Origin of the sequence: Variovorax sp. PBL-E5, assembly GCF_901827185.1 — a bacterium.
In the GTDB taxonomy this organism is placed as follows: Bacteria; Pseudomonadota; Gammaproteobacteria; order Burkholderiales; family Burkholderiaceae_C; genus Variovorax.
Genome location: NZ_LR594671.1, coordinates 1620786 through 1733083, shown reverse-complemented (window position 1 = coordinate 1733083; position 112298 = coordinate 1620786). Strand labels below are relative to the sequence as shown.

Here is a 112298-nt window from a genome sequence, read left to right as displayed (position 1 = left end):
CCCTGGCTGTCGACCTTCGCGCGCTGCGCTTCGATGTCCAGGATGCTGACCGGTTCGACCTCGTAGCGAACGTTGTGCTGCGCCAGATGCTCGACGTAGTTGGAAGCGGCCACGCCGGGAAAGCCGATCAGCCGCCAGCCCACCTTGTCGCGATTGCCGCCGTACATCGGATCGGCGAAGAAGCCTTCCATGGTGTTCCTGAAAAGCAAGGTGAAGAAGAGTCCCGAGGACAAGGACGGGAGCGGCAAGGCATCGCGCTCCATCGCCCGCAGCAACTCGTCCTGCACGGCCACGGGCAGCAGATCGAAGCGCTTGCCGTGCGCCGCGACGCAGTGCTGGTCGATCTCGCGGATGCCGAGCCGGTAGATCTCCTGCGGCACGAGGCGCGACTGGAAGCCCTGCTGCGGCGTGCCCTCGTGCCACGGACCCGTGCGGTATTGCCGGCCGTGCATGCCCCATGGACTCGCGAGCTGCCCATCGATGAAAGAGGCCACGCCCGCATCGCACGCGCCGGGGCCGAGTTCGTCGGCGGGGATCAGCCGTTCCGCCGCGGCCTCGAGAAAACGCACTTCGGGCTGCGTCAGGAACAGGTAGGCGTGAGGGTGCATGGTCGGTCGGGCGCGCGGCGTTCAGGCGTCGGTCGGCACGGGATGCGGCGCGCGCTCGCCGGTGAAATGGGCGCGCAGATTGGCCAGCAGCTTGCGCATGCGCTCGTCGCGGTTCTCGCGCGTCGAGGTGCCGATGTGCGGCGCGAGCAGCACCTGCTCCATCGCGCGCAGCGCGGCGGGCACCTGCGGTTCGTCGGCGAACACGTCCAGCGCCGCGCCGGCGATGCGCCGTTGGGCGAGCGCATCGATCAAGGCCGCCTCATCGACGATGGCACCGCGCGCCACGTTGACCAGGAAGCCGTCCGGCCCCAGCGCATCGAGCACGGCGGCGTTCACCATGCCGCGGGTCTCGGGCGTGAGCGCACAGGCGATCACCAGGCAATCGGACTCGCGCGCCAGCGCCTGCAGATCGTCGACGTAGCGATGCGCCACGCCGGCCTTGGCGCGCGGGCCGTGGTAGCTCACCTGCATGTCGAAGGCCGCGGCGCGGCGCGCCAGTTCCTGGCCGATGCGGCCGAAGCCGACGATGCCGCAGCGCTTGCCGTGGACCTCGCGGCCGGACGCGAAGGCCTGGGTCGGCCATTGCCCGGAACGCACGAAGCGATCGGCCTCGCTGAGCCGGCGCATGATGCCGACGACCATGCCCATCGCGAGATCGGCAACGGACTCGGCGGTCGAGTCGGGCGTGCAGCTCACCGACACGCCGCGCTGGCCGGCGCGCCGCAGATCGAGCAGCGTGACGTAGGGACCGTAGCAGGCCAGCGCTTCGAGCGCGGGAAAGGCATCGAACTCCGGCGCTGCGAAGCCGCGGCTCGTGGTGGTGACGACCGCGCGCACGCGGGCGCCGTGCGCGCGCAGGAAGGCGGCCGGGTCGCGCGCCTCCCAGGGCTTGAGCAGTTCGTAGCTTTCTTCGAGCGCCGCCATGAGCGGCGCGTACAGCGGCAGCATGGCCATCACGGCCGGCCTGGCCTCAGTCGATCTTGATGTGGGAGTCATGCACGACCTTGACCAGATTGACCAGGTTCTCCTTGAAGAAGGTGCCGAGGTCTTCCGAGCTGCCGCCGACCGGCAACTGCCCGCGGTCCTCGAGCATGCGCCGCACCTCGGGCACCTGGAGCGCGCCGGCAAATGCCGATTGCAGTTGATGCACCGCAGCGGCGGGCGTGCCGGCCGGCGCGACGACGGCCGCGAAAGTCTGCACGTTGATCTGCGGATAGCCGAGCTCGGCGAAGGTCGGCACGTCGGGCAGCCCGGCGAGCCGCTTGCTGCCGGTGATCGCGAGGCCGCGCAGCTGTCCGTTCTGCACCATCGGCACCAGCGCGGAGCCCGACATCAAGGCGTTGACCTCGCCCGCCACCACGGCCGTCATCGCGGGGCCGGAGCCCTTGTAAGGGATGTGGGTCATCTTGAGCGAGAAGGCATTGCGGACCTGCTCGATCGCGAGATGACCCGCACTGCCGGCACCCGGCGAGCCGTAGTTCAGCTTGCCGGGATTCTTTTTCGCGTAGTCGAGGAACTCCTTGAAGTTCTTCACCGGGAACGCGCTCGGCACGGCCAGGATCATCGGCGTCACGCTGATCAGGCAGATCGGCACGAAGTCCTTCAGCGGGTCGTAGTGGGCATCGGCGAAGAGCGAGGGCGTGATGAGGAAGGCCGGGTCCATCACGCCCACCGTGTAGCCATCGGGCGGCGCGGATGCCACGATGCGCGTCCCGATCAGCGTGCCGCCGCCGGCGCGGTTGTCGACGACGAGCGATTCCTTCAGCAGCTCGGTCACGCGGTTCTGCACCACCCGCGTGCTGATGTCGCTGCCGCCGCCCGGCGCATACGGCACGATGACGCGGATGGGATGCGACGGGAATTCGTCGGCACGCGCCGGCACCCCTGCCGACAGGGCCGTGAGCGCGAGACCGAGGGCCGCGCTCCACACAATGCGCTTGTTCATGATCGTGTCCTCGTCCCGCGCGCGATGGGCGGGCGTTCCGATGCCATCAGTACGACAGGCCGTGCAGATAGTCCGCGCGCTGGCGCGCGCCCGCCATCAGGAAGCCGATGTCGTTGCCGCTGAGGATGAAGCGCATGCCCAGGCCGATGTATTTCTCGAGCAGCACGTGGTCCACCACCCCGCCCATGCCGGGCGTCTTGCCATGCTTGCGGCAGGCCGCGATGACGCAGGCGTAGGCATCCTCGACCTTCGCATGGCCGTACTGGCCCGGGATGCCGGACTCGGCGCAGAAGTCGTTGGTGCCGATCAGCAGCACGTCGACGCCGGGCACAGCGGCCATCTCGTCGGCCTGCGCGATCGCCTCGGGCGATTCGAGCATGATGACCACCAGGGTCTCGTCGTTCGCCATCTGCATCGCATCGGCGATCGGCACGTTCCTGAAACCGAACTGCGGCTGCTGGCCATACAGCGAGCGATGCCCCAGCGGCGGGTACTTGCAATAGGAGACCACGCGCCGGGCTTCCTCGATCGTGTCGACGTGCGGCACCACCACGCCCTGCGCGCCGCCGTCGAGCATGCGCGAAGCGTGGTGATGCTCCTTGCCCGGCACCCGCACGATGGGTGTGATGGCCACCGGCAGCGCCGCCGAGGCGATCTGCGTGGCGACGCCGAGGTCGAGCCCGCTGTGTTCCATGTCGATGAAGAGCCAGTCGAAGCCGCAGGTCTTGCCGATCGCGGCGATGTCGACCAGCCGCGACTGGTGCAGGCCCATGCCGATCGCGATCTTGCCTTCGGCGAGCTGGCGCTTGGTGTGGTTCGGATAGATGGTCATCGGGTTCCTTGATCCGTCGGGGAGAGCCGCACGGCCTTGCCGTGCCGGCTGGATTCGAGCACCGCATTGGCGATCTTCACCATCTGCAGGCCGTTGCGCCCGGAGAGGGCCGGCTCGCGCTGCTCGCGGATGCAGCGGCCGAAGTCGTCGAGCATCGCGGCAAAGCGCTGGGGCGAGGTGCTGCTGGAGAAGTCCAGGTTCATGCCGGTGCCCTCGCCTTCGATGCTGAGCTTCTGGCGCGCGCCGGCGGCCGGCGTTCCGAGCGTGCTGGTGCAGACGATCCGCGCGCCGCTGCCGTACAGCACGACGTCGTTGGCGGAGCGCGGCACCACGGTGCCCGCGACCACCGTGGCATGGGCGCCGTTGGCGAAGCGCAGCAGCGCGTAGGCCATGTCGTCCACGGGCCGGTCGGGCAGTTGCTGATCGGTCATGGCCTGCACTTCCACCACCTCGCTGTCCATCAGGAAACGCAGGATGTCGATCGGATGCACCGCCTGGCCGACGATGGCGCCCGAACCCGCGACGGAGGGATCGAGCCGCCAGCCCTTCCAGTGGCCGCGCGCGCGCCCGACGCACAGCTGTGCCGAGGCGTACTGGATCTCGCCGAGCACGCCGGCCTCGATCTGACGCCGCGCCTGGATGTGCGCGGGGTGATAGCGGTTCTGGAACACCACGCCGAGCTTCACGCCGTGGCGCTCGCAGGCCTCGATCATGCGTTCGCACTCGGCCTCGGTGAGCGCCATGGGCTTGTCGCACAGCACGTGCTTGCCCGCGCGCGCGGCGGCGATCGTGTGCTCGGCATGCAGGCCGTTGGGCGAGGCGATGTAGACCGCATCGAGTTGCGGATGGGCAAGGAACGCATCCAGCGAATCGTAGGCACCGGCAATCTTGTTGCGCTCCGCGAAGGCCTGCGCGTTGGCCAGGCGCCGGTTCATCACCGCGACGAGTTCAGCGCCTTCGACCTGCGCGAGCGCCGGCACGATGTTGCGCTGCGCGATGTCGCCGGCGCCGAGGATTCCCCATTTCTGACTCATGAATCAATCCGCTTGCACATGGGCCGTCTTCGCCACCTGGCCCCAGTGTGCGGTGTCCTCCTTGATCTGCTGCGCGAACTGCGCCGGTGTGTTGCCGACGACCTCGATGCCGAGGCCCGCATAGAGCTTGCGCAGCTGCGGATCGGCCAGCGCCTTGACCGCCTCGGCATTGAGTTTGGCGATGATCTCGGGCGGCGTTCCGGCCGGCGCCATGATGCCGTACCAGGAGCTGAGCTCGAACGGCGGACCGCCCTCCTCGGCCAGCGTCGGGATCTCCGGCGCGACCGGCGAGCGCTTCGCCGAGGCGATGCCGAGCGCGCGCAGCCTGCCGCTGCGAACGAAGGGCACCGTCGCCATCACCGAGTCGAAGGCCATCTTGACCTGACCGCCGACCAGATCGGTCATCAGGGGCTGGCTGCCGCGGTAGGGCACGTGGACCATCTGCGTGCCGGTCAGCTGCAGGAAATACTCCGCGCCCAGGTGGTTGGTGCCGCCGACGCCCGGCGAGCCATAGGGCAGCGTGCCCTTGTCGGCCTTGGCCAGCGCGATGAATTCCTTGACGTTGTGCACCGGCAGCGAGGGATGGATCACCATCACGAACGGCGCACTGCCGACGTTGACCACCGGCACCAGGTCGCGTGCCGTGTCGTAGGACATCTTCTGGTAGACGTTGGGATTGATCGTCACCGCGCCCGAGGTGACGCCGATCAGCGTGTAGCCATCGGCCGGCGAACGCACGCCGGCCTCGATGCCGATCATGCCGTTCGCGCCGGAGCGGTTGTCGAGGAAGAAGCTCTGGCCCATGCTCTCGCCCATCTTCTGGAGCAGGGGCCGCAGCACGACGTCGAGGCCGCCGCCCGGCGCGAAGGGACTGATCACCCGCACCGCGCGCGACGGGTAGGTGTCCGCCCGTGCAGGCAAGGCAGCCATCGTCGCTGCGATGCAGAACGCCGACAGGAGTTGGAACAAGCGCAGAGGCATGGCGGCTCCGTTCACATGTGCATCAGCTGCAGCGCATTGCTGCGCAGGATCATCTCGCGGCTGGCCGCCGGCAGGTCGAGCTGGTCCACCAGGTACATCGGCTCGCGCACGTCCATGGCCGCGAACACGTCAGTGCCGATCACCACACGATCGATGCCGACGGTGTCGATCAGGTAGCGCAACCCCCCCTTCGAATAGGTCAGCGTGTCGTAGTAGAAGCGCCGCACGTACTCCTGGTACGAATGCTGCAGCTTCACGTTCGACGCGCCTTTCTCGACGGCATGGGCCAGCCGCTGGGCAATGAACGGAAACGCGCCGCCTGCATGAGCGAGCAGGATCTGCAGCCTGGGAAAGCGGTCGAGGTACCCGGAGGAGATGAACTTCTCCGCCGTGTTGGCATGCTCGAAGGTGAAGCCCAGCGTGTTGTACAGAAAGCTCGGACCGGCGAGGCGCTGCGGTCCGCCGTAGTAGTTGGGCGGGAAGTCCAGCGGATGGAACAGCAGCGGAAGGTTGAGCTCCTCGCAGCGCGCGAGGAAGGGCAGGTACTCCGGGGTGAACAGGTAGTCCTGCCCGTTCATCGAGTTCGGCAGGCCGACCGCATGCACGCCGGGCTTGCCGGCCATGCGGTTCAGTTCCCTGAGCGCGGCGTCGGGTTGCTTGATCGGCACGGCCAGGCCGATGTAGAAGCGCTCCGGGTACGTCGCATGCGCGGTCAGCGCGGAATCGTTGACGAGCTGCGCGAGCCGCATGGCGTCGGCATCGCTCGCCCACCACCAGGGCATGTTGCCCGACAAGGTCAACACGTGCGTCCGGATGTTGCGCTGGTCCATCCACTCGAGGCGCTTGGGCAGGTCGTACATGAGCGGGTTGAGCGCCGAGCCGTTCGCGAAGGTCGGACGGCCGAGCTCGGCCATGGCCTTGGCGTAGGGCTCCGGTGTCCAGTGCGCGTGCATGTCGATCGCGCCCGTGCGTGCGGCCGGCGCAGCCGATGCGGCCGGCGTGCCGGGCGTGTGCGCACAGGCGGCGAGCTGGGCGATGACCCCGCTGGCCATCAGTGCGCCGCCGGCCCGCAGGAAACGGCGGCGATCGGGAATCGATGTCTCTGCGGAAGCTCTGCGGATGCTGCTGCGCGTCACGGTGTCTCCTGTTCTTATCTGTCGAGGTCCATGGCGGTGCCACGGCTCGGAGATCGAGCTTAGGAAATCGTTACAGCGATGTCTAATGCTGAATTCGGCAGCGGCCATAGCATGTTGATATGCGGCCGCGCCCTGCGCCCATGGCGCCGGCACGGGCCGGGCACGTCGAAGCTAGACCGGGAATTCGAAGCCGCCCTGCGCGCGCAGGGCGTGTGTCTGCGGTCCCGTGATCAGGTCGACGAAGCGCCGTGCGAGTTCGGGCTCGGCAGCCGTCGCGCTCACCGCGGCCGCATAGACCGTCGCGAGTTCGAACGCGGCAGGCAAGGCACCGGCCAGCACGATGCCGGGTGTGTACCTGATCTCGGTGATCTGGGTGCAGCCGATCGCACCTGCCTCGGCGTCGGACGCCAGCGCGCGCATCGCCGTGGCGCCGTTCGGATAGGTGCGCAGCCGCGGCGCCACCGATGCCGCGATGCCGAGCCGCGCCAGCACCGACGCCAGATGAATGCCGGCCGTCGAGCGCTCGGTGTCGGGAAGGTAGATCGCGGATGCTGCGAGCAGGCTCGCCTTCAAGGCTTCGGGCGACCCGATGTCGGGCAGGGGCTCGCCCTCGCGCACCGCGACGCCGGTGCGCACGCGCCCGAGCGCAGCCTCGGTGCCGGCCACCAGGCGGCCCTCGGACTGCAGCGCAGCGATCATGGACGCGGTGACGATCATCACGTCGCAGGGCTCGCCCGCCAGCAGCGCTTCCTTCATGGCACCGACGGCGCCGAAGCACGCGTCGATGCGCCCGCCGGTCGACGCCAGGAAGCCGTCCTGCAAGGCCTTGACCAGGCCCTGCGCGGCGCCGGCACAGAGCAGCTTCATCGGTCGGCCCTGGCGCCGGAGATCTTCACGATGCGCGCCCATTTCGCGATGTCCTCGTTCATGTAGCGCGTGAACGCCGGCACGCTCATCGTCATGGGTGTGGCGCCTTGCGTCTTCCAGGCTTTCGCGGTGTCGGGGTTCGAGACGATCTTCGCCACCTCCGCATTCAGGCGTTCGACGACGGCGGGCGGCGTGCCCTTCGGCGCCATCAGGCCGAGCCAGATCGTCGCCTCGTACTTGGGCACGCCAGCCTCGGCGACGGTGGGCACGTCGGGCATCACGGGCGAGCGAGTCAGGCCGGTGGTGGCCATCGCCTTCACCTTGCCGCCGCGCACGTGTTCCGCCATGGTCGGCACCGCGTCGAACATCATGTCGACCTGGCCGCCGAGCACGTCGGTGCGCGCGCCCGCGCTGCCGCGGTAGGGAATGTGCAGGATCGACACGCCGGCCATCGCCTTGAAGAGCTCGCCGGCCATGTGGTACGGCGTGCCCGGCCCGGAGGATGCGTAGGTCAGCGCGCCGGGCTTCGATTTCGCGAGCGCGATGAGCTGGGCCAGGTTATCGACCGGCAGGTCGCCGCGCGTCACCAGCACCAGGTCGGACTCGTTGATGGGCGCGATGGGCACGAAGTCGCGCATCAGCTGGAAGGGCTTGTTCGGGATCAGCGACTCATTCACCGTGTGCGCGTTCGACATCAGCAGCAGCGTGTAGCCGTCGGGTGCGCTCTTGGCCACCACGTCGGTGCCGATCACCGATCCGGCGCCGGGCCGGTCGTCGACCACGAAGGCCTGGCCCAGGGCTTCGCCCAGCCGGGTCGCGATGAAGCGTGCATAGACATCGGCCGGGCCGCCCGCCGCGAACGGCACCACGATGCGCACGGGATGCGAGGGATAGTCCTGGGCGGCGGCGCCAAGACAGAAGCCGGCGATCAGCACCATCGCGAGCCGCGGCAGTGCGGTCTTGAGGCCGTGGCCTCGGATCCATCGAGCATTCACGGTTCGACTCCAATGCAGAATTGGGCCTTATTGGTCTTACTTGCCATCAGCCACGAACCAATATAGCGATCGCTGCCACGCCGGTCAACGTGAAGCCGGGTTTGCCCTGAGCCGCACGCCACGCCGCTCAATAGCCCAGCATGTTGCGCCGCACGCGCGTCAGGTGATCGATGCAGAGCTGCGTCGCGCGAATGCCGTCGCGGTCCCGCAGCGCGGCGACCAGTTCGCGATGCTCGCGCTGGTAGTCGAGGCGGCGCTCGGGCGTTGCGCTGCGGCGCTTGAGCATGCCCCATTCGCTCTGCGCGCGCACTTCGTTCATGCGCTGGAACACGGCGGCGATGAAGCTGTTGTGCGCCGCAGCGGCAATCGCCTCGTGCAGCCTGCCGTCCCAGACCTCGAAGTCCTCGATGGTCGAGGCCGACTCGCCCTTGTCGCAGCACTCCTCCATGCGGGAGAAATCCGCGGCGGTCGCGTTGCCGATCACCAGCGCGATGATCGCCGGCTCCAGCACCAGGCGCGCGCCCATCAGCTCGGCCGGGCTGGTCGCCATCGGCGCCGCGGCCGCGGCGATCTCGGACAGGGCCCGACCGACCCCGTCGGCGACATAAGTGCCGCTGCCCACCGTCTGGGTGATGAAGCCCTTGTCCTTGAGCTCCGCCAGCACGCGGCGCACCGTCGATCGGCCGAGACCGAATTCGACGCTCAGCTGGCGCTCCGTCGGCAGGCGGTGTCCCGCCCGCCAGGCGCGCGATGTCAGTTTCTCGAGGATGGATTCCCGCAGTGTCAGGGCGTTGTGCACGATCGCGAAGTCCGGATGGTTGGGAGGGTGCACGCCGATCGTATCAACGGCGGCGCGCTGCCTGGCATTGTGCACTTGGTATCGTATTGGTACCATTTGATTCGAACACCATCCGAAGGAATCATTTTGCGAATCGCCACCTGTCAGTACCAAGGCCGACGCCATGTCGGCCTGGTGTCGGAAGACGCGGCCTCGATCGCGCTGCTGCCGCTCGACGAGGCCGAGGCGCGCCGCGGCGCGCTGGCGCTGATCGAACGCCAGGCCAGCGGCACGGAGGCCACGCCGCCAGCGCGCGAGCGGATCGCGCTCGCCGACGTGCGGCTGGAAGCCCCGCTGCCGCTGCCGCGGCGCAACATCTTCTGCGTCGGACGCAACTACCGCGCGCATGCGAAGGAGCTGTCGGCCTCGGTCTTCAAGAACAATGCCGCCGATCCCGAGGGCTGGCCCATCGTCTTCACCAAGCTTCCCGAGTGCGTGGTGGGCCCGCAGGACGAGGTGCGCCTGCCCGGCGAGGTCTCGTCGCAGATCGACTACGAGGCCGAGCTGGCCGTGGTGATCGGCAAGGGCGGGCGCAACATCGCGTGCGCCGACGCGCTCTCGCACGTGTTCGGCTACACCATCGTGAACGATGTCACGGCGCGCGACGTGCAGATGCGCCACCAGCAATGGGATCTCGGCAAGTCCTTCGACACCTTCTGCCCGATGGGCCCGTGGATCGTCACCGCCGATGCGCTCGACGGCGCGCGCACGCGGGTGCGTTGCTGGGTCAACGGCGAGCTGCGCCAGGACGGGCAGACCAGCGATCTCATCTTCGACATCCCGACGCTGATCGAGACTTGCTCGCGCGGCATCACGCTCTACCCTGGCGACGTGATCGCGACCGGCACGCCGGCGGGCGTCGGCATGGGCCTGGTGCCGCCGCAGTACCTGAAGACCGGCGACGTGGTCCGCATCGAGATCGATGGCCTGGGTCAGCTGAGCAACCGCTTCGTCTGAGCGCACGCCGCATCGCGGCATCCAATTTGCTTGTGCGTTCGTACCCGATTCGGGTGCGGGTAACCCGCGATCGGTCAACGCAACCGCGCTCGCGACAGTTGTCGTGAAAGGCATCGGCGACTGGGGCTATTGGGTCGATGCGGATGCGGAGTGTGCGTTTTTGCCGGAATATTCTTTGAAGCGATGTGGATGCGACAAATGGCGAGGATCAATGCGCTGATCGGCAGCACCATCCCGGTGGACGATCCGGCTGGCGAACGCGTAGGACATGATCGGCAAATAGCGCACGGTGCCGCCGGGAAAATCCTGTCGCCGCTTTTGCGAAGTGCTGCCGCTTTTGCGTCGGAACTTTCAACGAAAGTGTGGATTCTGAATTGAAAAGAAATAGGTCGAACGGCGTTCTTTGTTTTATGCTTTGAGCCAGTACCTGCTCAGGAGTTTTCTCCCAACGTGCTCACCACATCACACGGCACCTTTCTGCGAGCGATGCGACGTGGGCAACACGGAAAACTCCGGGTAGCGCCCCGCTGACTCGATGGAGGTGTCTATGGATGTCATCAGCAACTTCGCAGCTCGCTACGAGCGCACGCGCGAGGAGGTCCTGTCGCTGCAGGAGTACCTCGATATCTGCAAGCGTGAGCCCACGGCCTACGCCACGGCCTCCGAGCGCATGCTGCAGGCCATCGGCGAGCCGGAGCTGGTGGACACGCGCAACGACCCGCGCCTGTCGCGCATCTTCGCCAACAAGGTCATCAAGATCTATCCGGCGTTCCGCGAGTTCTACGGCATGGAGGACGCCATCGAACAGGTGGTGTCGTACTTCCGGCATGCCGCGCAGGGGCTGGAGGAGCGCAAGCAGATTCTCTATCTGCTCGGCCCGGTCGGCGGCGGCAAGAGCTCGATCGCCGAGCGGCTGAAGCAGCTCATGGAGCAGGTGCCGTTCTACGCGATCAAGGGTTCGCCGGTGAACGAATCGCCGCTCGGGCTCTTCAACGCCGACGAAGACGGCGAGATCCTCGAGAAGGAATACGGCATCCCGCGCCGCTACCTGCAGCGCATCCTCTCGCCCTGGGCCGTCAAGCGCCTCGAAGAGTATGGCGGCGACATCCGCAAGTTCCAGATCGTCAAGCGCTACCCGTCCGTGCTGCGGCAGATCGCGGTGGCCAAGACCGAGCCCGGCGACGAGAACAACCAGGACATCTCCTCCCTGGTCGGCAAGATCGACATCCGCAAGCTGGAAACTTTCGCGCAGGACGACCCCGATGCCTACGCCTACTCGGGCGGCCTGTGCCTGGCCAACCAGGGCCTGCTCGAATTCGTCGAGATGTTCAAGGCGCCGATCAAGGTGCTGCATCCGCTCCTGACAGCGACGCAGGAGGGCAATTTCAAGGGCACCGAGGGCTTCGGCGCCATCCCATTCGACGGCATCGTGCTCGCGCACAGCAACGAAAGCGAATGGAAGGCCTTCCGCAACAACAAGAACAACGAAGCCTTCCTCGACCGCATCTACATCGTCAAGGTGCCGTACTGCCTGCGGGTGTCCGAAGAGATCAAGATCTACGAGAAGCTGGTGCGCAACTCCTCGCTGTCGGCGGCGCCCTGCTCCCCGGGCACGCTGCGCATGATGGCCCAGTTCTCGGTGCTGACGCGGCTGAAGGAACCCGAGAACTCCAGCGTCTTCAGCAAGATGCAGGTGTACGACGGCGACAACCTCAAGGACACCGACCCCAAGGCCAAGTCGATCCAGGAATACCGCGACTACGCGGGCGTCGACGAAGGCATGAGCGGCGTGTCGACGCGCTTCGCCTTCAAGATCATCTCGAAGGTGTTCAACTTCGACAGCTCGGAGGTTGCGGCCAACCCGGTGCACCTCATGTACGTGCTCGAACAGCAGATCGAGCGCGAGCAGTTCGCGCCGGAGACCGAACAGAAGTACCTGTCCTACATCAAGGAGCTGATGGCGCCGCGCTACGCCGAGTTCATCGGCAAAGAGATCCAGACCGCCTACCTCGAAAGCTACTCCGAATACGGCCAGAACATCTTCGACCGCTACGTCACCTACGCCGACTACTGGATCCAGGACCAGGAGTACCGCGACCAGGACACCGGCGAGGTGTTCGACCGCGGCTCACTGAACGCCGAGCTCGAGAAGATCGAGAAGCCCGCGGGCATCAGCAACCCCAAGGACTTCCGAAACGAGATCGTCAACTTCGTGCTGCGCGCGCGGGCCGGCAATGCCGGCAAGAACCCGCTGTGGACCAGCTACGAGAAGCTGCGCACGGTGATCGAGAAGAAGATGTTCTCCAACACCGAGGAGCTGCTGCCGGTCATCAGCTTCAACGCCAAGAGCAGCGCCGACGAGCTGAAGAAGCACGAAGACTTCGTCAACCGCATGGTGCAGAAGGGCTACACCGCCAAGCAGGTACGCCTGCTGTGCGAGTGGTACCTGCGCGTGCGCAAGAGTTCATGATGGACTGAGGAAAGGAGATCGCCGTGGCGATGCTGCAGCAGATCATCGACCGCCGGTTGTCGGGGAAGAACAAATCCATCGGCAACCGCGAGCGTTTCCTGCGGCGTTATCGCGAGCAGATCGGCGAAGCCGTGCGGCGCGCCGTCAGCGGCCGCAGCATCCGCGACCTCGAGCAGGGCGAGGACATCACCTTGCCCAAGCGCGACGTCTCCGAGCCGGTCTTCGGCCACGGCCAGGGCGGTGATCGCGAATACGTGCATCCCGGCAACCGCGAATACGTCAAGGGCGACCGCATCGAGCGCCCGCAGGGCGGCGGCGGCGGCGCGGGGAGCGGTTCGCAGGCCGGCGACGGCGAAGGCGGCGAGGACGATTTCGTCTTCCGCCTCACCAAGGAAGAGTTCATGCGGGTCTTCTTCGAGGACCTCGCCCTGCCCCACCTGATCCGCACCCAGCTGGCCGAAGTGCCCGAATGGAAGAGCCATCGCGCCGGCTTCACCAGCGACGGCATGCCCACCAACCTGCATGTGGTGCGCTCGATGCGCGGCGCACTGGCGCGTCGCATCGCGCTCGGCGGCGATACGCGGCGCGAACTGCGCGAGCTCGAGGCTCATCTGCTGCACCTCCAGCGCAGCCCGCGCCTGGCCGACGCGCTGGTCCAGCGCGAGATCCGCGACACCGAAGCCAGGATCGAGGAGCTTCGCGCCAAGGCCAAGCACATCCCCTACCTCGACCCGATCGACCTGCGCTACCGCAACCGGGTCAAGGTGCCTGTGCCGTCGGCCAAGGCGGTGATGTTCTGCCTGATGGACGTGTCGGGCTCGATGGACGAGGCACGCAAGGACATGTCCAAGCGCTTCTTCATGCTGCTCTACATGTTCCTCACGCGGCACTACGAGAAGATCGAGCTGGTCTTCATCCGTCACCATACGCAGGCCTCCGAGGTGACCGAAGAAGAGTTCTTCCACGCCACCGAAACCGGCGGCACCGTGGTCTCCAGCGCGCTCACGCTGATGAACGACATCATCCGCGCGCGCTTCCCGAGCGGCGAGTGGAACATCTACGGCGCGCAGGCCAGCGACGGCGACAACTGGCACCAGGACAGCGGCCGCTGCCGCGAGCTCCTGCGCGACCAGCTGCTGCCGCTGGTGCGCTACTACGCCTACGTGCAGGTCGCCGAGGCCGAGCAGAACATGTGGGAGGAATACAGCCAGCTGGTCGAATCCCACAAGAACTTCGCCATGCGCAAGGTCGCCGATGCACAGGACATCTACCCGGTTTTTCGCGACCTGTTCAAGAAAGAGAGGTCATCGGCATGAACGAGAAAGCGAGGGAGCCGCTGCCCAGCCCCTCGGACTGGACATTCGACCTGATCGAGCGCTACCACACCGAGATCGCCCGCGTGGCCAAGGGCTACGGGCTGGACACCTACGCCAACCAGCTCGAGATCATCACCTCCGAGCAGATGATGGATGCCTATGCCTCCGTCGGCATGCCGGTGATCTACCGCCACTGGTCTTACGGCAAGCAGTTCATCGCCACCGAGAAGAACTACCGCCGTGGCCACATGGGCCTGGCCTACGAGATCGTGATCAATTCCGATCCGTGCATCGCCTACCTCATGGAAGAGAACACCATGGCGATGCAGGCCCTGGTGATCGCCCATGCGGCCTACGGTCACAACAGCTTCTTCAAGGGCAACTACCTGTTCAAGATGTGGACGGATGCCTCGTCCATCATCGATTACCTCGTCTATGCGCGCACCTACATCGCGGAATGCGAGGAGCGTCATGGCGTGTCGGCGGTCGAAGACCTGCTCGACTCCTGCCACGCGCTGATGAACCACGGCGTCGACCGCTACCGCCGTCCGCAGAAGCTCTCGCTCGGCCAGGAGCAGGTGCGCCGCGAGGAGCGCGAGCACCACCTCCAGCAGCAGGTCAACGACCTGTGGCGCACGCTGCCGCGCCGCGCCGGCCGCACGACCGACGAAGAGGCCGCCGCCAAGCGCTTTCCGACCGAGCCGCAGGAAAACCTGCTCTACTTCATCGAGAAAAACGCACCCTTGCTGGAACCCTGGCAACGCGAAGTGGTGCGCATCGTGCGCAAGGTGGCGCAGTATTTCTATCCGCAGCGCCAGACGCAGGTGATGAACGAGGGCTGGGCCACCTTCTGGCACTACACGCTGCTCAACACCCTCTATGACGAAGGCCTGCTGGCCGATGGCTTCATGATGGAGTGGCTGCAGTCGCATACCAACGTCGTCTTCCAGCCGCCGATCGGCCACCGCGCTTACAGCGGCATCAACCCGTATGCGCTGGGCTTCGCGATGTACAGCGATTTGCGGCGCATCTGCGAGAAGCCGACCGAGGAAGACCGGCGCTGGTTCCCTGAACTGGCGGACACCAACTGGGTCGACTCGCTGCACAACGCCATGCGCAATTTCAAGGACGAGAGCTTCATCGGCCAGTTCCTCTCGCCGAAGCTGATGCGCGACTTCCGCTTCTTCGCCATCCGCGACCAGGAGAGCGAATCGGAACTCGAAGTGGCCGCGATCCATGACGACAGCGGCTACCGCGAGTTGCGCGAATCGCTGTCACGCCAGTACGACCTCAACCACCGCGAGCCCAACATCCAGGTCTGGAGCGTCAACGTGCGCGGCGACCGCTCGCTCACGCTGCGCCACACCCAGCACAACAACCGCCCGCTACACGACGACGCGCAAGAAGTGTTGAAGCATGTCGCGCGGCTGTGGGGCTTCGAGGTGCACCTCGAAAGCGTCGACACCCAGGGCCGAGTGAGCCAGCGCAAGTCGGCGCGGCCTCAGATCACTTAACAGCAGCGGGCCGGCGCGGCGGCTTGAGTTTGGCGCGGGCTTCCAGCGCCAGCTCGCGCGCATGGCAGCCTTCGACGTGGTCATTGACCAGGCCCATGGCCTGCATGAAGGCGTAGACCGTCGTCGGGCCGACGAAGCTCCAGCCGCGTTTCTTCAGATCCTTGGACATGGCGATCGACTCGGGCGAAGTGACCATGGTCTGCAGCGCCGCATGCGTGACCCGCTGGGGACGCGAAGCCGGATGCGGCTCGAAGCCCCAGGCGTAGGCCGCCAGCGAACCGAACTCCGCCCGCAGTTCGAGCACGCGTTGCGCGTTGTTGATCGTCGACTCGATCTTGCCGCGATGCCGCACGATGCCCGCATCGCCGAGCAGCCGTTCCACCTCCTTCGGGCCGAAGCGCGCCACCTGCTCGGCATCGAACTGCGCAAAGCCGTTGCGGAAGGCCTCGCGCTTGTTGAGGATGGTGAGCCAGCTCAAGCCAGCCTGAAAGCCTTCGAGGCACAGCTTCTCGAACAGGCGCCGATCGTCCGCGACCGGAAAGCCCCACTCGTGGTCGTGGTAGCGCTGGTAGGCCGAGGTGGATTCGCACCAGCGGCAGCGCAGCGTGCCGTCTTCGGCGGCGAACAGGCCGGGCCGCTCTTTCGGGGGGCGCGGCGCGGTGCTCAAGCCGCCTCGCTCACGCGCACCAGCGCCTCGATGGCGAGCGCATAACCCTTGACGCCGAAGCCGACGATGATGCCGCGCGCCGCCGGCGAGATGAAGGAGTGATGGCGAAACTCCTCGCGTGCATGCACGTTGGAGATGTGCAACTCGACCAGCGGCACGCTGGCGCCCTTGATCGCGTCGTGCAGCGCGATGGAGGTGTGCGTGTAGGCGCCGGGATTCATCACCACGCCGAACATCCGGCCGGCGGCGACCTCGCGGCCGGCTTCATGGATCCAGTCGATCAGCTGGCCCTCGTGGTTGGACTGCCGGCACTCGATCTCGACGCCGAGCTTCGCGCCCGCCTCCTGACACATGCGCTCGACGTCGGCCAGCGTTTCGTGGCCGTACTGCGCGGGCTCGCGCGTGCCGAGCAGATTGAGGTTGGGGCCGTTGAGGACAAAGATTTTCTTCATGACGTGACGCTCCAGTGCCGGGCATCTTATAGTGCCCGCTCCTCGAATCGAAGCTGAAGACCCATGAAAACCAAAGCCGCCATCGCCTGGCAAACCGGCCAGCCCCTGAGCATCGAAACCGTCGACCTCGCCGGCCCCAGGTTCGGCGAAGTGCTCGTCGAGATCAAGGCCACCGGCATCTGTCACACCGACTACTACACCCTCTCCGGCGCCGACCCCGAAGGCATCTTCCCCGCCATCCTCGGCCACGAGGGCGCGGGCATCGTCGTCGACGTCGGCCCCGGCGTCACCACCCTGAAGAAGGGCGACCACGTCATCCCCCTGTACACGCCCGAATGCCGCCAGTGCAAGTTCTGCCTCTCGCGCAAGACCAACCTGTGCCAGTCCATCCGCAGCACCCAGGGCAAGGGCCTGATGCCCGACGGCACCAGCCGCTTCAGCCTGGACGGCAAGCCGCTCTTTCACTACATGGGCACTTCCACCTTCAGCAACTACACGGTGGCCCCGGAAATCTCGCTGGCCAAGATCCGCGAGGACGCGCCCTTCGACAAGGTCTGCTACATCGGCTGCGGCGTGACCACCGGCATCGGCGCGGTGATCTTCACGGCCAAGGTGGAGGCCGGCGCCAACGTGGTCGTCTTCGGCCTGGGCGGGATCGGCCTGAACGTGATCCAGGGCGCAAAGATGGTGGGCGCGGACAAGGTCATCGGCGTGGACCTGAACCCCGAACGCGAGGCGATGGCGCGCAAGTTCGGCATGACGCACTTCATCAACCCGAAGGACACGGAGAACGTGGTGGACGCGATCGTGCAACTGACCGATGGCGGCGCCGACTACAGCTTCGAGTGCATCGGCAACACGAAGGTGATGCGCCAGGCGCTGGAGTGCACGCACAAGGGCTGGGGGCGCAGCATCATCATCGGGGTGGCGGAGGCGGGCGCGGAGATCAGCACGCGGCCGTTCCAGCTGGTGACGGGGCGCAAGTGGGAAGGCTCGGCCTTCGGCGGGGCGCGCGGGCGCACGGATGTGCCCAGGATCGTGGACTGGTACATGGAGGGCAAGATCAACATCGACGACCTGATCACGCACACCATGCCGCTGGAAGACATCAACAAAGGCTTCGACCTGATGAAGCGGGGTGAGTCCATTCGCGGCGTGGTTCTGTACTGATCCCGGGCCGGCCCGAAGGCGTCTCGATGAAGACCATGCAAGCGTTGCGCACGATCAAGGCCGGCGTGCTTGAGATCGCCTATGCCGAAGAGGGCCCGGCGAACGGCCCGCCCGTGCTGCTGATGCACGGCTTTCCCTACGACATCCATGCCTACGCCGAGGTCGCGCCCTTGCTGGCCGCGGCGGGATGCCGCGTGATCGTGCCGTACCTGCGCGGCTACGGCGCGACCCGCTTCCTCGATGCGGCGACGCCGCGTTCGGGCGAGCAGGCCGCGCTGGGCGCAGACCTGCTCGCGCTGCTGGATGCGCTCGCCATCCCGCGCGCGGTGCTGGCCGGCTACGACTGGGGCGGCCGGGCCGCCTGCGTGGTCGCGGCGCTCTGGCCCGAGCGCTGCGCGGGGCTGGTCTCGTACAACAGCTACAACATCCAGGACATCGCGCGGGCCATGACGCCCGAGTCGGCGGACAAGGAATACCGGCTCTGGTACCAGTACTACTTCCATGGCGAGCGCGGGCGCGCCGGGCTCGAAGCCGATCGGCGCGGCATCGCGCGGCTGCTGTGGAAACTCTGGTCGCCGACCTGGCACTTCGACGATGCGAGCTTCGAACGCAGCGCCGCAGCCTTCGACCACCCGGACTTCGTCGAGGTGGTGATCCACTCGTACCGCCACCGCTTCGGCCTGGTGCCGGGCGATCCCGCCTATGCCGGCATCGAGGCCAGGCTGGCATCGCAACCCGCGATCGCCGTGCCGACCATCACCTTCGACGGCGCCGACGACGGCGTGCGCCCGCCCGCCGACGCATCGGCCCAGGCGCACCGCTTCAGCGGCCCGCGCTCGCACCGCATCGTGCCCGGCGTCGGCCACAACATGCCGCAGGAAGCGCCGCGCGTCTTCGCCGATGCGGTGCTCGAACTCATTCCACGTCCATGACCGACAACACCCTGAAGACGACGTCCGAACACCGCTGCTTCGGCGGCGTGCAGAGCTTCCATGAACATGCCTCGCGCGAGATCGGTCTGCCGATGCGCTTCTCGGTGTTCCTGCCGCCGCAAGCGCAAGTGGGCCCGGTGCCCGCGCTGATGTACCTCGCGGGCCTGACCTGCAACGAGGAAACCTTCATGGTCAAGGCCGGCGCCCAGCGCCTGGCCGCCGAACTCGGCCTGGCGCTCGTCGCGCCCGACACCAGTCCGCGCGGCGCGCAGGCCGAAGGCATCGAGGGCGCGACGGCGAGCTGGGACTTCGGCATCGGCGCCGGCTTCTACCTGGACGCGACCGAGGCGCCGTGGCGCAGCCACTGGCGCATGGAAAGCTGGCTCATGCATGAGCTGCTGCCGCTCGTCGCGCAGGCCTTTGCCATCGATGCCGGGCGCATCGGTCTCTTCGGCCATTCGATGGGCGGCCACGGCGCGCTCACGCTGGCGCTGCGGCATCCGGGGCGCTTCCAATCGCTCTCGGCGCTGGCGCCGATCTGCGCGCCAACGCAATGCCCGTGGGGCGAGAAGGCCTTCGGCGGCTACCTCGGCACCGACCGCGGCGCCTGGCTCGCGCACGATGCCAGCGCGCTGATGCAATCGCAGACCGCCGCGCCCTACCCGGCCGGCATCCTGATCGACCAGGGCCTGGCCGACAAATTCCTCGCCGAGCAATTGCATCCGCAGCGCTTCGAGGCCGCCTGCCGCGCGGCCGGCCAGCCGCTCACGCTGCGCCGGCACGAAGGCTACGACCACGGCTACTACTTCATCCAGAGCTTCATCGCCGATCACCTGTCGCACCACGGCAGGCTGCTGCGGAGCTGAGCGCGCCATGCCTGCCAACCGCGCGCCCGCCCCCGTCTTTCGCCGGCTGTTGAGCTACGAGGTCAACAGCACCTCGGACGCACTGCGCCGCAGTGCCGCGCTGCGCTTTCGGCGCGAGCACGACACCAGCCTGATGGAATGGCGCACGCTGGCGCTGATCGACTACCTGCAGCCGGTGACGCTGCGCGTGCTCACCGACTACTCGAGCACCGACAAGGCGCAGATCAGCCGCATCGTGAGCGCGCTGGTCGAGCGCCGCATGGTGGCGCGCAACGCGCACAGCACCGATGCGCGCTCGGCGCAGCTCGAACTCACGGCCCTCGGCAGCACGACCCTCAAGGGCCTGTCGCGCAGCGCGCAGGCACGCGACCGGGCCTTTCGCAGCGTGCTGAGCGAGGACGAGGCGGCGCAGTTGGTCACGATCCTCGCCAAGCTCAAGATCAAGGCACTGGCGATGGTCGCCGAAGAGGAAAAGAAGCAGCCCTGACAGCGGTCGCTCAGGCGCCGGCCTGCGCAGGCTTCGGATCGTGGAAGTTGCCGGCCTCGAAGCGCACCAGCTCGTCCTTCGCATCGAAACGCACGCCGGCCGGGTCGCCGCCCTCGGCCACCGTCTTGACCTGCTGCTGCACCAGCCGGCGCAGCAGCGCGATGCCGCGGTCGCTGGTCGCGAGGTTCTCGTGCGAATGCCAGGTGATCTCGCCCTGGCTGGTCTGCGCCTCGTAGTCGCCGGGGAAGCGGCGATGCTCCTCGGGCGTGAGCTCGCGCCAGAGCTTGCCGCCCTGGCGCGAACGAAAGCCCGTGAGCTCGCCCGCCGTGCGCACGCGCGCCACGGTGTAGATGCGAAAGTGCGTGTCGTCGATCGGCAGGATGAAGCCGATCGACTCGACCCGCGCGTACTGCCCGACACGCGGATTCGGCACCACGCGCCAGGTCGGCACGCAGGCCTCGGTCACGCGGCGGAAGAGGGAGCCGTCGTCCAGCGTGCGCAGCGAAGTCACCTTCACGCCGATCGGCGTGGTGTCGAAGCGGATCGTCGGTGCGCGCAGCATCGCATCGGTGAACTGGGTGCCCGAGAAGCTGCCGTGCAACACCATCACGTGCCACGGGTCGACCACATTCTCGTAATGCTGGAACCAGTTGCAGTCGACGATCACCGGACCGCCGCCGCCGATGCTCTGGTCGTCGGCCTCGATGAACTCGCCCTCCTCGAGCTGCTCGAAAGGCTCGAAGCGCGGCAGCACCGGCTGCTTCGCGGGCGGACCCATGTAGGCCCAGACCATGCCATAGCGTTCCGCCACGGGATAGCCGGGTTGCAGCATGCGGCCGACGCGGCTGCCGCCACCGGGCTCGCAGGGCTGCTCCAGGCACTGGCCGCGCGGGTCGAACTTCCAGCCGTGGTAGCAGCAGCGGATGCCGTCCTCCTCGACCTTGCCGTAGAGCAGCGAGGCGCCGCGGTGCGCGCAGCGCGGATGCAGCAGGCCGGGCTCGCCGTTGCCGGCGCGAAACAGGATCAGGTCCTCGCCGAGCACGCGAATCTGGCGCGGCGTGTCGCCGGCGTCGCTCGACAGGCCGACCGGATGCCAGTAGCGGCGCAGCAGCTCGCCCATCGCGGTGCCGCGGCCGGTGCGCACGAGTTCATCGCGCACGATCGGTTCGGGCAGCTCGTAGGCGCTGCGGATCGGGATGATGTGGCGGTGGTCTTGCGGTGCGTTCATGGAATGCGTCCTGTGCGGGTGTCTATTCCGGCTCGACGCCGGCGGCCTTCATCAGCGCCAGCCATTGCGGCGCGTCGCGCTTGTAGACCTCGGCCAGTTCCTCGGGCGTGCTGGCGATCGGGTCCTGCCCCTGGTCGATCAGCCGCTGCGACACCTCCGGCATGCGGATCGCGGCGACGAAGGCCTTGTTGAGGCGCTCGATCACGGGCTTGGGAGTTCCGGCCGGCACATAGACGGCGACATAGCCCGCGAGCTCGAAGCCGGCGAAGCCCTGTTCGCCGAAGGTCTGCAACTCGGGCATGCCGCCGGAGCGCCGCGGCCCGGTCATGCCCAGGCCCTTGATGTAGTTGGCGCGCACCAGCGGGCGCGCGCTGACCGGGCTCGAGAAGGTGGTGTCGAGCACGCCGCCGCGCACGTCGGTGAGCGCCTGCACGTCGCCCTTGTAGGGCACGTGCTGCATGTTCAGGCCGTAGCGCGTGCGCAGCAGCTCGCCGAACAGATGACCCGACGAGCCCTTGCCCCAGCTGCCGAAAGTGATCGGGCGGTTCTGCGCCTTGGCCCACGCTGCGAACTCCTTGAGGTTGCCGTAGGGCGCTGTCGCGGGCCCGGCAAACATCACGCTGCCGAGCGACACCATCGTGACCGGCGCGAAACTCGCGGCCGGGTCGTAGGGCAGCTTCTTGTAGGCGCCGGCATTGTTGATGGTGGTGCTGCTGGTCGTCACGAGCACGGTGTAGCCGTCGGGCGCCGCCTTGGCCGCGGCATCGGCGCCGACGATGGTGCCCGCGCCGGGCTTGGCATCCACCACCACGGGCTGGCCGATCTCGAGGGACACCTTCTCGGTCATCGCGCGCACGGCCACGTCGATCGCGCCGCCGGGTGCAAAGGGCACGATCACGCGGATCGGCTTGGCCGGGAAGGTCTCCTGGCCCCACGCGGCGGGCCAGGCGCCGGCGGCGGCCGCCGCCGAAAGAAAGCGCAGCGCATCCCTGCGGCCGCCCGAGAACATCGATTGCTTCACATCCGTCTCCGTGGGTTTATATTGTTGATACTATCAACCATATCCGCGAGCGTCAACGAGCGACAATCGGCTTCGACCATGACTCCCGCCGCCCCTCCCCCACTGCCCGAACGCGAGCAGATCGCCCTGCTCGAACCCTTCGAGGGCCTCGGGCTGCGGGACATCCGCGTCGTCGCCACGCTGCAGCAGGCGCAGGCCGCCGCCACGGCGCTGCTGGCCGCGGGCGTGGCCGGCTTCGACACCGAGTCGAAGCCGACCTTCGCGAAGAACGAGGTGTCCGGCGGTCCGCACGTGGTGCAATTCGCGACGCTGCGCGAAGCCTGGATCTTCCAGCTGCACCACACCGAGTGCCGCGAGACGCTGGCCGCGCTGCTGGCCTCCACCGCGCTGGCCAAGGTCGGCTTCGGCCTGTCGACCGACCTGAGCCTGATCCGCCAGCGCTTGGGCGTCGACCCGCGCGCCGTGTTCGACATCGACACCGAGTTCCGCCGCCGCGGCTACCGCAAGTCGGTCGGCGTGAAGACGGCGGTGGCGCTGGTGTTCAACCGCCGTTTCGTCAAGTCGCGCAAGGCGACCACCTCGAACTGGGCCAACCGGCAACTGACGGATGCGCAGATCCGCTATGCCGCCAACGACGCCTACGCCGCGATGCGCGTCTTCGATGCGCTGGAATTGACGGTTCCGAACGCCTTTTGAGGGCTTCCTGCGCCACGGCGCGGGATGTAATTCCATTTCCTTATGATGCGGTTCCTCCGCATCGCCGATACCCCCAGCAGCAGCGTCCATGGTCCAGCTTGCACTGCGTCGTCCGTACACCTTCATCGTGATGGCGATGCTGATCGTGCTGGCGACACCGCTCGTCCTGCTGCGCATGGCGACGGACATCTTCCCGGAAATCAACATTCCGGTGGTCAGCGTGATCTGGAACTACAACGGCTTGCCGGCGCTGGAGATGGGCCAGCGCATCACCGGCCAGACCGAGCGCAGCCTGACCACGACCGTCAGCGACATCGAGCACATCGAGTCGCAGTCGCTCTCGGGCGTGGCCGTGATCAAGATCTTCTTCCAGCCGACCGCGAACATCGAGACCGCCATCGCCCAGGTGGTGGCGTCGATGCAGACGCAGGTGCGCCAGCTGCCGCCGGGCATCACGCCGCCGCTGGTGATCAAGTATTCGGCCTCCAGCATCCCGGTCATCCAGTTGGCGCTGTCGAGCAACGCGCGGCCGGAGAACTCGCTGTTCGATGCCGCCATCAACCAGCTGCGCCCGCAGCTCATCACGGTGCCGGGGGTGGCGATTCCCTTTCCCTACGGCGGCAAGAACCGGCTGATCTCGGTCGACCTCGACACCCGGGCGATGCAGGCGCGCGGACTGTCGCCGGCGGACGTGGTCAATGCCGTCAACGCGCAGAACCTGATCCTGCCCTCCGGCACGGCCAAGTTCGGCGCCACCGAGTACACGGTGCGCATGAACGGCTCGCCCGACGAGATCGCCGGGCTCAACGACCTGCCGGTGCGCACCGTCGACGGCGCGACCACCTACCTGCGCGACGTCGCCTACGTGCGCGACGGCTTCTCGCCACAGACCAACGTGGTGCGCCAGGACGGCGTGCGCGGCGTGCTGCTGTCGGTGCTGAAGAACGGCGGCGCCTCGACGCTGGACATCGTCTCCAACCTGCGGGCGCTGCTGCCGGTGGCCGCGCAGGGCATGCCGGCCGACATCAAGGTCACGCCGCTGTTCGACCAGTCGCTGTTCGTGAAGGCGGCCGTCAAGGGCGTGGTGGCCGAAGCCGTCATCGCGGCCGCGCTGACCGCCGCCATGGTGCTGCTCTTCCTCGGCAACTGGCGCAGCACGCTGATCATCGGGCTGACCATCCCGCTGTCGATCCTGGCCTCCATCCTGGTCCTGTTCGCGCTCGGGCAGACGCTCAACCTCATGACGCTGGGCGGGCTCGCGCTCTCGGTCGGCATCCTGGTGGACCAGGCGATCGTGACGATCGAGAACATCGAGCGCCACCTGCACATGAGCACCGCGCTGAACGAGGCCATCGAGGTCGGCGCCGGCGAGATCGGCGCCGCGGCCTTCGTCTCGACGCTGTGCATCTGCATCGTGTTCGTGCCGATGTTCTTTCTTTCGGGCGTGGCGCGCTTCCTGTTCGTGCCGCTGGCCGAGGCGGTCGTGTTTGCCATGATCGCGTCCTACCTGCTGTCGCGCACGCTGGTGCCGACGCTGGTGATGCTCCTGATGGGCGGCGTGCATGCCAATGCGGCAAAGGGCAAGCCGAGCCTGCTGCAGCGGCTCTACCGCAACTTCGACCGCCAGTTCGAGCGCGTGCGCCGAGCCTACACGCTGGTGCTGTCGACACTGCTGTCCAGACGCGGGCGCTTCATCGCGGTGTTCCTCGGCTTCTGCCTCTTGTCCTGCCTCTTGTACCCGGTGCTGGGGCGCGACTTCTTCCCGAGCGTGGATGCGGGTCAGATCCGGCTGCACATGCGCGCGCCCACCGGCACGCGCATCGAGGAGACGGCGCGGCTGACCGACCAGGTGGAAGTGGCGATCCGCGAGCTGGTGCCCAAGGACCAGCTCGAGACCATCCTGGACAACCTCGGCGTGCCCAACAGCGGCATCAACCTCTCGTACAGCAACGCCGGCACGATCAGCACGCTGGACGGCGAGATCCTGATGTCGCTGCGCGAGGGGCACCGCCCGACGGACGAATTCGTCAGCCTGCTGCGGGCCGAGCTGCCCAAGCGCTTTCCGGGCATCGAGTTCTTCTTCCAGCCGGCGGACATCGTCACGCAGATCCTGAACTTCGGCCTGCCGGCGGCGATCGACGTGCAGTTCAGCGGCAACGACATGGCCGGCAATGCCGCCCATGCGGCCGAGCTGGTCAAGGCCATCCGCAAGATCCCGGGCGCGGTCGACGCCCACATCCATCAGCGGCTCGACGGCCCGGCGCAGAACCTGCAGATGGACAGGACGCGCCTGCAGCAGTACGGGCTGACGGCGGCCAACGTCGGGCAGAACGTGCTGATCGCGCTGTCGGGCAGCTCGCAGACGGCGCCGGCTTTCTGGCTCAACCCGCAGAACGGCGTGGTCTACAGCATCGCGGTGCAGTCGCCGCAGTACACGGTGGATTCGCTCGACTCGCTGCTCAACATTCCCGTCGGCGCCTCGGGCTCGGCGGCGGCGGCCGCGGCCGGCTCGCCGCAGCAACTGCTGGGCAACCTGGTGGAAGCGCAGCCCAGCCGCCAGCCGCAGGTGGTCTCGCACTACAACATCATCCCGGTGGTCGACGTCTACGTGAGCGTGCAGGGCACCGACCTGGCCAGCGTGGCCGCCAAGGTCGGCGCGCTGGTCGACGAGGTGCGGCCCAAGCTCGCGCGCGGCAGCCAGGTGACGCTGCGCGGGCAGGTGCAGACGATGCAGTCGTCCTTCATCGGCCTGGGCGTCGGGCTGGCGATGGCGATCGTGCTGGTGTACCTGCTGATCGTCGTCACCTTCCAGTCGTGGATCGATGCCGCCATCATCATCACCGCATTGCCGGCGGCGCTGGCCGGCATCGCATGGATGCTGTTCATCACCGGCACGACGCTGAGCGTGCCGGCACTCACGGGCGCCATCATGACGATGGGCGTGGCAACGGCCAACAGCATCCTGCTGGTGTCCTTCGCGCGCGAGCGCCTGGCGGCCGGCGTGCCGCCGCTGTCGGCCGCGCTCGAGGCCGGCGCCACGCGCATCCGGCCGGTGCTGATGACGGCGCTGGCGATGATCATCGGCATGATCCCGATGGCGCTCGGCCTCGGCGAAGGCGCCGAGCAGAACGCGCCGCTCGGGCGCGCGGTCATCGGCGGCCTGATCTTCGCCACCGTATCGACGCTGTTCTTCGTGCCGGCCGTCTATGCCGGCATCCACAACCGCCGCGCCCACCGCAAGGCAGCACGCGAAGCCGAAGGCGCCGCTCCCCCCACGCCACCTTCGCTCGGGGCCACGCCCCAGGAGACCTGACACCATGTCCGAGCAACGCCACGCGGGCCTGGCCATCCACCCCATCGAGCTCGACGAGGATGGCGAGCACCACGCGCTGCTGAAGCGCCGGCAGATCGTGCGCCGCACGCGCATCGCGGTGCTGATCGTGGTCGTGCTGCTGGCCATCGGCGCCGCGCGCACGATCTTCGTGCGGATCGCCAACGCGCGCGCACTCGAGGCCGGCACCACCGAGCGCGCCGCGCAGTACGTCAAGACCGCCCGGCCGCAGACCGCGGGCGAGGGCCAGACACTGGCCTTGCCGGGCACACTGCAGGGCTTCGTGCAATCGCCGATCTCGGCGCGCGCGAGCGGCTACCTCAAGCGCTGGACCAAGGACATCGGCAGCCGCGTGCAGAAGGGCGAACTGCTGGCCGAGATCGAGACGCCCGAGATCGACCAGCAGCTCTCGCAGGCCATCGCCGCGCGGCAGCAGGCGGCGTCCAGCCTGGAGCTGGCCAGGAGCACGGTCGCGCGCTGGGAGGCCCTGCGCAAGAAGGACGTGGTTTCGCAGCAGGACCTCGACGAGCGGCGCAGCGCGGTGGCGCAGACCACGGCCAACGTCGCCGCCGCCGATGCGAACGTGCAGCGGCTGCAGCAGACCGAGGGCTTCAAGCGCGTGCTGGCGCCGTTCGCGGGCGTGATCACCCGACGCAACGTCGATGTCGGCGACCTGATCGATGGCGGCGGCGGTGGCGGCGGCCGTGCGCTGTTCCTGCTCGCACAGACCGATCCGCTGCGCGTGTACGTCAACGTGCCGCAGGCCTATGCGCAACTCGTCAAGGCCGGCCAGCCGGTGGTGGTGACGCAGGCCGAGCTGCGCGGCCAGAGCTTCCGCGGCGAGGTGGCGCGCACCTCCGGTGCCATCGACGCGAGCACGCGCATGATGCAGGTCGAGGTCTCGCTGCCGAACCGCGACGGCACGCTGCTGCCTGGCGCCTACGTCCAGGTGTCGCTGCCGCTGGCGGCCAGCCGCACGCTCACCATTCCGGCCAACGCGCTGCTGTTCCGGGCCGAAGGCACGCGCGTCGCGGTGGTGGACGCGGCGGGCCACGTCCATCTGCGCGCGATCAGCCTCGGGCGCAACTACGGCGAGACCGTGGAGGTGCTCGACGGCCTCGACGCCAAGGACCGGATGGTGCTGAACCCCTCCGACTCGCTGGCCGAGGGCGACGTGGTCACGATCGCCAAGGAGCCCGCGTGAGCGCTGCGCCGGACCGCTCCAGGCAAGCTCGCTCCCGCTTGGCCGGAAGGCGCGAAGCGCCAAGGGTGCACACCATGAGCCTGCGGCGCGCATCGACGGCCGTGGGGCTCGCGGCGCTGCTCGCCGGCTGCGCCGTCGGGCCGGACTACAAGGCGCCGGCGGTCGACATTCCCGTCAGCTGGAAGCTTGAAGCGCCGTGGCAGCAGGGCGTGCCCAGCGACATGGCCGACAAGGGTCCGTGGTGGCAGCGCTTCGGCGACGCGGCGCTCGACACGCTGGAACGGCAGGCGCAGGCCAACAGCCCCACGCTGGACCTGGCCGGCGCACGCCTCGCGCAGGCGCGCGCCACGCTGTCCGGCAGCCAGGCCGCACGCTATCCGCAACTCGGCATCGGCACGCGGGCGCAGCGGCTGAGGATCTCGGCGAACCGGCCACTCACCAACTATTCGTCGCCCAACGCCGAGACCGTGCAGAACGACTTCGCCTTGTCGCTCACGGCCGGCTACGAGCTCGATCTCGCGGGCCGGGTGCAGCGTTCGGCCGAAGGCGCGACGGCCTCCGTCGCGCAGTCCGCAGCGGATCTCGAGAACACGCGGCTCTTGCTGACCACCGATCTGGCCTCGGCCTATTTCAACCTGCGTTCGACCGACATCGAGCTCGATGTGGTCACGCGCTCGATCGCGCTGCAGCGCCATGCGCTCGACCTCGTCGATTCGCGGCACGAACTCGGCGCGGTGTCGGGCCTCGACGTGGCGCAGCAGCAGGCATTGCTCGACGCCACGCTGACACAGGTCGACGTGTTGAACAAGCAGCGCTCGCAGTACGAACACGCGATCGCGACGCTGATCGGCACGCCGGCGCCTTCGTTCACGCTGGCGCCCGACCTGCGGCCCATCACGCCGCCGCCCATTCCCCTCGGCGTGCCCTCCGAAGCACTGGAGCGACGGCCCGATGTCGCCTCGGCGGAGCGCGCGATGGCCGCCGCCAACGCGCAGATCGGCGTCGCCACCGCGGCCTTCTATCCCAGCGTCATGCTGGCGCCGGTGGCGGGCGTGGACAGCAACAAGCTGTCGGCGCTGTTCAACGCGCCCAGTCTGCTGTGGTCGCTCGGCATCTCGGCCACGGCGCCCTTGTTCGACGGCGGCCGGATCCGCTCCAACGTCGACTTCGCGCGTGCCGGCTACGACGCCAGCGTGGCCAGCTACCGTCGCGTCGTGCTGAACGCGATGCAGGAGGCCGAGGACGGCATCACCGGCCTCGCCGCGCTCGACCGTGCATCGTCGCAGGCCTTGACGGCCGTGGGCGCCGCGCGCCGCGTGCTCGACATGGCGACCAGCCGCTACGAAGGCGGTGCATCGACCTACCTCGACGTGATCGCCGCCCAGCAATCCCTGCTGACCGCGGAGCGCCAGGCCGCGCAGCTGCTCGGCCAGCGCATGCTGACCGCGGTATTCCTGGTGAAGGCGCTCGGCGGCGACTGGTGCGGCACCGGTGCCGTGGCCGATCCTAGAACAGGCTGCCCTGCCCCGCTGCGCCAGGTGGCCGGAACGCGCTGAGGTCGAGCGCGATGCGCTCGCGATTGAAGCCGATGCGCTGCGTCGCCTTCTCGAAGCGCTGGCGGATCAGCTCGGCCCACAGGCCGCTGCCCTTCATGCGCGTCGCGAAGTCGGCGTCGTAGTCCTTGCCGCCGCGCATCTCGCGGATGCGCGCCATGATCCGGCCCGCGCGCTGCGGGTAGTGCAGCTCGAGCCATTGCCGGAACAGCGGCGCGACTTCCCAGGGCAGGCGGATCACCGTGTAGAACGCGCAGCGGGCGCCGGCCTGCCATGCGGCTTCGAGCACCTGTTCCATGTCCTCGGTGACGAAGGGAATCTGCGGGCCGACGCTGACGCCGACAGGCACGCCAGCCTCGGCCAGCGTGCGCACCGTGCGCAGCCGGCGATGCGGCGCGGCGGCACGCGGCTCCAGCTTGCGCGCAAGCTCGCCGTCGAGCGTGGTGATGGTGACGTAGACCGCGGCGAGATGATCGGCCGCCATCGGCGCGATCAGATCGAGGTCGTGCTCGACCGCGCTCGACTTGGTGACGAGGCCGAAGGGATGGCGCGTTTCCTTCAGCACTTCGATCACCGAGCGCGTGAGGCGCAGCTCGCGCTCGATCGGCTGGTAGCAATCGGTCGCGGTGCCGACCGCGAGATGGCTCGGCCGGTAATTGCGCCGGCCGAGTTCGGCGCGCAGCACTTCGGCGATGTTGCGCTTGGCGATCAGCTTGGTCTCGAAGTCGAGCCCCGGCGACAGGTTGAGGTAGCTGTGCGTCGGCCGCGCGAAGCAGTAGATGCAGCCGTGCTCGCAGCCGCGGTAGGGATTGAGCGAGCGGTCGAAGGGGACGTCGGGCGAGTCGTTCTCGCTCAGCACCGACTTCACGTCCTCGAAGCGCACCTCGGTCGCGAGCGGCGGCAGCGGATCGGCGGCGCCCTCCTCGAGCGTGCCCCAGCCGTCGTCGAAGGCGTCGCGCGCGTCGCGCTCGAAACGGTGAGGGATGCGGGTGGCTGCGCCGCGGCCCTTGAGCGCGGTCACCGGGATGAAAGCGTCGGCCATGAGGCGTCCTTCAATACTGGATAAACATCCAGTATTCCATCATTTCGCCGCGCGTGCACATCGCGTTAGAGTCGGCCCCATCCTCCAGCGAGATCGCCATGCCACGCCGTCCCGAAAACCTCTATCCGCAATACCACGCGCACCTCTACTTCGGCCCCGACACCATGGCCCAGGCGCGCGCGATGGCCGAGGAAGCCGGACGCAGCCTGCTGGTCGTGGTTGGCCGCGTGCATGAGCGGCTCGTGGGGCCGCATCCGCACTGGAGCTGCCAGATCGCCTTCGACGCCGCCGAGTTCGATGAAGTCATTGCCTGGCTCGACGCCCACCGCAACGGCCTCGACGTGTTCGTGCACGGCGTGACCGGCGACGACTACGCCGACCACACCGCCCACGCCATGTGGCTGGGCAACGAATCGACGCTGGATCTGCGGATGTTCCGGCCGCGGACCTGAGGCCGGCGGCTCAGAACTCGGCGTCGAGCTCGTCGATCTCCTCGGGTTCCTGCTTCGCGGCGTGGATCCATTCCTGCATGGCGGGCAGGGCCATGACGTGCTTGCAGTAGGCGGCGCAGGCGCCATCGAGAGCAACGTCGTATGTCATGAAGCGCGTGACCACGGGCGCATACATCGCATCCGCCATGCACGGCTGCTTGCCGAAGAGAAAGGGGCCGCCGTAGTCCTTCAGGCACTCCCGCCAGATAGCGAGCACGCGGTCGATGTCGGTCTGCGCACGCGACCAGATCTTGAAGCTCGGAAACTTCGCCCTGACGTTCATCGGCAGCGAACCGCGCATTGCGCTGAAGCCCGAATGCATCTCGCCGCAGATGGCGCGGCAGTGGGCGCGGGCCTTGGCATCGGCCGGCAGCAGTCCCGCCTTGGGCTTGATCTCGTTCAGGTATTCGCCGATGGCCAGGGTGTCCCACACCTTGATGCCGCCGTGCAGCAGCGACGGCACCAGCATCGAGGCCGAAAGCAGCAGCATCTCGGCCTTCATCGCGGGGTCGTCGGGGGGAATCACCTTCTCACTGAAGTCCAGGCCTGCCAGGCGACACATCAGCCAGCCGCGCAGCGACCACGCACCGTAGTTCTTGCTGCTGATGGTGAGAACAGGTTTGGCCATGCTGGTGCTCCTCGGCTGCCGGATCGGCATCGGCAACCGTGCAAGGCCTGTGCCAGAACAGTGCGCCTGCGCGGCGACTCGGGCGTCCTTGGCCCATAACTTGCCTGCGGCAGACGCATGCTGTACCGGGCCTACCAAAACAACGCCGACCTGCTCTCGCCGTCGCGCCTCGCAGCCCAGCATCTCGGCAACGTGGCCAACGCGCTCTGGCCGGCGAGCACCGAACGCAGCATCGCCCGAAGTTTCGCGGCGGCGATGGAGGTGTACTCCCGCATGCGTCTCACGCACAGCCGCCCCGCCTACGGCATCGAGCGCGTGGAGGTCGACGGCGAAGCGGTTGCGGTGACAGAAGAAGCCGCGCTGGTCTCGCCCTTCGGCACCTTGCTGCACTTTCGCAAGGACACCAGGGCGGTGCAGCCGCCGGTGCTGCTGGCCGCACCACTGTCGGGCCATTTCGCGACCCTGCTGCGCGAGACCGTGCGCACCTTGCTGCACCACCATGACGTGTACGTGACCGACTGGCACAACGCGCGCGACGTGCCGCTGTGGCATGGCGGCTTCGGGCTCGACGACTACACGCGGCAACTCATCCGGTTCCTCGAGACCATCGGGCCGGGCGCCCACATGGTCGCGGTCTGCCAGCCGTGCGTGGCCGCGCTGGCGGCGACCGCGCTGATGGCCGAGGACGACAATCCGGCTGCACCGAGCAGCCTCACGCTGATGGCCGGGCCGGTCGACTGCCGCGTCAACCCGACCCTGGTCAACAAGCTCGCGAACGAGCGTCCCATCGACTGGTTCGAACGCAACCTGATCAGCCGCGTGCCATGGCCGCATGCCGGCGTGATGCGGCGCGTGTACCCGGGCTTCCTGCAGCTCGCGGCCTTCATGAGCATGAATCCGGAGCGCCACAAGCAGCAGTTCATCAAGCTCTACGAACACCTGGTCGACGGCGAGACCGACCAGGCCGACACCATCCGCCATTTCTACGACGAGTACCTCGCCGTCAACGACCTGCCGGCAGAGTTCTATCTGCAGACGGTGGAGCGTGTGTTCCAGACCTACGACCTGCCGCGCGGCGCGCTCACGGTCGGCGACCGCAAGGTCGATCCTTCATCGATTCGCCGCACCGCGCTGTTGACGGTCGAAGGCGAACGCGACGACATCTGTGCCGTGGGCCAGACCGTGGCAGCCCAGGACCTGTGCATGAGCATCCGGCCTTACCTCAAGACGCACCACCTGCAGGCCGGCGTCGGCCACTACGGCGTCTTCAGCGGCAGCAAGTGGAACACACAGATCTACCCGCGCGTGCGCGAAGTCATCCACACCGCCGCCGAGATGCACTGAGAGAGAGCTGCTCCAAGCGCCAGCGACCGTCGAACCCAGAACCCGCGCAGCGAGGGCCGGCGCAGCCACGCCCGTTGGTGAAACACCGCGGATCCGGCTCCGCCGGGCCGCCGGTGTTGCCCCCGGTAGGGGGTAGGCGGCTACACGAAGTGAGCAAGCCCGGGGGCGAGCTATTCCTCCGTCGGCCAGTCCCGAATGTAGGCCTTGAGCATCTTGTTCTCGAAGTTCTGGCTGTCGACCACGGCCTTGGCGACGTCGTAGAAGCTGATCACGCCCATCAGCATGCGCTTGTCCATCACCGGCATGTAGCGCGCATGGCGCTCCAGCATGATGCGGCGGATCTCGTCGAGGTCGGTCTCCAGTGTGCAGGTGACGGGATGGTCGTCCATCGCCTTGCGCACCAGCGTGCCGCCGACCTGGCCGCCGTTGGCGACGATGGCCACGATCACCTCGCGGAAAGTCAGCATGCCGACCAGGTCGCCATGCTCCATGACGACCAGCGAGCCGATGTCCTTGTCGGCCATGGTGGTGACCGCGTCCGCCAGTGGTTCGTCGGGCGCGGTCGTATAAAGCGTGTTGCCCTTGACGCGCAGGATGTCGCTGACTTTCATCGTGGTGCTCCTCACTTGCTGCTTGCTCGGCGGCGTGCCGATTTGAATATAGCCCACAATGGCCGCGCATCCACAGGCCCCCACGCGCGTTGCAGGCATTGCACGCGTAACCGGGCATTGCAAACACCCGACACGAAACCGAAAGACCTCCATGCCCGGCTATTCCGACCCCGGCTTCGACACGCTGGCACTGCATGCCGGCGCCGCGCCCGACCCCGCGACCGGCGCGCGCGCGGTGCCGATCCACCTGAGCACCTCCTTCGTCTTCGAGTCGAGCGACCATGCGGCGGCGCTCTTCAATCTCGAGCGCGCGGGGCATGTGTATTCGCGCCTGAGCAATCCGACCAACGCGGTGCTCGAACAGCGTGTGGCCGCGCTCGAAGGCGGCATCGGCGCCATCACGACCGCGAGCGGCCAGGCCGCGCTGCATCTGTGCATCGCGACCTTGATGAGCGCAGGTTCCCACATCGTCGCCAGCACCGCGCTCTACGGCGGCTCGCAGAACCTGCTGCACTACACGATGCGCCGCTTCGGCATCTCGACCACCTTCGTGAGGCCCGGCGACCTGGATGGCTGGCGCGCGGCGATCCGGCCGGAGACGAAGCTGCTGTTCGGCGAGACCGTGGGCAATCCGGGACTGGACGTGCTCGACATCCCGGCCGTCGCCGACATCGCGCACGCGGCCGGCGTGCCGCTGCTGGTCGACTCCACGCTCACCTCGCCCTATCTGATCAAGCCTTTCGACTGGGGCGCCGACCTGGTCTACCACTCGGCCACCAAGTTCCTGTCGGGCCACGGCACGGTGATTGGCGGCGTGGTGGTCGACAGTGGCAGTTTCGACTGGGAACGCTCGGGCAAATTCGCCGAGCTCACCGAAGCCTACGACGGCTTCCACAACATGGTCTTCAGCCAAGAGAGCACCGTCGGTGCCTTTCTCTTGCGCGCGCGGCGCGAGGGACTGCGCGACTTCGGCGCCTCGATGAGTCCGCACACCGCATGGCTGATCCTGCAGGGCATCGAGACGCTGCCGCTGCGCATGGAGCGCCACATCGACAACACGCAGAAGGTGGTCGAGTTCCTGGCCGCGCATCCCTTCGTCGCGCGCGTCGGGCATCCGCTGCTCGAATCGCATCCGAGCCACGCGCTGGCAGGCAAGCTGCTGCGTCACGGCGCGAAGGGCGCGGGCGCGGTCTTCAGCTTCGACCTCCAGGGCAACCGCGAGCAGGGCAAGAAGTTCATCGACGCGCTCAAGCTCTTCAGCCACCTGGCGAACGTCGGCGATTGCCGCAGCCTGGTGATCCATCCCGCGAGCACGACGCACTTCCGCATGACGGACGAGGCACTGGCCCAGGCCGGCATCTCGCAGGGCACGATCCGGCTGTCGATCGGGCTCGAAGACCCGGCCGACCTGATCGATGACCTGAAGCGCGCGCTCAAGGCGGCGGAAAAGGTGGGTGCGTGATGGAGCTCGTCGTCAACGGCCAGCGCACCTACGCCTACACCGGCGGCAAGCCCTTCGATACCGCGAAGCCGACGGTGGTGTTCATCCACGGCGTGCTCAACGACCACAGCGTGTGGATCCTGCAGAGCCGCTGGTTCGCCAACCACGGCTGGAACGTGCTGGCGATCGACCTGCCGGGCCATTGCCGCAGCGAAGGCCCGCCGCCCGCGCGCGTCGAGGACGCGGCCCGCTTCGTCGTCGCGCTGCTCGACGCGGCCGGCGCGCCGAAGGCGGCGCTGATCGGCCACAGCTTCGGCTCGCTGATCGCGCTCGAGGCCGCGGCGCAGGCGCCGCAGCGCGTCACGCACCTGGCGATGGTCGGCACGGCCTATCCGATGACGGTGTCGCCCGCGCTGCTGGAAGGCGCGTTGAACGACCCGCAGCGCGCGATCGCGATGGTCAACACCTTTTCGCATTCGATGCTCGCGCCGCCGCCCTCCTCGCTCGGCCCGGGCACCTGGCTGCATGGCAGCTCGCGCGCGCTCATGCGCCGCGTGCTCGCAAGCAACCGCGAAGCCAACGTCTTCCACATCGGCTTCACGGCCTGCAACGACTACGCGAACGGCGAAGAGGCCATGGCCGCGGTGCAATGCCCGACGCTGTTCCTGCTCGGCGCCGCCGACCAGATGACGCCGCCGCGCGCGACCCGCACCCTGGCCGCCAAGGCACGCAATGCCGCAACGGTGACCGTGAACGCAGGCCACGCGCTGATGAGCGAGGCGCCCGATGCGGTGCTGTTCGCGCTCAGGGATTTTCTGGCCGGCTGATGGCCGCCAGCGCGTTGATGTCCGCGACCTCGAGCAGCGGCCTCACGGCGCCGTGCCGGGCGACGGCGACCATTGCCTGGCCCATGCGCTCGCTGGTCGTGATGCGGTCCGGCATCCGCCGGCTCAGCAGGGCGAAGATCGGCGTGGCCAGCACGTAGATCGCCTGGTAGAGCGCCGTCTTGGACCGCACGCGGTGCATCGGCTGGATGAAGCCGGGGCGGAACATGTAGACGGCCTTGAAGGGCAGCCGCATCAGCGCGTTCTCGGTCGCGCCCTTCACGCGCGCCCACATGCGCGGGCCGCGCTCCGTGCTGTCGGTGCCTGCGCCCGACACATAGACGAAGGTCATCTGCGAGTTGAGCCGCACCAGCGCCTGCGCGATCGTCAGCGTGAGATCGTAGGTGATGCGCCGATAGGCCTCTTCCTTCATGCCGACGGAGGAAACGCCGAGGCAGAAGAAGCAGGCGTCGAAGCCCGACAGGTCGGCCTCGACGCTGCTGCAATCACCCAGATCGGCAAGCACCAGGTCACGCAGCTTCGGATGGGTCTGACCGGTCGGGCTGCGCCCGACGGCGAGCACCCGCGTCACGCCGGCGTCGAGCAGACATTCGCGCAGCACGCCCTGCCCGACCATGCCGGTAGCGCCGAAGAGCAGGATGTTCATGGTGGGACCGTGACGGTGACGCGCTAGGCGACCGAGAAGCCCGCGGGCTCGCGCCCGAGCGCGTCGAGCAGTGTCGCCACTTCCGGCGCCGACGGCTGCGCCGGCTGCAGCGCGCCCAACAGGCGCGCCAGCGTTTCGGCGTGCGGCAACAGGGGCCCCAGAAAGCGCGTGCCGTCGGTGCCGGCGATCAACAGCGTCGGAAAGGTCTCGACATCGAATTCGTCCGCCAGCTCGGCATGGTCCTCGATGTCGACCCACGCAAAGCGGAACTGCGCATGCGCGCGCGCCACCTGCTCGAACAGCGGCCGGTATTCGCGGCAGGCGCCACACCATTCGGCGCACAGGCAGACGACCCAGCTGCGGTCGTCGGGCGCGGCGGGATTCGTCTGGGTGGAGAAGTCGGTCAAGGCCAGTCAGTCAGGTGAGTGGATCGGGAGCCCGCGCCATTATCGAATCAAGCCGCTCTGGCTTCAGCGCGAGGGGCATGGAGCACGTCGCCGAGCCGCAGCGTGCGCAACGGGCCCTTGTCCCAGAGGCTGCCGAGCGGCGGCGTCCTCGGCATGAGCAGCTGGACCAGCAGCGGTTCGAGCAGCGTGTCGTCGGGCCGGGCCAGCAGGACGAAGCGCGGATCCTCGTCGTCCGGCTCTTCGGCGATCGGCGCGATCCAGTCGAGCGCGACCAGCGTCTCGAGCACCGGCGCGAGCTGCAGCGCATCGACCCTCATCCGGGCCACCAGCTCGGCCGCGCCGAGCCCGCGCGCGGGCGTGGCACCGGCGCGCGCCAGATGCTGCAGCGCCTCGATGGCCAGCTGCAGCGGCCAGCCGGCCATGCCGCCGGCGCGTTCGACGCCGCTCAGCAGGCTGGGCAGATAGGCCGCGATCACCGCACCCAGCAGCACGATGACCCAGGCGACGTAGATCCATACGAGCAGGATCGGCACCGTCGCGAAGGTGCCGTAGACCATGGAATAGGTCGGCACCAGGCTGAGGTAGTAGGCCAGCCCGCGCTTGGCGATCTCGATCGCGGCGGCGACGAACAGGCCGCCGGCCCATGCATGGGCCCACTTCACGTGCGTGTTGGGCACGTAGTGGTAGAGCGACGCCATGCCGCCCGCGAGCAGGAAGAATTCGAAGGTATCGAACAGCAGCTTCACGATGGCGCCGCCGACCACGTCGCGCGAGACCGAGAACACATAGGCGGTGGTGCTCAGGCTGACCGCCAGCACCAGCGGACCGAGCGTGATCGCGGCCCAGTAGATCAGCACCCGCTGCGCGAAGGGCCGCGGCGTGCGCACGCGCCAGATGTTGTTGAGCGTCTTGTCCATGGTGAGGATCAGCGCGATCGCGGTCACCAGCAGCACCGCGAGGCCGGCCACGCCCAGGCCGCTCGCCTTGCTCGCGAACTGGTTGAGATAGCCGACCACCTGGCGCGCGATGTTGTCCGGGATCAGGCTCTCGATCAGCCAGCGCTGCACCCGGCCCTGCATCTTGGAAAACATCGGGAACACCGTGAACAGCGCCAGCGCCACGGTGAAGAAGGGCACCATCGCGATGGTGGTGGTGAAGGTCAGGCTGCTGGCCGTCAGGCCCAGGCGATCCTCGCGAAAGCGCTCGCCGAGCACCACGGCGGTGTTGCCCCACGGAAAGCGCGAAAGATCCCTCCAGAGTTGCCGGCGATTCATGATCGGTATCATCTCACCCCCAGGCGTCGCGCACTTCGTGTCGCTGCGCCTTCCCCCTGCCGGGGGCGGCACCGGCGGCCCGGCGGAGCCGGTTCCGCGGTACCTCTCGAATGAAAACAACCTTGCCTCGCTCTTCTTCTGTTGCTGCCACGCAGTGGGTGGCCGTGGGCAGCCTGGTCGGGCTGATCGTGCTCGGGCTGGCCTGGGAGATGTGGCTCGCGCCGCTGCGTCCGGGCGGCTCGTGGCTGGCGCTCAAGGTGCTGCCGCTGGTGGTGCCGCTCGCGGGACTGCTCAAGAACCGCATGTACACCTACCGCTGGGTCAGCCTGATGGTCTGGCTCTACTTCATCGAGGGCGTGGTGCGCGCGTGGAGCGATATCAACCGCGTCGGACAGGTGCTCGCGCTGATCGAGGTGGTGCTCTGCCTCGCGCTCTTCACCGCCTGCGCCTGTCATGTGCGGCTTCGCCTGCGCCACGCGGCCGAGGCCCGGAACCTGGAAGGAGTGGCTCCATGAATGCACTGGTCGACCGGCTGCGCGCCATCGTCGGCGTCTCGCACGTGCTGACCGAGGGCGATCTGACCGCCTGGGAGCAAGACTGGCGCAAACGCGCGCGCGGCAAGGCGCTGGCCGTGGTCCGCCCGGCCAGCACGCAGCAGGTGGCCGAGGTGGTCAAGGCCTGCGCGGCCGCCGGCACGGCGATCGTTCCGCAGGGCGGCAACACCGGGCTGTCGGTGGGATCGATCCCGGACGAGAGCGGCACGCAGGTGCTGCTGAGCCTGCAGCGGCTCAACGCGATCCGCGGGATCGATGCCGCGAACCTCACGATGACGGTCGAGGCCGGCTGCGTGCTGCAGTCGCTGCAGGAGGCCGCCGAGAAGGCCGGCTTCCTGTTCCCGCTCAGCCTCGCGGCCGAGGGCAGTTGCACGATCGGCGGCAACCTCGCGACCAACGCCGGCGGCACGCAGGTCGTGCGCTACGGCAACACGCGCGAGCTGTGCCTGGGCCTGGAGGTCGTCACGCCGCACGGCGAGGTGTGGGAAGGCACCAGCGGACTGCGCAAGGACAACACCGGCTACGACCTGCGCGACCTGATGATCGGCAGCGAAGGCACGCTCGGCATCATCACGGCGGCGACGATCAAGCTCTATCCGCTGCCGGCCGCGCAGCTGACCGCGTGGGCCGCGGTGCCCTCGCTCGATCATGCGGTGACATTGCTGGGCCTCGCGCACAAGCACCTGGGCGCGGGGCTCACAGGCTTCGAGGTCATGGGCCGCTTTGCGCTCGGCCTGGTGGCCAAGCACTTTCCCGCGATGCGCGTGCCCTTCATCGACGACGAGGCGACGCCGTACGGCGTGCTGCTCGAGAACTCCGACAGCGAATCCGAGGACCATGCCCGCGCGCGCTTCGAGGCGCTGCTGGAAACCGCGTTCGAAGCCGGCTGCGTGAGCGACGCGGTGGTGGCCGAGAACATCGCGCAGGCGCGTCAGCTCTGGCACATCCGCGAAAGCATTCCGCTGGCGCAGGCCGAGGAAGGCCTCAACATCAAGCACGACATCTCGATCCCGGTGTCGCGCATCCCGGCCTTCGTGGCCGAGACCGATGCATTGCTGGCGCGCGAAATCGCCGGCGTGCGGCTCGTGAACTTCGGCCACCTGGGCGACGGCAACCTGCACTACAACGTGCAGGCGCCCGAGGGTGGCAACATGAAAGCCTTCCTGCGCGACCAGGAAGAGCGCATCAACACCCTGGTCTACGACGCGGTCGCGAAATTCGGCGGCTCCTTCTCGGCCGAGCATGGCGTCGGCTCGCTCAAGGTCGACAAGCTCGAGAAGCACAAGTCGCCGGTGGCGCTGGCGATGATGCGGGCCATCAAGCGCGGGCTGGATCCGCAGAACATTCTGAATCCGGGGCGGGTGATTCGCGTCTGATGGCATGATTTCGTGCGCGTGAAGAATTTGCGCATTCAAGACCGGAGTTTTCTCGTGCCCCGCATCGCCGACGCCCCCAGGAAGGCCACTCATCTGACGCTCAACAGCACGGTGCTGGAAATGGCGCGCGACTGAATCATGACCACCCACCCCACTCGCTCCCAATACGAAGACTTCATGCGCCACGTCGACACTACCGGCGTGCACAAGAGCGACCGCACCGGCACCGGCACCAAGAGCGTGTTCGGCTACCAGATGCGCTTCGACCTCAACGAAGGCTTCCCGCTGGTCACCACCAAGAAGGTGCACCTCAAGTCCATCATCCAGGAACTGCTGTGGTTCCTCACCGGCTCCAGCGACAACAACTGGCTGAAGGAGCGCGGCGTCACCATCTGGGACGAATGGGCGCGCGAGGACGGCGACCTCGGCCCCGTCTATGGCGTGCAGTGGCGCAGCTGGCCGACGCCGGACGGCGGCCACATCGACCAGATCCAGCAGGTGATCGACACGCTCAGGACCAACCCCGACTCGCGCCGCATCATCGTGAGCGCATGGAACGTGGCCGACCTGTCGAAGATGGCACTGATGCCCTGCCATGCCTTCTTCCAGTTCTACGTGGCGCCGCCGCAGGCCGCGGGCGAGCGCGGCCGGCTCAGCTGCCAGCTCTACCAGCGCAGCGCCGACATCTTCCTCGGCGTGCCCTTCAACATCGCGAGCTACGCGCTGCTCACGCACATGGTCGCGCAGCAGTGCGATCTGGACGTCGGCGACTTCGTCTGGGCCGGCGGCGACTGCCACATCTACAGCAACCACGCCGAGCAGGTGGCGCTGCAGTTGAGCCGCACGCCGCGGCCCTATCCGACGCTGGTCATCCGGCGCAAGCCGGCGTCCATCTTCGACTACCAGTACGAGGACTTCGCGTTCGAGGGCTACGACCCCCATCCGGCCATCAAGGCACCGGTGGCCGTGTGAGCACGATGCGCGTCAACCTGATCTTCGCGCGCGCCGCCAACGGCGTGATCGGCCGCGACGGCACCATCCCCTGGCACCTGCCCGAGGACATGGCGCATTTCAAGCGGCAGACCGCGGGCGCACCGGTGATCATGGGCCGCAAGACCTGGGACTCGCTCGCGCCGCGCTTCAGGCCCTTGCCGGGGCGCCGCAACATCGTGGTCACGCGCCAGTCCGATTGGCACGCCGAGGGCGCCGAGCGCGCCGCCAGCCTGCGCGAAGCCTTGTCGCTGTGCGAAGCCGCGCGCGTGCCCGAGGCCTGGGTGATCGGCGGCGCGCAGATCTATGCCGAGGCCGAGCCGCTCGCGCAGCGCGCGCTGGTGACCGAGATCGCGCGCGAGATCGACGGCGACGCTCGCGCACCGCGGCTCGACAGCACCGCATGGCACGAGACCGCGCGCGAGTCGCACGTCTCTTCCAACGGGCTGTCCTTCAGCTTCGTCACGCTCGAACGGCGCTGACCCGTCCTCAGGACGCAAGCTTCAGCGAGATCGATCGGGCGGCGACCGTGACCGCCTCGATGCAGCGCTCGAGCGAGGCGCCACTCATGTGCAGTTCTGGCGCGAAGGTGCACACCGATGCGACCGCGACGCCGTCCGGGCCCAACACCGGCGCTGCGACCGCGACCGTGCCCAGACTGATTTCGCTGTAGGTGACGGAATGCCCGCGGCGCTTGACCTCGAGCAAGCTGCGCGACAGCGATTCGACCTGGTCCGCGCCGGCGATCTCAGCCAGGTTGCGCGGCAGTCCATAGCGCTGCATGAAGGCCAGCAGCGCCTTGCCGCTCGCGCCGCGATGAAGCGGCTCCAGGTAGCCGGTGCCGCGGCTGAACGACAACGCATGCGGACTCTTCAATTCGGCCACGCACATGCGGTGTGTGGCCGAGACCGGAACCATCAACGACACCGTTTCCTGCACGGTCCGCCATAGCTCACCAAGCGCTTCGCGCGAGAGCTCCAGGATGGCCGGGCTGTTCTTCCACGCCTGGGCCAGCAGGCCGACGCGGTGCCCGAGCTGGAAGCGCTTCGGCTCGCCGAACGAATAGATCATGCCCTTGGCCTCGAGGGCATTGAGCAGCCGGTAAAGCGTCGGCCGCGGCAACTGCGTGGCCCGTTGAAGCTCGGGGACATCGAGGCTGCGCCCACCGTCGACACAGGCGAACAGGATGTCGATCGCTCTTTCGACGGAACGCACGGAATCGGAAGGACTGTCCTGCGGGACGGCTTGCGTTCGGCTCATGGCCGCATTGTCGCCGCGACCCGGTTTGCCTTGTCCATTCCACGGACATGATTCGGGTAAATCTGGATGACGCCGCCGGCAGCCTCTCTATTTCATCTTCAGTGCAATGAATAGCATCGAGTCCATCGGATTTCAGGCCACCTTCATTCTCTGTCCGTGCAGCGGACAATTCAAAAGGACATCATGTACCAGCTCGACTACGGCACCCCGACCGACAAATGCGCCTTCACCGTCCGCCTCGGGATCGAGAAGGGCTTCTTCCGCGACGAGGGCATCGACCTGTCGGTCAAGACGGTCTATGGCGGCCCGCCGCTGGCTGCCGCCTACGACTCGGGCGAACTCAAGTTCGGCGAGATCGGCTCGCCGCCGGGCGTGATGTTCATCGACCAGGGCTACGACTTCAAGATCGTCGGCGGTGCGGTTCGACGCCGGGCCAACATGTACCTGTGCGTCGACAAGAAGATCAAGGACTGGGACCAGCTCAAGGGCAAGCGCGTCGGCCTGCTGTCGCGCGGCAGCTGCCCCGAATGGTTCCTGCGCGGCATGCTGGTCGAGCGTGGCCTGGACCCCGACCACCATTTCGAATACGTGGGCCTGCAGGAGGAATACGCCAAGGTGGTCGACGTGTTCCGCAGCGGCCGCATCGATGCCTTCCTGGCGGTCGAGCCGGCGCCCTCGGTGGCCGAAGCTGCCGGACTGGTCGATGTATGGGGCGCGGTCTACGACGAGCCGGCGCTGCCGCAATACCAGTGGATCGTTCACGTCGCGAAGCCGTCGATGATCGAGAAGGAACCGACGCTGATTCAGGCGGCCCTGCGCGCGGCGCGGCGTTCCGCCCACTACGGGGCCGCGCACGTGGACGAATGGGTCGACCTCGCGTCCCATCACTTCAAGATCGAGCCGGACGTGATGCGCCGCGCGGTGGAACGTGAATTGCCGCGCATGCACCTGGACGGCCAGGTCGACATGCAGGGCCTGGACGAGATGATCAAGCTGCAGCGCAGCCTGGGCGCGGTCACGGGCGCCATCACCGCCGAAGGCATCTGCGACCTGCGCTTCGTGCCCGATCCCACCTCCCCGGTGCAATAAGGAGTCGCACCGTGTCGATCATCGTCAGCCTGCGCGAACTCGCGGCCCATGTACGTGATGGCCAAAAGCTCGCCGTGCCGAGCGACTTCAGCGGCTTCTATTCCGGCATCGCGATGGAAGCCACCCGCGAGCTGATCCGCCGGGGCGTACGCGACCTTCACGTGGTCGGCCTGCCGACGACCGGGTTGCAGGCCGACCTGCTGCTCGGTGCGGGCTGCGTGGCGACGCTCGAAGCGAGTTCGGTGTTCATGGGCGAATACGGCGTGCCGCCATGCTTCCAGCGTGCCTTCAAGGCGCAATCGTTTCGCATGATCGAGGCCACCTGCCCGGCGATCCACGCAGCCTTCCAGGCCGGCGAGAAGCGCATTCCCTTCATTCCGCTGCGCGGCATCCTCGGCTCCGACGTGGTCCGACTGCGTACCGACTGGAAGGTCATCGACAACCCCTTCGCCGCCGACGATCCGATCCTGCTGTTGCCGGCGATCAACCCGGACTGGGCGCTGTTCCACGCGCCGATGGCCGACCGGCACGGCAACGTCTACTACGGCCGGCGGCGCGAACTCGCGGTAATGGCCCATGCGTCCACCGGCACGCTCGCCACGGTGGAAAAGCTCTACGACGGCGACCTGATGGAAGACCCCGCGCTGGCCTGCGCGACGCTGCCGAGCCTCTACGTCGATGCCGTGAGCGTCGTGCCCCGCGGCGCGGCGCCCTACGGCTTCGGCGATTTCTACGCCGAGGACGAACAAGCGATGTGGCACTACATGGAAAGCGCGAAGACCGAGGAAGGCCTGCGCGCCTACCTCGACGCGCATGTCTTCAAGACCACGGAGGCGATGTCGTGAACTGCACCCCGCAGGAACTCTACGTCGCCGCGCTGGCACGCGGCCTGGGCGATTCGCGCCACGTCGCCGTCGGTTCGGCGAGTCCCTATCCGGCGGCAGCGGCATGGCTGGCCCATCTGGCCTCGGGCGGCCGCATGCGCGTGTCGATGCTCGGCGGCCGCAGCGTCTTCATCACCGACGGCGGCAAGGAGCTCTTCGACTGCGCGGCGAGCGGACGCATCGATGCCTTCTTTCTGAGCGGCGGGCAGATCGACGGCGAAGCCAACATCAACCTGATGGGCACCGGCGACTATCCGGATCTGAAGGTGCGCTGGGGCGGCACCTACGGCGCGCCCTATCTGTACGCGCTGGCCAAGCGGGTCGTCCTGTTCAGGGACGAGCACACGCCGCGCGTGCTGACGCGCAAGGTAGATTTCGTGACGGCCGCCGGGACGAACGAGGCCAATGTCTATCGGCCCGGTGGCCCCAAGGTGCTGGTCACCAGTCGCTGCGTGTTCGGCTTCGCGCCGGAGCGCAAGCGCTTCACGCTGGAGAGCGTTCATCCGGGCCAGACGGCCGACGACATCCGCCGCGCGACCGGCTTCGACTACGACCTGCCCGCGGGCGAGGTGCCCACCACCGCGGCCCCCAGCGCCGAGATTCTTTTCCTGTTGCGCAACGAGGTCGCGCCCTTGCTGGCGGGCACCTATCCGCAGTTCGCGCGCGAGGTCCTCGGCTGGGATGCGCGCAAGACCGCCGCAGTGGCCTGAGCCATGAACACCGCGACCGATCCCATCGTCTGGCGCGCATCGCCCGAGCGCGCCGCGCGGACCAACATCCGCCGCTTCGCCGAAAGGCTGGAGCATGAAGGGAAGGTCGCCCTCCCCGACTACGCGGCGCTGCATGCCTTTTCCATCGACCACCTCGACGCCTTCTGGCGCTCGCTGTGGCACCATGCGCGCATCCTCGGGGACTGGGATGAGGATCGTGTGCTCGACCGTGCCGAATGCAAGGCCGATGACCGCTGGTTTCCGGGCGCACGCCTCAACTACGCCGAGAACATGCTGTGGCGCCGCGACGATGCCGATGCGCTGGTCTTCTGCGCCGAGGACGGCACCCGGCGCGCGCTGAGCTTTCGCGAACTCGCGGTCCAGGTGGCGCAGGCCCAGGCCGTGTTCCGCGAGCTAGGCCTGACGGCGGGCGACCGCGTCGTGGGCTATCTGCCGAACGTGCCGGAGGCCGTGGTTGCGATGCTCGCGACGACCTCGCTCGGCGCCATCTGGGCCACGGTGTCCGCCGAACTCTCGGCCGATGCCGTGCTCGATCGACTGGGGCAGCTGGAGCCGACGATCTTCGTGACCGCCGATGGCACACGCCACGCAGGCCGCGTGCACGAACTCTCGGCCAAGGCAGCCGAAGTGGCGAGAGCGCTGCCATCGCTGCGCGCTGCTTTCGTCGTCGGCAATCTCTCGGCAACACCGCCGCTGTGGGCCGGCGCCACCGATTGGGCCGCGGCCCTGGCCGCGCGCAGCGAGACGGAGCCGAGCTTCGTGCGCGTGGCCTTCCATGCGCCGGGCTTCATCCTCTTCACCTCCGGCACGACCGGCAAGCCCAAGTGCCTCACGCACGGCGTCGGCGGTCCGCTGATCCAGTTCGCCAAGGAGCTGCGGCTGCACGGCGACCTGCGCGCCGGTGACCGCCTGCTGCGGCTGTCGGCGACCGGCTGGATGATCTGGAACTGGTCGACCGCGGCGCTGGCCATCGGTGCCACCGTGATCCTCTACGAGGGCTCGGCGACCTGGCCCCGCATCGATCGCCTGTTCGATCTGGTCGAGCGCGAACGCGTCACCTTCTTCGGCCCGTCCGCGGCGGTGCTCGACATCTACGCCAAGGCCGGCCTGAGCCCGATGCATACGCATGACCTGAGTTCGCTGCGCACGATGTTCGCGGGAGGCACCCGCGTGTCGGCCGCCAACCACGAGTACGTCTACCGCCACATCAAGTCCGAGCTCTACTTCGCCTCGCCTTCGGGCGGCACCGACCTGCTGGCCTCGTTCGTGAACAACGACCCCGGCGGCGCCGTCGTCGCCGGCGAAGCCACCGTGGCGACGCTGGGCATGGCGGTCGAGGTGCTCGACGACGATGGCCATCCCGTCGCCTGCGGCGCCGGCGAGCTGGCCTGCGCCTCTTCCTTTCCCTCGATGCCGCTCGGCTTCTGGGGCGACGCGGATCGCCAGCGCCTGCTCGATACCTATTTCACGCGCTACCCCGGCAAATGGTTCCACGGCGACTGGGTCGAGCGCACGCCGCGCGGCGGCTACGTCATCCATGGCCGGTCGGACGCCACGCTGAAAGCCCGCGGCATCCGCATCGGAACGGCCGAGATCTACCGGCCGCTCGAAGCCTTGCCCGAGTTGGACGAATGCGCGGCGGTGACGCAGGACTGGAACGGCGATTCCCGCATCGTCCTGTTCGTCAAGCTGCGCGCGGGCAACCGCTACAGCAGCGAGCTGGGCGAGACCATTCGCACGACCCTGCGCGACAAGGCCTCGCCGCACCATCTGCCGGCCCACATCGTTCCCGTTCCGGATCTGCCGAGGAACGGCGTCGGCAAAGTCATGGAGCTGGCGATTCGCGATGCGATCCATGGACGCGTTCCCAGGAACGTGGCCGCGATCGCGAATCCCGAGTCGCTCGCTCATTTCCGCGATCTCCCGGTTCTTTGTGCATAGGGGGCATTCATGCGACGCATCCTGTTGGCCGCTTTCGCCGCGCTCATCGTCTCGCTGCCGGGCTGGGCCGCGGCAGACACCTGGCCCAGCCGGCCTATCACGCTGGTCTATCCGTTCCCGCCGGGCGGCAGCGACGCGGCGGTGCGCGTCTTCGCCGAGCGGCTCGGCGCGGCGCTCGGGCAGCCGGTGGTGGTCGACAACCGCGGCGGGGCCGGCGGCAACATCGGCGCCGAATCGGTCGCGCGCGCGGCTCCCGACGGCTACACCCTGATGATCGGCACCAACGGTGCGCTGGCGATCAACTCGCTGCTCTATCCGAACATGCACTTCGATCCGCTGAAGGATTTCGAGCCGATCTCGGGCTTCGTGACCTCGCCGCAGGTCCTGTTCATCAACTCGACGGTGCCGGCCAAGTCGGTGGCGGAGCTCATCGCACTGGCGAAGGCCGAGCCGGGCAAGCTGACCTTCGCGTCGGTGGGCCAGGGCAGCGCGTCGCAGCTGACGATGGAGATGTTCAAGATGGCGACCGGCACCGACCTGGTCCACGTGCCGTACAAGGGCGCCGGGCCGGCCATGGTCGACGTGATGGCCGGGCGCATCAGCATGATGGCGATCATCGCCAGTTCGATCGTGCCGCACATGGGATCGGACAAGGTGCGCGTGCTCGCGGTCACGGCCGACAAGCGCTTCGAGCTGCTGCCCGAGGTGCCGACCTTGAAGGAGCTCGGCATCGACGGCGTCGAATCATGGTCCTGGCTCGCGATGGTCGCGCCCAAGGGGACGCCCGAGCCCATCGTCCGGCGCATCAACGCGGAGATGAAGAAGATCCTCACGGATCCGGCGGTGAAGAAGAAACTGAATGGCTTCGGCGTGCAGACCAATTATTCCTCGCCCGAGGCCGTCACCGCGGCCATGAAGAACGACCAGAGGATCTGGGGCCGCGTGATCCAGGAAAGCGGGACCAAGATCGAATGAAGGGCGCGCAGGTGCAACAGGATCGACTCACGAAACTCGCCGGCTGCACGGGACGCTCGGTGTGGGACGGCGAGGCGCTGGCCGAGGATGAGCGCTGGGTGTTCTCCCTCTCGCCGGGGGCGGCCAGCGAGCTCGTCGCCATCGGCCGTCGGCTGGTGCGCATGGCGCTTCCGCTGTGTTCGATCGGCAGCGCCGAGGCCGGGCTCGGTGCGCTGGGCGAGGACCTGCGCCAGTTCGCCACGGAGCTGCGCACCGGCCGCGGCGTGGTGCTGGTGCGCAAGGTGCCGGTCGACGTGGAGCGCCCGGTGCTGGATGCGCTCTTCTGGGCGCTGGGCACCTGCTTCGGCGTCGGCGTGTCGCAGAACCGGCGCGGCGACTACCTCGGCGACGTCATCGACCTGTCCGACCAGCAGACGAGCGGTCGTCCGTTCCAGAACGGCGGCGAGCTCATCATGCACCGTGATCCCGTGGACATCGTCGGCCTGCTCTGCATCCGCCATGCGGCGTCGGGCGGCCTGAGCCGGATCGCGAGCGCGCGGCAACTGCACAACATCATCCTGTCGGAACGCCCGGACCTGCTCGAGCGGCTCTACCAGGGCTACGTCTACCATCGACTGGAAGAGGATCGCGGCGACACGCCGGCACTCACCGCGCAGCGCGTTCCGGTGTTCGCGCCAGCGGCCGATGGTTCCGTCGGCTGCTTCTTCATTCCGGGACCGATCCGACGCGGCGCGACACCGCAGGCGCCGATCGACGGCACCGGCATGGAAGCCTTCGAATTCTTCACCGAGGTCAGCAAGCGCCCGGGCGTCTTCAGCGACATGAACCTGCTGCCCGGCGACGCACAGTTCCTCAGTAACCGGACGGTCCTGCACTCGCGCACGGACTACGTCGACTTCCCCGAGATCGAGCGCCGGCGTCACATGCTGCGCCTGTGGCTGATGGCGCCCGATTGGCCGGCGCTGCACCGGGACCAGCGCTTCTTCGACGAGTCGGACCGCTTCGGCGGTGGACTGCCGAAGGCGGCCTGAGAGGCACGGCGCACACGCGGCGCGCTCCGCCTGCGCGCGGGCTCAGCCGGCCGCGGCCGGCTCCGCATAGCCCACGTTGATGATCATCTGCCCCGCATCGGCGCAGACCTCGATGTCGAGCCCCAGGCGTCCCGCGTGTTGGGCTTCGCGCCAGAGCGCCTGCACGGCGCTTTCCAGCAGCGCCATCGGATCGAGTGTCGCCGCCGGCGCGGCGGCGATGGTGCGCAGCCGCCGGAACTTGCGCACCGCACATCGACGCCAGGGCGAGCGAAGTACTGCCGGTGGCAGGCGGCGAACTTGTTCAAGCGCGTGATTCATCATCATGACGAAACTCCCTGGGTGATTGATGTGAACGAATGATCTGCCTCATCACGTCCGCGGCCAATAGAATCCCGTGAATTCACCGGATCACGCGGGTGAATAAAGGGGAGGCCCATGGAGCTTCGAGACATCGATCTCAACTTGTTGCTGGTCTTCGACCGCATGCTGACCGAGAAGCGCGTATCGGCGGTGGCCGAAGGCCTCGGCCTGTCGCAGCCGGCCATCAGCAATGCACTGGCGCGCCTGCGCAAGCTGCTCGGCGACGACCTGTTCCTGCGCACCGCGCACGGCATGGCGCCGACGCCTTTCGCGCTGCAGCTGGCCGAACCGGTGGCGCTCGCGATGGGCACGCTGCACGGCGCGCTGAACCGGCACACGACCTTCGACCCGGCCACCAGCACGCGCAGCTTCACGCTGGCCACGACCGACGTCGGCGAGATCTCCTTCGTCCCGATCCTGATGGAGGCCTTGCTGGAGACGGCGCCGGGCGTGTCGATCAGCACGGTGCGCAACACCACCAACCGGCTGCGCGAGTCGATGGAGGCCGGCGAGGTCGATCTCGCGGTCGGCCTGCTGCCGCAGCTCAAGGCCGGCATCTTCCAGCGCCTGCTGCTCAGGGAGCGCTATGTCTGCGTCTTCAGCGCGAAGCTGCCGGTGGCTGCCAAGTCGACGCTGAGCCTGAGCGACTTCCGCGCCGCGGAGCATCTGCGGGTCCACGCCGCCGGAACCGGCCATGGCCACGTCGACGAGCTGATGGCGGCGCGCGGCATCGCACGGCGCATCCGGCTCACCGTGCCGCACTACACGGCCCTGGGACACATCCTCAGCGCCACGCCGCTGATCGCCACCGTGCCCGAACGCCTCGCCCTTCGCATCGCCGAACCTTTCGATTTGGTCTGGCGGCCGCATCCGGCCGACCTGCCGCAGATCGCCATCAACATGTTCTGGCACACGCGCTACCACCGCGATCCGGGCAACCGGTGGCTGCGGGATCTGCTGTTCGAGCACTTCGCCGATGCCTGACGGGTCCGCGCCTCAGGCGGCGCGCGGCCCTTCTGCCACACGGGCGCTCGCGAGCTGGCGCAGGAACACGCAGGGGTCGCCATCCGGCCCGCAACACACGGCGGAGGCCGGCTTGCGATAACGCCCATGCGGCGCACTCGCGCGCATCGCGGAAACGGGCCTCGGCGCCGCAGCGCCGGCCAGCAGCCTGGCCAGCGGCCGTTCGAGCAGGTGCACGTCGCCTTCGAAGACCGTGCCCGCCACGCGCACGTCCTTCAGGCGTTCGGCGCCGAGCTCGAAAAGGTCGTCCTCGAGCACCGTGAAGTCCGCCTTCTTGCCGGCCACGATGGAGCCGATCTCGTGGTCGAGCCGCAGCGCGAACGCGGCATCGATCGTGATGCCGCGCAAGACCTGCTCGACGCCGAGCATCTCTTCGGGCGAGACACGGCGGCCCGAACGGGTGGTGCGCGTCGCGGCACACCATGCAAGCAGCAGCGGCGCCATCGGCGCCATCATGAAATCGGAATGGAAGGGCACGCGCAGCCCGTGGCGCACCATCGAGCCGGCCCGCACGATCTGCGCCGCGAGCACGGCGTCCATGCCGCCGTCGCCATTCACGTGCACGTGCAACTGGTAGCCTGCATCCCAGAACACGCGCACGCCCTCGGTGAGCACCGCGGGACTCATCAGCCATTCGCCATGGTGGCCGTCGATGCAGCCGGGCGGATTCATCTGCATCAGTTGCGAGAACATCGCGCCGTCGGCGAACAGCTTCACCGCCTTCGAGAAGCACGCGGCGGCTCTCTCAACCCGAAGCTCGACGAGCTGCTCAACGCGGCCGGCGCCAGCCTCGACCCGACGCAGCGCAAGGCCTGCTACGCGGCCTTGCAGAAGATCGTGACCGACGAATTGCCGCTCTACATCATCAACCAGGTGCCCTACTACACGGCGACCGCAAAGAACGTCGGCAACGTGCCCAACTCGATCTGGGGACCGCCGTCGCCGATGGACGAGGTCTACCTCAAGCAGGGCGGCCACGTGCGCGGTCGGAGTGCTAATCTCGGCCGATGAAACCCGATCATGAACGCGCATTGCAGGCGGTGGAAGCCGCGCTGCAGACCGCCGATGCGCCGGCGCAGAAGCTCACGGCTGCCTGCCGGATCCTGCAGCAGCTGCCAGGCTACACCGGTGTCTACCTCTATGCGCTGGAAGAAGACACGCTGGTGCTCAAGGCCTTCCATGGGCGCGTCACGGAACACACCCGCATTCCCTCCGGCAAGGGCATCTGCGGCGCCAGCGTCCAGACCCGGGCGCCGGTCGTCGTGACGGACGTGGGAAGCGATCCGCGCTATCTGGCCTGCAATCTCGAGACGCAGTCCGAGATCGTCTTTCCCATTCTTCGCGGCGACGCCTATCTCGCCCAGATCGACGTCGACTCGGACGACAGGGCCGCGTTCGGCGCCGATGACGAAGCGTTCCTGGCGCGGGTTGCAGAGCGGCTCGCGCCGCTTTTCTAGCGTCTTGAAGCGCCTCGCGTCGTGGTGCCGGATGCGCTCGAAGCCTACGTCCTGCGCCTTTTTTGTTGTTAACCTCCGGGCTCTGCGTGGCGCCGCGGAAGTCGGCTGCGCCGGCGGGATCCATCGAGAGCTTGCAAGACCCATGAAAATCGCCACTTGGAACGTCAACTCCCTCACCGCCCGCCTGCAGCACGTGCTCGACTGGCTGATCGCCAACCCGGTCGATGTCCTGTGCCTGCAGGAACTCAAGATGAGCGACGACAAGTTCCCGCTCGACGTGCTGAAGTCGGCCGGCTACGAGGCCGTCGTGTTCGGTCAGAAAACCTACAACGGCGTCGCGATCCTGAGTCGCACGCCGGTGCGCGACGTGGTGAAGAACATCGGCGGCTTCACCGACGAGCATTCGCGCGTGATCAGCGCGACGCTCGACACGCCCGCGGGCCCGCTGCGTATCGTCAACGGCTACTTCGTCAACGGCCAGGCACCGGGCAGCGACAAGTTCGCCTACAAGATGAACTGGCTGCGTGCGCTGCACGACTGGCTGCACGGTGAACTTGCCGCGCATCCGCAGCTCGTGCTGCTCGGCGACTTCAACATCGCACCCGAGGACCGCGACAGCTTCGACCCCGTGGGCCTGGCGGAAACCATCCACCACACGACCGAGGAGCGCGACCATTTCAAGGGGCTGCTCCAGCTCGGTCTGACCGACGGCTTCCGGCTGTTCGATCAGCCCGAGAAAAGCTACTCGTGGTGGGACTACCGCATGCTGGGCTATCAGAAGAACCGCGGCCTGCGCATCGACCACGTGCTCGTGAGCGCGCCGCTCGTGCCGCGGGTGAAGTCGTGCATGATCGACCGGGTGCCGCGCAAATGGGAAAAGCCGAGCGACCACGCGCCCGTGACCATCGAGATCGACGCATGAAAATCTCTCTCGTCCTGTCGGTGCTGGCCGTCACGCTCGGTCTCTCCGGTTGCGGCCTGTTCAAACAGGGCACGAACGAAGGCGCGCCCGCCGCCACGCCGCAGGCCGGGAACGAAGCCGCAGGGCCCTCGAACGAAGTGCCGACCGTGCGGTTGATCACGGCGCAAACGCCAGCCGTGCGCGCCTATCGGAAGATCGGCGCCAGGCACATCTACAAGACCTATCCGAAGCGCATCTACAAGGGCCGCATCCCGCCGCTGGTCTACGCCGTGGTGGTCACGGAAACCGACATCGACAGCACGGGTCACGTGACCGGCGTGCACTTCAGCCGCACGCCGAGCCATGCGCCGGAGGTGAGCGGAAAGATCGCCGAACTCATTCGCGAGGCCTCACCGCTGCCCAACCCCGGCAAGCTCGGCGCGCACACCTATGTCGATACCTGGTTGTGGGACAAGAGCGGCCAGTTCCAGCTCGACTCGATCACCGAAGGGCAGCGCAGCCGCTGATCGCCGCCGGCGGTGAATCTATTCCAGGCCGAGTTCCTGGATCTTGCGCGTGATGGTGTTGCGGCCGATGCCCAGCCGTTGTGCGGCCTCGATGCGTCGACCTCGGGTGCTGGCCAGTGCCGTGAGGATCAATCGCGACTCGAAGCGCCGCGACAGCGCATCCCACACATCATTGCGACCGGCGGCCAGGAGGGATTGCGCCTCCCGCTCCAGGCCGCTTTCCCATCCGGCGATCTGCGCCGTCTCGGCATGCGCGGCCGGCGTGGCGGATGGAGCGCCAGCGTGCTGCTGCGCAGCGCTCGGCGCCTCGCGCTCGATCGCGGCCGCCGGCACCGCGGCCGCGTCGGCTGCGGGAGCCTCGACGGCCGCCAGCGCCATCACCTCAGGCGGCAGATCCTTCGCCTCGATCAGTTGCGCCGGCGCCATCACGGTCAGCCAGTGGCAGATGTTCTCGAGCTGCCGCACATTGCCGGGAAAACCGAAGGTCGCGAGCTGCACGAGCGCCGCGTCCGAGATGCGCTTGGGTTCCACGCCGAGCTGCTTGGCGCTTTGCTGAAGGAAATGGCGCGTGAGCGCGGGGATGTCCTCGCCGCGCTCGCGCAGCGCCGGCAGCCGCAGCCGGATCACGTTGAGCCGATGGAACAGGTCTTCGCGAAAGCCGCCGAGCTTCACGCGCTGTTCGAGATCCTGGTGCGTGGCGGCGATCACGCGCACGTTGGCCTTGACCGAGTTGTGTCCGCCCACGCGATAGAAATGCCCGTCGCTCAGCACGCGCAGCAGCCGCGTCTGCAGGTCGAAGGGCATGTCGCCGATCTCGTCGAGAAACAGGGTGCCGCCTTCGGCCTGCTCGAAGCGTCCGCGCCGCATCGTCTGCGCGCCGGTGAAGGCGCCGCGCTCGTGGCCGAAGAGCTCGCTTTCGAGCAGGTCCTTGGGAATGGCAGCGGTGTTGATGGCGACGAAAGGGCCGCTGGCGCGCGACGAATGCTTGTGCAGCGCGCGCGCCACCAGTTCCTTGCCGGAGCCCGACTCGCCGGTGATCAGCACCGTGACGTTGCTTTGCGAGAGCCGGCCGATCGCGCGGAACACGTCCTGCATCGCGGGCGCCTGGCCCAGCATCTCGGGCGCTTCGGCCATGCGCTCCTCGGCCACTTCCTCGCGTTGACTCTCGTCGACTGCACGACGGATCAGCTCGACGGCGCGCGGCAGGTCGAAGGGCTTGGGAAGGTATTCGAAGGCACCGCCCTGAAAAGCCGACACGGCGCTGTCGAGGTCGGAGAACGCGGTCATGATGATGACCGGCAGGCCCGGATGCCTGGCCTTGATCTTGTCGAGCAGCTCGAGCCCGGAGCCGCCCGGCATGCGGATGTCGCTCACCAGGACCTGCGGGCCCTGCATCTCGTCATCCGTCGCGGCCTCGAGGGCGGCAAGCACCTCCCGGGTGTTGGTGAAGCTGCGGGTCGGCATGTCTTCGCGCAGCAGCGCCTTTTCCAACACGAAGCGGATCGATTGGTCGTCATCCACTATCCAGATCGGCTTCATGCAGCTCCTTGTTGCCTGGCTGCTAGGGCAGCGGTATCAATATCTTGAAATCGGTTCGTCCCGGGACGCTGTCGCACTCGATCACGCCATGATGCTGCTGCACAAAAGTTTGCGCGAGCGTCAATCCCAGCCCAGTCCCGCCTTCCCTGCCCGAAACGAGTGGATAGAAGATACGGTCCTTGATCGTGTCCGGCACACCCGGTCCATTGTCGATGACATGCAATTCCAGTGCCAGTCGATACCACTGCTTGTTGAAGATCACCTGGCGCGCGATGCGGGTCCTGAAGGTGATCTGCGCATCGCCGGCCGCGCGACGCTCGGCGAGCGCCTGCGCCGCGTTGTGGACGATGTTGAGCGTGGCCTGGATGAGCTGCTCGCGATCGCCGCGAAACTCGGGAATCGACACGTCGAAATCGCGCTCGATGTGCAGGTCGCGCGGAAACTCCGCGAGGATCACGGAACGCACCCGTTCGCACACCTCGTGGATGTTGACGTCACCGACGACATGCGGCCGGCGGTGCGGCGCCAGCAGGCGATCGACCAAAGTCTGCAGCCGATCGGCTTCATGGATGATCACCTGCGTGTATTCGATGAGGTCGCGCGACTCGACTTCCATCTGCAGCAGCTGCGCCGCGCCGCGGATGCCGCCGAGCGGATTCTTGATCTCGTGCGCGAGGTTGCGGATCAGTTCCTTGTTGGCTTGCGCCTGATCGAGCAGCCGCTCCTCGCGGTCCTGCCGCGCCTGCTGCTCGAGCGCCGACATCTCGATGATCAGCTCGCCGGGCCGGTCGCTCTGCGCGAGTGTCACCAGCACCGGCATCAGGTCATGGTTGACGCGGCGCAGCAGCGCTTCGTAGCGCAGCGTCGCGAAGTCGTTGCTGCGCGCACCCTCGATGGCGGTGCGCAGCACGTGCGGCTCGTGGAAGCAGGCGCCGAACTGCGAGCCCTCGAGCGTTCGGCGGGAGGTGCCGAGCGCATCCTCGAGGCCCGAGTTGGCGAACAGCACGGAGCCGTCCATGCGGACCACCGCAATCAGCGTGGACAGCAGATCGAAGGACTGGAAGCGCTTGCCGGCGCCCGCGGGCTTGCCGAAGGCCATGCGCTCAGGCCGCCGTCGGGCGAATGGCCGGCAAGTGCAATGCCGAAGAAGACAGCGCCATTCAGGGACTGGACGGCTGCGGCGGCAGGCGACCGAGCTCGCGGCGGATGCCCGCGATGTCGCTCTCGTTGCGCGCGATCTCGGCCTTCATGTCGGCCACGCGGTCGAGATACTTCTGGTAGTTCTTGCTCTCGCTGCCCTGCTTTTCGGGCTCGCCATTGTTGTAGTCCTTCCGAAGCTGGGCCTGGCGGTCTTCCGCCTTTTTGAGTTCTGACTGCAGCACCGAACGGGCCTCGCCGTCGCGCGCACGCTGGTCGGCGCTGTCGACCCGGGGACTGCCGGCCGGCGCCCGAACCGCACCGCCCCCTGACGCCGCAGCGGCCGCGGGACGGGTGCCCTGCACCACGGTGACGTTGCCGCCTTCCATCACCTTGCAGCCGCGCTGCTGGGCGACGGTCGCGTTGTTGGTGTATTCGTTGCCGCAGCGCCAGACACGCTCCTGTGCCTGGGCCTGAACGTGCACGCCGGCTGCCGCGAAGGCGGCCAGCAGGAAAGCGGGAAGTGTCTTCATGGTCATGGATCTGGGTAGCACGGCAAATCGGCATTCTCGTTGCAATTCGAAGCAGCAAGCACGCCGAGGTTCCCGACCAAAGAAAAAGGACGGCGGTGCCGTCCTTTTTAACGCAATCGTGCGCGAAGCCCCGGGGCGAGCAACATTACAAGGAGTAGTACATGTCGAACTCGACCGGGTGCGTCGCCATCCGGAAGCGGGTGACTTCCTGCATCTTGAGATCGATGTAGGCATCGATGTACGCATCGGTGAACACGCCGCCCTTGGTCAGGAAGGCACGGTCCTTGTCGAGATACTCCAGCGCCTGGTCGAGGCTGTGGCACACGGTCGGGATCAGTGCGTCTTCTTCCGGCGGCAGGTGGTAGAGGTCCTTGCTGGCCGCTTCGCCCGGATGGATCTTGTTCTCGACGCCGTCGAGACCGGCCATCAACAGGGCCGCGAAGCCCAGGTACGGGTTCATCAGCGGATCGGGGAAGCGCGCTTCGACGCGGCGGCCCTTCGGGTTCGCGACGAACGGAATGCGGATCGACGCGGAACGGTTCTTGGCCGAGTAGGCCAGCTTCACCGGCGCCTCGAAGCCGGGCACCAGGCGCTTGTAGCTGTTGGTGCCGGGGTTCGTGATGGCGTTCAGCGCACGGGCATGCTTGATGATGCCGCCGATGTAGTGCAGCGCGAAATCGCTCAGGCCCGCGTAACCGTCGCCGGCGAACAGGTTCTTGCCGTCCTTCCAGACCGACTGGTGCACGTGCATGCCGGAGCCGTTGTCGCCGACGATCGGCTTGGGCATGAAGGTCGCGGTCTTGCCGTAGGCGTGGGCCACGTTGTGGATCACGTACTTCTGCAGCTGGATCCAGTCGGCGCGCTGGATCAGCGTGCTGAACTTGGTGCCGAGCTCCATCTGGCCCGCGTTGGCCACTTCGTGGTGGTGCACTTCGACCGGGATGCCCAGCGATTCGAGCACCAGGCACATCTCGGAGCGCATGTCCTGGAAGCTGTCGACCGGCGGCACCGGGAAGTAGCCGCCCTTGGTGGCGGGACGGTGGCCGGTGTTGCCGTGCTCGAACTCCTTGCCGGTGTTCCACGAGGCTTCCTCGGATTCGATCTTGACGAAGCAGCCGGACATGTCGTTCTGCCAGCGCACGCCGTCGAACACGAAGAATTCGGGCTCCGGACCGAAGAAGGCGGTGTCGCCCAAGCCGGATGCCTTCATGTACGCCTCGGCGCGCTTGGCCAGGGAACGCGGGTCGCGCTCGTAGGGCTTGCCGTCCGACGGATCGACCACGTCGCAGGTCAGGATCAGCGTGGTCTCTTCGAAGAAGGGATCGATGTTGGCCGTGTTGGGGTCGGGCATGAGCTGCATGTCCGAGGCCTCGATGCCCTTCCATCCGGCGATCGAGGAGCCGTCGAAGGCGTGGCCATCGGTGAACTTGCCTTCGTCGAACGCCGAGACCGGCACGGTCACGTGCTGCTCCTTGCCGCGGGTGTCGGTGAATCGGAAGTCGACGAACTTGACCTCGTTTTCCTTCACGAGTTTGAGTACATCGGCGACGGTCTTTGCCATCAGGTTTCTCCTGGTTTGGATAGTGGTTGGAAGTACGGAATCGGGAATGCAGTTTCTATGCCATTGCGGGCGCGCGCGGAACACGCGCTGGGCATCCCCGGGGCGGCCGTCAGTCGGCATTTTGCAGCCAAAATGGTGCGCACCAAGTTAGCGCACCAATTCGGGGCCAAGCTTTGCCTTAAAGCCGTGCAGTCCCTCGATCAGCGCCGCATAGGCGGACTCGATACGATCGGCCGGGCCCTTGACGCCGAGTTCGATGTGACGACCGTGCACGGCATGGTCCACGCTCGGCAGGCTGAACACCTTGATGCCCGGATGCGCGTGCTCGACGGCTTCCATGAGCGGCGTCAGCGCCGCCTCCATGGCACCGTAGACGATCACGGATTTCTCGACCGCGGAGCCGCGGGCGAAAAGCTCGGCGTACTGCGTGTCGAGCACCGATTCGATCATCGGCCAGGCCATGATCGGAAAGCCCGGCACGAAATGCACATGCCCGACGCTGAAGCCCGGAATCTTGTTGTAGGGGTTGCGGATGATTGTCGCACCCTGCGGAAACACGCCCATGTTGAGGCGATGGACGTTGTCCGGGCGGTCCGCCTCGTAGGCGGTGCCTTGCTCGCGTGCCGTGTCCTGCATGCGCTCGCGAATCAGCAGCTCGGCTTCGGGATGCAGGGCCAGCGGAACCCGCAACGCCTTGGCGGCGCACTGGCGGGTGTGATCGTCCGGAGTGGCGCCGATACCACCGGTGGAAAACACGATGTCGCCCGACGCGAAGGCCCGTTCCAGCGCGGCCGTGATGCGTGTGGGCACGTCGCCGACGTATTCGGCCCAGGCCAGCTCGAGGCCGCGCGCGGCGAGCAGTTCGATCACCTTGGGCATGTGCTTGTCGGCACGCTTGCCGGAGAGGATTTCGTCGCCGACGACGATCAGACCGAATGCACGGGTCATGGCGCGCCCCATTGAGTGGCGGTCGCGCGGGCATCCGCCAGCTCGACCGCAGAAGTTGAAACGGCTGCGGCCGCGCGCTGCGCCCGCAGTTGCGCCAGCGCGTCGAGGCAATAGTGCCCGAACCAGAGCGCCGAGAACGCGAACACGAGCGTGTAGATCCAGATCGCGAGCGGCACGAGGACGAAGAAAGCCGCGGCGAACAGCAGCCCCGACGCCCAGACGATGCTGGGTGCCGCGCCCAGGTAGCCGCACAGCACGCCGATGCCCAGCAGCGGCAGCCGATGCACCCGCAGGAGCACGTCGCGCTCCTCCGGGCTCGCGTGGCCGGACAGCGCATCGAAGCTCATCACGCGGTAGGTCAGCCAACCCCAGATCAGCGGTGGAAGGACCAGCACCAGCGGCGGGATGAGCCAGAGCGGCATCGACACGACCAGGGCGAGCAGCGCCAGCACCGTGAGGCCGAGCGATCGGGCGACGCCGCCGATGAAGGACGCGCCCCGCTTCTGTTCCAGGGTCGGGAAACGCCGTTCGGCCACCAGGCGCGTCAAGGCCGGCGCCATGAACCCGGCGACCACCAGCAGTGCCACCACCACCAGCACCGGCGTGGCCGCGACCACTACCACCAATGGGGCGAGTGCGGCCGTCACGTTGCCCGAGAACAGGCGTCCCATCCAGCCCCAGAAGCTCGACAGCAGGGGCCACGCATCCAGCGCGCCGCGCGTCCAGCTCACCGCTGCATCCCAATAGAAATAGCCGAAGATCGCCGTCAGGATCGCCATGATCGCCAGCGGCAGCAGCGAGAGCACGACCACCCGCGGGTGCATGCAGTAGGCCACCGAACGCCAGAAAGAATCGAGGAGGAGACGCATCGACGCCGAGGATAACGCCTGCGTGTGAAGCAAAGTGGCCGGCGTGAAGGCGCCGTTCAGCCCCGATTGACCAGCCGCCGCAGCCCCAGCCACTGCTGCGCCCAGAAGCCGCGCCCGTAGTCGCGCACGCGGCCCTGTGCATCGGGTTCGACCTGGTCGCGAATGCCGGTCGCCTCGTAGCGACCCTCGAAATTCCCGGTGCGAAACAGGATGTCCCACCAGGGCAGCAGCACGCCGAAGTTGTGGCCGCCCAGCGTGCGCGGGCCGTGCGATTCGTGCCCGATCCCGATGCTGTGGTGGAGACGGTGAAAACGCGGACTGACCCAGAGCCTTTCGCCGATGGCGCCGAAGCCCAGGCGCAGGTTGGCATGCTGCAGGCTCTCGCTGAGCTGCATGAAGGCCACGATCGCGATGAACTGCCCCGGTGCGACGCCGATCAGCTGCGCGACGACGACGATGATCGTGTCGTGGATCACGTCGTCGAGCAGGTGGTTGCGGTTGTCGCTCCACATGGTCATCTGGCGCTGCGAGTGATGCAGCGAATGCAGCGCCCACCACCATCGAAAGCCGTGCTGCCCGCGATGGATCAGGTATTCGACCAGGTCGAGGACCACCAGGTAGATCGCGAAGGCGATCCAGGGCACATCGGTGACGCCCGGCCAGAGCTCGTCCAGATGAAGGCTGCCCCAGCCCGCGGTGCGCACGATGCCCAGCAGATGGTCGAACAGCGGCACCAGCGCAAAGAACATCGCCAGGCGGAACAACCCGAGCCGATGGATCAGCGTGTACAGGATGTCGGTGCGGATCGCGCGGCGGTCGACCACCGGCTCCGCCGGGCGCCAGCGCTGCAAGGGTCCGATCACGGCGACCAGCACCGCGATCTGGATCAGGCCGACCAGCACCCAGCCGGTGGCATCGAACGCGTCCTCGACCCAGCCGCCGAGGCCGATGGCATAGACCAGCGGCTGCACGGCAGACTCGAAGAGCCACTGCTGCACGAACGCAAATTGATCGGTGAACCAGTCCATGAACGAGCGATCCTGCTCAGCGAAAAAGGTTCAGGGATGCGCGGCGATCCAGGCCCGGTACGCCGGGTGCTGGCGCAGCGTCTCGAAGCAGAAGCCCTTGGCTTTCAGCCCGACGATGAGCGGCTCGAGGTCGGCCGGCGCCCAGGGATCCTTGCGCGACCAGATGCCCAGATGCGCCAGGAGGATGTCCCCTGGCCGGATGGTGTCCAGCGCCTGTTTCAGCAGCTTCTCGTTGCTGAACTTCTCGCTCGGCAATTCGTCGCCGAGAAAGCCGGCCGGCGCCCAGCCCACGTACGCGTACCCGCAGGCTTTCGCGGCCGCCAGCAGCTTGGGCGAGGTCTTGCCGCCCGGCGCCCGGAACAGCGGCAGCGGCTTCTTGCCGGTGATGGCCTGCAGGCGCTCGGAGGCCTTGGCAATGTTGGCGCAATACTGCTTCGCGTCCCAGGTGAACTCATGGCCTGCATCCGGCCCGGCCGATGGCTTGATGCGAAAGCGCACGTCGGCGCCCGGCACGTCGCCGCGCCAGTAGGCGTGGTCGTAGGTATGGGACGCGAGCTCGTTGCCTTCGGCCGCCCTCGCCTTCCACCACGGCGCCCAATGGTCGTCCAGGCTGTCGCCACCGCTCTTGGTCGGTTCCGCGGCCGCGAAGAAGGTGACGCGCACGTCCTGCCGCTTGAGCACCTCTGCCACGAGCGGCGCGATGGCCATGTGGCCGGTGTCGAAGGTCAGGTACACCGGCTTCGTGCAACTGCCCTGGGCCACGGCCACTGTGGACGCGACACAGGCCATCGCCAGAAGCGCGACCGCGGCGTACTTACGACTTGGCATGATCCAATGTCCAGACACCATGGGGCGAGCGCCCCACCTTGACCTGCTGCGCCACCTTGTGGCCAACGAGATCGACGACGCTGAGCTTCCTGGCCCAGCGCGACGTCACGTAGAGCGTCTTGCCGTCGGCCGAGACATCCATGCAATCGGGGCCGCCGGGCACGGGATAGGTGTCGGTGACCTGAAGCGTTTGCAGATCGATGCGGCTGATGGTGTCGGCCACACGGTTGCTGATGAAGACGCTGCGCCCGTCGCCGGCCGAGCGGAAGGCATGCGCTCCCTTGCCGGTGAACAGCTTGCCGACCAGCTTGGGCTCGGCGCCCGCGACGTCGAAGATCTGCACGCCGTCGCCGCCCGTCAGGCCGACCAGCAGCGTCTTGCCGTCATGGATGCCGAAGATGTCCGCCGGCATCGGGCCGGTGGCCACGCGCCAGCGGATGGTCTGCGTGGCGAGGTCGACCGCGATCAGTTCGTCGCTGTCCTGCATCGTGACGTAGGCGGTGGTGCTCTTGCCGTCGATCCAGATGTGGCTGGGCGTCTTGCCCGAGGGAATGCGCTTGACGAGCTTGGGCTCCTTGCCGTCCCAGCTGTAGATGTCGACATGGTTCAGCCGGTTGCCGGCCGTGACGAACCATTTCATGTCGGGTGAGAAGCGAAGCTGGTACGGATCGATGATGCCGTAGACCACGCGCTGGACTTGTGCGGTGCGGGGATCCAGGAAAGTCAGGGAATCGCCGGCCGAGTTCGCGACGATCAGGGAGTGCTCGTCGGGGGTCAGATAGAGATGGTGCGGCTCCTTGCCCGTCGGGATGCGGAGTCGCTCGGTCCAGGTGGCCCGGTCGATCACGCTCACGCTCGCATCGAGCGAATTGAGCACGAAGATGGGGGGTGGCTCGGCGGCATGCGACGGCAGCGCGGCGCAAACAAACAAAAAGGCCGCAAGGCGGCCTGTCAGGGAAGAAATGAAGCGCAAGGGAGGGTTCCGGAAGAAGGCTTCCGAGTTTAACGATCCAAGCCCTCGGCTGGCTGACCTGGACGCGCGCTTCGCAGGGCCTCGACCTGCTGGGCGCCGAGCCAGCGCCATTGGCCCGGCGCCAGATCCGCGGGCAGTGCGAGCGCGCCGATGCGCGAGCGGTGCAGCGCCTCGACCCGGTTGCCGACGGCCGCCAGCATGCGCTTGACCTGGTGGTATTTGCCTTCGGTGAGGGTGAGCCTCAGATGCAGCGGCCCGACGATCTCGCATGCCGCCGCGCGCACCGGCTTCGGGTCGTCGTCGAGCACGACGCCGGCCAGCAGCTTCGCCACTTGTGCATCGTCGAGCGGATGCTTGGCGCTCACCTCGTAGACCTTCGGCACATGGTGTTTCGGCGAACCCATTCGGTGGATGAACTGGCCGTCGTCCGTCAGCAGAAGCAGTCCCGTGGTGTCCTGGTCGAGCCGGCCGATCGCCTGGACGCCTTGTACCGCGCCCTTGTTCGGCCGCAGGCGCAATGGCGACGGCAGCAAAGTGTAGATGCTGGGATAGGTCGACGGCTTCTGCGAGCACTCGGTGCCGGCCGGCTTGTGCAGCATCAGGTAGGCTTTCTCGTGGTACGCCCACTCGGTGCCCTGCACCGTGAAGCGCAAGCCATCGACCGGGACATCGTCGCTGGCGTCCGCCACGACTTTGCCTGCCACGCGCACCAGGCCTTGCTGAACCAGCCCGGCGCAGACCCTGCGCGTGCCAAAGCCCTGGGTGTAGAGAATTTCTTCGATACGCATCAGTACCCCAGCGCCAGACCTGTCTTGTAGCGCGGATCGTTCGCCCCGAAGAAGCGGGCGCCGGCCACCGGTGCGCCCTTCAACGATGGCGCTCCGATGAGGATGGCTGCCACGTGATTGGCAGGCTGTTCCGTGCCAAGCTTGTGGCCCATGCCGAGCAGGATCTTTCGCGTGTCGGCAGACAGCGCGAAGGGCTCGAACTCGGTCACGTCAGGCTGCCATTGCTGGTGAAAGCGTGGCGCATCCACGGCCTCCTGCAGGTCCATGTCGTGGTCGATCACATTGAGGATGGTTTGAAGCACGGTGGTGATGATCCGGCTGCCCCCGGGCGTGCCGACGACGAGCACCGGCTTGCCGTCCTTGCTGACGATGGTCGGACTCATCGAACTCAGCGGGCGTTTGCCCGGTGCGATGGCATTGGCCTCGCCCTGCACCAGGCCATAGAGATTGGGCGCACCGATCTTCGAGGTGAAGTCGTCCATCTCGTCGTTCAACAGCACGCCGGTCCTGGCGGCCGTGACCCTGGCGCCGAACCAGTCGTTGAGCGTGTAGGTCACGGACACGGCATTGCCCCATCGGTCGGCGATCGAATAGTGTGTGGTGTTCGTGCCCTCGTGCGGCGCAACGCCGGGCATGATGTCTTTCGAGACGCCGGCCTTCCCGGGATCGATCACGCCGCGGATCTTCTCTGCATAGCCCTTGTCGAGCAGGCGGTCCAGCGGGTTCTTCACGAAGTCAGGATCACCCAGATAACTGTTGCGGTCCACGTAGGCGTGCCGCATTGCTTCGATCTCGTAGTGCACGGCCTGCGCCGAATGAAAGCCCAGGTCCTTGAGCGGATAGCCTTCGAGGATGTGGAGCATCTCGCAGATGATCACGCCGCCCGAGCTCGGCGGCGGTGCCGAGACGACGTGGTAGCCACGGTAGTCGCATTCGATCGGCGGCAGTTCGCGCGTTGTGTACTGGTCGAGGTCGGCCTGCGTGATGAGGCCCTTGCCGGCGCGGCTGGATGCGACGATGGCCGCGCCCACCGGGCCTTTGTAGAAGCCGTCCGTGCCTTTCGCGCTGATGCTGCGCAGCGTCTTCGCCAGGTCCTTCTGCACCAGCCTCTGGCCGGCGACGAGGGCTTCACCCTTGTCGAGAAAAATGGCGGCCGATGCAGGATCTTCGCTGAGGTCGGCCGTGGCCCTGGAGAATATCTCGACGTCGCCTTGATCGAGGGTGAAGCCGCGCTCGGCCAGCCGGATGGCAGGTGCCAGCAATGCGCTGCGTTTCATCGTGCCGTACTTCTCGCGTGCGTACTCCATGCCGGAAACGCTGCCCGGCACGCCGACCGCCAGATGCCCCTTGGTGCTCAGGCCGCTGATGACGTTGCCGTCCTTGTCGAGGTACATGTTGGCGGTGGCAGCGAGCGGGGCTTTTTCGCGGAAGTCCAGGAAGGTCTTGCGGCCATCCGCGAGTTGGATCGTCATGAAGCCGCCACCGCCCAGGTTTCCGGCCGCGGGATAAACCACGGCCAGCGCATAGCCGACCGCGACCGCGGCATCGATCGCATTGCCTCCACGCTGGAGCACATCGACACCGGCGTGCGTCGCCAGATGCTGCGCGGTGACGACCATGCCGTTCTCGGCCGCGACCGGCGCTCGCGAGGCGGCTTGAACCTGCGCCGCGCTCACCAGCACGAACGCGGCCGCAATGACTGTGCGCCATCCCGGGATCCATTCAGCGTGTCTCAGAGCACTTTCCTTTTTCAAACGACGATTCAGGATACGAGCAGCCCCTTGCGCCGCAGGTCCCGGAGCGCAAGAGCCACCTGCTCTTGCGTGAATGCGCACAGCGCCTCGTCGTCGGTGACGGGCTTGTCTTCCTTGATGAAGCGCAAGCGTTCCGCGCGCGCCTCGGCCGCCAGATGTTGCGCCAGGTCGTCATGCGAATGCTTGCCGTCGAGCAATGGCAGCACGCAGCGCTCGAGCATCGACAAGCCGACCGGCTCGTGCCACTGATTGCAGACTTCGGCCGAAGGTCCCACGCTCAGCGCGAGGCCGCGCGCGCCGCGCACGGCCTCGAGCGCACGCGGGAACTCCGACACGTAGGAAGCAACCTGCGGCGCAGAGCGTCGGATGCGTACGGCACCGAGGATCAGAAGCTGCTCGAGCATGGCCATCACGACCGGCTCCACCGCCGCACGGGGCTCGCCGGTGCGGGCCGAGCCGCTGGCGACCAGCGCATCGATCGAGACGGTCGCCGGGTAGCGCTCGTCGAGTACCTGCGCCACGGCCTTGTGAACCGGCAGACGCAGCGTGACATTGAGCTTGCGTATCGCATGGCAGGGCTGTTCGACCGCATCGAGCGTCAGCGCCCGGCCATCCACTGCGGCGAACGTGCCCGCGAATTCCAATGCGCGGATGCGCTCCGGATCGAGCCGATACCGGATGTCGGTGGCGCGGTCCTGCTTGACGAGCAGCGTCTGGCGGAAGGTCCGATTGACCAGGAAGTCCAGGTACTGCTCCATCATGATCTGGCTGCCGCCGCACTCGCGCAATAGGGGTTCGCGCACCTTGTCGCCGTAGTTCTGGACGAACATCGACGATGGCTCGGCATCGGCCAGATAGCTCAGGCCGTGCGCACCGGCGCGCGCAACGAACTCCTTGAAATAACAGGGTGCGTTGCAGGGCTCGAGGAACTCATGCAGCAGATAGGACTTGTTCGCGGACCGCACCAGCGGCATGTTTTCCTCGAGCGTCTTCTTGAGCACGCTGTCGGGCCGCGCCGACTGCTCGAGGAATTCGAGCATGCCGCGCGCATACGACAGCTTTTCGTCCGGCTCGTCGCGCGGCGCCCCGCGCAGGATCATCGCGTCGCGCACGATCTCGCGGGCCTTCCAGCCGGGATAGACGTTGTAGCTGACATAGGCCACGCCATCGGGCGCGAGATTCTGGGCGCACACGCGCAGGATCGCGTCCTGCACCGGCTGCGGCACCCAGCTGTAGACGCCATGGCAGATGATGTAGTCGAACTCGCCGAAGGAGGCGTCGATGTCCGCGATGTTGAAGGCGCGCAGTTCGATGTTCATCAGGCGCGCCTGCGCGATGGCCGTCGCCCCCTGCCGGACCTGGACTTGCGACAGGTCCACGCCCGTGGCACGCAGGTCCGGATGCCGGGCGGCCAACGGAATCAGATTGCCGCCGGCGGCACAACCGAGCTCGAGCACCCGGGCTTTCTCGGGCGGCGGCGAGCGCAGGCCGAAGAGAAAGGCGAGCGCCTCCAGATGTTCCACGCTGGCCTGCGGAAATGGGTGCGAGTCGTACGGCACGGTGTCGTAGTAGCTCGTGAGCGCGGTGGTCACTGAATCCATGGGTGTCCTCTCTCTGCACGCGGCTGGCATGGACGCCGATTTTTTTATGAACATGCAAGCTGCGCTCGGCAGCGACGCCGACTATAGCTCGCATGCCGGCGAATGAAAGCACAAGAACCAAAGAACGAGATTCCCGTTTCTAGGCCCGATCGACATCGCGATCGAGGATCTCGGAAAGATCCTTGCGCGTCGCCTCGAGCTGCACCAGCGCGGCGCGACGCGCAGCGCGCGGATTCCGATTCGAGATGGCCTTCAGGATGGCCTTGTGACGCGGCAGCGACAAGGCATGCGTGTCGGGATGCCGGCTGCTGAGCTTGATGGACTCGCGCAGTGCCAGCGAGAGCATGTTGCCGATGTAGGCCAGCAGATCGTTGCCGGTTGCCTGCGCGATGCGCCGATGGAACGCGAGATCGGGCTCCAGCAGTTCTTCGGGTGTTTGCGCGGCTTCCATGCCTGCATAGGCTTCGGCGATGGCCTGTACGCCTTGTGCGCTGGCCACCTCGGCGGCCAGTTGCGCGGCGGCCGGCTCGAAGATGCGGCGCACGGTCAGCAGGGTCTCGACGAACTCCGCCGGCGGCCGCGTCTGGATCAGCCAGTACAGCACGTCGGGGTCCAACAGGTGCCAGTCGCTTCGTGGCCGCACGATGACACCCGTGCGCTGCCGGGAGATCACGAGCCCCTTGGCGACGAGCACACGCGTCGCCTCTCGCAAGACCGAGCGGCTCACTTCATAGGCGGCGCAGAGGGACGGCTCCGGCGGAAGCAGGTCGCCCGGCTTGTAGCTGCCGGCGACGATCCGGATGCCCACGTCGCGCACGATCTGCGAATGCATGCTCTTGCGGTCCGGCGGTTCGCGGTAGCCCAGATCGCGATGCGGGGCGTTCGTCTCGTCGATGGGCACGGGCTGGATCCTCCGATGGACTCAAGGGGTGGTGGCCGGATGTCGATGCGGCACGATATAGTCAGACTAATTAAAACACCGACCTCCCGGAGACGCCGCCATGACCCATGCCCGATACCCCAGCCTGACCGACCGGACCGTGCTCATCACCGGCGGTGCCACCGGCATCGGCGCCAGTCTGGTCGAGCATTTCGCAGACCAGGGCGCAAAGGTCGGCTTCATCGACATCGATGCGCGAGCCGGTGCTGCGCTCGCCGACGCGCTGGCAGGATCACGCCACGCACCGCTCTTCGTCGAGACGGACCTGACGGACATCCCCGCGCTGGAGGGCGCCATCGATACCGTGCGCAAGCGCTTCGGCCCCCTTCTCGTTCTGCTGAACAATGCGGCCAACGATCGCCGCCACAGCATCGACGAGACCACCGCACAAGCCTGGGATGCCGGCATCGCGGTGAATCTGAAGCATCAATTCTTCGCGGCCCGCAACGTAGCCGCGGACATGCGCCAGGCCGGCAGCGGCTCGATCGTGAATTTCGGCTCCATCAGTTGGATGCTCAAGCAAGGGGGCATGCCGGTCTACACCACGGCCAAGGCCGCCGTGCAAGGCCTGACGCGCAGCCTTGCACGCGATCTCGGGGCGTTCAACATCCGCGTCAACACGCTGGTGCCGGGCTGGGTCATGACCGAGAAGCAGGTGCGCCTGTGGGTGGACGACGCAGCACGCGCCGACATCGCGCGGGGACAGTGCATCAACCGGCCCTTGATGGCGGAGCACATTGCGCGCATGGCGCTTTTTCTCGCCTCCGACGACAGCGCGATGTGCACGGCCCAGGACTTCGTGGTGGATGGAGGATGGGTGTGAGCCGGCCGCCGGATGCGCACCGCGCCAGCGTCACGCGCCGGGAGTTCGGCCGCCTCGCCGACGGCCGGACGGTGCATGAATACACGCTGGACAATGGCCAGGGACTTTCGCTCTGTGCCATCAACCTCGGTGGCATCGTCACCGCGATCCGGGTTCCGGACCGCGAGGGCCGGGTCGACAACATCGTGCTCGGCTTTGCATCGCTTGCAGATTACGAAGCACCCCATCCGCACTTCGGCACGATCGTCGGACGCTACGCCAACCGGATCGCCGAGGGCCGCTTTTCGCTGGACGGCGCGCATGTTCAGCTGGACGCGAACGACGGCACCCACACCTTGCATGGCGGATCGACCGGCTTCGGCAAACGGTGGTGGAACATCGTGCCCATCGCGCCCGCCACCGACGGCAGCGTCGGGCTCAAGCTCGACTATCTCAGCGAGGACGGCGAACAGGGCTTTCCGGGCCGGATGCAGGTCGAGGTGCATTACGTGGTCACGCCCGCGAACGAGTGGCGCATCGGCTATCGCGCCACCTGCGATCGCACGACGGTCGTCAATCTCACCCAGCACAGCTATTTCAATCTCGCGGGTTCGGGCAGCGCGCTGAATCACCGCCTTGCCATTCCGGCCAGTCGCTATTGCCCGATCGACGAGGGTCTGATTCCCGAAGGCACGGCGGACGTGGCGGGAACGCCTTTCGACTTTCGCGACGATCGAGCGATCGACGAGCGCATTCGATCCGGGCATGTCCAGTTGGTCAGGGCGCGCGGCTATGACCACAACTGGTTGCTGGATGCGGGCGAGACGGCGGCGCCGCACCTGGCCGCGCGCCTCACGGATCCGAGTTCCGGCCGCATGCTGGAAGTCGAGACCACCGAGCCGGGCCTGCAGTTCTATTCGGGCAATTTCCTGGACGGCCGCCTGGTGGGCGCAGCCGGCAACGCGTACAGGCAGGGCGACGGGCTCTGCCTGGAGACGCAGCACTATCCGGACTCACCGAATCGCCCGGACTTCCCGTCGACGGTACTGCGGCCGGGCGAAGTCTTCTCTAGTACGACCCTGTACCGGTTCGGCATCCGAGACTGATGCTGGTCCCAGGGGGACGTACGATCCCTCGCGCAGGCCCTGCTCACGAGGGCCTCGGTCCGGATGTCGTTGTATGGTGGAGCTGGGGGGATTTGAACCCCCGTCCGCAAGCCTTCGTCGCGCAGATCTACATGTTTAGCGATCTGATTTAGGTCTCGCCACCGGTGTCGCGCAGTCGCACGCTACACCGGCCGCCAGCACCCTATTTTCTCGTCCCGACCCAAGGTACCCGGATCAGGACCAGCCCATGTAGATTATCTTTGCAGCCGGGAGGCGTCGGATTGCTCCAGCGCCCCCTTGCCCAGCCCATCGGCCTGCTGTTGCAAAGCTCACCGGCAATTAAGCGGCGAGTGCGAAACGTTCGTCGTTTGCAGTTAGTTTGTTTGAATCTGTTTTACGAGCGCATTCAGCTCGACATGCCCCGCTGCGATTCCGAACCCGCGTCGAAACCAGTGCAGCCCCAAGTGAGCTATTTTAGGCCTGTTTGAGCAGTTGCAAGAGTTCCAGAGGCGAAGCGATGGCGGCATCGGCCTCCCACCGCGTGACGTCCGCATCCGCGCCCATGTAGCCATACGCAGCCGCCACCGTCCGCATGCCGGCGGCGCGGCCCGCGATCATGTCCCGCTCGTCATCGCCCACGTAGATACAACAGGCTGGCGACACGCCGAGCCGGCGCGCGGCCTCGAACAAGGGTTCGGGATGCGGTTTGGCATAGGGGGTGGTGTCGCCGCTGACGATGGCACGTGCCGTTTCGAACAACGGCAGAGCACGCGTCAGCGGGCCCGTGAATCGAACGGACTTGTTCGTGACCACACCCCACTGCAGCCCACGCGCGCGCAACGCATCGACCAGTTCCGATATGCCCTCGAAGACCCGCGTATTCCGCAGCATCCGAGCCTCGTAGTTGCGAAAGAACTCCTCGCGCAAGGGCTCGAACTCGGAGGCGTCGGGGGCGATGCCGAACGCCACGCCCAACATGCCGCGCGCACCGGAGCCTGCCATCGGCCGATAGCGATCCAACGGAAGCGATGGCATGCCCCGATCCGTGCGCATCTGGTCGGCCGCAGCCCCGAGATCGGGGGCGCTGTCGATCAACGTGCCATCGAGGTCGAACAAGACGGCCGTCGTTTCGTCCCGCGCCATCATCGAAGCACCACCGGCTTGCGGGTCGCAAACATGTAGTTGACGCTCGTATCTTCGCTCAGGCGGTAGCGGCGGGTCATCGGGTTGTATTCCATCCCGCGCGTGTGGCGCAGGTCGAGGGCAGCCGTACGGCAATAGGCCGCGAGTTCACTCGGGCGAATGAGCTTGCGGTATTCGTGCGTTCCGCGCGGCAACATGCCGAGGACGTATTCGGCGCCGACGATGGCGAACAGGAATGACTTCAGGTTCCGATGAATCGTCGAAAAGAACACCCAGCCGCCGGGCTTGACAAGTTGAGCGCAAGCATTTACGACCGAGGCAGGCTCCGGCACATGCTCCAGCATTTCCATGCAGGTCACGATGTCGAAGCTTTCCGGCTGTTCCATGGCGAGCGCCTCGACGCTGACCTCGCGGTATTTCACACCGGGGGTCGCGGCTTCCAGTGCGTGCAGCTGCGCGACCTTCAGTGCCTTGTCGGCCAGATCGATGCCGAGAACGTCGCTGCCCTTGCGCGCCATCGCGTCGGCCAGAATTCCTCCGCCGCAACCGACATCCAGCACCCGGGATCCGGCGATAGGCGCTATGCCGTCGATCCATTCGAGGCGCAGCGGATTAATTTCGTGCAACGGGCGGAATTCGCTTTCCTGATCCCACCAACGATGCGCAAGTTCGGAAAATTTGGCGAGTTCGGCCGGATCGGCATTCACGGTATCTGTCATGCCCCGATTATGAAACGCCGCCAATTGCCAACGTCGCCAAGCGAGCGCCGGCGACACGCCTTGCAATCGGAAAAGGCATAAAAAAACCCCGCCGAGGCGGGGTTTTTCATCGAGGATTCTTGCGAATCACTGAGCGCGGGTACCTACCACTTCGATTTCAACGCGGCGGTTCTTGGCGCGACCTTCCTTGGTGCGGTTATCAGCCACCGGTTGCGACTTGCCCTTGCCTTCGGTGTAGACACGGTTGCGCTCGATGCCCTTCGAGACCAGATAGGCCTTGACGGCTTCAGCGCGGCGAACAGACAGGCGCTGGTTGTAAGCCACGGTACCGATCGAGTCGGTATGGCCGACGGCAATGATCACTTCGAGGTTGATCGGCTTGATCTTCTGCACGAGGTCATCCAGCTTCGCACGACCTTCGGGCTTGAGCACCGACTTGTCGAAATCGAAGAATGCATCGGCAGCGAAGGTCACCTTCGAGGCAGCGACGGCGGGCGGCTGCGGCGCAGCGGGAGCAGCAGCAGGCGCAGCAGCAGCAGGAGCCGCCGGAACCAGCGCACCGTCGCAACCTGCGGCAGCCGTTGCCGGCGTCCAGTTGGCGTCACGCCAGCAGAGTTCGTTGGTGCCGTTTTTCCAGACCAGTTCGCCGGTGCCGTTTTGCCAGTTGTCAATCACGGGGCCACCGTTCGCGGCGGTGACACGGGTCTGCGCGCCGGCGGCTGTGGCGAGCGCAGCGACTGCAAACATCATCGCCACTTTATTCAGTTTCTTCATGGTTCTCCTCTTGGGGAAAAAGCCGCAGCCGCGCTGCGAATCAAGGACGCTTTAAGTGACCACCACCCAAAACGTTGAGGCGATTGTGCCATAGGGTCTTTGGCAAACAGCCCGTGAGGCGCTCCCGAAACGTAGGACGGAGGCGGAATACCGGCCTTGTGTTGCGGCGGTGCGACACCCTCCGGAGCGTAAAATTTCGGCTCCTTGCTGTCCGCCCGCCGCTCATGACCTCGTTCGCCAAAGAAACACTACCCATCAGTCTCGAAGAGGAAATGCGCCGCAGCTATCTCGATTACGCGATGAGCGTGATCGTCGGCCGGGCGCTTCCCGACGCACGTGACGGCCTCAAGCCGGTGCACCGGCGAGTGTTGTTCGCCATGCACGAGCTGAACAACGACTGGAACCGGCCGTACAAGAAATCCGCGCGCATCGTGGGCGACGTGATCGGCAAGTACCACCCGCACGGCGACCAATCGGTGTACGACACCATCGTGCGGATGGCGCAGAACTTCTCGATGCGTCACATGCTGGTTGATGGCCAGGGCAATTTCGGCTCGGTGGACGGGGATTTGGCGGCGGCCATGCGCTATACCGAGATCCGGCTGGCAAAAATCGCGCACGAAATGCTGGCCGATATCGACAAGGAAACCGTCGATTTCGGACCGAATTACGACGGCTCCGAAAAAGAGCCTTTGGTATTACCCAGCAAGCTACCGAATCTGCTGGTCAATGGCGCCGGCGGTATCGCGGTCGGCATGGCGACCAATATTCCACCGCACAACCTGAATGAGGTGGTCGACGCCTGCCTGCATCTGTTGCGCCATCCCGACGCAGGGATCGACGACCTGATGGAGATCGTGCCGGCCCCCGACTTCCCCACGGCCGGCATCATCTACGGCATCAACGGCATCAAGGACGGCTATCGCACCGGCCGCGGCAAGGTCGTGATGCGCGCCAAGTGCCACTTCGAGGACATCGATCGTGGACAACGGCAGGCGATCATCGTCGACGAGCTGCCCTACCAGGTCAACAAGAAGACGCTGCAGGAGCGCATGGCGGAGCTGGTGCACGAGAAGAAGATCGAGGGCATCAGCCACATCCAGGACGAGTCCGACAAATCGGGCATGCGGCTGGTCATCGAGCTCAAGCGCGGCGAAGTGCCCGAAGTGGTGCTCAACAACCTCTACAAGCAGACGCAGCTGCAGGACACCTTCGGCATCAACATGGTGGCGCTGGTCGACGGCCAGCCGAAGCTGTGCAACCTCAAGGACCTGATCGAGGTCTTCCTGCAGCATCGCCGCGAAGTCGTCACGCGGCGCACGGTCTACACGCTACGCAAGGCGCGCGAGCGCGGCCATGTCCTCGAGGGCCTTGCCGTCGCGCTCGCCAACATCGACGAATTCATCGCGATCATCCGCAATGCGCCCACGCCACCGGTCGCCAAGGCCGAGTTGATGACCCGCGCATGGGACAGCAAGCTGGTGCGGGAGATGCTGACGCGCACCCGCGCCGACGGCGGCGTGATCAATGCCGATGACTACCGTCCGGATGGCCTCGAGATCGGCTACGGCATGGGTTCGGACGGGCTCTACCGCCTGTCGGACACGCAGGCCCAGGAAATCCTGCAGATGCGCCTGCAGCGCCTGACCGGCCTCGAGCAGGACAAGATCGTCGCCGAATACAAGGAAGTGATGGCGGAGATCGACGATCTGCTGGACATCCTCGCCAAGCCCGAGCGCGTATCCGTGATCATTGGCGACGAGCTCACCACGATCAAGCAGGAGTTCGGGCAAAGCAAGCTCGGTGCGCGCCGCAGCCAGGTCGAGCACAGTGCCTTCGATCTCTCGACGGAAGACCTGATCACGCCCACCGACATGGTCGTCACGCTCTCCCACAGCGGCTACATCAAGAGCCAGCCGCTGGGCGAATACCGGGCCCAGAAGCGCGGCGGACGCGGCAAGCAGGCCACCGCGACCAAGGAAGACGACTGGATTGATCAGCTCTTCATCGCGAATACGCACGACTACATCCTGTGCTTCTCCAACCGCGGCCGGCTCTACTGGCTCAAGGTGTGGGAGGTGCCTGCCGGTTCGCGCGGCTCCCGCGGGCGCCCCATCGTCAACATGTTCCCGCTGCAGGAAGGCGAGAAGATCAACGTCGTCCTCGCGCTGACTGGCGAGAAACGCACCTTTCCGGCCAACCAGTACGTGTTCATGGCGACCTCGATGGGCACCGTCAAGAAGACGACGCTCGACGAATTCAGCAATCCGCGCAAGGCCGGCATCATCGCGGTGGACCTCGACCCCGGCGACTATCTCGTCGGTGCCGCGCTGACCGACGGCGCGCACGATGTCATGCTGTTCTCCGACGGCGGCAAGGCCGTGCGTTTCGACGAGAACGACGTGAGGCCGATGGGGCGCAACGCGCGCGGCGTGCGCGGCATGACACTCGAGGACGGCCAGGGCGTGATCGCGATGCTGGTGGCGGAAGACGAGGCTCAGAGCGTCCTGACCGCCACGGAAAATGGTTACGGAAAACGTACAAGCATTACCGAGTACACGCGTCATGGACGCGGAACCAAAGGCATGATCGCGATTCAACAAAGTGAGCGCAACGGCAAAGTCGTGGCGGCAACTCTCGTGCATGCCGACGACGAAATCATGCTCATCACCGACAAGGGCGTGCTCGTACGCACCCGTGTCTCCGAAATTCGCGAACTGGGGCGTGCGACGCAGGGTGTCACGCTCATCGGACTCGACGAAGGCGCCAAGCTCAGCGGGCTGCAGCGCATCGTCGAGAACGACGCCAATGTCGAGATCGAGCCCGGTGCCGACGACACTTCCCCATCATCTTCAACGGAGAATCCTCAGTGAACAAAATCAAACTCGCGCTTCTGACGGTTGCGCTCGCCAGCAGCTCGATGGCCATGGCGCAGGACAAGGCTGCGCTGATCAAGCAGTTCCTCGATCTGCAACGCCCGGGCATCGAATCGCTTGCGCGCGGACTGGTCGAACAGTCCAGCGCGCCGATCGCGCAGGCAGGGTCGCAGTATCTGCAAACGCAGGTGCCGGCCGACAAGCGCGAAGCCGCGGCCAAGGCGGCCGACGCGGAACTCAAGAAGTACTTCGACGAATCCTTCCCGATCGTGCGTGACAAGGCCGTGCAACTCGCGCCCACCACCATCGGCCCGATCCTGGAACAGGGCTTCACCGAAGACGAGTTGCGCCAGTTGGTGGCGTGGATCAGCTCGCCGCTGGCCAAGAAGTACCAGGAGCTCAACCCGAAGATGCAGACCGCGCTCACCGAAAAGCTGGTGGCCGAGACGCGCGCGAGCATCGAACCCAAGATGACGACGCTCGACGCCAACGTTGCCAGAGCGCTGGGCGCCCCCACCAACGGCGGCGGGGCAGCATCCTCCTCGGGCGGACAGGCACCGGCGAAAGCAGCGCCCAAGGCGCCTGCCAAGAAGTGATGCAGCCCGCGGTGGCGCGCCCGTACAACTTCTCTGCCGGCCCTGCCGCGATGCCGGAGGCGGTGTTGCAAATCGCCGCGTCCGAAATGCTGGACTGGCACGGCAGCGGCATGAGCGTCATGGAGATGAGCCACCGCGGCAAGGAGTTCGGCGCGATCTGCACGCAGGCCGAGGCCGCGTTCCGTACGCTCCTGTCGATACCGGAACATTTCCACATCCTCTTCATGCAGGGAGGCGGGCTCGCAGAAAATGCGATCGTGCCGATGAACCTGTCGCGCGGCACCATCGCCGACTTCGTGATCACGGGCAGTTGGAGCGCCAAATCGCAGAAGGAGGCGCAGCGCTACTGCAAAGCGAACGTGGCGGCAACGAATGCCGATGCGCAGCACACGCGGCTGCCCGATCCGGCGACCTGGCAGCTCACGCAGGGTGCCTCGTACGTGCACGTGTGCAGCAACGAGACGATCCATGGCGTCGAGTTCCAGGAACTGCCCGATCTCGCGGCACTCGGCAGCGATGCGCCGCTCGCCATCGACTTTTCCTCGCACGTCGCGTCCCGGCCTGTCGACTGGCGCCGCGTCGGCCTTGCTTTCGGTGGCGCTCAGAAGAATCTGGGGCCGGCCGGCCTCACGATCGTGGTCGTGCGCGACGATCTGCTCGGCCGCGCGCTCGAGATCTGTCCCAGCGCCTTCAACTACAAGACCGTTGCCGACAACCAGTCGATGTTCAACACGCCGCCGACCTGGGGCATCTATGTCGCCGGCCTGACCTTCCAGTGGCTGCTGCAGCAAACCGAAGACGGACGCCAGGGCGTCGAAGCGATGGAAAACCGCAACATCGCCAAGGCGCGGCTCCTGTACGACTTCATCGACGCTTCGGATTTCTACGAGAACAGGGTCGCCGTCGATTGCCGTTCGCGCATGAACGTCCCTTTCTTTCTGCGGGACGAGCGCCGCAACGAGGCGTTTCTGGCCGGCGCCCGCAATGCGGGCCTGCTTCAATTGAAGGGGCACAAGTCCGTCGGCGGCATGCGCGCCAGCATTTACAACGCGATGCCGATGGCTGGCGTGCAAGCACTCGTGCACTACATGCGAGAATTCGAACGGTCGCACGCATAGAGCGCATGCGCACCTGACCGATGACCGCACCCGCCCCACAGCCCCCTGTTCCCGACACCTCCTCCAGCCTTGGCGATCTGCGCGTGCAGATCGACTCGCTCGACCAGCAACTGCTCGATCTCCTGAACCGGCGCGCGCATGTCGCCGAAGAGGTCGGCGAGATCAAGAAGCGCGAGGGCACGCCCTACTTCCGCCCCGATCGCGTGGCGCAGGTGATCGAGAAGATGCAGCAGAGCAATGCCGGCCCGCTGAAGGCGTTGCACGTAGCGGCCATCTGGCGCGAGATCATGTCCGCCTGCCTGGCGCTCGAGTCGCCGCAGCGGGTCGCCGTGCTGGGCCCCGAAGGCACCTTCTGCGAGCAGGCGGCCATCGAGTACTTCGGCGGTGCGGCCGACCTGATCCATTGCGCCAGTTTCGACGAAGTCTTCCACGCCACGGCCGCCGGAAGCGCGCAGTACGGCGTCGTCGGCATCGAGAATTCGACCGAGGGCGTCGTCACGCGATCGCTGGATCTGCTGCTGCACTCACCGACCCACGTGGTCGGCGAAGTCAGCCTGCTGGTGCGTCATCACCTGCTGCGCACCAGCAACAGCCTCGAAGACATCGAGGCCGTGCTCGCGCATCCGCAGGCGCTCGCGCAGTGCCAGACCTGGCTTTCCAAGCACCTTCCCCGGGCCGAGCGCCGCGCGGTGTCCAGCAATGCCGAAGGCGCACGGCTGGCAGCCGGCAATCCGGCATGGGCGGCTCTCGCGAGCGAGCGCGCCGCGACGCGCTTCGGCCTGCATATCGTTGCGCACGCCATCCAGGACGACTCGTACAACCGCACACGCTTCGCGATCATCTGCCTGCCGCAGACGCTGGCGATGCCGCCGGCTTCCGGCAGGGACTGCACCAGCCTGATCGTCTCGGTGCCGAATCGCCCCGGAGCGGTGCACGACCTGCTGGTCCCGCTCAAGGTCAACAATGTCTCCATGACGCGCTTCGAGTCGCGGCCGGCGCGCACCGGGCAGTGGGAGTACTACTTCTACATCGACCTCGACGGCCACCCGTCGCAGCCCAACGTCGCCGCCGCACTCGCCGAATTGCGCAAACTCTGTGCGTTCTACAAAGTCATCGGCGCCTACCCCGTCACGGCCTGAGGCGCGCATGTTCGAACAGCTGGGTCTGATCGGCTGCGGCCTGATGGGCGGCTCCTTTGCACTGGCGCTCAAGCGCGCGCGGCGGGTCAAGCGCGTGGTCGGCTACAGCAAGTCCCCTTCGACCACCGAACGCGCCCGGCAGCTCGGCGTGATCGACGTGGCAGCTCCTTCCGCGCTGCTCGCCATCTCGGGCGCCGACATCGTGCTGATCGCGGTCCCGGTAGGTGCCTCCGAGCTGACCTTCAAGGCGATCCGCCACGGCATCACGGAACAGATGCTCGTCATGGACGTAGGGTCGACCAAGGGCGATGTGATCGAGGCCGCGCGCCGCGGCCTGCAGGACCAGCTCGGCAACTTCGTCCCGGCGCATCCGATCGCAGGCAAGGAGGTTTCAGGCGTCGAGCACGCCGATGCCGACCTGTTCGTCGGCCGGCATGTCGTCCTCACGCCGATCAAGGCGACGCTGCGTTCGAACGTGCAGCGTGCCACGCAGGCCTGGTCGGCTGTCGGCGGCAAGGTGCTGACGATGACGCACGAAGCCCACGACAGCGCGCTCGCCGCCGTGAGCCATCTGCCCCATCTGCTGGCCTTCGCCTTCACCAATGCCATTGCCGCCCACCCTGAGGGCGAGCGCTTCCTGGAGCTGGCCGGGTCCGGTTTCCGCGATTTTTCACGCATCGCCGCCAGCGATCCGGCCGTCTGGCGCGACATCCTGCTGGCCAATCGCGAGCAGGTGCTGCTGCAGTCGAAGGCCTTCCGTCAGAGTCTGATGCAGTTCGAAGCCCTGATCGCTGCGAGCGATGCGCAGGCACTCGAGAATTCGATCGCTGCGGCGAGCCGCACACGCGCCCAATGGCGCAACGGCTGACATGTTCTCCACGCACTTTCTCGACATTCCCCCGCTCGCCGGGGCGGCCGGCACCGTCCGATTGCCAGGCTCCAAGAGCATTTCCAATCGCGTGCTTCTGCTGGCTGCGCTGGCCGACGGTACGACCACCGTGCGCGACCTGCTCGATTCCGACGACACGCGCGTGATGCTGGACGCGCTTGCGGCGCTGGGCTGCGGCATCGAGCGAAGCATGGGCACCACGGTTCGCGTCGAAGGGCTGGGCGGCCGGTTGCGCACGCCGCGCGCCTCGCTCTTCCTCGGCAATGCCGGCACCGCCATGCGGCCGCTGACCGCGGCACTCGCCTTGCTCGGCGGCGAATTCGAACTGCGCGGCGTTCCGCGCATGCACGAGCGGCCGATCGGCGACCTGGTCGATGCGCTGACCCAGTTCGGCTGCCGCATCGATTACCTCGGCAACCCGGGCTTTCCGCCGCTCTGCATCCACCCCGTCGCACCCGATTCGCTGCAGCTCGATGCGCCGATCCGCGTTCGCGGCGATGTCTCGAGCCAGTTCCTCACGGCGCTGCTGCTGGCGCTTCCGCTGGCGGCAGCCCGGCAGGACATCGTGATCGAAGTGGTCGGCGAGCTGATTTCCAAGCCCTACGTCGAGATCACGCTCAATCTGCTGGCGCGCTTCGGCATCGCCGTGCAGCGCGACGGCTGGCAGCGCTTCACGATTCCGGCCGGCAGCCGATACCTCTCGCCCGGCGAGATCCATGTCGAGGCCGACGCTTCCTCGGCCAGCTACTTCATCGCGCTCGGCGCCATGGCCGCGGGCCGGCCGGGCGGCGCGCCGGTCCGGATCGAAGGGGTCGGCGCCGACTCGATCCAGGGCGACATCCGCTTCGTCGAAGCGGCGCGACAGATGGGTGCGCGCATCGACAGCGGGCCGAACTGGCTCGAAGCTTCGCGCGGCGCCTGGCCGCTGAAGGCCATCGATCTGGACGCGAATCACATTCCCGACGCGGCCATGACGCTCGCGGTCATGGCGCTTCATGCCGATGGCCCCAGCACCCTGCGCAACATCGCCAGCTGGCGCGTGAAGGAAACCGATCGCATCGACGCCATGGCCAACGAGTTGCGCAAGCTAGGTGCCACCGTCGAGGACGGCCCCGACTTCATCCGCGTGCATCCGTTGGCGGCATCGGATTGGCGGGCGGCGAGCATCCGCACCTATGACGATCACCGCGTGGCGATGTGCTTCGCACTGGCCGCCTTCAATCCGGCCGGCTTGCCGGTGCGCATTCTCGAACCTCATTGCGTCGCCAAGACCTTTCCGGATTATTTCGAAGCGCTGTTCACGGTGACCGAGGCTGCCGGGGTGCCCGTGATCTGCATCGATGGACCCACTGCGTCCGGCAAGGGAACGCTCGCGGTCGAGGTGGCACGGTGGCTCGGCTACCACTATCTCGACTCGGGTTCGCTCTATCGTGTGACGGGCCTGGCCATGCGCCGCCAGGGTCTGGCACCCGAGCCCGGGCAGGAAAGCCTCATTGCCGAACTGGCGGGCAGCCTCCCGCTCAGTTTCGCCGAGGGCAAGGTTCTCCTGGCCGGCGAAGACGTGAGCGACGCCATCCGCACCGAAGCCGCCGGCATGGACGCCTCCCGTGTCTCGGTGTTGCCGGCCGTGCGCAACGCGCTGCTCATGCTGCAGAAGAACTTCCGGCAATTGCCGGGCTTGGTCGCCGATGGCCGCGACATGGGCACCGTGATCTTTCCCGATGCCTCGCTCAAGGTCTACCTCACCGCGAGCGCCGCGCGGCGCGCCGAACGACGCCATAAGCAATTGATTTCAAAGGGTATTTCGACTACAATTGACAGTCTTCGCGCCGACCTGGAAGCGCGTGACTTGCGGGATTCGTCTCGCAGCGTCGCGCCGCTGAAGCCGGCGCCTGATGCCCGCCTCCTGGACAACTCCCTGCTTTCGATCGAGCAATCGGTCGAGCAGGTGCTGGACTGGTGGCAGGAAGTACAGCCCTTCGAGTCTTCTTGAAGGGTGTTTCGGTCCAGCAGGCCCCCATCGCGCGACAGCGCACTGGCCTGCTGGTTGTTCAACTTTTAACCGGGCCTCCAGCCCACAACCGCCGTCTCCAGACCCCAGCCAGTCGCCGCGATCTTGCAATTGCGACTGCCAACCCTGCGTGACGGAAGGAACACTGACAATGTCTGAATCTTTTGCCGACCTCTTCGAAGAATCCCTGAAGCGTTCCGAAATGCGCACCGGCGAGGTCATCACCGCCGAAGTCGTGCGTGTCGAACACAACCACGTCGTGGTCAACGCAGGCCTCAAGTCCGAAGCCTACGTGCCGATCGAGGAGTTCAAGAACGACAAGGGTGAACTCGAAGTCCAGGCCGGCGATTTCGTCTCCGTTGCCATCGGCAGCGTCGAGAACGGCTACGGCGACACCATCCTCTCGCGCGACACCGCCAAGCGTCTGGCTTCGTGGCTCGCGCTCGAGAAGGCGCTCGAATCCGGCGATTTCGTCACCGGCACCACCAGCGGCAAGGTCAAGGGCGGCCTCACGGTCCTGGTCAACGGCATCCGCGCCTTCCTGCCGGGTTCGCTGATCGACACGCGTCCGATCAAGGACCTGACCCCCTACGAGAACAAGACCCTCGAATTCAAGGTCATCAAGCTCGACCGCAAGCGCAACAACGTGGTGCTCTCGCGCCGCGCCGTGGTCGAAGCCAGCATGGGCGAGGAACGCGCCAAGCTGATGGAAACCCTGAAGGAAGGCGCAGTCGTGCGCGGCGTCGTCAAGAACATCACCGAATACGGTGCGTTCGTCGACCTCGGCGGCATCGACGGTCTGCTGCACATCACCGACATGGCATGGCGCCGCGTGCGCCACCCGAGCGAAGTGGTGCAGGCCGGCCAGGAAATCACCGCCAAGATCCTCAAGTTCGACACCGAGAAAAACCGTGTCTCGCTGGGTCTGAAGCAAATGGGCGACGATCCGTGGATGGGCGTTTCGCGCCGCTACCCGCAGAGCACGCGCCTGTTCGGCAAGGTCACGAACATCGCCGACTACGGCGCGTTCGTCGAACTCGAACCCGGCATCGAAGGCCTGGTGCACGTGTCCGAGATGGACTGGACCAACAAGAACATCGCGCCGAACAAGATCGTCTCGCTCGGCGACGAAGTCGAAGTCATGGTGCTGGAAATCGACGAAGACAAGCGCCGCATCAGCCTCGGCATGAAGCAGTGCAAGGCCAACCCGTGGCAGGAGTTCGCGCAGAACACCAAGCGCGGCGACCGCGTCAAGGGCCCGATCAAGTCGATCACCGACTTCGGCGTGTTCGTGGGTCTGGCTGCCGGCATCGACGGCCTGGTTCACCTGTCCGACCTCTCCTGGAACGAGCCCGGCGAAACCGCCGTGCGCAACTACAAGAAGGGCCAGGAAGTCGAAGCGATCGTGCTGGCCGTGGACGTCGACCGCGAACGCATCAGCCTGGGCATCAAGCAGCTCGACAGCGACCCGTTCACGACCTTCACCACCGTCAATGACAAGGGCCAGATCGTCACCGGCAAGGTCAAGACCGTCGACGCGCGCGGCGCCGAGATCGACCTCGGCGAAGACATCATCGGCTACCTGCGCGCCAGCGAAATCTCCCGCGACCGCGTGGAAGATGCACGCAACGTGCTCAAGGAAGGCGACGAGGTCACGGCCGTGGTGGTCAACGTGGATCGCAAGACCCGCAACATCCAGCTGTCGATCAAGCAGAAGGACATGGTCGACGAACAGGGCGCCATGGCCAGCCTGAGTCAGCAGTCGGCCCGCGAAAACGCAGGCACGACGAGCCTGGGCGCCCTGCTCCGTGCCAAGCTGGACAACAGCGAGAAATAAGCAGACGACTGCACGGAGGGCTTCGCTCTCCGTGTCCTTCTGTGGTTTATGACTCGTTCAGACCTTGTTGAAGAGTTGGCGGCGCGCTTCGCGCAACTGACGCACCGCGATGCCGAATACGCCGTCAAGACCATTCTTGATGCGATGAGCGATGCACTGGTGCGCGGCCACCGCATCGAGATTCGCGGCTTCGGCAGCTTCACGGTCAATCGTCGTCCGCCTCGCATCGGCCGCAACCCGCGTTCGGGCGAGAGTGTGCAGATTCCCGAGAAGCGCGTTCCGCATTTCAAGCCGGGCAAGGCGCTGCGAGAAGCGGTCGACGCGCGCACCGCGGAGCTCGACGCCGAGCAGCGCAAGCACGGTTGAGACGGCCCCGACCTTTGCCCAATGCCGATGCCGCGATAGGCCGGCATAGAATTCCCCCGCCAACGGGGACGTGCATGAAATACCTCCTGTGGCTGCTGAAGGCAGCCATTTTTTTTACCCTCTTCGCCTTCGCGCTGAACAACCAGCACGACGCGACGGTGTACTTCTTCTTCGGAACTTCGTGGCGCGCGCCGCTGGTGCTGGTGGTGCTCGCGGCCTTTGCGGGTGGCCTCGTGGTCGGCGCGCTCGGCATGCTGCCGGGCTGGTGGAAGCACCGCAGCGCGGCGGCGCAACTGCCTTCCGCGCCGATGCCGGCCGCCGCTGCGCCGATGTCCGCGACGCCCACGACCGACCTGCCCGCCGTGCGCCAACATGGACTTTGATCTCAGCTGGTTGCTGCTCGGGCTGCCGATCGCGTTCATCCTCGGCTGGGTCGCTTCCCGCTTCGACCTGCGGCAGTTGCGGATCGAGAACCGCCAGGCGCCCAAGGCCTACTTTCGCGGTCTCAACTTTCTTCTGAACGAGCAGCAGGACCAGGCGATCGATGCGTTCATCGAGGCCGTGCAGAACGATCCCGACACCCAGGAACTGCACTTCGCGCTCGGCAACCTGTTCCGCCGTCGCGGCGAATACCAGCGTGCCGTGCGCGTGCACGAACACCTGTTGGGCCGTGGCGATCTCTCCCGTGCCGATCGCGACCGTGCACAGCATGCGCTCGCACAGGATTTCCTGCGCGCAGGCCTGCTCGATCGCGCCGAAGCCGCGCTGCAGAAGCTCGAAGGCACGCGCTACGAGAACGAGGCGCGCCTTTCTCTGCTCGCCATCTACGAGCGCTCGCGCGAATGGGCGCAGGCCGCAGCGGTGGCGCAGAAGCTCGACGAATCCGAGCAGGCCAGCTACAGCACGCGCCGCGCGCACCATCTGTGCGAGCAGGCGGCCGAACAGGTGGCCGCCGGCGAGCTCGATGGCGCGGCGCAGCTGTTGCAACAGGCTGTCGCGCTGGCACCGCAGGCACCGCGGCCGGCCATCGACACCGCGGCACTGCAACTGCGCAACGGCGAATCCGCCGAGGCTTTCCAGACGCTCGCTTCGCTCAGCGAAAGCGCGCCCCTCGCACTGCCCCTCTATGCCGCGATGCTGCAGCAGGCGGCCGTCGCTGCGCAGCGCGCCGGCGAGGCGCTGGTCCTGCTTCAGCGCCGCTACGTCGAGTCGCCATCGATCGATGTGCTCGAGGCGATCATCGCACTGGGCGGCGCGCCGGCATTGCCCGACGAGGAACAGACCGAACCCAGAGAACCGCGCGACGGCTACATCGCCCACCTGACGCTGCAGCCTTCCCTCGTGGCGGCATCGCGCTGGCTGGCCGGTGAACGCTTTCATCACGAGCAGTTTCATCCGCAGGTGCAGCGCGCACTCGATCAGGCCACGCGGCCGCTGATGCGCTATCGGTGCGCGGCTTGCGGCTTCGAAGCCCATCAGTACTTCTGGCATTGCCCGGGTTGCCAGGCCTGGGACAGCTACCCGCCGCGGCGCGTCGAAGAACTCTGAGTTTCGGCGGCGTCAACCGCTTCGCGCGCGCTGACGTTGAACTGACGCCTGGCGCGTCCGGTGTCAGGCGGGACGCCTTCCAACGTCTCTCAAACAACAATGCAGGGAGTTTTTATGCTGAAGAAAATCGTGGCCATCGCGGCCATGTTGTTTGCTGTCGCCTCGTGGGCAGCGGTCGATGCCAACAAGGCCAGTGACGCGGAACTGGATGGACTCAAGGGCGTCGGCCCCTCGCTCACCAAGCGCATCGTCGAGGCACGCAAGCAAGGAGCCTTCAAGGATTGGCCCGACCTCATGACGCGCGTCAAGGGCGTGAAGGAAAAGAAGGCCGCCAAGCTGTCATCCGAGGGCCTCACCGTCAACGGCGAGAGTTTCAACGGCGCCGCTGCGCCCGCCAAGGTCGCGAAGACCGAATCGAAGAAGGCCGTCGCGAAACCTTGAACGGTGCCGTCGCCGCATGGCCGCGGCGATGAAAGACAAGCCGCCTTCGGGCGGCTTTTTCATGGCCCGTCCTCTTCGACGCCGGGGGCGCATGACGCCACCCGGCGGCCCCGGATAATCGCCGCATGCTGTTGAATGTCCTCGTCATCTGCGCGGCCGCCTGCACCGGCGCACTTCTACGATGGGGCTTTGCCCTGTGGCTCAATCCCGGCGGTCTGATCCCATGGGGCACGCTGGCCGTGAACCTGATCGGCGGCTACCTGATCGGCGTGGCCATCGGGGTGTTCGACGGCATGCCGGACATCGATCCGGCCTGGCGGCTCATGGTGATCACCGGGTTCCTGGGTACGCTCACCACCTTCTCGAGTTTCTCGGCCGAGGTCGTCGGCATGTTGCTCGGTGGCCGACCTGGACTCGCACTGGGCACCGTCGCCGTGCACCTCGGCGGCTCGCTGTGCCTGACCTGGCTGGGCTTCCGCACGGTGCAGCACTTCATGGCCTGACGTGGAGGATTCTCCAAGGGGCGCTCGATAGAATCGATCGCAATGCCCCTTGTCTTCCTCGTCGCACTTCCCTTCATTGCCAGCGTGCTCGCGGCCCTGCTGCCGTCGAACGCCCGCAATCGGGAGTCGACACTGGCAGGCGTGGTGGCGCTGGGCTGCGCGATCCAGGCCGCGTTCCTCTTTCCCCATCTGGCCAACGGCAACGTGATCCGGCAGAAGATCGAGTGGCTGCCCGCGCTCGGTCTCGATCTGGTGTTCCGCATGGACGGCTTCGCATGGCTGTTCTGCATGCTGGTGCTGGGCATCGGCGCGCTGGTGGTGCTCTATGCGCGCTACTACATGTCGGCGTCCGATCCGGTGCCGCGCTTCTTCTCCTTCTTCCTTGCGTTCATGGGCGCGATGATGGGCGTGGTGCTCTCGGGCAACACGGTGCAGATGGTGCTGTTCTGGGAACTCACCAGCCTGTTCTCCTTCCTCCTGATCGGCTACTGGCATCACCGGCGCGATGCGCGGCGCGGCGCCAGCATGGCGCTGACGGTCACCGGCGCGGGCGGCCTGTGCCTGCTGGCCGGCGTGCTGGTGCTGGGCCGCATCGTCGGCAGCTACGACCTCGACGTGGTGCTGGCCTCGGGCGACGCGATCCGTGCACATCCGCTCTATCCGGTGGCGCTGGTGCTGGTGCTGTTCGCGGCCTTCACCAAGAGTGCACAGTTCCCGTTCCACTTCTGGCTGCCGCGCGCGATGGCGGCGCCCACGCCGGTGTCCGCGTACCTGCATTCGGCCACGATGGTGAAGCTCGGCGTGTTCCTGATGGCGCGGCTGTGGCCGGTGCTCTCCGGCACCGACGAATGGTTCTGGCTGGTGAGCAGCGCCGGCGCCGCCACGCTGCTGCTCGGCGGCTACATCGCCATGTTCCAGCGCGACCTCAAGGCGCTGCTGGCCTATTCGACGATCTCGCACCTCGGGCTCACGACACTGCTGCTCGGGCTCAACAGTCCGCTCGCCGCAGTCGCGGCCGTGTTCCACATCATGAACCACGCGACCTTCAAGGCTTCGCTGTTCATGGCGGCCGGCATCATCGACCATGAGAGCGGCACGCGCGATATCCGCAAGCTGAGCGGGCTGCTCAAGCTGATGCCGATCACCGGCACGCTCGCGATCATCGCGAGTGCCTCGATGGCGGGCGTGCCGCTGCTCAACGGCTTTCTGTCGAAGGAAATGTTCTTCGCCGAAACGGTCTTCATCCAGGCGACGCCGTGGGTCGACTGGGCCTTGCCCATCGTCGCGACGCTCGGCGGCATCTTCAGTGTCACCTATTCGGCGCGCTTCGTATTCGATGTCTTCTTCGGCCCGCCCTGCGGGCCCGCCGTGCCGAGGCAGCCGCACGAGCCGCCGCACTGGATGCGCGTGCCGGTCGAGCTGCTGGTGCTGGCCTGCCTGGTGGTCGGCGTGGCGCCGGCCTGGTCGGTGGGCGCCTTTCTCGCGACGGCCGCCGCGCCGGTGGTCGGCGGCGTGCTGCCCGAATACAGCCTCGCGGTGTGGCATGGTTTCAACTTGCCGCTCCTGATGAGCTTCATCGCGCTGGCCGGCGGTGCGGCGCTCTACCTGCTGCAGCGGCGCGGCCGCACGCGCGGTGCGCTCGAGTACACGCCGCTGCTGCACGGTTTCGACGGCCAGCGGGTGTTCGAGAACCTGCTCGCCCGCCTCGGCGAAGCCGGCCGTCGCAGCCGGCGTCTGTTCGGCACGCGGCGGCTGCAGGCGCAATTGCTCCTGCTGGTAATCGTCGCGGTGGGTGGCGCGGCAGCGTCGCTCTGGCTCGCGCCCGCCGAACGCGGCACGCGCGAGCTGCTGCCCTTCTCGCCGATGTTCGCGATGACGTGGCTCATCGGCGCGACATGCGCGCTCGCCGCGGCCTGGCAGGCCAAGTTCCACCGGCTGGCCTCGCTGATGCTGGCCTCGGGCGCGGGCCTGGTGTGCTGCATCACCTACATCTGGTTCTCGGCACCCGACCTTGCGCTCACCCAACTGGTGGTGGAGACGGTGACCACGGTGCTGATCCTGCTCGGCCTGCGCTGGCTGCCGATGCGCACCGCCACGACACAGCCTGCGCAGACACGATGGCGGCTCTGGGGACGCCGCACGCGCGATCTCGCGATCGCCATCGCCGCCGGCTGCGGCATGGCGGCGCTCGCATGGACCGTGATGACGAGACCGTTCCCGCAAAGCATCTCGCCCTTCTTCCTCGAACGCGCGCTGTCCGAGGGCGGCGGCACCAACGTGGTCAACGTGATGCTGGTCGACTTCCGCGGCTTCGACACCTTCGGCGAGATCACGGTGCTGGGCGTGGTCGCGCTGACCGTCTATGCGCTGCTGCGGCGCTTTCGTCCAGCGATCGAATCGATGGCGCTGCCGGCGCAGCAGCGGGCACCGGCGGACGACGGCAGCAGCGATCTGCTGAACCCGCGCCGCGCCAAGGACACCGCGGTCGGCTACCTGATGGTGCCCGCCGTGCTGGTGCGACTGCTGCTGCCGCTGTCGGTGCTGGTCTCGGTCTATTTCTTCATGCGCGGCCACAACCAGCCGGGCGGCGGCTTCGTCGCCGGGCTCGTGATGTCGGTCGCGCTGGTGCTGCAGTTCATCGTCTCCGGCACCGAGTGGGTGGAAGAGCATCTGCGCATCTACCCGCGGCGCTGGATCGCGATCGGCCTGCTGCTCGCGCTGGCCACCGGCTCGGGCGCGGTGGCATGGGGCTTTCCGTTCCTCACGACGCACACCGCGCACCTGCATCTGCCGCTGCTCGGCGAGATCCATGTGCCCAGCGCGCTGTTCTTCGACATGGGCGTTTTCGCGCTCGTGCTCGGAGCAACCATGCTGATCCTCACTGCGCTGGCGCACCAATCCGTGCGCAGCCATCGATGGGCAGAAGAGAGGCACGACTGAGATGGAAATCGTGCTCGCCATCGCCGTCGGCATCGTCACCGGCTCGGGCGTCTACCTGCTGCTGCGCCCGCGCACCTTCCAGGTGATCATGGGTCTCACGCTGATCTCTTACGCGGTCAATCTCTTCATCTTCAGCATGGGCCGGCTCAAGGTCGACAGCGAGCCGGTGCTGCTGCCGGGCTTCGCCGCGACGCTGGCCAACACGGCCGATCCGATGCCGCAGGCGCTGGTGCTCACCGCGATCGTGATCGGCTTCGCGATGACGGCGCTGTTCCTCGTCGTGCTGCTGGCCTCGCGCGGCCTGACCGGCACCGACCATGTCGATGGCGAGGAACGTTCGGAGCGCCGCGGATGATGATCACGCCGTCCGCCTGGCTCGACCGGCTGCTCGAATTCAGCATGCCGCATCTGGTCGCCGTGCCGATTCTGGTGCCGATGCTGACGGCGGCGCTGATGCTGCTGCTGGGCGAAGAGCGCCGCCGCATCAAGTCGGCGCTGAGCGTGATCTCGGGCCTGATCGGGCTGCTGGCCGCGCTCGCGCTGCTGCGCTGGGTCAATGCGCCGGAGACCGGCGGCGGCCCGGGCTCGATCGGCGTCTACCTGCCGGGCAACTGGCGCGCGCCCTTCGGCATCGTGCTGGTGGCCGACCCGCTGTCCACGATGATGGTCGCGCTGACCGGCGTCGTCGCCTTCGCCGCCTCGATCTACTCCACCTCGCGCTGGGACCGCGCGGGCGTGCACTTCCATCCGCTGCTGCAGTTGCAGCTCATGGGGCTCAACGGTGCGTTCCTGACAGGCGATCTGTTCAACCTCTTCGTCTTCTTCGAGGTGATGCTGGCCGCCTCGTACGGATTGCTGCTGCACGGCTCGGGACGGCTGCGCGTGCAGGCCGGTCTGCACTACGTGGCGATCAATCTGGCCGCCTCTTCGCTCTTCCTGGTCGGCGCGGCGCTGCTCTATGGCGTGACCGGCACGCTGAACATGGCCGACCTGGGCCTGCGCATCGCGCAACTCGGGCCGGCCGACCGCGGCCTGGTGCACGCGGCCGCCGCCATCCTCGCGACGGCCTTCTTCGCCAAGGCCGGCGCGTGGCCGCTCAACTTCTGGCTCGTGCCGGCCTACAGCGCCGCCGTGTCGCCGGTGGGCGCGGTGTTCGCGCTGCTGACCAAGCTCGGCGTCTACACGGTGCTGCGGCTGTGGACGCTGCTGTTCGCGCCCGACACGGGCGTCTCGGCCCAGTTCGGACAAGAGGTCCTGATCGCGATCGGACTGGCCACCCTGTTCGTTGGCGCGCTCGGCATCGTCGGCACGCAGCGGCTGTCGAATCTCGCGGGCTACAGCGTGCTGGTGTCGGCCGGCACGCTGCTGGCGGCGATCGGACTCGGCCAGCCGGCGGTCTGGGCGGGAGCGCTCTATTACCTGCTGACATCGACACTCGCGGTGAGCGCCTTCTTCCTGCTGATCGACATGATCGAGCGCTGGCGCAATGCCGGCGTGAGCATCGCGCCGCACGAGGCAGCGGGCCGCGCACCCTTCCTCGCCGAGGACCTGCAGTCGATGACCGACGTGAACCTCGACGACGATGCACAGGCGCTCTACGGCCGCGCGATCCCGGCGGGCGTGGCCTTCCTCGGCCTCAGCTTCGTCGGCTGCACGCTGCTGCTGACGGGGTTGCCGCCGCTGTCGGGCTTCATCGGCAAGTTCGCGATGCTCTCGGGACTGCTCGATGCCGGCCGCGTCTCGCCGGCCGGCTGGACCTTCATGGCGCTTCTGATCGTGTCGGGATTTTTCTCGCTGATCGCGCTGAGCCGCACCGGCATCCGTCATTTCTGGACCCAGGCGCATGCGACGATTCCTGCGCTGCGCGCGCTCGAGGTGCTGCCGGTGGCCGCCTTGCTGGCGACCTGCCTCGCATTGACGCTGGCGGCCGGCCCCGTGATGCAGCACACCGCAGCGACGGCCGAGAGCCTGTACTCGCCGGACGCCTATCGCCAGGCCGTGCTCGGCGCCCGGCAGGTGCCGAGCCGTGCGACCCATCCCGGAGCTACCCGGTGATGAAACGCTGGCTTCCGTCGCCGCCGCTTTCGCTGGCGCTCTTCGTCGTGTGGGTTTTGCTGAACCAGTCGCTCCATCCGGCCACGCTGCTGCTCGCCGCCATTCTTGCGCTTGTGGTCCCCGTACTGACGCAAGGCCTGCGGCCAGCCACCGTGCGGATGCGCCGGCCCGGCGTCGCGCTGCGGCTCGCGGGCGTGATCGCGATCGATCTGGTGCGCTCGGCGCTGACGGTTGCGCGCCTGCTGCTCACTCGGCGCAGCGCCGACATGGCGCCTCGTTTCGTCCGGGTGCCGCTGGTGCTGCGCGATCCCAACGGGTTGGCGGTGCTCGCAATGATTCTGTGCCTCACACCCGGCACCGCATGGGCCGAGATCGCCTTCGACCGCTCGATGCTGCTGATCCATGTCTTCGATCTGGACGATGTGCAGGCCTTCATCGACATGGTCAAGGAACGCTACGAAGGGCCGCTGATGGAGATCTTCGAATCATGACGCCGATTCTGTTCTGGGCCCTCAAGCTCGCGCTGCTGCTGCTCGCCGTGGCGATGCTGTGTGCGCTCGCGCGCCTGCTCGTCGGCCCCACCGCGCAGGACCGCGTGATGGCACTCGACTGCCTCTACGTCAACGGCATGCTGATGATGCTGGTGCTCGGCATCGTCTACGCGAGCAACGTGTACTTCGAGGCGGCGATGCTGATCGCGCTGTTCGGCTTCGTGGGCTCGACCGCGCTGGCGAAGTTTCTGCTGCGTGGCGAGGTGATCGAATGACGACGGAGGCGCTGCCATGAACGACTTCATCGGCGGCCCGCTGCCGCTGTGGGCCGAGATCCTGACGGCGGTGTTCGCCGTGCTCGGCGCTGCATTCGCAGCCATCGGTTCCTTCGGCCTGGTGCGGCTGCCCACCTTCTTCCGTCGCATCCACGCACCGACGCTCGGTGCCACGCTCGGCGTGTGGTGCATGACACTGGCCACCATCGTCTATTTTTCGGTGCAGGGCCTCAGTCTGTTCCTGCATGCGGCACTCATCGCGCTCTTCATCGCGCTCACGGCACCTGTCACCACCATCTTCCTGATGCGCGCGGCGCTCTTTCGCGAGCGGCAGAAGGGTGGCGATGTTCCGCCGGCCTGAGCCGACGCGGAAGGGGTCGATTTCAGCGGGCCTTCACAGGCCGGCCAGCAGCTTGAAGGCAAGGACAAGCGCCACGCCGAGGACGGCAAAAATGGCGAGCCGCCCCCATTTGACGACGGGCGCCTTTTGCGCGTCGATCCCATCGGCCCGGTGGAGTGCCGCGAACGAGGTGTCCGGTTTGTCTCGAGCCCACTCTTGGAAATTGTCGCGATCCGTATTCATGTAATACATTTTAACTACTCAAAATAACTTTGCGCCAGCGACTGGCACAAACAAATGACTACAAGACTTCGCGTCAGCCTTACGTCAGCTTGACACGCCGCGCGCAACATCGAGGCTCCTTCCACTCCCAAGGAGTCGCCATGAGAAAACTTGGTTTTGCCGCCGGCGCAGCAGCTCTGCTGTCATTGGCCGCATTCACCGTGCCGGCCCAGGCACACCCCGGCGCTTTCTATCCGCCGCCACCGCCGCAGCGCGGCTACATCGTGGCGCCGGCCTACGTTGCGCCGCCCGTGCAATGGCGCGGCCACCATGAGCGACGCTGGGATGAACGGCGCGGCCGCTGGGACCGCGATGGCGACGGCGTGCGCAATCGCTACGACCGGGACCGCGACGGCGACGGCGTGCCCAACCGCTTCGATCGCCGTCCGGACAACCCCTACCGTTACTGATCGTCTCCGCCGCGCCGCTGCACGTCGCCGGCGTGCGGCGGCGCGCAGGTTCTCGAAGACGCAGATGTGGACGCCGTCCATTGCCTCTGCTATGGTTTGTGGATGGTGTACACAAACCGGGAACCGAATTCGCGATGACCCATTCCATGGACAGCCGCCGGCGCTGGCTGGCACTTCTCGTTCTTTGCCTCGGCGTGCTGATGATCGTGCTCGACACCACGATCGTGAACGTCGCGCTGCCCTCGATCCGGCAAGACCTCGGCTTCTCCGAAAGCTCGCTGGTCTGGGTGGTGAATGCCTACATGCTGACCTTCGGCGGCTTCCTGCTGCTCGGCGGCCGGCTCGGCGATCTGTACGGTCACCGCCGGCTGTTCCTGCTCGGCATCACGCTCTTCACGGCGGCTTCGCTGGGCTGCGGCCTGTCGAATTCGCAGGGCTGGCTGGTGACCGCGCGGGCCATCCAAGGACTCGGCGGCGCGGTGGTCTCGGCCGTCGCGCTCTCGCTGATCATGAATCTCTTCACCGAGCCGGGCGAACGCGCCAAGGCGATGGGCGTCTACGGTTTCGTGTGCGCCGGCGGCGGCAGCGTGGGCGTGCTGCTCGGCGGCCTGCTCACGCATGCGCTCAGCTGGCACTGGATCTTTCTGGTCAACCTGCCGATCGGCATCGCGGTCTACGCGCTCTGCCTGACGCTGCTGCCGGCGGCACGCGGCCAGGCTTCCGGCGAGCGCCTCGACGTCGGCGGTGCCGTCACCGTGACGGCCGCGCTGATGCTGGCGGTCTATGCGATCGTCAACGGCAACCAGGCCGGCTGGGCATCGGGGCCCACGCTGGCGATGCTCGGTGCCGCGGTGCTGCTCTTCATGCTCTTTCTCGTCATCGAGGCGCGCGTGCGCCATCCGCTGATGCCGCTCGGCCTGTTCCGCTTGCGCAATCTCACGACGGCCAATGCAATCGGTGTGCTGTGGTCGGCGGCGATGTTCGCGTGGTTCTTCATTTCCGCGCTCTACCTGCAAGTGGTGCTGGGCTACAGCCCGTTGCAGGTCGGGCTGGCCTTCCTGCCGGCCAACCTCATCATGGCGGCCTTCTCGCTCGGCGGGTCGGCGAAGCTGGTGATGCGCTTCGGCCATCGGCGGCCCTTGTCGGTCGGCTTGCTGCTGGCCGCGGCGGGCCTCGCACTGTTCGCCGGCGCGCCGGTCGACGGCAGCTTCGCGCGCCACGTGCTGCCCGGCATGCTGCTGCTCGGGCTCGGTGCCGGCATCGCGCTCAATCCCTTGCTGCTGGTGGCGATGAGCGATGTCGCGCCGAGCGAATCGGGCCTGGCATCGGGCGTGGTCAACACCGCCTTCATGATGGGCGGCGCGCTCGGCCTGGCGGTGCTCGCGAGCCTGGCGGAGGCGCGCACCGAAGCACTGCGCGCAGCGGGCGCGGGCGTGCCGGCGGCGCTCGTCGGCGGCTACCAGCTGGCCTTCATCGTCGGCGCCCTCTTCGCAGCAGCCGCGGCGCTGCTGGGCGCAGCGCTGCTGCGTGCCGGTGCGTACGCGGGCGAATCGGAAGGGGCCGGCCGCGAGGCCGGGGCTGCGCGAAGCGGCTGACCTTCACGTCGGCATCGGCCTACAGAAAATCGCCGCGCCGGCGTTCACCATGGAGCCATGAAAAATCCGATCAAGCTCACCATCGACGAACAGGTGCCCGGCTCCTTTGTCTGGACGCTGCTCGAAACCGACACCAGCGGCACGCCGCGCAAGGTGTTGAAGACCGCGGAGTACGGCTCCGACACCTACGAGGCCGCGCTCGCCGCGGGCACGCGGGTGATGGACGCCGAGATCCGCAGGAGCCTCGCGCCGCATCACGACGGCGTCACCGGTTAGCCGTCGCTACGCGAGGTGCGTCTTCAGCGGCACGGCCGGATCGACCGCGACCGCCGGGTCGGGACTGCGCCCCGCTTCGAGCAGCTTGCGGCTCATCATGTGATCGACGGGCGCATTGACCGATTCGACGCAGTGCAGCTGGCCCTCGACGTAGTGCAGCAGCGAGAACGATGCCGCACTGGCACCGGGCCGACGCACCATGATCGCGCCCGGCGTGCCCGGCGCAGGCACCAGTCCCGCCATCTGCAGGCGCAGGCTGCCCTGGTCGGACCAGAACCACGGCACCGCATCGTGCGGTCGCGGGGCGCCGGTGAGCGTCGCGACCGCCGTGCGCGCCTGGTCGTTGGCGTTCTGCACCGACTCCAGCCGCAGCGCCGCGCCGGCGCGCCGATCGGGGAAGCGCGTGCAATCGCCGATGGCCAGCACCGCCTCGTCGCTGGTCTGCATGTAGGCATCGACTACGATGCCGTCGGCGCATTCGAGCCCGGCGGCCTGGGCCAGCGTCGTCTCGGGCACCGCGCCGATGCCGAGCAGCAGCAGGTCGACCGGCTTCGGCTGGCCGTCCACCTCGATGGTGACGAGCCGCGTGCCCTCGCACTGCAGCGCTCCCGTCTGCACGCCGATCCGGACATCCATGCCGGCCGCGCGATGCGTCGCCAGCACATGTTCCGACAAAGTCGGCGACACGGCCCGGCTCAGCAATCGGGGCGCGCTTTCCAGCACGGTCACTGCCTTACCGAGACCGAGCGCCGTGGCCGCCACCTCGAGCCCGATGAAGCCGCCGCCGAGCACCGTGACCTGCTGCGCCGCAGCAAGCATCGTTCGCAATTGAGCGGCCTCATCGGCGGCGCGCAGCAGCGCCACGTTGTCCAGTCCTGCCAACGCCGACAGCCGGCGTGCCCGGGTGCCGGTCGCCAGCACCAGCCGCTCCCATCCGATCACCGCGCCGGAACGCAGCGTGACCGTGCGCGCCTCGCGATCGATAGCCACCGCCGGATCGCCCTGGTGCATCGTGATGCCGGATTCGCCGTACCACGCCTCGGCACGATGCGGCTGCAGCGCCTCGTCGGGCATCTTCAGGAAGGTCTTGGAAAGCGGCGGCCGGTGGTAGGGGAGGTGGCTTTCCTCGCAGACCAGGTGCACGCGCGCGCCCTGTCCTGCGCCCACGAGGCCGGCGCACAGCTGCGCCGCCGCGTGGCCGCCGCCGATGATGACGATGTTCGAGTTGCTCATGATGCCTTTGCTCTGGTGCTTTCTGCTGACGCGGGAGATTGTCGTGCAGACGGCGGCACAGGCCCGTCCGTGTGCCCTTAGGATGTACGTTGCGCACGGCAGCGGTCGTGCAAGGACGGAGACATCCAGATGAAGATACGCATCATTGGCGGCGGCCCCGCAGGCCTGTTCTACGCCTACCTGATGAAGCGCGACGACCCCGCGCACGACGTGCGCGTCTACGAGCGCGATCCCGAAAGCGCCACCTATGGCTGGGGCGTGGTGTTCTCCGACGTGGCCCTCGCCTTCGTGCGCGACCTCGCGCCCGAGCTGTACCAATCGATGACGCGCGAGCAGGAAGTGTTCGACGAGATGGCGGTCGTGCACCAGGGCCGGCAGGTCACACTCGCGCACAACACCTTCCACCGCATGGCGCGCATCGACCTGCTCAAGGCGCTGCATGCCCATTGCCGGCAGGTCGGCGTGCCGATCGAGTTCGAGCACCGCCTGAACGATGTCGCGGCCTTCGCCGACGCCGACCTGATCGTCGCCGCCGACGGCGCCCACAGCGCCATCCGCACCCGCTACGCCGAGCACTTCCAGCCCACGCTCGACGAGCGGCCCAACCTGCTCGCGTGGTACGGCACGACGCGGCTCTTCGATCCGCTGTCGCTGATCTTCCGCCAGAACGCGGACGGCCTCGCGATCGCCCACACCTACCGCTACAGCCGCACGCACAGCACCTTCCTGGTCGAGGTCGACCCCGACACCTTCCGCCGCGCCGGCCTCGACCGCATGAGCGAAGTGCAGAGCCTGACCTGGTGCGAGCAGGTGTTCGCCGACGACCTGCAGGGCCACAGGCTGCTGTCCAACAAGTCGAACTGGTTCCGCTACACGATCGTCAAGAACCGCCATTGGCACTGGCGCAACATCGTGCTCATCGGCGATGCGCTGCGCACCGGCCATCCTTCGGTCGGCTCCGGTACGCGGCTCGCGATGCAGGATTCGATCGCGCTCTTCGATGCCTGCAAGACATGCGGCAACGACGTACCGGCGATGCTGGAAGAGTTCGTTCGCATCCGCCAGCCGGGCTCCGACGCGCTGCAGACGGCCGCCATCAAGAGCACCGAGTGGTACGAGAACCTCGGCCCCAAGATGCAGCTCGACCCCATCTCCTTCGCCTACGACTACGTCACGCGCAGCGGCCGTGTGGACCATGCCGATGTGCAGAAGCGCGACCCCGAACTGGCGCACGCCTACGAGCAGCTGCATCCCGAACGCGTGTTCTGACGATGGAGGAATCCGACATGCTCGAAGGCTGCGTTCCCTGGCCCGCCGAGGCCGCGCACAAATACCGAGCGCTTGGCCTGTGGGAAGACCTCACCGTGGCCGAGATGGTCGAGCGCACGATGCGCGCCGCGCCGGACAAGGACGCCCTGGTCTTCGGTGACCGGCACATCAGCTACGCCGAACTCGTGCGCAGTTCCAGGCGCCTCGCGCTCGCGCTGCTCGAGCTCGGCCTGAAGCCGCGCGAGCGCGTCGTGATGCAGCTGCCGAACGTGCCCGAGTTCGTGATCGCCTACCTCGCGCTCAACTGGATCGGCGCGATCCCGGTGACGGCGCTGCGTGCGCACCGGCATGCCGAGGTACGCCACTTCATCCGCGCCTCGGGCGCCGCGGCCTATCTCATTCCCGATGTGATCGGCAGCTTCGACTACCGGCCGATGGCGGCCGAGATGGCGGGCGAGTTTCCGTTCCTGCGGCACGTGATCGTCGCCGGCGAGCCGGCGCCCGGCCAGCGCGCGCTGCAGCCGCTGATCGACGGCGGCGCACCCGAGGACGATGCTTCGGCCGCCCGCCTGCGCGCTGTTCGACCCTCGCCCGACCAGGTATCGACCATGCTGCTGTCCGGCGGCACCACCTCGATGTCCAAGCTGATTCCGCGCACGCATAACGACTACGTGCTCAACGCACGCCTGTGCGCGCAGGCCGCTGGCTTCGACCGCGGCACCGTCTTCATGGCCATCCTGCCGCTGGGCCACAACTACAACCTCGCCTCACCCGGTTTGCTCGGCACCTTCTACGCCGGCGGCAGCGTGGTGATCGCGACCGGCACCGACACCGAGGCCGTCTTCGCCGCCGTCGAGCGCGAACGCGTCACGGCCATCGCATCGGTCGTGCCGCTGATCTCCAACTGGCTCCACAGCGAGGTGCCGCGGCGCTTCGACCTGTCGTCATTGAAGGTGGTGCAGAACGGCGGCGCGCGGCTCGCACCCGAGCTGCGCATTCGCCTGCGCGAGCAATTCGGCTGCACGCCACAGGAGATCTACGGCACCGCCGAGGGCCTCATCAACATGACGCGCCTGGACGACCCGGACGACCTGCTGCTCGAAAGCTCCGGCGCACCCGTGAGCGAATTCGACGAGATCAAGGTGCTGGACGACGACGATCGCGAAGTGCCCGACGGCGAGCCCGGCGAGCTGGTGACGCGCGGCCCCTACACCATCCGCGGCTACTACAACGCACCGGAGAAGAATGCCGAGGCCTTCACGCCCGACGGCTTCTACCGCATGGGCGACATCGTGCGCAAGCGCGGCCGCCACGTGTTCACCGAAGGGCGGCGCAAGGACCTGATCAACCGCGGCGGCGAGAAGATCAGCTGCGACGAGATCGAGAACCTGATCTTCGGCCTGCCCCAGGTCAAGGTCGTGGCGCTGGTCGGCCTGCCCGATCCGGTGTTCGGCGAGAAGGCCTGCGCCTGCGTGATCCTGCAGCCGGGCACCACGCTCGGCTTCGAAGAACTCATCGCGTATCTGCGCGCGCAGAAGATCGCGTCCTTCAAGCTGCCCGAGCGGCTCGCGATCATGGACGCCTTTCCGGTGAGCCCGGTGGGCAAGATCCTCAAGCGCGAGCTGCGCGACCGGCTGAGCGCGCAGGCCACGCCATGATGCTTCGCTTCGCGCCGAAGATACTCTGGCTCTGCAACGCGCCGGAGATCGTCGAGCGCAACCTGTGCGGCGAGGCGCTGACGCTCGCCGACGCCGCGCCGCTGCGCGACGACGTCTCGACCGACGAGATCACGCCGCTGCCGATCCTCACCCACTGGGACGACCAGCTCGGCCGTCATCCCTACACCGGCTTCGCGGCCGGCGGCCGCACGCCGATCGGCATCGACGCGGTCCGCGCGAACGGCATCGAGGTGGTGATCGCCGGCAAGCGCTACGGCAAGGGCTCGTCGCGCGAGCACAGCCCCGCGGCCGAGAAGTTCGCGGGCGTGCGGCTCGTCATCGCCCAGAGCTTCGAGCGCATCTACCGCCAGAACGCGGACAACATCGGCCTCTTCACCTCCACCGACTTCGGCCTCGTCGATCGCATCCGTGCCGGCGAGGCCATCGCCGTCGACGAGCTGGTGGCCGGCCGCGATGCGCTGGCCGCGGCGATCCTGAAGGCGGGCGGCCTGCTGCGCTTCGGCCAGCAGTTCATGCGCGAGGTGCGCGAGGCCGAAGGCACCGGCCCCGAACGACCGCGCACGCTGTTCGAGAAGATCGTCGCGCGCCATGCGCTCGCAACCGAGCTGACCGAAGCGCATCCGGCGCCCGGCGATGGCGCCTTCGTGCGCGCCGACTGGCGCTTCATCCACGAGTACTACACCGGCATGGCCGCGCACATGCTGCACTCGACCTTCGGCCGGCCCCTCGCGCTGCACGATCCGCAGTCGATCGTGGTGTTCGAGGACCACACCTCCTACGTCAGTGAAAGCCCGACCCATGTGCGCGCCGGCCTGGTGCCCAACGTGCTCGCGATGTGCGAGGCGCAGCGCCGCTTCGCCGCCGACTACGGCCTGCGCGCGCACCGCACGCTGACCGAGGACGAAGCGCGCGCCGACGACGGCCGCAACGTCGCCGGCATCTCGCACGCGATGATGGCCGAGCACTACGCGCTGCCCGGCCAGCTGGTGGTCGGCACCGATTCGCACACGCCGCACAGCGGCGCGCTGGGCTGCGTGGCCTTCGGCGTCGGCACCACCGACATGGCCAATGCCTTCATGACCGGCGCGGTGCGGCTGACCGTGCCGCAGTCGCTGCGGATCGTGCTCGACGGCCGCGTGCCCGCGGGCGTCACCGCCAAGGACATCGTGCTGCATCTGCTGGCGCTGCCGCGCATTCGCGCCGGCGGCGGCGTGGGGCGCGTGTTCGAGTTCACCGGCGACGCGATCGCGCAGCTCGCGACCGACGAACGCGCCACGCTCACCAACATGACGGCCGAGCTCGGCGGCTTCACCGGCATCGTCGCGCCCGACGAAGAGACGGTGCGCTTCCTGCGCGAGCGGCGCGGCATCGACTTCACATTGCAGCCCTGGATGCGCAGCGACGACGATGCGGCCTACGCCGAGACGATCCACGTCGACTGCGCGCGCGTGCCGCCGATGGTCGCCCGGCCCGGCGACCCGGGCAATGGCCTGCCGCTCGCGGACATCGGCGAGCCGGTGCGCATCGACATCGCCTACGGCGGCTCGTGCACCGCCGGCAAGCGCGAGGACTTCGATCACTACCACGCGGTGCTGCGCTGGGCGGCGGACCACGGCCTGCGCGTCGCGCCGCACGTGTCGCTGTACCTGCAGTTCGGCACCACCGCCGTGCGCGACCACTGCGCGCAGCGCGGTTATCTCGACGCCTTCGAGAAGGTCGGTGCGCGCCTGCTGCAACCCTCGTGCGGTGCCTGCGGCAACTGCGGACCTGGCAGCTCCATCGACGAGAAGCAGGTCACCGTCAGCGCCATCAACCGCAACTTCCCCGGGCGCGGCGGCCCGGGACAGGTCTGGCTCGCGAGCCCGCCGACGGTGGCCGCGAGCGCCATCGCGGGCGAGCTGATGTCCTTCGACGAACTGCGCCGCCGGCATGCGTCGTCCCTGCCATGAAAGCACTCCCTTCCCGCCTTCCCGGCATCGATGCGCTCTGGCCCTGGTGCCTGGACATCGCCGCGCGCCGCCGCGGCCAGCCCGTGACGCAGGCCTGGGACGCGCAGGCCTGCGTCGGCTGGGACGCGTCGCAGGGCTTCGGCCTGCGCGGCGTCTGGGACGAGGCCGCGGTCGAGCTTTTCGATCTGCTGAAGCCGCTGCTCGACCGGCCGCATGGCGCCGAGCCCTGGGCGATCGGCCAGCTGGGCCAGAGCCTCGACGGCTGCGTGGCCACGCATGGCGGCGATTCGAACTTCGTCAACGGCCCCGAGGTGCTGCTGCATCTGCACCGGCTGCGCGCGCTGTGCGATGCGGTCATCGTGGGCGCCGGCACCGCAGCCATCGACAACCCGCAGCTCACCACGCGCCGCGTGGCGGGCCGGCATCCGGTGCGCGTGGTGCTCGACCCGGCCTTGCGCCTGCCGCCGGGCCTGCGCGTCTTCTCGGACCATCAGGCGCCGACGCTGCTGGCCTGCGATGCATCGCGCGCCGCGCAAGCGGCCGAGCGCGTCGGCGCGGCGCAGGTGCTCGGCGTGCCGGCGCTGGTCGGCGCGGACGGCCTCGTCGATCTGCACGCCCTGCTGGCCGCGTTGGCGCGCCGCGGCCTCGCGGTGCTGTTCGTCGAGGGTGGCGGCATCACGGTCTCGCACTTCATCGCGCAGGGCTGCCTCGACCGGCTGCACCTCAGCGTCGCGCCGGTGATCATCGGCGGCGGCCGGCCCGGCCTCCAGCTGCCGCGCAGCAACGCGATGCGCGAATGCATGCGGCCCTCGAACCGCGCGTTCCGCATGGGCGAGGATGTGCTGTGGGATCTGGACCTGCGCGCGTGAGTTCTTGCGCTGCGGGCGATACTCTTCGGACTCCCCACTGACGAGCCAAGCATGCCATTCCCGAAGTTCGGACTCATCCCTTGGTTGCTCCTCGGTGCAACGCCCGTGCTTGCGCAGATCAACGCCGGAACGCTGCCCCCCACCCCATCGCCTCCGTTCAAGCTCACGAAGGTCGCGCAGTTCGATCTGCCATGGCGCATCGCCTTTCTGCCGGACGGACGCATGCTGATCACCGAGAAGATCGGCAAGCTCTTCCTCGCGACCCCATCCGGGCAGAAGCTCGAAGTCACCGGCGTGCCGCCGGTGCAGTACCAAGATCAGAACGGCCTGCTCGGCGTCTATCTGGCCCCGTCCTATTCGAGCGATGGGGCGATCTACCTGACCTATTCGGAGCCCGGACAGGACCCGGGCACCTCGAGCCTGGCGCTCGCCCGCGCGACGCTCAGGATCGGCACCGACACCGCCTCGCTGGAGGACCTGAAGGTCGTCTGGCACGACCCGATCAAGGGCAAGGGCGGCCAGGTCGGCGCTGCCGTGGCCTTTTCGCCGGACCAGAAATTTCTCTTCCTCACGGCCGGCGATCGGCAGCGCTTCACCCCCGCCCAAGACCCGAACCAGCCGGCCGGCAAGATCCTGCGACTGACCCCGGACGGCAAGCCCGCACCCGGCAACCCGATGGGGGGCAAGACCGGCGCACGGTCGGTCCCGGTGATCGATCCGCCCAGAGACACGGAGGCCGCCAAGACCGCGCCCATCGTGCGCACCTATGATTTCGACGGCCCCAACCTGACGCCGTCCGAGACATGGACCTCGGGGCATCGCACGCCCTACGGCCTCGCCTTCGCGCCCGATGGCCGCCTGTGGGAGCTCGAGCATGGGCCGCGCGGCGGCGACGAACTCAACCTGATCGAGCCGGGCAAGAACTACGGTTGGCCGCTCGTGTCCTATGCGGTGAACTACGACGGCGTGCCCATTGCAAGCCCCGACACGCGCCCCGACCTCGCCAAGCCCGTGATCTACTGGACGCCTGTCCTCGCGCCCGGCAACCTGATGTTCTACAGCGGCGCGATGTTTCCGCAGTGGAAGGGCTCGGCGTTCGCGACCGGCCTCGTCAGCCGCGCCCTGCACCGGATCGAGGTGCACGGCGCGACCGCGACACCGGCCGAGCACTGGACGGTCGGCTTTCGCGTCCGCGACGTCGCGCAGGCGCCGGATGGCGCGCTGTGGTTGATCGAGGACGAGCACGAGGGCGGGTTGTATCGGCTCACGCCGAAGTAATCAGGTCGAGGTGATTTCGACGCGTGGAACATCGCCTGCGGGATGGGCCTGGCGTTGGCATCGCTGCTGTGATCGAAATCGGTACGGCTTGGTCGTCTCCGCGTTAGTCGCAGCCGTCGGCAGTCGGCAGTCGGCAGTCGGCAGTCGGCCAGAAGCGCACATCTACTGGTGACGGAAACCAAGTCAAAATTAAGCCCACCATGTCCCTCGTCACCTTCTTGATTGCTGCGCTCGTTCTTGCGATAACGCCCGGGCCGGGCATTGCCTATGTGGTTGCTCGGACGGTCTCCAGCGGCCGACGTGAAGGGCTGGCTTCGTGCTTCGGTACAGGCATCGGCGGCATTGCGCATGTGCTGGCAGCGGCGCTCGGCCTGTCAGTTCTGGTCGCGCAATCCGCGATGGCATTCAACCTCATCAAGTACGTTGGCGCGGCGTACTTGATCTACCTCGGCATCCGCATTCTGATGCGCAAGGAGAACGCTGCGTTCATCATTTCCGGGGCATCCAAGGGCGTGCGCCGGGCACTGATGGAAGGCCTCATCGTCGAGGCATTCAACGTGAAGACCGCGCTGTTCTTCCTCGCATTCCTTCCGCAGTTCGCATCGCCGACATCACCCCTGATGCCGCAACTTGTAATGCTCGGCAGCATTTGTGTGGCCCTGAATACTGCTGTGGATGTGGTCGCGGTATTCGCATCCCACAGGCTTCTTGATTCGGGGGCGGCACGAGCCGCCCGAGCGCGTTGGTTGACGCGCTTCTCCGGCGGGACGATGGTTGGCCTTGGCGTCTTTCTTGGCGTAGCCCGACGCGGGTCGTAAGGCTCCAAACGGCCAGTTGCGGACCTCCATCGCGGCGGCAGAATTCAGCCAGTGGCATCCACGAGGCGGTATGGCACCAACGCGAAGAAACAGGAGCAAGCGAAATGAAAGCAGAACAACGCGAAGCCATCATCGAGACATTGAAGTTGCGGTTCAGGCGGAACGTGCACAGGCACCAAGGAGTGGACTGGGCCGACGTCCATGGTCGCTTGCAAGGCAGCTCCGACAAGCTAAGGTCGCTTTATGAAATGGAGAAGACGGGAGGCGAACCCGATGTCATCGGGGCCGCGGATGATGGCGGCGCCTACCTCTTCTGCGATTGCGCCGCCGAAAGTCCGCAGGGGCGCAGGAGCCTGTGCTACGACGCAGAAGCTTTGAATTCTCGGAAACAGAACAAGCCGCGGAACAATGCCATCGACATGGCTGCGGTCATGGGCGTCTCGCTGCTGACGGAGGCGCAATATCGCGATCTTCAGCAGTTCGGGGAGTTCGACATGAAGACGTCAAGTTGGGTGGCAACACCGCTCGATGTGAGAAAGCTCGGTGGGGCTCTATTTTGCGACCGACGTTACGGCAGGGTCTTCGTGTATCACAACGGGGCTGAGTCTTACTATGCCGCGCGAGGATTCAGAGGCTCAATGAGCGTCTGAGCCTGAACGCCGCAGTCGGCCAGAAGCCGAACTTCGATGGCCGGTCTCACTCAACCAGAAAAACGCGAAGCTTCATTAACGCGATACGCAGGTCAGGCTTCCCGTATTGAGGGGAGTGCAGACCGGCCAAGGAATGACTTCCATTCTAGTGAAGCTTCATGCGTGGAAGTTTGATGGTGAAAGCGCACCCTGTGCCAGGGAAATCTTTCACGGACAAGACACCTCCTTCAGCCTCTACATTCCGCCGTGCGATGGAAAGGCCCAGCCCCAATCCGCTCTTGTTGTCACCGACCTGAACAAAGGGCCGGAACATGCTCGCAGCCGCTCCGGGCGGAAGTCCTCCGCAGTGGTCCCTGACCTCGACCAAGACATGGTCTCCTTCAGCGAAAGCGCTGAGCGTCACCTCCGAGTGTGCATGGGTGAACTTGAACGCATTGTGGAGTAAATTCACCAAGGCGCCCAAAAGACGCTCCCGGTTTCCGGCGATGCCGAGGGCCTCGTCCACATCATCGACCGTCAAAGTGCAACCTCTGGCGCTCGCGTCGAGCGAAGCAGAATTCGTGGCCTCTGCCACAAACAACTTGAGCGAAAAAGCCTCCGTCTGCGGCGGATTGGAATTGGCCCGGACATGCGACAGCGATAAATTGAGCAGGGTCGCGAGGGAAGTGAGGCTCCTCTTCAACACTGCCCCGGTCGACCCGCCGATGGGAAGCCTCCCCGATTCCAGTGCGGCAAAGGCGAGCGTCGCCGTGTGCAGGTAGTTCCGTAGCTCGTGCACCAGCATGCCGAGACGCTCGTTTTCCTCGGCGGACTGCTGCAGAGCGACACTGGCGTCACGCCAAAAGCCAAACTCGGTGACCGCATCGGCGATTGCGTTATCGAGGCAACGGTTCAGCGTACGGAATTCATCAACGGAGAACGGAGCATCGCGCTCGACCGCAAGGTCGGTGATGGCTTGGCACAGGTCGCCGTAGTCGTGCACCACCTGGTCCACGGTGAAGCCAAGTCCCAGCAGTTCCTTCCCGTGCGCGGCGGCGCTGAGGCCCATCTCCGACAAGGCGGCTGCGTCACCGCCCGCTGCCCCTGAAATCCTGAAACTCTCGCCCATCTGACCGTTTTCCTGTGCTTTCAGCGTTCTCATCAGTTGGTCAAGAAACATCGGAATGCCGTTGGCGAGTTGTGCCTCCGTCGCGGCTCGGGTGGGCCTCTGCGCCACCTTGGCCTTGCACCGCTCAATAAGCTCGTCCCGGTTGTTGGATAGGAATCGATGCATGCTTTCCTCCGTCGGTGGCCCCGGTCAATCAAAATCGTTCACCGGGGGAAAAGCAGAGTATTCCGTGCGTCTCCACGAAACCCAGACAATCTGGCACATTTTGCGCCCTTCGAGGGTGCGCTACCGAACGCAACGTCGTCGGGGGCCCCACTTGGCAGACGGTACCTATTCCTGACGATGGTTCAGCTAAGACCCCGGGGAAATAGCCGAGTTCCATCGCTTCGATGGGGTTCACTGTCAGGCGACACGACAAACCGGCCCCTGACGACATGAGGAATTGACCCCCCTCATGGCAGGAGGCCAAGATGGAAGGCAACGTGTTCGAGCAAGCTCCACGATCCGAACGGATCGATTGGAGACAGGCGATGCAGGCACCGGAGGACGTAGAGGCAATGCTCAAGCTGGCGTCGCTCGGTTGGGGAGCCAAGCGCATTGCCAACGAGTTGGGATGCAGCCGCAACACCGTCCGGCGCTACCTGCGCCAAGGCGGCTGGCAGCCCTACGAATCGCCCCGCGCACTGGTCGCTTGACCGAGCATGCCGAGTGGCTTGCTGGGCAGTTCCGTCAGCACCGAGGCAACTGCGATGTCGTGCGCCAAGAGCTGCTGCGCGTGCATGGCGTGCCGGATCGCTATGAAGATTAGTGGGCAGCACAGTCGGCGAAAAGCCTGTGCTCACATTTGCCGGCGGCGCGCGGCAGGTTGAGCGATCGGCTCAGTCCTCGGCGAACAGCGCGCGAATCACCTGCCGCAGCCAGCGGTTCGCGGGATCCGCCTCGAAGCGCTTGCTCCAGTGCAGCGACACGGTGAAGTCGCGCAGCGGAAAGGGCGGCTCCACGATCGCGTAGCCGCCCTCCTCGGCAAAGCCGCGCGCGATGTTGCGCGGCATCACCACGGCCAGATCGGTGGCGCGCACGATCGCCGGCAGCACCATGAAGTGCTCGGTCGTCAGGCGCACGCGGTCCTCGAGGTTGAGCAACTGCAGGATGCGCAGGGTCTCGGCATGCGTGCGCACCGCGACGTACTGGAGCTTCTGCAGCGCCGCCAGCATCGCCTGGCCGCTGCGCCGTACGCGGGCGAAGGGATGGCCTTCGCGCAGCAGCACGATGTAGCGGTCGCTCAACAGGTGCGCGCGCTGCGTGTCGCGCACCTTCGGCAGGAAGCCGAAGGCGAAATCGATGCGACCGCTGTCGAGCGCGGGCGCGATGTCCGCGGGCAGGAGCGGCAGCGTCTCGACGCGCACGGCCGGCGCCAGCTCGCCCAGGCGCGCCATCAGCGCCGGCAGGAAGCGGCCTTCGCCGATGTCGCTCATGTGGATGCGAAAGACCTTGCGCGAGGCCGAAGGCTCGAAGCGGTCCGGCTCGTTGAGCGCCTCCTCCAGCGTGCCGAGCGCCGACTGCACCGCGACGGCCAGCCGCTCGGCACGCGGCGTGGGCGCAACGCCGCCCGGTGCGCGCGTGAAGAGCGCGTCCTCCAGCAGCAGGCGCAGGCGGCCGAGGCCATGGCTGGCCGCGGGCTGCGTGAGCCCCAGCGACTCCGCCGCACGGCTCACGCTGCGCGCCCGGTAGACCGCGTCGAACAGGCGCAGCAGGTTCAGGTCGATGGTGTTGACATGCATGCGCTTCATATTGCTTAGCTCGATGATTCTATTGAAGCGCAGGCCTCGCGCCTGCACACTCGCCTTTCGGAGCGCCATGCGCCTGCGACCACGACAAGAACGGAGCCAAGACCTTGGAAGTCTCATTCAGCAAGGAGATCGAAGCCCTGCGCCTGGGCGCCGGCGACACCTTCCACGGCGAAGGCATCCTGGCCATCACCAAGGGGCTGCTGCAGTCGGGCGTCGCCTATGTCGGCGGCTACCAGGGCGCGCCGGTGTCGCACCTGCTCGACGTGATGGTGCAGGCCAAGCCCTACATGGACGAGCTCGGCGTGCATGTCGAGGCCTGTTCCAACGAGGCTTCGGCTGCCGCGATGCTCGGCGCCTCGATCCACTACCCGCTGCGCGGTGCGGTGACGTGGAAGTCGATCGTCGGCACCAACGTCGCGGCCGACGCGCTGTCCAATCTCTCGTCGCCCGGCGTCAGGGGCGGCGTGCTGATCGTGGTCGGCGAGGACTACGGCGAAGGCGCCTCGGTGATCCAGGAGCGCACGCATGCCTATGCGCTCAAGTCCAGCATGTGCCTGCTCGATCCTCGGCCCGACCTGGGCGTGATGGTGAACATGGTCGAGCACGGCTTTCGCCTCTCCGAAGCGTCGAACATGCCCTGCATGATGGAGCTGCGCATCCGCGCCTGCCACGTGCGCGGCAGCTTCGAATGCAGGAACAACCTGCCGCCCGCGATATCGACCCGCGCGCTGATGGCGGAGCCGGCCGGCTTCGACTACATGCGGCTCGCGCATCCGCCCGTGACCTTTCGCCACGAGAAGCTCAAGGGCGAGGAGCGCCTGCCCGCGGCGCGGCGCTACATCGCCGAGCACCGACTCAACGAGCTGATCCCGGGCACGCATGCCGACCTCGGCATCATGGTCCAGGGCGGGCTCTACAACGCGCTGATCCGCAGCCTGCAGCAGCTGGGCCTGGCCGATGCGTTCGGCGCGACGGAGATTCCGCTGCTGGTGCTCAACGTTGCCTACCCGCTGGTGCCGGAAGAAGTCGCGGACTTCTGCGTCGGCAAGCGCGCGGTGCTGGTGGTGGAAGAAGGTCAGCCCGAGTACATCGAGCAGGAGATCGCCACGCTGCTGCGCCGCCGCGACATCCAGACGCCGCTGCACGGCTGCGACCTGCTGCCGGCCGCGGGCGAATACGGCGTCGAGGTGCTGGCCACCGGCCTCGGCCGCTTTGCCGAGCGCTACCTGCCGCAGCATGCGCAGGATTCGGCCCAGGGCTGGCTCACGGGCAACCGCGAGCGCCGCGCCGCCGTGGCGGCGAAGCTCGACGCACCGCTGCCCAACCGGCCGCCGAGCTTCTGCATCGGCTGCCCCGAGCGCCCGGTGTTCTCCGCGCTCAAGCTCGCGCAGCTGGACAGCGGGCCGGTGCACATCGCGGCCGACATCGGCTGCCATGCCTTCGGCACCTTCGAGCCTTTCTCGATGGGCCATTCGATCCTCGGCTACGGCATGGGCCTCGCGAGCCGCGCGGGCGTCTCGCCGATGATGCAGCGCCGGGCGCTCGCGATCATGGGCGACGGCGGCTTCTGGCACAACGGCCTGCTGACCGGCGTGCAGAGCGCGCTCTTCAACGGCGACGACGCGGTGCTGCTGATCTTCAAGAACGGCTACACCTCGGCGACCGGCACGCAGGACATCATCTCGACGCCCGACGAAGACACCAAGGCGCATGCGGTCGACAAGCAGCAGAGCCTGGTCGACAAGAACCAGACCATCGAGGCGACGCTGAAGGGCCTCGGCGTGAAGTGGCTGCGCACCGTGCACACCTACCACGTCGAGAAGATGCGCGCGACGCTCAACGACGCCTTCACCAGCGACTTCAACGGCCTCAAGGTGATCATTGCCGAGGGCGAGTGCCAGCTCGAGCGCCAGCGCCGCATCAAGCCCTGGATCGCCGGCCTGCTCAGGAAAGGCCAGCGCGTGGTGCGCGTGAGGTACGGCGTCGATGAGGACGTGTGCAACGGCGACCATGCCTGCATCCGCCTCTCGGGCTGCCCGACGTTGACGATCAAGGACAACCCCGATCCGCTCAAGGTCGACCCGGTCGCGGTGGTGATCGACGGCTGTGTCGGCTGCGGCCTGTGCGGCGAGAACGCGCATGCGGCCACGCTGTGCCCGAGCTTCTACCGTGCCGAGGTGGTGCAGAACCCGAGGTGGCACGAGCGGCTGCTGCACGGCCTGCGAACGGCAGTGGTTCGTGCGATACAACCGGCGTGACGACGATGAACCGCACCCAACCCATCACCCAACCCATCACCCTGCTCATCTGCGCGCTCGGCGGCGAAGGCGGCGGCGTGCTGACCGAGTGGCTGGTCGATACGGCGCGCCACGCGGGCTACGCAGCGCAGAGCACCTCGATCCCCGGCGTGGCGCAGCGCACCGGCGCCACCACTTACTACGTCGAGGTCTTCCCGGTGCCGCTCGCGGAACTCCAGGGGCGACGGCCGGTGTTCAGCCTGAGCCCGGTGCCGGGCGCGCTGGATGCATTGATCTCGTCCGAGCTGCTCGAGACCGCGCGGCAGATCGGCAACGGCATGAGCACTGCAGCGCGCACGCTGGTCATCAGCTCGTCGAGCCGCACGCTCACCACGGCCGAACGCATGCAGCCCGGCGACGGCCGTGCCGATGCCGAGCGCCTGCTCGACGTGGTCAAGGCCTTCAGCCGCGAGCACCACGTGTTCGACATGGGCGCCGCGGCGCGCGAGGCCGGCACCATCGTGAGCGCCGTGATGCTGGGCGCGATCGCGGGCAGCGGCCTCTTTCCGTTTCCGCGCGATGCCTGCGAGCGCGTGGTGCGCGGCGGCGACACCCGCGCACCCGAGAAGCTCGACAAGATGGCCGCGGCCAGCCTGCGCGGCTTCGCCAAGGCCTTCGACACCGTGGCCACGCCGCGCGCGCAGGCTGCACTGGTGACGAATCTGCTGGCGACGACGGTGAACGAAGCGCCGGTCGCCCGTGCGTTGCCCGCGGACGTTGCACAGATCTTTCCGCTGCCCGTGCACGACCTGCTGACGCTGGGCCATGCGCGCGTGCTCGACTACCAGGACGCCGGCTACGCCGCGCTCTACGTGGACCGCCTCAGGCAGGTACTCGACGCCGAGCGCGCGGCCGACCCCGCGGGCGCCAACGGCTTCGCAGTCACGCGCGAGATGGCACGCTGGCTCGCACTGTGGATGGCCTTCGATGACATCGTGCGCGTGGCCGAGCTCAAGAGCCGCGCCAGCCGCGCGCGGCGCGTGCGCGACGAGGTCAAGGCGGGCGATGACGACATCGTCAAGGTCTACGACCACTTCAAGCCCGGCGCGCCCGAGTTCGCGGCGCTGCTGCCGCCTTCGCTCGCGCAGCGCGTGACGGCATGGGACCGCCGGCGCAAGACCCCATGGGCATTGCCGCTCAAGGTCGGCAGCCACTCGGTGTTCGGCATGGTCTCGCTGCGCGTGCTGGCCTCGCTGCGCTGGCTGCGCCGGCGCGGCAGCCGCTTCGCCGAGGAGCAGGCGCTGATCGGCCGCTGGCTCGATGCAGTGGTCAAGGGCACGCGCAGCGATTGGTGCCTGGGCCACGAGATCGCGCTGTGCGGCCGCCTCATCAAGGGCTACGGCAGCACCAACGAACGCGGCAAGCGCAACCTGCTGCACGTGATCGACCATCTGGCGACCGCCCCGCTGCCCGATGGCTCGCCCGCTGCGCGTGCGAACGCGATCGCCGCCGCGCGCGAGGCCGCACTGGCCGACGATGCCGGCACCGCGCTCGACGCCGCACTGCTGCGCCATGGCGCGCCGGCGCGTCCGGTGCCGGTGCAGCCGATCCGCTGGATGAAGCGTCCGCCCGGCGCCGCGACGCCGACGCGCTGACTCAAGGTAAACGCCGATTCGCTCTGGCCGATTCTTATAAAAAATAACCGAATCGCGCGTCGCCCCTGCCCGTACAACACCGAAGGAGACCTCCATGCCCATCCCCCGCTTCATGACCTCGGCCACCGCCCGCGCCGTGCTCGCACTGTCGTCCACGCTCGCGCTGGCCGCGGTGCCTGCGCTGGCGCAGGACAAGCCGGTCAACCTCAAGATGTCGAGCTGGGTGCCGGCGCAGCATCCGCTCAACCCCTCGCTGCAGGCCTGGGCCGACGACATCAAGAAGGCGTCGAACGGCACCATCACGGCCACGCTGTTCCCGTCCGAGCAACTGGGCAAGGCCTTCGACCACTACGACATGGCGCGCGACGGCATCGCCGACTTCGCCTACATCAACCCAGGCTACCAGCCGGGCCGCTTCCCGATCATGGCCGGCGCCTCGCTGCCCTTCCTGTTCGCCAACGGCAAGGGCGGCTCGGCCGCCATCGACGACTGGTATCGCAAGTACGCGGCCAAGGAAATGAAGGACGTGAAGTACTGCTTCGCCTTCGTGCACGACCCCGGCACCTTCCATGCGCGCAAGAAGATCCTGCTTCCCACCGACATCCAGGGCATGAAGATTCGCCCCGCCACCAGCACCATCGGCCAGATGGTCACCTCGCTCGGCGGCACCAACGTGCAGGCCTCGGCACCCGAATCGCGCGACATGCTGGAGCGCGGCGTGGCCGATGCGATCACCTTCCCGTGGGGCTCGATCGGCCTGTTCGGCATCGACAAGGTGGTCAAGTACCACATGGACGTGCCGCTCTACGTCACGCCCTTCGTGTGGGCGATGAACCAGAGCAAGTACGACAGCATGTCGGCCGCGCAGAAAAAGGTCATCGACGACCACTGCACCAGCGAATGGGCTGAGCGCGTCGCCTCGCCGTGGGCCGACTTCGAATTCGCCGGCCGCGCCAAGATCGGCGCCGAGGCGGGCCACGAAATCTACAAGCTCACGCCCGAACAGCTCGATGCCTGGCGCAAGGCCACGGCGCCGGTCGAGGCGCAATGGGCCGACAGCGTGAAGAAGGTGGGGCAGGATCCGAAGGCCGTGATGGATGGGCTGAAGGCAAGTCTCGCCAAGTACAAATCGGCGCTCTGAACTCGCTCCAACGATGAAGACGCCAGAACAGACGCCCGTGACGCGGCGTCGTGTTGGTTTCATGGACGGCATGATCAACACGATCGAATGGCTCGCCGCCATGTTCGTCGGCATCGTCGCACTCAACATCTTCATCGCAGTGGTCCTGCGCAAGTTCTTCAACACCTCGATTCCCGACTCCTACGACTTCGGCCGCATGCTGCTGGGCATCCTGATCTTCTGGGGCATCGCGGCCACCAGCTACCGCGGCGGCCACATCACGGTCGACCTCGTGTGGACCGCGGCCAGCCCGCGCATGAAGCGCTGGATCGACGTCTTCGCGACGCTGGTGCTGCTGTTCGTGGTCGCGGTGCAGACCGCCACGCTGTTCGACAAGGTGCGCGGCACCTACGTCGACCACGTGCTGACCTACGACATGAACATCCCGACCTGGCCCTTCTATGCCGTGGCCTGGGCCGGTGACGTGTCGGCCGTGGTGCTGATCGCGATCAGGACATACCGCTTGATCTTTCACCCCGAATTGCTGCACGACGAAAAGCCCGAACAGAAAGCGGATGAATGAGCACCGACGCCATCGCCGTCCTCGGCTTCGTGGTCCTGTTCGCATTGATGCTGCTGCGCGTGCCGGTCGGCATGGCGATGGGCCTGGTCGGCGTCACCGGC

At 67.0% G+C, this 112298-nt stretch carries 110 protein-coding genes, 1 other RNA gene and 1 pseudogene (2 of these 112 cut by a window edge); 68 read left to right on the top strand and 44 right to left on the bottom strand.

Annotated features, from left to right (window positions below):
* From WDLP6_RS08470 to WDLP6_RS08425, 10 genes are all read right to left on the bottom strand, one after another.
* Positions 1-608 carry the 5' portion of a gluconate 2-dehydrogenase subunit 3 family protein gene (locus tag WDLP6_RS08470; RefSeq protein WP_162566599.1) on the bottom strand. Its footprint begins 43 nt before the window's first position, so 608 of the gene's 651 nt are visible here — the first part of the coding sequence; the start codon lies at positions 606-608; the stop codon falls past the left edge of the window.
* A gap of 21 nt (positions 609-629) precedes the next feature.
* Positions 630-1562: a 2-hydroxyacid dehydrogenase gene (locus WDLP6_RS08465; protein ID WP_232076999.1), complete on the bottom strand. Its 933-nt coding sequence runs from the start codon at positions 1560-1562 to the stop codon at positions 630-632.
* Positions 1563-1578: 16 nt separating this feature from the next.
* Positions 1579-2553 carry a Bug family tripartite tricarboxylate transporter substrate binding protein gene (locus WDLP6_RS08460; protein ID WP_162591972.1) on the bottom strand — a complete coding sequence of 325 codons (975 nt, stop codon included), beginning with the start codon at positions 2551-2553 and terminating at the stop codon, positions 1579-1581.
* 46 nt (positions 2554-2599) lie between these two features.
* Positions 2600-3385: an HpcH/HpaI aldolase family protein gene (locus WDLP6_RS08455; protein WP_162591971.1), complete on the bottom strand. Its 786-nt coding sequence runs from the start codon at positions 3383-3385 to the stop codon at positions 2600-2602.
* Positions 3382-4419: a Gfo/Idh/MocA family protein gene (locus WDLP6_RS08450; RefSeq protein ID WP_162591970.1), complete on the bottom strand. Its 1038-nt coding sequence runs from the start codon at positions 4417-4419 to the stop codon at positions 3382-3384. Before WDLP6_RS08450 ends, WDLP6_RS08455 begins: the two co-directional genes overlap by 4 nt.
* Positions 4420-4422: 3 nt before the next feature.
* The gene (locus WDLP6_RS08445; protein WP_162591969.1) at positions 4423-5400 is read right to left on the bottom strand and encodes a Bug family tripartite tricarboxylate transporter substrate binding protein; all 978 of its coding nucleotides are present in this window, start codon (positions 5398-5400) and stop codon (positions 4423-4425) included.
* Positions 5401-5411: 11 nt separating this feature from the next.
* Positions 5412-6536, bottom strand: coding sequence for an amidohydrolase family protein (locus WDLP6_RS08440; RefSeq protein ID WP_162591968.1), 1125 nt, complete (start codon positions 6534-6536; stop codon positions 5412-5414).
* 171 nt (positions 6537-6707) lie between these two features.
* Positions 6708-7403 carry a molybdate ABC transporter substrate-binding protein gene (locus WDLP6_RS08435; protein ID WP_162591967.1) on the bottom strand — a complete coding sequence of 232 codons (696 nt, stop codon included), beginning with the start codon at positions 7401-7403 and terminating at the stop codon, positions 6708-6710.
* Complete coding sequence (locus WDLP6_RS08430; protein ID WP_162595020.1) at positions 7400-8341, bottom strand: tripartite tricarboxylate transporter substrate binding protein; 942 nt, start codon at positions 8339-8341, stop codon at positions 7400-7402. The genes WDLP6_RS08435 and WDLP6_RS08430 overlap by 4 nt, the downstream gene beginning before the upstream one ends.
* Positions 8342-8525: 184 nt before the next feature.
* Positions 8526-9230: a FadR/GntR family transcriptional regulator gene (locus WDLP6_RS08425; protein WP_232076998.1), complete on the bottom strand. Its 705-nt coding sequence runs from the start codon at positions 9228-9230 to the stop codon at positions 8526-8528.
* A gap of 93 nt (positions 9231-9323) precedes the next feature.
* Between WDLP6_RS08425 and WDLP6_RS08420 the strand changes: the two genes are divergently transcribed.
* The 5 genes from WDLP6_RS08420 to WDLP6_RS08400 all read left to right on the top strand — a co-directional run bounded on the left by WDLP6_RS08420 (position 9324) and on the right by WDLP6_RS08400 (position 15493).
* A complete protein-coding gene (locus tag WDLP6_RS08420) occupies positions 9324-10193 on the top strand; it encodes a fumarylacetoacetate hydrolase family protein (protein WP_162591966.1) in 870 nt (289 codons plus the stop codon).
* A 198-nt stretch (positions 10194-10391) separates the two neighbouring features.
* Entirely contained in the window at positions 10392-10571 is a 180-nt protein-coding gene (locus tag WDLP6_RS08415) for a hypothetical protein (RefSeq protein WP_162591965.1), read from the top strand.
* A 169-nt stretch (positions 10572-10740) separates the two neighbouring features.
* The gene (locus WDLP6_RS08410; RefSeq protein ID WP_162591964.1) at positions 10741-12663 is read left to right on the top strand and encodes a PrkA family serine protein kinase; all 1923 of its coding nucleotides are present in this window, start codon (positions 10741-10743) and stop codon (positions 12661-12663) included.
* Positions 12664-12692: 29 nt separating this feature from the next.
* Complete coding sequence (locus WDLP6_RS08405; RefSeq protein ID WP_174259927.1) at positions 12693-13979, top strand: YeaH/YhbH family protein; 1287 nt, start codon at positions 12693-12695, stop codon at positions 13977-13979.
* Positions 13976-15493, top strand: a complete 1518-nt coding sequence (locus WDLP6_RS08400) for a SpoVR family protein (RefSeq protein ID WP_162591962.1) — start codon at positions 13976-13978, stop codon at positions 15491-15493. Before WDLP6_RS08405 ends, WDLP6_RS08400 begins: the two co-directional genes overlap by 4 nt.
* Here the strand turns inward: WDLP6_RS08400 and WDLP6_RS08395 are convergent.
* The gene (locus WDLP6_RS08395) at positions 15486-16160 is read right to left on the bottom strand and encodes a DNA-3-methyladenine glycosylase I (protein WP_162591961.1); all 675 of its coding nucleotides are present in this window, start codon (positions 16158-16160) and stop codon (positions 15486-15488) included. The two genes, WDLP6_RS08400 and WDLP6_RS08395, sit on opposite strands and share 8 nt — an antisense overlap.
* Positions 16157-16612: a type II 3-dehydroquinate dehydratase gene (gene aroQ, locus WDLP6_RS08390; RefSeq protein WP_162566584.1), complete on the bottom strand. Its 456-nt coding sequence runs from the start codon at positions 16610-16612 to the stop codon at positions 16157-16159. The genes WDLP6_RS08395 and aroQ overlap by 4 nt, the downstream gene beginning before the upstream one ends.
* Before the next feature lie 63 nt (positions 16613-16675).
* Here aroQ and WDLP6_RS08385 point away from each other — a divergent pair, with 63 nt between their 5' ends.
* Genes WDLP6_RS08385 through WDLP6_RS08370 form a run of 4 tightly spaced genes read left to right on the top strand, consistent with a single transcriptional unit; the run spans position 16676 to position 20067 of the window.
* Positions 16676-17782, top strand: coding sequence for an S-(hydroxymethyl)glutathione dehydrogenase/class III alcohol dehydrogenase (locus WDLP6_RS08385; RefSeq protein WP_162591960.1), 1107 nt, complete (start codon positions 16676-16678; stop codon positions 17780-17782).
* A gap of 26 nt (positions 17783-17808) precedes the next feature.
* A complete protein-coding gene (locus tag WDLP6_RS08380; RefSeq protein WP_162591959.1) occupies positions 17809-18714 on the top strand; it encodes an alpha/beta fold hydrolase in 906 nt (301 codons plus the stop codon).
* Positions 18711-19580, top strand: coding sequence for an S-formylglutathione hydrolase (gene fghA / locus WDLP6_RS08375; protein WP_162591958.1), 870 nt, complete (start codon positions 18711-18713; stop codon positions 19578-19580). The genes WDLP6_RS08380 and fghA overlap by 4 nt, the downstream gene beginning before the upstream one ends.
* A 7-nt stretch (positions 19581-19587) precedes the next feature.
* Complete coding sequence (locus tag WDLP6_RS08370; protein WP_162566580.1) at positions 19588-20067, top strand: MarR family winged helix-turn-helix transcriptional regulator; 480 nt, start codon at positions 19588-19590, stop codon at positions 20065-20067.
* 10 nt (positions 20068-20077) lie between these two features.
* Here WDLP6_RS08370 and WDLP6_RS08365 read toward each other — a convergent pair whose 3' ends face one another.
* On the bottom strand, positions 20078-21295 hold the full coding sequence (locus tag WDLP6_RS08365) for an aromatic ring-hydroxylating dioxygenase subunit alpha (RefSeq protein WP_162591957.1): 1218 nt from the start codon (positions 21293-21295) through the stop codon (positions 20078-20080).
* A 22-nt stretch (positions 21296-21317) separates the two neighbouring features.
* Positions 21318-22316, bottom strand: coding sequence for a Bug family tripartite tricarboxylate transporter substrate binding protein (locus tag WDLP6_RS08360; protein ID WP_162591956.1), 999 nt, complete (start codon positions 22314-22316; stop codon positions 21318-21320).
* Positions 22317-22394: 78 nt separating this feature from the next.
* Between WDLP6_RS08360 and WDLP6_RS08355 the strand changes: the two genes are divergently transcribed.
* From WDLP6_RS08355 to WDLP6_RS08340, 4 genes are all read left to right on the top strand, one after another.
* Positions 22395-23012 carry a 3'-5' exonuclease gene (locus WDLP6_RS08355; protein WP_162591955.1) on the top strand — a complete coding sequence of 206 codons (618 nt, stop codon included), beginning with the start codon at positions 22395-22397 and terminating at the stop codon, positions 23010-23012.
* An 88-nt stretch (positions 23013-23100) separates the two neighbouring features.
* Positions 23101-26325 (top strand): efflux RND transporter permease subunit, encoded by a 3225-nt coding sequence (locus WDLP6_RS08350; protein WP_162591954.1) that lies wholly within the window; start codon positions 23101-23103, stop codon positions 26323-26325.
* 4 nt (positions 26326-26329) lie between these two features.
* Entirely contained in the window at positions 26330-27547 is a 1218-nt protein-coding gene (locus WDLP6_RS08345; protein WP_162591953.1) for an efflux RND transporter periplasmic adaptor subunit, read from the top strand.
* A 74-nt stretch (positions 27548-27621) separates the two neighbouring features.
* A complete protein-coding gene (locus WDLP6_RS08340; RefSeq protein ID WP_174259856.1) occupies positions 27622-29103 on the top strand; it encodes an efflux transporter outer membrane subunit in 1482 nt (493 codons plus the stop codon).
* Here the strand turns inward: WDLP6_RS08340 and WDLP6_RS08335 are convergent.
* Complete coding sequence (locus WDLP6_RS08335; RefSeq protein ID WP_162591951.1) at positions 29054-30142, bottom strand: PA0069 family radical SAM protein; 1089 nt, start codon at positions 30140-30142, stop codon at positions 29054-29056. The genes WDLP6_RS08340 and WDLP6_RS08335 overlap by 50 nt on opposite strands.
* A 98-nt stretch (positions 30143-30240) precedes the next feature.
* On the opposite strand from WDLP6_RS08335, the gene WDLP6_RS08330 reads away from it, so the two are divergent.
* Positions 30241-30594, top strand: a complete 354-nt coding sequence (locus WDLP6_RS08330) for a DOPA 4,5-dioxygenase family protein (RefSeq protein ID WP_162591950.1) — start codon at positions 30241-30243, stop codon at positions 30592-30594.
* 10 nt (positions 30595-30604) lie between these two features.
* On the opposite strand, the gene WDLP6_RS08325 is transcribed toward WDLP6_RS08330, so the two are convergent.
* A complete protein-coding gene (locus WDLP6_RS08325; protein WP_162566572.1) occupies positions 30605-31261 on the bottom strand; it encodes a glutathione S-transferase family protein in 657 nt (218 codons plus the stop codon).
* A gap of 117 nt (positions 31262-31378) precedes the next feature.
* Between WDLP6_RS08325 and WDLP6_RS08320 the strand changes: the two genes are divergently transcribed.
* A complete protein-coding gene (locus WDLP6_RS08320) occupies positions 31379-32605 on the top strand; it encodes a polyhydroxyalkanoate depolymerase (RefSeq protein WP_162591949.1) in 1227 nt (408 codons plus the stop codon).
* Positions 32606-32775: 170 nt separating this feature from the next.
* On the opposite strand, the gene WDLP6_RS08315 is transcribed toward WDLP6_RS08320, so the two are convergent.
* Positions 32776-33216, bottom strand: coding sequence for a CBS domain-containing protein (locus tag WDLP6_RS08315; protein ID WP_162566570.1), 441 nt, complete (start codon positions 33214-33216; stop codon positions 32776-32778).
* A gap of 151 nt (positions 33217-33367) precedes the next feature.
* Between WDLP6_RS08315 and WDLP6_RS08310 the strand changes: the two genes are divergently transcribed.
* Together WDLP6_RS08310 and WDLP6_RS08305 are read left to right on the top strand one after the other, a co-directional pair.
* On the top strand, positions 33368-34678 hold the full coding sequence (locus WDLP6_RS08310) for an O-acetylhomoserine aminocarboxypropyltransferase (RefSeq protein WP_162591948.1): 1311 nt from the start codon (positions 33368-33370) through the stop codon (positions 34676-34678).
* Positions 34678-35484 carry an alpha/beta fold hydrolase gene (locus tag WDLP6_RS08305; protein ID WP_162591947.1) on the top strand — a complete coding sequence of 269 codons (807 nt, stop codon included), beginning with the start codon at positions 34678-34680 and terminating at the stop codon, positions 35482-35484. The genes WDLP6_RS08310 and WDLP6_RS08305 overlap by 1 nt, the downstream gene beginning before the upstream one ends.
* Here WDLP6_RS08305 and WDLP6_RS08300 read toward each other — a convergent pair.
* From WDLP6_RS08300 to WDLP6_RS08290, 3 genes are read right to left on the bottom strand one after another with little or no spacing between them, the layout of a single operon-like run.
* On the bottom strand, positions 35462-36148 hold the full coding sequence (locus tag WDLP6_RS08300; RefSeq protein ID WP_162566567.1) for an NAD(P)H-binding protein: 687 nt from the start codon (positions 36146-36148) through the stop codon (positions 35462-35464). The genes WDLP6_RS08305 and WDLP6_RS08300 overlap by 23 nt on opposite strands.
* Positions 36149-36171: 23 nt before the next feature.
* Positions 36172-36555 (bottom strand): thioredoxin family protein, encoded by a 384-nt coding sequence (locus WDLP6_RS08295; protein ID WP_162566566.1) that lies wholly within the window; start codon positions 36553-36555, stop codon positions 36172-36174.
* A gap of 47 nt (positions 36556-36602) precedes the next feature.
* Entirely contained in the window at positions 36603-37841 is a 1239-nt protein-coding gene (locus tag WDLP6_RS08290; protein WP_162591946.1) for a YihY family inner membrane protein, read from the bottom strand.
* A 98-nt stretch (positions 37842-37939) separates the two neighbouring features.
* On the opposite strand from WDLP6_RS08290, the gene WDLP6_RS08285 reads away from it, so the two are divergent.
* The 4 genes from WDLP6_RS08285 to WDLP6_RS08270 all read left to right on the top strand — a co-directional run bounded on the left by WDLP6_RS08285 (position 37940) and on the right by WDLP6_RS08270 (position 41231).
* On the top strand, positions 37940-38344 hold the full coding sequence (locus WDLP6_RS08285) for a DUF2069 domain-containing protein (protein ID WP_162591945.1): 405 nt from the start codon (positions 37940-37942) through the stop codon (positions 38342-38344).
* A complete protein-coding gene (locus tag WDLP6_RS08280) occupies positions 38341-39759 on the top strand; it encodes an FAD-binding oxidoreductase (protein WP_162591944.1) in 1419 nt (472 codons plus the stop codon). The genes WDLP6_RS08285 and WDLP6_RS08280 overlap by 4 nt, the downstream gene beginning before the upstream one ends.
* A 138-nt stretch (positions 39760-39897) precedes the next feature.
* Positions 39898-40731 (top strand): thymidylate synthase, encoded by an 834-nt coding sequence (locus WDLP6_RS08275; RefSeq protein ID WP_162591943.1) that lies wholly within the window; start codon positions 39898-39900, stop codon positions 40729-40731.
* Between the two features lie 5 nt (positions 40732-40736).
* Positions 40737-41231 (top strand): dihydrofolate reductase, encoded by a 495-nt coding sequence (locus WDLP6_RS08270; RefSeq protein WP_162595018.1) that lies wholly within the window; start codon positions 40737-40739, stop codon positions 41229-41231.
* Between the two features lie 7 nt (positions 41232-41238).
* On the opposite strand, the gene WDLP6_RS08265 is transcribed toward WDLP6_RS08270, so the two are convergent.
* On the bottom strand, positions 41239-42009 hold the full coding sequence (locus tag WDLP6_RS08265; RefSeq protein WP_162591942.1) for an IclR family transcriptional regulator: 771 nt from the start codon (positions 42007-42009) through the stop codon (positions 41239-41241).
* 183 nt (positions 42010-42192) lie between these two features.
* Here WDLP6_RS08265 and WDLP6_RS08260 point away from each other — a divergent pair, with 183 nt between their 5' ends.
* The 6 genes from WDLP6_RS08260 to WDLP6_RS08235 are packed head-to-tail and all read left to right on the top strand — an operon-like array spanning position 42193 to position 48660.
* Positions 42193-43098 (top strand): ABC transporter substrate-binding protein, encoded by a 906-nt coding sequence (locus WDLP6_RS08260; RefSeq protein WP_162591941.1) that lies wholly within the window; start codon positions 42193-42195, stop codon positions 43096-43098.
* An 11-nt stretch (positions 43099-43109) separates the two neighbouring features.
* A complete protein-coding gene (locus tag WDLP6_RS08255; RefSeq protein ID WP_197910151.1) occupies positions 43110-43943 on the top strand; it encodes a CoA transferase subunit A in 834 nt (277 codons plus the stop codon).
* The gene (locus WDLP6_RS08250; RefSeq protein WP_162591940.1) at positions 43940-44692 is read left to right on the top strand and encodes a CoA-transferase; all 753 of its coding nucleotides are present in this window, start codon (positions 43940-43942) and stop codon (positions 44690-44692) included. Before WDLP6_RS08255 ends, WDLP6_RS08250 begins: the two co-directional genes overlap by 4 nt.
* Before the next feature lie 3 nt (positions 44693-44695).
* The gene (locus tag WDLP6_RS08245; protein WP_162591939.1) at positions 44696-46654 is read left to right on the top strand and encodes an acetoacetate--CoA ligase; all 1959 of its coding nucleotides are present in this window, start codon (positions 44696-44698) and stop codon (positions 46652-46654) included.
* Between the two features lie 9 nt (positions 46655-46663).
* A complete protein-coding gene (locus WDLP6_RS08240) occupies positions 46664-47629 on the top strand; it encodes a Bug family tripartite tricarboxylate transporter substrate binding protein (protein WP_162591938.1) in 966 nt (321 codons plus the stop codon).
* A complete protein-coding gene (locus WDLP6_RS08235; protein ID WP_162591937.1) occupies positions 47626-48660 on the top strand; it encodes a TauD/TfdA family dioxygenase in 1035 nt (344 codons plus the stop codon). Before WDLP6_RS08240 ends, WDLP6_RS08235 begins: the two co-directional genes overlap by 4 nt.
* Positions 48661-48702: 42 nt before the next feature.
* Here the strand turns inward: WDLP6_RS08235 and WDLP6_RS08230 are convergent, their stop codons facing one another.
* Entirely contained in the window at positions 48703-48984 is a 282-nt protein-coding gene (locus WDLP6_RS08230) for a hypothetical protein (RefSeq protein WP_162591936.1), read from the bottom strand.
* A gap of 111 nt (positions 48985-49095) precedes the next feature.
* On the opposite strand from WDLP6_RS08230, the gene WDLP6_RS08225 reads away from it, so the two are divergent.
* Positions 49096-50004, top strand: coding sequence for a LysR family transcriptional regulator (locus WDLP6_RS08225; RefSeq protein ID WP_162591935.1), 909 nt, complete (start codon positions 49096-49098; stop codon positions 50002-50004).
* Positions 50005-50016: 12 nt separating this feature from the next.
* Here WDLP6_RS08225 and WDLP6_RS08220 read toward each other — a convergent pair whose 3' ends face one another.
* Entirely contained in the window at positions 50017-50736 is a 720-nt protein-coding gene (locus WDLP6_RS08220; RefSeq protein WP_162591934.1) for an amidohydrolase family protein, read from the bottom strand.
* Here WDLP6_RS08220 and WDLP6_RS08215 point away from each other — a divergent pair.
* The 4 genes from WDLP6_RS08215 (at position 50725) to WDLP6_RS08200 (ending at position 52928) form a co-directional block, all read left to right on the top strand.
* Positions 50725-51054 (top strand): hypothetical protein, encoded by a 330-nt coding sequence (locus tag WDLP6_RS08215; protein WP_332105493.1) that lies wholly within the window; start codon positions 50725-50727, stop codon positions 51052-51054. The genes WDLP6_RS08220 and WDLP6_RS08215 overlap by 12 nt on opposite strands.
* Entirely contained in the window at positions 51051-51500 is a 450-nt protein-coding gene (locus WDLP6_RS08210) for a GAF domain-containing protein (protein ID WP_162591933.1), read from the top strand. The genes WDLP6_RS08215 and WDLP6_RS08210 overlap by 4 nt, the downstream gene beginning before the upstream one ends.
* 142 nt (positions 51501-51642) lie before the next feature.
* A complete protein-coding gene (gene xth / locus WDLP6_RS08205; RefSeq protein ID WP_162591932.1) occupies positions 51643-52422 on the top strand; it encodes an exodeoxyribonuclease III in 780 nt (259 codons plus the stop codon).
* Positions 52419-52928 carry a hypothetical protein gene (locus WDLP6_RS08200; protein WP_162591931.1) on the top strand — a complete coding sequence of 170 codons (510 nt, stop codon included), beginning with the start codon at positions 52419-52421 and terminating at the stop codon, positions 52926-52928. The genes xth and WDLP6_RS08200 overlap by 4 nt, the downstream gene beginning before the upstream one ends.
* A gap of 18 nt (positions 52929-52946) precedes the next feature.
* Here WDLP6_RS08200 and ntrC read toward each other — a convergent pair whose 3' ends face one another.
* From ntrC to WDLP6_RS08135, 13 genes are all read right to left on the bottom strand, one after another.
* Positions 52947-54467, bottom strand: a complete 1521-nt coding sequence (gene ntrC, locus WDLP6_RS08195; protein ID WP_162591930.1) for a nitrogen regulation protein NR(I) — start codon at positions 54465-54467, stop codon at positions 52947-52949.
* A 22-nt stretch (positions 54468-54489) separates the two neighbouring features.
* Complete coding sequence (glnL, locus tag WDLP6_RS08190; RefSeq protein WP_162591929.1) at positions 54490-55566, bottom strand: nitrogen regulation protein NR(II); 1077 nt, start codon at positions 55564-55566, stop codon at positions 54490-54492.
* A 61-nt stretch (positions 55567-55627) separates the two neighbouring features.
* Positions 55628-56137, bottom strand: a complete 510-nt coding sequence (locus WDLP6_RS08185; RefSeq protein ID WP_232076997.1) for a hypothetical protein — start codon at positions 56135-56137, stop codon at positions 55628-55630.
* A gap of 145 nt (positions 56138-56282) precedes the next feature.
* Complete coding sequence (gene glnA / locus WDLP6_RS08180) at positions 56283-57698, bottom strand: type I glutamate--ammonia ligase (protein WP_162566547.1); 1416 nt, start codon at positions 57696-57698, stop codon at positions 56283-56285.
* Between the two features lie 147 nt (positions 57699-57845).
* Positions 57846-58646, bottom strand: a complete 801-nt coding sequence (locus WDLP6_RS08175; protein ID WP_162591928.1) for a competence/damage-inducible protein A — start codon at positions 58644-58646, stop codon at positions 57846-57848.
* Positions 58643-59515 carry an EI24 domain-containing protein gene (locus WDLP6_RS08170; RefSeq protein ID WP_162591927.1) on the bottom strand — a complete coding sequence of 291 codons (873 nt, stop codon included), beginning with the start codon at positions 59513-59515 and terminating at the stop codon, positions 58643-58645. Before WDLP6_RS08170 ends, WDLP6_RS08175 begins: the two co-directional genes overlap by 4 nt.
* A gap of 56 nt (positions 59516-59571) precedes the next feature.
* On the bottom strand, positions 59572-60543 hold the full coding sequence (locus WDLP6_RS08165; RefSeq protein WP_162591926.1) for a sterol desaturase family protein: 972 nt from the start codon (positions 60541-60543) through the stop codon (positions 59572-59574).
* 30 nt (positions 60544-60573) lie between these two features.
* A complete protein-coding gene (locus tag WDLP6_RS08160) occupies positions 60574-61371 on the bottom strand; it encodes a polysaccharide deacetylase family protein (RefSeq protein WP_162591925.1) in 798 nt (265 codons plus the stop codon).
* Positions 61358-62326 (bottom strand): YVTN family beta-propeller repeat protein, encoded by a 969-nt coding sequence (locus tag WDLP6_RS08155; RefSeq protein ID WP_443083449.1) that lies wholly within the window; start codon positions 62324-62326, stop codon positions 61358-61360. The genes WDLP6_RS08160 and WDLP6_RS08155 overlap by 14 nt, the downstream gene beginning before the upstream one ends.
* A 47-nt stretch (positions 62327-62373) precedes the next feature.
* Positions 62374-63132, bottom strand: coding sequence for a pseudouridine synthase (locus tag WDLP6_RS08150; protein WP_162591924.1), 759 nt, complete (start codon positions 63130-63132; stop codon positions 62374-62376).
* Entirely contained in the window at positions 63132-64751 is a 1620-nt protein-coding gene (ggt, locus tag WDLP6_RS08145; protein ID WP_162595015.1) for a gamma-glutamyltransferase, read from the bottom strand. The genes WDLP6_RS08150 and ggt overlap by 1 nt, the downstream gene beginning before the upstream one ends.
* A gap of 143 nt (positions 64752-64894) precedes the next feature.
* Positions 64895-66487 carry a methyltransferase regulatory domain-containing protein gene (locus tag WDLP6_RS08140; protein ID WP_232076995.1) on the bottom strand — a complete coding sequence of 531 codons (1593 nt, stop codon included), beginning with the start codon at positions 66485-66487 and terminating at the stop codon, positions 64895-64897.
* Between the two features lie 139 nt (positions 66488-66626).
* Positions 66627-67352: a FadR/GntR family transcriptional regulator gene (locus WDLP6_RS08135; RefSeq protein WP_162595013.1), complete on the bottom strand. Its 726-nt coding sequence runs from the start codon at positions 67350-67352 to the stop codon at positions 66627-66629.
* A gap of 136 nt (positions 67353-67488) precedes the next feature.
* On the opposite strand from WDLP6_RS08135, the gene WDLP6_RS08130 reads away from it, so the two are divergent.
* Positions 67489-68250, top strand: coding sequence for an SDR family NAD(P)-dependent oxidoreductase (locus WDLP6_RS08130; RefSeq protein WP_162591923.1), 762 nt, complete (start codon positions 67489-67491; stop codon positions 68248-68250).
* On the top strand, positions 68241-69335 hold the full coding sequence (locus WDLP6_RS08125) for an aldose epimerase family protein (RefSeq protein WP_162591922.1): 1095 nt from the start codon (positions 68241-68243) through the stop codon (positions 69333-69335). The genes WDLP6_RS08130 and WDLP6_RS08125 overlap by 10 nt, the downstream gene beginning before the upstream one ends.
* A gap of 74 nt (positions 69336-69409) precedes the next feature.
* On the opposite strand, the gene ssrA is transcribed toward WDLP6_RS08125, so the two are convergent.
* From ssrA to ompA, 4 genes are all read right to left on the bottom strand, one after another.
* Positions 69410-69797: a transfer-messenger RNA gene (gene ssrA / locus WDLP6_RS08120) on the bottom strand.
* Between the two features lie 12 nt (positions 69798-69809).
* The gene (gene gph, locus WDLP6_RS08115) at positions 69810-70478 is read right to left on the bottom strand and encodes a phosphoglycolate phosphatase (RefSeq protein ID WP_162595012.1); all 669 of its coding nucleotides are present in this window, start codon (positions 70476-70478) and stop codon (positions 69810-69812) included.
* Positions 70478-71197, bottom strand: coding sequence for a bifunctional 2-polyprenyl-6-hydroxyphenol methylase/3-demethylubiquinol 3-O-methyltransferase UbiG (gene ubiG, locus WDLP6_RS08110; protein WP_162591921.1), 720 nt, complete (start codon positions 71195-71197; stop codon positions 70478-70480). The genes gph and ubiG overlap by 1 nt, the downstream gene beginning before the upstream one ends.
* 126 nt (positions 71198-71323) lie before the next feature.
* Positions 71324-71971: an outer membrane protein OmpA gene (gene ompA / locus WDLP6_RS08105; protein WP_162566536.1), complete on the bottom strand. Its 648-nt coding sequence runs from the start codon at positions 71969-71971 to the stop codon at positions 71324-71326.
* Positions 71972-72195: 224 nt separating this feature from the next.
* Between ompA and gyrA the strand changes: the two genes are divergently transcribed.
* The 18 genes from gyrA to mnhG all read left to right on the top strand — a co-directional run bounded on the left by gyrA (position 72196) and on the right by mnhG (position 91417).
* Entirely contained in the window at positions 72196-74844 is a 2649-nt protein-coding gene (gene gyrA / locus WDLP6_RS08100; RefSeq protein WP_162591920.1) for a DNA gyrase subunit A, read from the top strand.
* Positions 74841-75443 (top strand): DUF2059 domain-containing protein, encoded by a 603-nt coding sequence (locus WDLP6_RS08095; protein ID WP_162566534.1) that lies wholly within the window; start codon positions 74841-74843, stop codon positions 75441-75443. Before gyrA ends, WDLP6_RS08095 begins: the two co-directional genes overlap by 4 nt.
* Positions 75444-75454: 11 nt before the next feature.
* A complete protein-coding gene (gene serC, locus WDLP6_RS08090; RefSeq protein ID WP_174259926.1) occupies positions 75455-76561 on the top strand; it encodes a 3-phosphoserine/phosphohydroxythreonine transaminase in 1107 nt (368 codons plus the stop codon).
* 20 nt (positions 76562-76581) lie between these two features.
* Positions 76582-77700 carry a prephenate dehydratase gene (gene pheA, locus WDLP6_RS08085; RefSeq protein ID WP_162591918.1) on the top strand — a complete coding sequence of 373 codons (1119 nt, stop codon included), beginning with the start codon at positions 76582-76584 and terminating at the stop codon, positions 77698-77700.
* A gap of 7 nt (positions 77701-77707) precedes the next feature.
* Positions 77708-78568 (top strand): prephenate dehydrogenase, encoded by an 861-nt coding sequence (locus WDLP6_RS08080; RefSeq protein WP_162591917.1) that lies wholly within the window; start codon positions 77708-77710, stop codon positions 78566-78568.
* Position 78569: 1 nt separating this feature from the next.
* Positions 78570-80582: a bifunctional 3-phosphoshikimate 1-carboxyvinyltransferase/cytidylate kinase gene (locus tag WDLP6_RS08075; RefSeq protein WP_162591916.1), complete on the top strand. Its 2013-nt coding sequence runs from the start codon at positions 78570-78572 to the stop codon at positions 80580-80582.
* Between the two features lie 169 nt (positions 80583-80751).
* Complete coding sequence (gene rpsA / locus WDLP6_RS08070; RefSeq protein ID WP_162566529.1) at positions 80752-82437, top strand: 30S ribosomal protein S1; 1686 nt, start codon at positions 80752-80754, stop codon at positions 82435-82437.
* A gap of 48 nt (positions 82438-82485) precedes the next feature.
* Entirely contained in the window at positions 82486-82803 is a 318-nt protein-coding gene (locus tag WDLP6_RS08065; protein WP_162566528.1) for an integration host factor subunit beta, read from the top strand.
* Between the two features lie 74 nt (positions 82804-82877).
* Positions 82878-83186, top strand: a complete 309-nt coding sequence (locus WDLP6_RS08060) for a LapA family protein (protein WP_162591915.1) — start codon at positions 82878-82880, stop codon at positions 83184-83186.
* Entirely contained in the window at positions 83176-84351 is a 1176-nt protein-coding gene (gene lapB / locus WDLP6_RS08055) for a lipopolysaccharide assembly protein LapB (RefSeq protein WP_162591914.1), read from the top strand. The genes WDLP6_RS08060 and lapB overlap by 11 nt, the downstream gene beginning before the upstream one ends.
* Positions 84352-84465: 114 nt before the next feature.
* A complete protein-coding gene (locus WDLP6_RS08050) occupies positions 84466-84792 on the top strand; it encodes a ComEA family DNA-binding protein (RefSeq protein ID WP_162566525.1) in 327 nt (108 codons plus the stop codon).
* Between the two features lie 125 nt (positions 84793-84917).
* Positions 84918-85295, top strand: a complete 378-nt coding sequence (gene crcB, locus WDLP6_RS08045) for a fluoride efflux transporter CrcB (RefSeq protein WP_162591913.1) — start codon at positions 84918-84920, stop codon at positions 85293-85295.
* A gap of 42 nt (positions 85296-85337) precedes the next feature.
* Positions 85338-88235, top strand: coding sequence for a monovalent cation/H+ antiporter subunit A (locus WDLP6_RS08040; RefSeq protein WP_162591912.1), 2898 nt, complete (start codon positions 85338-85340; stop codon positions 88233-88235).
* A 1-nt stretch (position 88236) separates the two neighbouring features.
* Positions 88237-88590, top strand: coding sequence for a Na+/H+ antiporter subunit C (locus tag WDLP6_RS08035; RefSeq protein WP_162591911.1), 354 nt, complete (start codon positions 88237-88239; stop codon positions 88588-88590).
* Entirely contained in the window at positions 88590-90290 is a 1701-nt protein-coding gene (locus tag WDLP6_RS08030; RefSeq protein ID WP_174259854.1) for a monovalent cation/H+ antiporter subunit D, read from the top strand. Before WDLP6_RS08035 ends, WDLP6_RS08030 begins: the two co-directional genes overlap by 1 nt.
* Positions 90290-90781: a Na+/H+ antiporter subunit E gene (locus WDLP6_RS08025; protein WP_162566520.1), complete on the top strand. Its 492-nt coding sequence runs from the start codon at positions 90290-90292 to the stop codon at positions 90779-90781. Before WDLP6_RS08030 ends, WDLP6_RS08025 begins: the two co-directional genes overlap by 1 nt.
* Positions 90778-91056, top strand: coding sequence for a K+/H+ antiporter subunit F (locus WDLP6_RS08020; protein WP_162566519.1), 279 nt, complete (start codon positions 90778-90780; stop codon positions 91054-91056). Before WDLP6_RS08025 ends, WDLP6_RS08020 begins: the two co-directional genes overlap by 4 nt.
* A 16-nt stretch (positions 91057-91072) precedes the next feature.
* Complete coding sequence (gene mnhG / locus WDLP6_RS08015; protein ID WP_162591909.1) at positions 91073-91417, top strand: monovalent cation/H(+) antiporter subunit G; 345 nt, start codon at positions 91073-91075, stop codon at positions 91415-91417.
* 33 nt (positions 91418-91450) lie between these two features.
* Here the strand turns inward: mnhG and WDLP6_RS08010 are convergent, their stop codons facing one another.
* A complete protein-coding gene (locus tag WDLP6_RS08010) occupies positions 91451-91639 on the bottom strand; it encodes a hypothetical protein (protein ID WP_162591908.1) in 189 nt (62 codons plus the stop codon).
* A gap of 140 nt (positions 91640-91779) precedes the next feature.
* On the opposite strand from WDLP6_RS08010, the gene WDLP6_RS08005 reads away from it, so the two are divergent.
* The 3 genes from WDLP6_RS08005 (at position 91780) to WDLP6_RS07995 (ending at position 93959) form a co-directional block, all read left to right on the top strand.
* Positions 91780-92088, top strand: a complete 309-nt coding sequence (locus tag WDLP6_RS08005) for a thrombospondin type 3 repeat-containing protein (RefSeq protein WP_162591907.1) — start codon at positions 91780-91782, stop codon at positions 92086-92088.
* Between the two features lie 134 nt (positions 92089-92222).
* Positions 92223-93683 carry a DHA2 family efflux MFS transporter permease subunit gene (locus WDLP6_RS08000; RefSeq protein ID WP_162591906.1) on the top strand — a complete coding sequence of 487 codons (1461 nt, stop codon included), beginning with the start codon at positions 92223-92225 and terminating at the stop codon, positions 93681-93683.
* 57 nt (positions 93684-93740) lie between these two features.
* Positions 93741-93959, top strand: coding sequence for a hypothetical protein (locus WDLP6_RS07995; RefSeq protein WP_162566514.1), 219 nt, complete (start codon positions 93741-93743; stop codon positions 93957-93959).
* Positions 93960-93965: 6 nt separating this feature from the next.
* Here the strand turns inward: WDLP6_RS07995 and WDLP6_RS07990 are convergent, their stop codons facing one another.
* Entirely contained in the window at positions 93966-95192 is a 1227-nt protein-coding gene (locus tag WDLP6_RS07990; RefSeq protein ID WP_162591905.1) for an NAD(P)/FAD-dependent oxidoreductase, read from the bottom strand.
* A gap of 129 nt (positions 95193-95321) precedes the next feature.
* On the opposite strand from WDLP6_RS07990, the gene WDLP6_RS07985 reads away from it, so the two are divergent.
* The 7 genes from WDLP6_RS07985 (at position 95322) to WDLP6_RS07955 (ending at position 103704) form a co-directional block, all read left to right on the top strand.
* Positions 95322-96461 (top strand): FAD-dependent monooxygenase, encoded by a 1140-nt coding sequence (locus WDLP6_RS07985; RefSeq protein WP_162591904.1) that lies wholly within the window; start codon positions 95322-95324, stop codon positions 96459-96461.
* Between the two features lie 17 nt (positions 96462-96478).
* Positions 96479-98119 carry a (2,3-dihydroxybenzoyl)adenylate synthase gene (locus WDLP6_RS07980; RefSeq protein ID WP_162595011.1) on the top strand — a complete coding sequence of 547 codons (1641 nt, stop codon included), beginning with the start codon at positions 96479-96481 and terminating at the stop codon, positions 98117-98119.
* Positions 98116-100089: an aconitase family protein gene (locus tag WDLP6_RS07975; protein ID WP_162591903.1), complete on the top strand. Its 1974-nt coding sequence runs from the start codon at positions 98116-98118 to the stop codon at positions 100087-100089. Before WDLP6_RS07980 ends, WDLP6_RS07975 begins: the two co-directional genes overlap by 4 nt.
* Entirely contained in the window at positions 100086-100958 is an 873-nt protein-coding gene (locus WDLP6_RS07970; protein ID WP_162591902.1) for a RibD family protein, read from the top strand. Before WDLP6_RS07975 ends, WDLP6_RS07970 begins: the two co-directional genes overlap by 4 nt.
* 51 nt (positions 100959-101009) lie before the next feature.
* Positions 101010-102236, top strand: a complete 1227-nt coding sequence (locus WDLP6_RS07965; protein WP_162591901.1) for a PQQ-dependent sugar dehydrogenase — start codon at positions 101010-101012, stop codon at positions 102234-102236.
* A 200-nt stretch (positions 102237-102436) separates the two neighbouring features.
* Complete coding sequence (locus WDLP6_RS07960) at positions 102437-103054, top strand: LysE family translocator (protein ID WP_162591900.1); 618 nt, start codon at positions 102437-102439, stop codon at positions 103052-103054.
* A gap of 104 nt (positions 103055-103158) precedes the next feature.
* A complete protein-coding gene (locus WDLP6_RS07955) occupies positions 103159-103704 on the top strand; it encodes a DUF4256 domain-containing protein (protein WP_162591899.1) in 546 nt (181 codons plus the stop codon).
* A 145-nt stretch (positions 103705-103849) separates the two neighbouring features.
* On the opposite strand, the gene WDLP6_RS07950 is transcribed toward WDLP6_RS07955, so the two are convergent.
* Entirely contained in the window at positions 103850-104977 is a 1128-nt protein-coding gene (locus WDLP6_RS07950; protein ID WP_162591898.1) for a sensor histidine kinase, read from the bottom strand.
* Between the two features lie 365 nt (positions 104978-105342).
* Here WDLP6_RS07950 and WDLP6_RS07945 point away from each other — a divergent pair.
* Positions 105343-105495, top strand: a pseudogene (locus WDLP6_RS07945) (helix-turn-helix domain-containing protein); the annotation flags it as partial.
* A gap of 195 nt (positions 105496-105690) precedes the next feature.
* Here the strand turns inward: WDLP6_RS07945 and WDLP6_RS07940 are convergent.
* The gene (locus tag WDLP6_RS07940) at positions 105691-106593 is read right to left on the bottom strand and encodes a LysR family transcriptional regulator (RefSeq protein ID WP_443083448.1); all 903 of its coding nucleotides are present in this window, start codon (positions 106591-106593) and stop codon (positions 105691-105693) included.
* A gap of 113 nt (positions 106594-106706) precedes the next feature.
* On the opposite strand from WDLP6_RS07940, the gene WDLP6_RS07935 reads away from it, so the two are divergent.
* The 5 genes from WDLP6_RS07935 to WDLP6_RS07915 all read left to right on the top strand — a co-directional run.
* Positions 106707-108860, top strand: a complete 2154-nt coding sequence (locus WDLP6_RS07935; RefSeq protein WP_162591897.1) for a thiamine pyrophosphate-dependent enzyme — start codon at positions 106707-106709, stop codon at positions 108858-108860.
* A 5-nt stretch (positions 108861-108865) separates the two neighbouring features.
* The gene (locus tag WDLP6_RS07930; RefSeq protein WP_162591896.1) at positions 108866-110494 is read left to right on the top strand and encodes an indolepyruvate oxidoreductase subunit beta family protein; all 1629 of its coding nucleotides are present in this window, start codon (positions 108866-108868) and stop codon (positions 110492-110494) included.
* A gap of 94 nt (positions 110495-110588) precedes the next feature.
* A complete protein-coding gene (locus tag WDLP6_RS07925; RefSeq protein ID WP_197910149.1) occupies positions 110589-111635 on the top strand; it encodes a TRAP transporter substrate-binding protein in 1047 nt (348 codons plus the stop codon).
* Positions 111636-111648: 13 nt separating this feature from the next.
* Entirely contained in the window at positions 111649-112197 is a 549-nt protein-coding gene (locus WDLP6_RS07920) for a TRAP transporter small permease (RefSeq protein ID WP_232076993.1), read from the top strand.
* Positions 112194-112298, top strand: partial view of a TRAP transporter large permease gene (locus tag WDLP6_RS07915; RefSeq protein ID WP_162591895.1) — the beginning only. Its footprint extends 1197 nt past the window's final position; 105 of the gene's 1302 nt are visible here — the first part of the coding sequence; the start codon lies at positions 112194-112196; its stop codon lies off the right edge, out of view. The genes WDLP6_RS07920 and WDLP6_RS07915 overlap by 4 nt, the downstream gene beginning before the upstream one ends.

Excerpts from the sequence above, each read along its gene's own strand:
- WDLP6_RS08465 (WP_232076999.1), bottom strand. The coding sequence starts at position 1,562 with ATGGCCATGCTGCCGCTGTACGCGCCGCTCATGGCGGCGCTCGAAGAA.
- WDLP6_RS08460 (WP_162591972.1), bottom strand. The coding sequence starts at position 2,553 with ATGAACAAGCGCATTGTGTGGAGCGCGGCCCTCGGTCTCGCGCTCACG.
- WDLP6_RS08455 (WP_162591971.1), bottom strand. The coding sequence starts at position 3,385 with ATGACCATCTATCCGAACCACACCAAGCGCCAGCTCGCCGAAGGCAAG.
- WDLP6_RS08450 (WP_162591970.1), bottom strand. The coding sequence starts at position 4,419 with ATGAGTCAGAAATGGGGAATCCTCGGCGCCGGCGACATCGCGCAGCGC.
- WDLP6_RS08445 (WP_162591969.1), bottom strand. The coding sequence starts at position 5,400 with ATGCCTCTGCGCTTGTTCCAACTCCTGTCGGCGTTCTGCATCGCAGCG.
- WDLP6_RS08435 (WP_162591967.1), bottom strand. The coding sequence starts at position 7,403 with ATGAAGCTGCTCTGTGCCGGCGCCGCGCAGGGCCTGGTCAAGGCCTTG.
- WDLP6_RS08430 (WP_162595020.1), bottom strand. The coding sequence starts at position 8,341 with ATGGTGCTGATCGCCGGCTTCTGTCTTGGCGCCGCCGCCCAGGACTAT.
- WDLP6_RS08415 (WP_162591965.1), top strand. The coding sequence starts at position 10,392 with ATGGCGAGGATCAATGCGCTGATCGGCAGCACCATCCCGGTGGACGAT.
- WDLP6_RS08410 (WP_162591964.1), top strand. The coding sequence starts at position 10,741 with ATGGATGTCATCAGCAACTTCGCAGCTCGCTACGAGCGCACGCGCGAG.
- WDLP6_RS08405 (WP_174259927.1), top strand. The coding sequence starts at position 12,693 with ATGCTGCAGCAGATCATCGACCGCCGGTTGTCGGGGAAGAACAAATCC.
- WDLP6_RS08400 (WP_162591962.1), top strand. The coding sequence starts at position 13,976 with ATGAACGAGAAAGCGAGGGAGCCGCTGCCCAGCCCCTCGGACTGGACA.
- aroQ (WP_162566584.1), bottom strand. The coding sequence starts at position 16,612 with ATGAAGAAAATCTTTGTCCTCAACGGCCCCAACCTCAATCTGCTCGGC.
- WDLP6_RS08385 (WP_162591960.1), top strand. The coding sequence starts at position 16,676 with ATGAAAACCAAAGCCGCCATCGCCTGGCAAACCGGCCAGCCCCTGAGC.
- WDLP6_RS08380 (WP_162591959.1), top strand. The coding sequence starts at position 17,809 with ATGAAGACCATGCAAGCGTTGCGCACGATCAAGGCCGGCGTGCTTGAG.
- fghA (WP_162591958.1), top strand. The coding sequence starts at position 18,711 with ATGACCGACAACACCCTGAAGACGACGTCCGAACACCGCTGCTTCGGC.
- WDLP6_RS08370 (WP_162566580.1), top strand. The coding sequence starts at position 19,588 with ATGCCTGCCAACCGCGCGCCCGCCCCCGTCTTTCGCCGGCTGTTGAGC.
- WDLP6_RS08365 (WP_162591957.1), bottom strand. The coding sequence starts at position 21,295 with ATGAACGCACCGCAAGACCACCGCCACATCATCCCGATCCGCAGCGCC.
- WDLP6_RS08355 (WP_162591955.1), top strand. The coding sequence starts at position 22,395 with ATGACTCCCGCCGCCCCTCCCCCACTGCCCGAACGCGAGCAGATCGCC.
- WDLP6_RS08350 (WP_162591954.1), top strand. The coding sequence starts at position 23,101 with ATGGTCCAGCTTGCACTGCGTCGTCCGTACACCTTCATCGTGATGGCG.
- WDLP6_RS08345 (WP_162591953.1), top strand. The coding sequence starts at position 26,330 with ATGTCCGAGCAACGCCACGCGGGCCTGGCCATCCACCCCATCGAGCTC.
- WDLP6_RS08340 (WP_174259856.1), top strand. The coding sequence starts at position 27,622 with ATGAGCCTGCGGCGCGCATCGACGGCCGTGGGGCTCGCGGCGCTGCTC.
- WDLP6_RS08335 (WP_162591951.1), bottom strand. The coding sequence starts at position 30,142 with ATGGCCGACGCTTTCATCCCGGTGACCGCGCTCAAGGGCCGCGGCGCA.
- WDLP6_RS08330 (WP_162591950.1), top strand. The coding sequence starts at position 30,241 with ATGCCACGCCGTCCCGAAAACCTCTATCCGCAATACCACGCGCACCTC.
- WDLP6_RS08325 (WP_162566572.1), bottom strand. The coding sequence starts at position 31,261 with ATGGCCAAACCTGTTCTCACCATCAGCAGCAAGAACTACGGTGCGTGG.
- WDLP6_RS08320 (WP_162591949.1), top strand. The coding sequence starts at position 31,379 with ATGCTGTACCGGGCCTACCAAAACAACGCCGACCTGCTCTCGCCGTCG.
- WDLP6_RS08315 (WP_162566570.1), bottom strand. The coding sequence starts at position 33,216 with ATGAAAGTCAGCGACATCCTGCGCGTCAAGGGCAACACGCTTTATACG.
- WDLP6_RS08310 (WP_162591948.1), top strand. The coding sequence starts at position 33,368 with ATGCCCGGCTATTCCGACCCCGGCTTCGACACGCTGGCACTGCATGCC.
- WDLP6_RS08305 (WP_162591947.1), top strand. The coding sequence starts at position 34,678 with ATGGAGCTCGTCGTCAACGGCCAGCGCACCTACGCCTACACCGGCGGC.
- WDLP6_RS08300 (WP_162566567.1), bottom strand. The coding sequence starts at position 36,148 with ATGAACATCCTGCTCTTCGGCGCTACCGGCATGGTCGGGCAGGGCGTG.
- WDLP6_RS08290 (WP_162591946.1), bottom strand. The coding sequence starts at position 37,841 with ATGATACCGATCATGAATCGCCGGCAACTCTGGAGGGATCTTTCGCGC.
- WDLP6_RS08285 (WP_162591945.1), top strand. The coding sequence starts at position 37,940 with ATGAAAACAACCTTGCCTCGCTCTTCTTCTGTTGCTGCCACGCAGTGG.
- WDLP6_RS08280 (WP_162591944.1), top strand. The coding sequence starts at position 38,341 with ATGAATGCACTGGTCGACCGGCTGCGCGCCATCGTCGGCGTCTCGCAC.
- WDLP6_RS08275 (WP_162591943.1), top strand. The coding sequence starts at position 39,898 with ATGACCACCCACCCCACTCGCTCCCAATACGAAGACTTCATGCGCCAC.
- WDLP6_RS08270 (WP_162595018.1), top strand. The coding sequence starts at position 40,737 with ATGCGCGTCAACCTGATCTTCGCGCGCGCCGCCAACGGCGTGATCGGC.
- WDLP6_RS08265 (WP_162591942.1), bottom strand. The coding sequence starts at position 42,009 with ATGAGCCGAACGCAAGCCGTCCCGCAGGACAGTCCTTCCGATTCCGTG.
- WDLP6_RS08260 (WP_162591941.1), top strand. The coding sequence starts at position 42,193 with ATGTACCAGCTCGACTACGGCACCCCGACCGACAAATGCGCCTTCACC.
- WDLP6_RS08245 (WP_162591939.1), top strand. The coding sequence starts at position 44,696 with ATGAACACCGCGACCGATCCCATCGTCTGGCGCGCATCGCCCGAGCGC.
- WDLP6_RS08240 (WP_162591938.1), top strand. The coding sequence starts at position 46,664 with ATGCGACGCATCCTGTTGGCCGCTTTCGCCGCGCTCATCGTCTCGCTG.
- WDLP6_RS08235 (WP_162591937.1), top strand. The coding sequence starts at position 47,626 with ATGAAGGGCGCGCAGGTGCAACAGGATCGACTCACGAAACTCGCCGGC.
- WDLP6_RS08230 (WP_162591936.1), bottom strand. The coding sequence starts at position 48,984 with ATGATGATGAATCACGCGCTTGAACAAGTTCGCCGCCTGCCACCGGCA.
- WDLP6_RS08225 (WP_162591935.1), top strand. The coding sequence starts at position 49,096 with ATGGAGCTTCGAGACATCGATCTCAACTTGTTGCTGGTCTTCGACCGC.
- WDLP6_RS08220 (WP_162591934.1), bottom strand. The coding sequence starts at position 50,736 with ATGTTCTCGCAACTGATGCAGATGAATCCGCCCGGCTGCATCGACGGC.
- WDLP6_RS08210 (WP_162591933.1), top strand. The coding sequence starts at position 51,051 with ATGAAACCCGATCATGAACGCGCATTGCAGGCGGTGGAAGCCGCGCTG.
- xth (WP_162591932.1), top strand. The coding sequence starts at position 51,643 with ATGAAAATCGCCACTTGGAACGTCAACTCCCTCACCGCCCGCCTGCAG.
- WDLP6_RS08200 (WP_162591931.1), top strand. The coding sequence starts at position 52,419 with ATGAAAATCTCTCTCGTCCTGTCGGTGCTGGCCGTCACGCTCGGTCTC.
- ntrC (WP_162591930.1), bottom strand. The coding sequence starts at position 54,467 with ATGAAGCCGATCTGGATAGTGGATGACGACCAATCGATCCGCTTCGTG.
- glnL (WP_162591929.1), bottom strand. The coding sequence starts at position 55,566 with ATGGCCTTCGGCAAGCCCGCGGGCGCCGGCAAGCGCTTCCAGTCCTTC.
- WDLP6_RS08185 (WP_232076997.1), bottom strand. The coding sequence starts at position 56,137 with ATGAAGACACTTCCCGCTTTCCTGCTGGCCGCCTTCGCGGCAGCCGGC.
- glnA (WP_162566547.1), bottom strand. The coding sequence starts at position 57,698 with ATGGCAAAGACCGTCGCCGATGTACTCAAACTCGTGAAGGAAAACGAG.
- WDLP6_RS08175 (WP_162591928.1), bottom strand. The coding sequence starts at position 58,646 with ATGACCCGTGCATTCGGTCTGATCGTCGTCGGCGACGAAATCCTCTCC.
- WDLP6_RS08170 (WP_162591927.1), bottom strand. The coding sequence starts at position 59,515 with ATGCGTCTCCTCCTCGATTCTTTCTGGCGTTCGGTGGCCTACTGCATG.
- WDLP6_RS08165 (WP_162591926.1), bottom strand. The coding sequence starts at position 60,543 with ATGGACTGGTTCACCGATCAATTTGCGTTCGTGCAGCAGTGGCTCTTC.
- WDLP6_RS08160 (WP_162591925.1), bottom strand. The coding sequence starts at position 61,371 with ATGCCAAGTCGTAAGTACGCCGCGGTCGCGCTTCTGGCGATGGCCTGT.
- WDLP6_RS08150 (WP_162591924.1), bottom strand. The coding sequence starts at position 63,132 with ATGCGTATCGAAGAAATTCTCTACACCCAGGGCTTTGGCACGCGCAGG.
- ggt (WP_162595015.1), bottom strand. The coding sequence starts at position 64,751 with ATGGTCGTCACCGCGCAGCATCTGGCGACGCACGCCGGTGTCGATGTG.
- WDLP6_RS08140 (WP_232076995.1), bottom strand. The coding sequence starts at position 66,487 with ATGGATTCAGTGACCACCGCGCTCACGAGCTACTACGACACCGTGCCG.
- WDLP6_RS08130 (WP_162591923.1), top strand. The coding sequence starts at position 67,489 with ATGACCCATGCCCGATACCCCAGCCTGACCGACCGGACCGTGCTCATC.
- WDLP6_RS08125 (WP_162591922.1), top strand. The coding sequence starts at position 68,241 with ATGGGTGTGAGCCGGCCGCCGGATGCGCACCGCGCCAGCGTCACGCGC.
- gph (WP_162595012.1), bottom strand. The coding sequence starts at position 70,478 with ATGGCGCGGGACGAAACGACGGCCGTCTTGTTCGACCTCGATGGCACG.
- ubiG (WP_162591921.1), bottom strand. The coding sequence starts at position 71,197 with ATGACAGATACCGTGAATGCCGATCCGGCCGAACTCGCCAAATTTTCC.
- ompA (WP_162566536.1), bottom strand. The coding sequence starts at position 71,971 with ATGAAGAAACTGAATAAAGTGGCGATGATGTTTGCAGTCGCTGCGCTC.
- gyrA (WP_162591920.1), top strand. The coding sequence starts at position 72,196 with ATGACCTCGTTCGCCAAAGAAACACTACCCATCAGTCTCGAAGAGGAA.
- pheA (WP_162591918.1), top strand. The coding sequence starts at position 76,582 with ATGACCGCACCCGCCCCACAGCCCCCTGTTCCCGACACCTCCTCCAGC.
- WDLP6_RS08080 (WP_162591917.1), top strand. The coding sequence starts at position 77,708 with ATGTTCGAACAGCTGGGTCTGATCGGCTGCGGCCTGATGGGCGGCTCC.
- WDLP6_RS08075 (WP_162591916.1), top strand. The coding sequence starts at position 78,570 with ATGTTCTCCACGCACTTTCTCGACATTCCCCCGCTCGCCGGGGCGGCC.
- rpsA (WP_162566529.1), top strand. The coding sequence starts at position 80,752 with ATGTCTGAATCTTTTGCCGACCTCTTCGAAGAATCCCTGAAGCGTTCC.
- WDLP6_RS08065 (WP_162566528.1), top strand. The coding sequence starts at position 82,486 with ATGACTCGTTCAGACCTTGTTGAAGAGTTGGCGGCGCGCTTCGCGCAA.
- WDLP6_RS08060 (WP_162591915.1), top strand. The coding sequence starts at position 82,878 with ATGAAATACCTCCTGTGGCTGCTGAAGGCAGCCATTTTTTTTACCCTC.
- lapB (WP_162591914.1), top strand. The coding sequence starts at position 83,176 with ATGGACTTTGATCTCAGCTGGTTGCTGCTCGGGCTGCCGATCGCGTTC.
- WDLP6_RS08050 (WP_162566525.1), top strand. The coding sequence starts at position 84,466 with ATGCTGAAGAAAATCGTGGCCATCGCGGCCATGTTGTTTGCTGTCGCC.
- crcB (WP_162591913.1), top strand. The coding sequence starts at position 84,918 with ATGCTGTTGAATGTCCTCGTCATCTGCGCGGCCGCCTGCACCGGCGCA.
- WDLP6_RS08040 (WP_162591912.1), top strand. The coding sequence starts at position 85,338 with ATGCCCCTTGTCTTCCTCGTCGCACTTCCCTTCATTGCCAGCGTGCTC.
- WDLP6_RS08035 (WP_162591911.1), top strand. The coding sequence starts at position 88,237 with ATGGAAATCGTGCTCGCCATCGCCGTCGGCATCGTCACCGGCTCGGGC.
- WDLP6_RS08030 (WP_174259854.1), top strand. The coding sequence starts at position 88,590 with ATGATCACGCCGTCCGCCTGGCTCGACCGGCTGCTCGAATTCAGCATG.
- WDLP6_RS08025 (WP_162566520.1), top strand. The coding sequence starts at position 90,290 with ATGAAACGCTGGCTTCCGTCGCCGCCGCTTTCGCTGGCGCTCTTCGTC.
- WDLP6_RS08020 (WP_162566519.1), top strand. The coding sequence starts at position 90,778 with ATGACGCCGATTCTGTTCTGGGCCCTCAAGCTCGCGCTGCTGCTGCTC.
- mnhG (WP_162591909.1), top strand. The coding sequence starts at position 91,073 with ATGAACGACTTCATCGGCGGCCCGCTGCCGCTGTGGGCCGAGATCCTG.
- WDLP6_RS08010 (WP_162591908.1), bottom strand. The coding sequence starts at position 91,639 with ATGAATACGGATCGCGACAATTTCCAAGAGTGGGCTCGAGACAAACCG.
- WDLP6_RS08005 (WP_162591907.1), top strand. The coding sequence starts at position 91,780 with ATGAGAAAACTTGGTTTTGCCGCCGGCGCAGCAGCTCTGCTGTCATTG.
- WDLP6_RS08000 (WP_162591906.1), top strand. The coding sequence starts at position 92,223 with ATGACCCATTCCATGGACAGCCGCCGGCGCTGGCTGGCACTTCTCGTT.
- WDLP6_RS07995 (WP_162566514.1), top strand. The coding sequence starts at position 93,741 with ATGAAAAATCCGATCAAGCTCACCATCGACGAACAGGTGCCCGGCTCC.
- WDLP6_RS07990 (WP_162591905.1), bottom strand. The coding sequence starts at position 95,192 with ATGAGCAACTCGAACATCGTCATCATCGGCGGCGGCCACGCGGCGGCG.
- WDLP6_RS07985 (WP_162591904.1), top strand. The coding sequence starts at position 95,322 with ATGAAGATACGCATCATTGGCGGCGGCCCCGCAGGCCTGTTCTACGCC.
- WDLP6_RS07980 (WP_162595011.1), top strand. The coding sequence starts at position 96,479 with ATGCTCGAAGGCTGCGTTCCCTGGCCCGCCGAGGCCGCGCACAAATAC.
- WDLP6_RS07975 (WP_162591903.1), top strand. The coding sequence starts at position 98,116 with ATGATGCTTCGCTTCGCGCCGAAGATACTCTGGCTCTGCAACGCGCCG.
- WDLP6_RS07970 (WP_162591902.1), top strand. The coding sequence starts at position 100,086 with ATGAAAGCACTCCCTTCCCGCCTTCCCGGCATCGATGCGCTCTGGCCC.
- WDLP6_RS07965 (WP_162591901.1), top strand. The coding sequence starts at position 101,010 with ATGCCATTCCCGAAGTTCGGACTCATCCCTTGGTTGCTCCTCGGTGCA.
- WDLP6_RS07960 (WP_162591900.1), top strand. The coding sequence starts at position 102,437 with ATGTCCCTCGTCACCTTCTTGATTGCTGCGCTCGTTCTTGCGATAACG.
- WDLP6_RS07955 (WP_162591899.1), top strand. The coding sequence starts at position 103,159 with ATGAAAGCAGAACAACGCGAAGCCATCATCGAGACATTGAAGTTGCGG.
- WDLP6_RS07950 (WP_162591898.1), bottom strand. The coding sequence starts at position 104,977 with ATGCATCGATTCCTATCCAACAACCGGGACGAGCTTATTGAGCGGTGC.
- WDLP6_RS07940 (WP_443083448.1), bottom strand. The coding sequence starts at position 106,593 with ATGCATGTCAACACCATCGACCTGAACCTGCTGCGCCTGTTCGACGCG.
- WDLP6_RS07930 (WP_162591896.1), top strand. The coding sequence starts at position 108,866 with ATGAACCGCACCCAACCCATCACCCAACCCATCACCCTGCTCATCTGC.
- WDLP6_RS07925 (WP_197910149.1), top strand. The coding sequence starts at position 110,589 with ATGCCCATCCCCCGCTTCATGACCTCGGCCACCGCCCGCGCCGTGCTC.
- WDLP6_RS07920 (WP_232076993.1), top strand. The coding sequence starts at position 111,649 with ATGAAGACGCCAGAACAGACGCCCGTGACGCGGCGTCGTGTTGGTTTC.